The organism is Modestobacter sp. NPDC049651 (assembly GCF_040659695.1).
GTDB lineage: Bacteria > Actinomycetota > Actinomycetes > Mycobacteriales > Geodermatophilaceae > Modestobacter.
The window spans coordinates 282,471-387,044 of sequence record NZ_JBFAOG010000003.1 but is presented as its reverse complement, the minus strand read 5'-3'; the positions used below and the strand labels follow the sequence as shown (position 1 = coordinate 387,044).

At 74.5% G+C, this 104,574-nt stretch carries 94 protein-coding genes, 3 tRNA genes and 1 pseudogene (1 of these 98 cut by a window edge); 42 read left to right on the top strand and 56 right to left on the bottom strand.

What is annotated here, in order from left to right; translation table 11 throughout:
* The 8 genes and pseudogenes from AB0J00_RS07360 to AB0J00_RS07325 form a co-directional block, all read right to left on the bottom strand.
* Positions 1–4,407: pseudogene (locus AB0J00_RS07360) on the bottom strand (hypothetical protein); the annotation flags it as partial.
* Between the two features lie 356 nt (positions 4,408–4,763).
* Positions 4,764–6,080, bottom strand: coding sequence for an FAD-binding protein (locus AB0J00_RS07355; RefSeq protein WP_357742360.1), 1,317 nt, complete (start codon positions 6,078–6,080; stop codon positions 4,764–4,766).
* A 29-nt stretch (positions 6,081–6,109) separates the two neighbouring features.
* Positions 6,110–7,051, bottom strand: coding sequence for an NADP-dependent oxidoreductase (locus AB0J00_RS07350; protein WP_357742357.1), 942 nt, complete (start codon positions 7,049–7,051; stop codon positions 6,110–6,112).
* Between the two features lie 128 nt (positions 7,052–7,179).
* Positions 7,180–7,683: a MarR family transcriptional regulator gene (locus AB0J00_RS07345; protein WP_357742355.1), complete on the bottom strand. Its 504-nt coding sequence runs from the start codon at positions 7,681–7,683 to the stop codon at positions 7,180–7,182.
* A gap of 7 nt (positions 7,684–7,690) precedes the next feature.
* Positions 7,691–8,386, bottom strand: coding sequence for an NYN domain-containing protein (locus tag AB0J00_RS07340; protein ID WP_357742352.1), 696 nt, complete (start codon positions 8,384–8,386; stop codon positions 7,691–7,693).
* Positions 8,387–8,466: 80 nt separating this feature from the next.
* Positions 8,467–10,098, bottom strand: a complete 1,632-nt coding sequence (locus AB0J00_RS07335) for an acyl-CoA dehydrogenase family protein (protein ID WP_357742349.1) — start codon at positions 10,096–10,098, stop codon at positions 8,467–8,469.
* Between the two features lie 16 nt (positions 10,099–10,114).
* Positions 10,115–10,504, bottom strand: coding sequence for an SRPBCC family protein (locus AB0J00_RS07330; RefSeq protein WP_357742347.1), 390 nt, complete (start codon positions 10,502–10,504; stop codon positions 10,115–10,117).
* A gap of 117 nt (positions 10,505–10,621) precedes the next feature.
* On the bottom strand, positions 10,622–11,902 hold the full coding sequence (locus AB0J00_RS07325; protein ID WP_357742344.1) for a competence/damage-inducible protein A: 1,281 nt from the start codon (positions 11,900–11,902) through the stop codon (positions 10,622–10,624).
* 103 nt (positions 11,903–12,005) lie between these two features.
* Here AB0J00_RS07325 and AB0J00_RS07320 point away from each other — a divergent pair, with 103 nt between their 5' ends.
* Positions 12,006–13,130 (top strand): hypothetical protein, encoded by a 1,125-nt coding sequence (locus AB0J00_RS07320; RefSeq protein ID WP_357742342.1) that lies wholly within the window; start codon positions 12,006–12,008, stop codon positions 13,128–13,130.
* Positions 13,127–13,450, top strand: a complete 324-nt coding sequence (locus AB0J00_RS07315) for a hypothetical protein (protein ID WP_357742339.1) — start codon at positions 13,127–13,129, stop codon at positions 13,448–13,450. Before AB0J00_RS07320 ends, AB0J00_RS07315 begins: the two co-directional genes overlap by 4 nt.
* A gap of 13 nt (positions 13,451–13,463) precedes the next feature.
* Here the strand turns inward: AB0J00_RS07315 and AB0J00_RS07310 are convergent, their stop codons facing one another.
* Both AB0J00_RS07310 and AB0J00_RS07305 read right to left on the bottom strand, forming a co-directional pair.
* Positions 13,464–15,302: a serine/threonine-protein kinase gene (locus AB0J00_RS07310; RefSeq protein WP_357742336.1), complete on the bottom strand. Its 1,839-nt coding sequence runs from the start codon at positions 15,300–15,302 to the stop codon at positions 13,464–13,466.
* A gap of 134 nt (positions 15,303–15,436) precedes the next feature.
* The gene (locus AB0J00_RS07305) at positions 15,437–16,564 is read right to left on the bottom strand and encodes a glycerate kinase (protein WP_357742333.1); all 1,128 of its coding nucleotides are present in this window, start codon (positions 16,562–16,564) and stop codon (positions 15,437–15,439) included.
* A 57-nt stretch (positions 16,565–16,621) separates the two neighbouring features.
* On the opposite strand from AB0J00_RS07305, the gene AB0J00_RS07300 reads away from it, so the two are divergent.
* Positions 16,622–17,077 carry a helix-turn-helix domain-containing protein gene (locus tag AB0J00_RS07300; protein WP_357742330.1) on the top strand — a complete coding sequence of 152 codons (456 nt, stop codon included), beginning with the start codon at positions 16,622–16,624 and terminating at the stop codon, positions 17,075–17,077.
* A 47-nt stretch (positions 17,078–17,124) separates the two neighbouring features.
* Here AB0J00_RS07300 and efeB read toward each other — a convergent pair whose 3' ends face one another.
* The 3 genes from efeB to efeU are packed head-to-tail and all read right to left on the bottom strand — an operon-like array spanning position 17,125 to position 20,456.
* On the bottom strand, positions 17,125–18,411 hold the full coding sequence (gene efeB, locus AB0J00_RS07295; protein WP_357742327.1) for an iron uptake transporter deferrochelatase/peroxidase subunit: 1,287 nt from the start codon (positions 18,409–18,411) through the stop codon (positions 17,125–17,127).
* A 28-nt stretch (positions 18,412–18,439) separates the two neighbouring features.
* Complete coding sequence (efeO, locus tag AB0J00_RS07290; RefSeq protein WP_357742324.1) at positions 18,440–19,591, bottom strand: iron uptake system protein EfeO; 1,152 nt, start codon at positions 19,589–19,591, stop codon at positions 18,440–18,442.
* The gene (gene efeU / locus AB0J00_RS07285) at positions 19,575–20,456 is read right to left on the bottom strand and encodes an iron uptake transporter permease EfeU (protein WP_357742321.1); all 882 of its coding nucleotides are present in this window, start codon (positions 20,454–20,456) and stop codon (positions 19,575–19,577) included. Before efeU ends, efeO begins: the two co-directional genes overlap by 17 nt.
* A gap of 170 nt (positions 20,457–20,626) precedes the next feature.
* On the opposite strand from efeU, the gene AB0J00_RS07280 reads away from it, so the two are divergent.
* Positions 20,627–21,415 (top strand): enoyl-CoA hydratase-related protein, encoded by a 789-nt coding sequence (locus AB0J00_RS07280; RefSeq protein ID WP_357742318.1) that lies wholly within the window; start codon positions 20,627–20,629, stop codon positions 21,413–21,415.
* Positions 21,416–21,452: 37 nt separating this feature from the next.
* Complete coding sequence (locus tag AB0J00_RS07275) at positions 21,453–21,995, top strand: hypothetical protein (protein WP_357742315.1); 543 nt, start codon at positions 21,453–21,455, stop codon at positions 21,993–21,995.
* Between the two features lie 3 nt (positions 21,996–21,998).
* Here AB0J00_RS07275 and AB0J00_RS07270 read toward each other — a convergent pair whose 3' ends face one another.
* Positions 21,999–22,220 (bottom strand): hypothetical protein, encoded by a 222-nt coding sequence (locus tag AB0J00_RS07270; protein WP_357742313.1) that lies wholly within the window; start codon positions 22,218–22,220, stop codon positions 21,999–22,001.
* 127 nt (positions 22,221–22,347) lie between these two features.
* Here AB0J00_RS07270 and AB0J00_RS07265 point away from each other — a divergent pair, with 127 nt between their 5' ends.
* Positions 22,348–22,986: an MBL fold metallo-hydrolase gene (locus AB0J00_RS07265; protein WP_357742310.1), complete on the top strand. Its 639-nt coding sequence runs from the start codon at positions 22,348–22,350 to the stop codon at positions 22,984–22,986.
* Here AB0J00_RS07265 and AB0J00_RS07260 read toward each other — a convergent pair.
* A complete protein-coding gene (locus tag AB0J00_RS07260; RefSeq protein ID WP_357742308.1) occupies positions 22,947–24,743 on the bottom strand; it encodes an EAL domain-containing protein in 1,797 nt (598 codons plus the stop codon). The genes AB0J00_RS07265 and AB0J00_RS07260 overlap by 40 nt on opposite strands.
* Positions 24,744–24,907: 164 nt before the next feature.
* Here AB0J00_RS07260 and AB0J00_RS07255 point away from each other — a divergent pair, with 164 nt between their 5' ends.
* On the top strand, positions 24,908–26,041 hold the full coding sequence (locus AB0J00_RS07255) for a GAF domain-containing protein (protein ID WP_357742305.1): 1,134 nt from the start codon (positions 24,908–24,910) through the stop codon (positions 26,039–26,041).
* A 12-nt stretch (positions 26,042–26,053) separates the two neighbouring features.
* Here the strand turns inward: AB0J00_RS07255 and AB0J00_RS07250 are convergent, their stop codons facing one another.
* Positions 26,054–26,794, bottom strand: a complete 741-nt coding sequence (locus AB0J00_RS07250) for a GntR family transcriptional regulator (RefSeq protein ID WP_357742303.1) — start codon at positions 26,792–26,794, stop codon at positions 26,054–26,056.
* A gap of 89 nt (positions 26,795–26,883) precedes the next feature.
* Between AB0J00_RS07250 and AB0J00_RS07245 the strand changes: the two genes are divergently transcribed.
* Positions 26,884–27,912, top strand: a complete 1,029-nt coding sequence (locus AB0J00_RS07245) for an ATP-dependent 6-phosphofructokinase (RefSeq protein ID WP_357742301.1) — start codon at positions 26,884–26,886, stop codon at positions 27,910–27,912.
* A gap of 11 nt (positions 27,913–27,923) precedes the next feature.
* Here the strand turns inward: AB0J00_RS07245 and AB0J00_RS07240 are convergent, their stop codons facing one another.
* Positions 27,924–28,829: a hypothetical protein gene (locus tag AB0J00_RS07240; RefSeq protein ID WP_357742298.1), complete on the bottom strand. Its 906-nt coding sequence runs from the start codon at positions 28,827–28,829 to the stop codon at positions 27,924–27,926.
* A gap of 140 nt (positions 28,830–28,969) precedes the next feature.
* Entirely contained in the window at positions 28,970–30,544 is a 1,575-nt protein-coding gene (locus AB0J00_RS07235; RefSeq protein ID WP_357742295.1) for a CYTH and CHAD domain-containing protein, read from the bottom strand.
* 134 nt (positions 30,545–30,678) lie between these two features.
* On the opposite strand from AB0J00_RS07235, the gene AB0J00_RS07230 reads away from it, so the two are divergent.
* Positions 30,679–31,656: an endonuclease/exonuclease/phosphatase family protein gene (locus tag AB0J00_RS07230; protein WP_357742293.1), complete on the top strand. Its 978-nt coding sequence runs from the start codon at positions 30,679–30,681 to the stop codon at positions 31,654–31,656.
* Positions 31,657–31,823: 167 nt separating this feature from the next.
* Here AB0J00_RS07230 and AB0J00_RS07225 read toward each other — a convergent pair whose 3' ends face one another.
* From AB0J00_RS07225 to AB0J00_RS07215, 3 genes are read right to left on the bottom strand one after another with little or no spacing between them, the layout of a single operon-like run.
* The gene (locus AB0J00_RS07225; RefSeq protein ID WP_357742290.1) at positions 31,824–32,048 is read right to left on the bottom strand and encodes an RNA-binding S4 domain-containing protein; all 225 of its coding nucleotides are present in this window, start codon (positions 32,046–32,048) and stop codon (positions 31,824–31,826) included.
* A 7-nt stretch (positions 32,049–32,055) separates the two neighbouring features.
* Positions 32,056–32,787: an MOSC N-terminal beta barrel domain-containing protein gene (locus AB0J00_RS07220; protein ID WP_357742287.1), complete on the bottom strand. Its 732-nt coding sequence runs from the start codon at positions 32,785–32,787 to the stop codon at positions 32,056–32,058.
* On the bottom strand, positions 32,784–33,719 hold the full coding sequence (locus AB0J00_RS07215; protein WP_357742284.1) for an aldose 1-epimerase family protein: 936 nt from the start codon (positions 33,717–33,719) through the stop codon (positions 32,784–32,786). Before AB0J00_RS07215 ends, AB0J00_RS07220 begins: the two co-directional genes overlap by 4 nt.
* Positions 33,720–33,877: 158 nt before the next feature.
* Here AB0J00_RS07215 and AB0J00_RS07210 point away from each other — a divergent pair, with 158 nt between their 5' ends.
* Positions 33,878–34,333 carry a DUF1707 domain-containing protein gene (locus tag AB0J00_RS07210; protein ID WP_357742281.1) on the top strand — a complete coding sequence of 152 codons (456 nt, stop codon included), beginning with the start codon at positions 33,878–33,880 and terminating at the stop codon, positions 34,331–34,333.
* Positions 34,334–34,386: 53 nt separating this feature from the next.
* Here AB0J00_RS07210 and AB0J00_RS07205 read toward each other — a convergent pair.
* Positions 34,387–34,472: transfer RNA gene (locus AB0J00_RS07205), tRNA-Leu, on the bottom strand.
* Between the two features lie 214 nt (positions 34,473–34,686).
* Between AB0J00_RS07205 and AB0J00_RS07200 the strand changes: the two genes are divergently transcribed.
* The 7 genes from AB0J00_RS07200 to pknB all read left to right on the top strand — a co-directional run bounded on the left by AB0J00_RS07200 (position 34,687) and on the right by pknB (position 44,176).
* Positions 34,687–35,472, top strand: a complete 786-nt coding sequence (locus tag AB0J00_RS07200) for a DUF3662 and FHA domain-containing protein (RefSeq protein ID WP_357742278.1) — start codon at positions 34,687–34,689, stop codon at positions 35,470–35,472.
* A 25-nt stretch (positions 35,473–35,497) separates the two neighbouring features.
* Entirely contained in the window at positions 35,498–35,965 is a 468-nt protein-coding gene (locus AB0J00_RS07195; RefSeq protein WP_357742275.1) for an FHA domain-containing protein, read from the top strand.
* Positions 35,962–37,431, top strand: coding sequence for a protein phosphatase 2C domain-containing protein (locus AB0J00_RS07190; RefSeq protein ID WP_357742273.1), 1,470 nt, complete (start codon positions 35,962–35,964; stop codon positions 37,429–37,431). Before AB0J00_RS07195 ends, AB0J00_RS07190 begins: the two co-directional genes overlap by 4 nt.
* Entirely contained in the window at positions 37,431–38,846 is a 1,416-nt protein-coding gene (locus tag AB0J00_RS07185; protein ID WP_357742270.1) for an FtsW/RodA/SpoVE family cell cycle protein, read from the top strand. Before AB0J00_RS07190 ends, AB0J00_RS07185 begins: the two co-directional genes overlap by 1 nt.
* Entirely contained in the window at positions 38,843–40,294 is a 1,452-nt protein-coding gene (locus AB0J00_RS07180; protein ID WP_357742267.1) for a penicillin-binding protein 2, read from the top strand. The genes AB0J00_RS07185 and AB0J00_RS07180 overlap by 4 nt, the downstream gene beginning before the upstream one ends.
* A complete protein-coding gene (locus AB0J00_RS07175) occupies positions 40,294–42,165 on the top strand; it encodes a protein kinase (protein ID WP_357742264.1) in 1,872 nt (623 codons plus the stop codon). The genes AB0J00_RS07180 and AB0J00_RS07175 overlap by 1 nt, the downstream gene beginning before the upstream one ends.
* A gap of 142 nt (positions 42,166–42,307) precedes the next feature.
* Positions 42,308–44,176, top strand: coding sequence for a Stk1 family PASTA domain-containing Ser/Thr kinase (gene pknB / locus AB0J00_RS07170; protein WP_357742261.1), 1,869 nt, complete (start codon positions 42,308–42,310; stop codon positions 44,174–44,176).
* Positions 44,177–44,251: 75 nt separating this feature from the next.
* On the opposite strand, the gene AB0J00_RS07165 is transcribed toward pknB, so the two are convergent.
* Both AB0J00_RS07165 and AB0J00_RS07160 read right to left on the bottom strand, forming a co-directional pair.
* The gene (locus tag AB0J00_RS07165) at positions 44,252–44,923 is read right to left on the bottom strand and encodes an aminodeoxychorismate/anthranilate synthase component II (protein ID WP_357742259.1); all 672 of its coding nucleotides are present in this window, start codon (positions 44,921–44,923) and stop codon (positions 44,252–44,254) included.
* A gap of 47 nt (positions 44,924–44,970) precedes the next feature.
* On the bottom strand, positions 44,971–45,732 hold the full coding sequence (locus AB0J00_RS07160) for a DUF881 domain-containing protein (protein WP_357742257.1): 762 nt from the start codon (positions 45,730–45,732) through the stop codon (positions 44,971–44,973).
* A 150-nt stretch (positions 45,733–45,882) separates the two neighbouring features.
* Between AB0J00_RS07160 and crgA the strand changes: the two genes are divergently transcribed.
* Positions 45,883–46,155 (top strand): cell division protein CrgA, encoded by a 273-nt coding sequence (crgA, locus tag AB0J00_RS07155; protein ID WP_357742254.1) that lies wholly within the window; start codon positions 45,883–45,885, stop codon positions 46,153–46,155.
* 473 nt (positions 46,156–46,628) lie between these two features.
* On the opposite strand, the gene AB0J00_RS07150 is transcribed toward crgA, so the two are convergent.
* Positions 46,629–47,789: a thiolase family protein gene (locus AB0J00_RS07150; protein WP_357742251.1), complete on the bottom strand. Its 1,161-nt coding sequence runs from the start codon at positions 47,787–47,789 to the stop codon at positions 46,629–46,631.
* A 98-nt stretch (positions 47,790–47,887) separates the two neighbouring features.
* Here AB0J00_RS07150 and AB0J00_RS07145 point away from each other — a divergent pair, with 98 nt between their 5' ends.
* Positions 47,888–48,304 carry a PH domain-containing protein gene (locus AB0J00_RS07145; protein WP_357742248.1) on the top strand — a complete coding sequence of 139 codons (417 nt, stop codon included), beginning with the start codon at positions 47,888–47,890 and terminating at the stop codon, positions 48,302–48,304.
* Here AB0J00_RS07145 and AB0J00_RS07140 read toward each other — a convergent pair.
* From AB0J00_RS07140 to dnaA, 15 genes are all read right to left on the bottom strand, one after another.
* Positions 48,289–49,032 (bottom strand): rhomboid family intramembrane serine protease, encoded by a 744-nt coding sequence (locus AB0J00_RS07140; protein ID WP_357742246.1) that lies wholly within the window; start codon positions 49,030–49,032, stop codon positions 48,289–48,291. The two genes, AB0J00_RS07145 and AB0J00_RS07140, sit on opposite strands and share 16 nt — an antisense overlap.
* 131 nt (positions 49,033–49,163) lie before the next feature.
* Positions 49,164–49,700 carry a peptidylprolyl isomerase gene (locus AB0J00_RS07135; protein WP_357742243.1) on the bottom strand — a complete coding sequence of 179 codons (537 nt, stop codon included), beginning with the start codon at positions 49,698–49,700 and terminating at the stop codon, positions 49,164–49,166.
* A 79-nt stretch (positions 49,701–49,779) separates the two neighbouring features.
* Positions 49,780–49,852, bottom strand: a tRNA-Ala gene (locus AB0J00_RS07130).
* 29 nt (positions 49,853–49,881) lie between these two features.
* Positions 49,882–50,022, bottom strand: coding sequence for a DLW-39 family protein (locus tag AB0J00_RS07125; protein ID WP_357742240.1), 141 nt, complete (start codon positions 50,020–50,022; stop codon positions 49,882–49,884).
* A gap of 114 nt (positions 50,023–50,136) precedes the next feature.
* Positions 50,137–50,210 (bottom strand) — tRNA-Ile (locus AB0J00_RS07120).
* 64 nt (positions 50,211–50,274) lie between these two features.
* Positions 50,275–51,090 (bottom strand): DUF3566 domain-containing protein, encoded by an 816-nt coding sequence (locus tag AB0J00_RS07115; protein WP_357742237.1) that lies wholly within the window; start codon positions 51,088–51,090, stop codon positions 50,275–50,277.
* A 203-nt stretch (positions 51,091–51,293) separates the two neighbouring features.
* A complete protein-coding gene (gyrA, locus tag AB0J00_RS07110) occupies positions 51,294–53,762 on the bottom strand; it encodes a DNA gyrase subunit A (protein ID WP_357742234.1) in 2,469 nt (822 codons plus the stop codon).
* Positions 53,763–53,878: 116 nt separating this feature from the next.
* On the bottom strand, positions 53,879–55,912 hold the full coding sequence (gyrB, locus tag AB0J00_RS07105; RefSeq protein WP_357742371.1) for a DNA topoisomerase (ATP-hydrolyzing) subunit B: 2,034 nt from the start codon (positions 55,910–55,912) through the stop codon (positions 53,879–53,881).
* 266 nt (positions 55,913–56,178) lie between these two features.
* On the bottom strand, positions 56,179–57,840 hold the full coding sequence (locus tag AB0J00_RS07100) for an ABC transporter ATP-binding protein (RefSeq protein ID WP_357742231.1): 1,662 nt from the start codon (positions 57,838–57,840) through the stop codon (positions 56,179–56,181).
* Positions 57,841–57,952: 112 nt separating this feature from the next.
* Positions 57,953–58,816: a hypothetical protein gene (locus tag AB0J00_RS07095; RefSeq protein WP_357742229.1), complete on the bottom strand. Its 864-nt coding sequence runs from the start codon at positions 58,814–58,816 to the stop codon at positions 57,953–57,955.
* A gap of 12 nt (positions 58,817–58,828) precedes the next feature.
* Entirely contained in the window at positions 58,829–59,356 is a 528-nt protein-coding gene (locus AB0J00_RS07090) for a DciA family protein (protein WP_357742226.1), read from the bottom strand.
* Positions 59,349–60,557 (bottom strand): DNA replication/repair protein RecF, encoded by a 1,209-nt coding sequence (gene recF / locus AB0J00_RS07085; RefSeq protein ID WP_357742223.1) that lies wholly within the window; start codon positions 60,555–60,557, stop codon positions 59,349–59,351. Before recF ends, AB0J00_RS07090 begins: the two co-directional genes overlap by 8 nt.
* A gap of 12 nt (positions 60,558–60,569) precedes the next feature.
* Complete coding sequence (gene gnd / locus AB0J00_RS07080) at positions 60,570–61,508, bottom strand: phosphogluconate dehydrogenase (NAD(+)-dependent, decarboxylating) (protein ID WP_357742220.1); 939 nt, start codon at positions 61,506–61,508, stop codon at positions 60,570–60,572.
* 198 nt (positions 61,509–61,706) lie between these two features.
* Positions 61,707–62,864 (bottom strand): DNA polymerase III subunit beta, encoded by a 1,158-nt coding sequence (gene dnaN / locus AB0J00_RS07075; protein WP_357742217.1) that lies wholly within the window; start codon positions 62,862–62,864, stop codon positions 61,707–61,709.
* 772 nt (positions 62,865–63,636) lie between these two features.
* Complete coding sequence (dnaA, locus tag AB0J00_RS07070) at positions 63,637–65,463, bottom strand: chromosomal replication initiator protein DnaA (protein ID WP_357742214.1); 1,827 nt, start codon at positions 65,461–65,463, stop codon at positions 63,637–63,639.
* Positions 65,464–66,170: 707 nt separating this feature from the next.
* Here dnaA and rpmH point away from each other — a divergent pair.
* From rpmH to AB0J00_RS07030, 8 genes are all read left to right on the top strand, one after another.
* A complete protein-coding gene (gene rpmH, locus AB0J00_RS07065; protein WP_056296149.1) occupies positions 66,171–66,308 on the top strand; it encodes a 50S ribosomal protein L34 in 138 nt (45 codons plus the stop codon).
* Position 66,309: 1 nt separating this feature from the next.
* Positions 66,310–66,699, top strand: coding sequence for a ribonuclease P protein component (gene rnpA / locus AB0J00_RS07060; protein WP_357742210.1), 390 nt, complete (start codon positions 66,310–66,312; stop codon positions 66,697–66,699).
* Positions 66,696–67,079: a membrane protein insertion efficiency factor YidD gene (gene yidD, locus AB0J00_RS07055; RefSeq protein ID WP_357742207.1), complete on the top strand. Its 384-nt coding sequence runs from the start codon at positions 66,696–66,698 to the stop codon at positions 67,077–67,079. Before rnpA ends, yidD begins: the two co-directional genes overlap by 4 nt.
* Positions 67,072–68,142, top strand: coding sequence for a membrane protein insertase YidC (yidC, locus tag AB0J00_RS07050; RefSeq protein WP_357742204.1), 1,071 nt, complete (start codon positions 67,072–67,074; stop codon positions 68,140–68,142). Before yidD ends, yidC begins: the two co-directional genes overlap by 8 nt.
* Positions 68,143–68,221: 79 nt before the next feature.
* Positions 68,222–68,887 carry a protein jag gene (locus AB0J00_RS07045; RefSeq protein WP_357742201.1) on the top strand — a complete coding sequence of 222 codons (666 nt, stop codon included), beginning with the start codon at positions 68,222–68,224 and terminating at the stop codon, positions 68,885–68,887.
* Positions 68,888–68,946: 59 nt separating this feature from the next.
* Positions 68,947–69,585, top strand: coding sequence for a 16S rRNA (guanine(527)-N(7))-methyltransferase RsmG (gene rsmG / locus AB0J00_RS07040; RefSeq protein ID WP_357742199.1), 639 nt, complete (start codon positions 68,947–68,949; stop codon positions 69,583–69,585).
* Between the two features lie 85 nt (positions 69,586–69,670).
* Complete coding sequence (locus AB0J00_RS07035; protein WP_357742196.1) at positions 69,671–70,762, top strand: ParA family protein; 1,092 nt, start codon at positions 69,671–69,673, stop codon at positions 70,760–70,762.
* Between the two features lie 37 nt (positions 70,763–70,799).
* Complete coding sequence (locus tag AB0J00_RS07030; RefSeq protein ID WP_357742193.1) at positions 70,800–71,843, top strand: ParB/RepB/Spo0J family partition protein; 1,044 nt, start codon at positions 70,800–70,802, stop codon at positions 71,841–71,843.
* Positions 71,844–71,889: 46 nt separating this feature from the next.
* On the opposite strand, the gene AB0J00_RS07025 is transcribed toward AB0J00_RS07030, so the two are convergent.
* The 9 genes from AB0J00_RS07025 to AB0J00_RS06985 form a co-directional block, all read right to left on the bottom strand.
* On the bottom strand, positions 71,890–72,882 hold the full coding sequence (locus AB0J00_RS07025) for a D-alanine--D-alanine ligase (protein WP_357742190.1): 993 nt from the start codon (positions 72,880–72,882) through the stop codon (positions 71,890–71,892).
* On the bottom strand, positions 72,879–74,231 hold the full coding sequence (locus AB0J00_RS07020; RefSeq protein ID WP_357742187.1) for a PLP-dependent aminotransferase family protein: 1,353 nt from the start codon (positions 74,229–74,231) through the stop codon (positions 72,879–72,881). Before AB0J00_RS07020 ends, AB0J00_RS07025 begins: the two co-directional genes overlap by 4 nt.
* A gap of 79 nt (positions 74,232–74,310) precedes the next feature.
* Complete coding sequence (locus AB0J00_RS07015; protein WP_357742184.1) at positions 74,311–75,441, bottom strand: N-acetylmuramoyl-L-alanine amidase; 1,131 nt, start codon at positions 75,439–75,441, stop codon at positions 74,311–74,313.
* 237 nt (positions 75,442–75,678) lie between these two features.
* Complete coding sequence (trxA, locus tag AB0J00_RS07010; RefSeq protein ID WP_357742182.1) at positions 75,679–76,005, bottom strand: thioredoxin; 327 nt, start codon at positions 76,003–76,005, stop codon at positions 75,679–75,681.
* Between the two features lie 85 nt (positions 76,006–76,090).
* On the bottom strand, positions 76,091–77,041 hold the full coding sequence (gene trxB / locus AB0J00_RS07005; protein ID WP_357742368.1) for a thioredoxin-disulfide reductase: 951 nt from the start codon (positions 77,039–77,041) through the stop codon (positions 76,091–76,093).
* A 146-nt stretch (positions 77,042–77,187) separates the two neighbouring features.
* The gene (locus AB0J00_RS07000) at positions 77,188–78,840 is read right to left on the bottom strand and encodes a hypothetical protein (RefSeq protein ID WP_357742179.1); all 1,653 of its coding nucleotides are present in this window, start codon (positions 78,838–78,840) and stop codon (positions 77,188–77,190) included.
* Positions 78,841–78,860: 20 nt separating this feature from the next.
* A complete protein-coding gene (murJ, locus tag AB0J00_RS06995) occupies positions 78,861–80,903 on the bottom strand; it encodes a murein biosynthesis integral membrane protein MurJ (protein ID WP_357742176.1) in 2,043 nt (680 codons plus the stop codon).
* Positions 80,900–83,299: a DUF6049 family protein gene (locus AB0J00_RS06990; protein ID WP_357742173.1), complete on the bottom strand. Its 2,400-nt coding sequence runs from the start codon at positions 83,297–83,299 to the stop codon at positions 80,900–80,902. Before AB0J00_RS06990 ends, murJ begins: the two co-directional genes overlap by 4 nt.
* Positions 83,296–83,772, bottom strand: coding sequence for an NUDIX hydrolase (locus AB0J00_RS06985; protein ID WP_357742170.1), 477 nt, complete (start codon positions 83,770–83,772; stop codon positions 83,296–83,298). The genes AB0J00_RS06990 and AB0J00_RS06985 overlap by 4 nt, the downstream gene beginning before the upstream one ends.
* 142 nt (positions 83,773–83,914) lie before the next feature.
* Here AB0J00_RS06985 and AB0J00_RS06980 point away from each other — a divergent pair, with 142 nt between their 5' ends.
* Positions 83,915–85,333, top strand: coding sequence for a CCA tRNA nucleotidyltransferase (locus AB0J00_RS06980; protein ID WP_357742167.1), 1,419 nt, complete (start codon positions 83,915–83,917; stop codon positions 85,331–85,333).
* Between the two features lie 211 nt (positions 85,334–85,544).
* A complete protein-coding gene (locus tag AB0J00_RS06975) occupies positions 85,545–86,357 on the top strand; it encodes a hypothetical protein (protein ID WP_357742164.1) in 813 nt (270 codons plus the stop codon).
* Here the strand turns inward: AB0J00_RS06975 and AB0J00_RS06970 are convergent.
* Positions 86,354–87,682 (bottom strand): MFS transporter, encoded by a 1,329-nt coding sequence (locus AB0J00_RS06970; RefSeq protein WP_357742162.1) that lies wholly within the window; start codon positions 87,680–87,682, stop codon positions 86,354–86,356. The genes AB0J00_RS06975 and AB0J00_RS06970 overlap by 4 nt on opposite strands.
* Before the next feature lie 178 nt (positions 87,683–87,860).
* On the opposite strand from AB0J00_RS06970, the gene AB0J00_RS06965 reads away from it, so the two are divergent.
* Positions 87,861–88,418, top strand: a complete 558-nt coding sequence (locus AB0J00_RS06965; protein ID WP_357742160.1) for a YqgE/AlgH family protein — start codon at positions 87,861–87,863, stop codon at positions 88,416–88,418.
* 109 nt (positions 88,419–88,527) lie between these two features.
* Here AB0J00_RS06965 and AB0J00_RS06960 read toward each other — a convergent pair whose 3' ends face one another.
* From AB0J00_RS06960 to AB0J00_RS06950, 3 genes are all read right to left on the bottom strand, one after another.
* The gene (locus AB0J00_RS06960) at positions 88,528–89,313 is read right to left on the bottom strand and encodes a hypothetical protein (protein WP_357742158.1); all 786 of its coding nucleotides are present in this window, start codon (positions 89,311–89,313) and stop codon (positions 88,528–88,530) included.
* A gap of 70 nt (positions 89,314–89,383) precedes the next feature.
* Positions 89,384–90,463 carry an inositol-3-phosphate synthase gene (locus tag AB0J00_RS06955; RefSeq protein ID WP_357742155.1) on the bottom strand — a complete coding sequence of 360 codons (1,080 nt, stop codon included), beginning with the start codon at positions 90,461–90,463 and terminating at the stop codon, positions 89,384–89,386.
* Between the two features lie 48 nt (positions 90,464–90,511).
* Entirely contained in the window at positions 90,512–91,129 is a 618-nt protein-coding gene (locus AB0J00_RS06950; protein WP_357742152.1) for a PadR family transcriptional regulator, read from the bottom strand.
* Between the two features lie 155 nt (positions 91,130–91,284).
* Between AB0J00_RS06950 and AB0J00_RS06945 the strand changes: the two genes are divergently transcribed.
* The 3 genes from AB0J00_RS06945 (at position 91,285) to AB0J00_RS06935 (ending at position 95,988) form a co-directional block, all read left to right on the top strand.
* Positions 91,285–91,698: a DUF5318 family protein gene (locus tag AB0J00_RS06945; RefSeq protein WP_357742149.1), complete on the top strand. Its 414-nt coding sequence runs from the start codon at positions 91,285–91,287 to the stop codon at positions 91,696–91,698.
* Between the two features lie 150 nt (positions 91,699–91,848).
* A complete protein-coding gene (locus tag AB0J00_RS06940) occupies positions 91,849–94,407 on the top strand; it encodes a transglycosylase domain-containing protein (protein ID WP_357742146.1) in 2,559 nt (852 codons plus the stop codon).
* A gap of 36 nt (positions 94,408–94,443) precedes the next feature.
* Positions 94,444–95,988 (top strand): glycosyltransferase 87 family protein, encoded by a 1,545-nt coding sequence (locus tag AB0J00_RS06935; RefSeq protein WP_357742143.1) that lies wholly within the window; start codon positions 94,444–94,446, stop codon positions 95,986–95,988.
* On the opposite strand, the gene AB0J00_RS06930 is transcribed toward AB0J00_RS06935, so the two are convergent.
* Entirely contained in the window at positions 95,969–96,781 is an 813-nt protein-coding gene (locus tag AB0J00_RS06930) for a deoxyribonuclease IV (protein ID WP_357742141.1), read from the bottom strand. The two genes, AB0J00_RS06935 and AB0J00_RS06930, sit on opposite strands and share 20 nt — an antisense overlap.
* A 170-nt stretch (positions 96,782–96,951) precedes the next feature.
* On the opposite strand from AB0J00_RS06930, the gene rpsF reads away from it, so the two are divergent.
* From rpsF to AB0J00_RS06890, 8 genes are all read left to right on the top strand, one after another.
* A complete protein-coding gene (rpsF, locus tag AB0J00_RS06925) occupies positions 96,952–97,242 on the top strand; it encodes a 30S ribosomal protein S6 (protein WP_357742138.1) in 291 nt (96 codons plus the stop codon).
* A gap of 2 nt (positions 97,243–97,244) precedes the next feature.
* Complete coding sequence (locus AB0J00_RS06920) at positions 97,245–97,745, top strand: single-stranded DNA-binding protein (RefSeq protein WP_357742135.1); 501 nt, start codon at positions 97,245–97,247, stop codon at positions 97,743–97,745.
* A gap of 34 nt (positions 97,746–97,779) precedes the next feature.
* A complete protein-coding gene (gene rpsR, locus AB0J00_RS06915) occupies positions 97,780–98,016 on the top strand; it encodes a 30S ribosomal protein S18 (protein ID WP_073422051.1) in 237 nt (78 codons plus the stop codon).
* Positions 98,017–98,027: 11 nt separating this feature from the next.
* Positions 98,028–98,474 carry a 50S ribosomal protein L9 gene (gene rplI, locus AB0J00_RS06910; protein WP_357742131.1) on the top strand — a complete coding sequence of 149 codons (447 nt, stop codon included), beginning with the start codon at positions 98,028–98,030 and terminating at the stop codon, positions 98,472–98,474.
* Positions 98,475–98,861: 387 nt separating this feature from the next.
* Positions 98,862–100,232: a replicative DNA helicase gene (dnaB, locus tag AB0J00_RS06905; RefSeq protein WP_357742128.1), complete on the top strand. Its 1,371-nt coding sequence runs from the start codon at positions 98,862–98,864 to the stop codon at positions 100,230–100,232.
* Positions 100,233–100,282: 50 nt separating this feature from the next.
* Positions 100,283–100,696, top strand: coding sequence for a hypothetical protein (locus AB0J00_RS06900; protein ID WP_357742125.1), 414 nt, complete (start codon positions 100,283–100,285; stop codon positions 100,694–100,696).
* Positions 100,697–100,790: 94 nt separating this feature from the next.
* Positions 100,791–101,438: a hypothetical protein gene (locus AB0J00_RS06895; protein ID WP_357742122.1), complete on the top strand. Its 648-nt coding sequence runs from the start codon at positions 100,791–100,793 to the stop codon at positions 101,436–101,438.
* 144 nt (positions 101,439–101,582) lie between these two features.
* A complete protein-coding gene (locus AB0J00_RS06890) occupies positions 101,583–102,434 on the top strand; it encodes a DUF1524 domain-containing protein (RefSeq protein WP_357742119.1) in 852 nt (283 codons plus the stop codon).
* Between the two features lie 19 nt (positions 102,435–102,453).
* Here the strand turns inward: AB0J00_RS06890 and AB0J00_RS06885 are convergent, their stop codons facing one another.
* Together AB0J00_RS06885 and AB0J00_RS06880 are read right to left on the bottom strand one after the other, a co-directional pair.
* Positions 102,454–102,912: a cupin domain-containing protein gene (locus tag AB0J00_RS06885; RefSeq protein ID WP_357742116.1), complete on the bottom strand. Its 459-nt coding sequence runs from the start codon at positions 102,910–102,912 to the stop codon at positions 102,454–102,456.
* A 16-nt stretch (positions 102,913–102,928) separates the two neighbouring features.
* The gene (locus AB0J00_RS06880) at positions 102,929–103,618 is read right to left on the bottom strand and encodes an NUDIX hydrolase (protein WP_357742113.1); all 690 of its coding nucleotides are present in this window, start codon (positions 103,616–103,618) and stop codon (positions 102,929–102,931) included.
* 88 nt (positions 103,619–103,706) lie between these two features.
* Between AB0J00_RS06880 and AB0J00_RS06875 the strand changes: the two genes are divergently transcribed.
* Positions 103,707–104,574, top strand: partial view of an SPFH domain-containing protein gene (locus tag AB0J00_RS06875; RefSeq protein WP_357742110.1) — the 5' portion only. Its footprint extends 146 nt past the window's final position; the window shows 868 of its 1,014 coding nt (coding positions 1–868); the start codon lies at positions 103,707–103,709; its stop codon lies beyond the right edge, outside the window.

Below are 104,574 nucleotides of genomic sequence, written 5' to 3'. Positions count from 1 at the left end.
CGCGTCGGCGCGGGTGTGGGCATCAGCCAGTGCCTGATCGTTACCGCTGGCGGTGAGGTCGGCGGGCAGTGCGGTGGTTGGCAGGCCCAGGGCGCCCCAGGTGTCGGTGGCGCGCTGACCGCCGCCGGCCACGACGGCCGGGTCGTCCTGACCCATGACGATGGCTCGGTTGCCCTCGGTGAGAGCGAAGGTCGGGTTGCCGCCCGGGCTGTACTGGGTGACGTCGATCGCCGGGATGCCGCCGGCGACCGGGGTGGCGGTGTTGACGGTGCGACCGTTGACGTCGAGGTAGGAGACGGTGGCGCTGGCCCAGTCCCGGACCACGGTGTCATCGCTGGCCCAGTGGTCACCCACCGACGCCGCGGAGGGCGCGTTGGTGGGGAAGACCGCGGTGGCGTCGGTGGGCGGCATCTCCTGCCCCCACCAGCGGGTCACGGCGTAGCTGAGGTCCTGCGCGCCGCCAGCGGCCTTAGTCAGCGGCACCCCGTAGACGATGTTGGTCGAGGCGGTGCCGTTGCGGTCATCGACGCTGCCGGGGGTGAGGGTGGGGCGGGCGACGGTGACGATTCGCCCGTCCGCGCCGGGCTGGTTGACCTCGAACGCCGGGCCGCTGCGGGCGTAGGTGAACGTCCAGGGCTGGCGGCTGATGTCGGCGACGGTGGCCAGCCGGCCGGGGCGGGTGACCGACTTGGTGGTCACGTTCCCGGTGTTGGCGTCCAGCACCAGGGCGTTGGGGTAGGGGACTGGAGACTCGTAGGTGTAGGTGGTGGTGAGCGCGGTCTGTCCGGGGTAGCTGCCGCCGGTGATCCCCGGCCGCGGGTCCGACACTTGGGTCAGGTACCCGGCCTTGTCGTAGGTGTAGGTGGCCAGCTGGGTGGCCACCGGGGCCCCCATCGGGGTGGCCGGGTCGGTGGCGTACAGGTCGATCCGCACCACCCGGGACACGTTCTTGGTGGCGCCGCTGGCGTCGGTGGTCGACACGGTGTCCGACCAAACGGGGGCGAGCACCCGGCAGCCGGCCGGCAGCGACCCGATCGGATCGGTGACGCAGCGGGTGGCGGTCGCGTCGTTCAGCGCGGGGTTGAGTGCGGCAACCCGAGTCAGTCGCAGCTTCCCGTTCACGCTCTGGTACTGGTAGCGGGTCTTGCCGCCGGTCGCGCCACTGGTGACCGGGTTGACCTCCGACACCGTCCACACGTCGGTCGGGCTGCCGGCCACCTGCGCGAAGCTGGTGACCACGCCCGAGGCGGTGTCGGTGAGGGTGTAGACGGTGTCGGCGGAGTCGGCGCTCAGCTTGAACGCCTCCGCGCCGGGCTCGGGGATCCAGGACGCGTTGTCGGCGCTGCGGGTGTAGGAGATCGTCGACCCGTCGGTCATCACCACGTCCCGGGACGTGGGCGAGGTTCTCTTCACCTGCGTGTAGTCCGCATCGGCGGTCTCGGCGACCCCACCCATCCGCCACTGCGGGCCGAACGCCTCATCGGCCTTGTCCCGGCTGCCGGCGTCGGTGGAGCGGGACCCGTAATCCCGCGAGATGGACACCCCGAACGCCGAAGCGTCGGTGTCGGACAAGCTCAGCTCACCGGTGAGCAGATTGACCGTGCCGGGGCCAGCGGCAGCGGTGCCGGACTGACCGGAGTTCGGGTCATAGGTCACCCCGAACACGGGCGCGGTCGGGGCCTGCTGCCCGGTGGTGTCGGTGAACAGCACCCGGGCATCCAGCACGCCGCCGACACCGTCCAGCTGCAGGCCGGCATCCCAGTAGACGACGTTGCCGGTCGCGGCGAACTTGGTGCCGTCGGCGGTCATCGGCATGGGCGCGCTGGTGCAGTTGCTGCTGCACAGCGGGGTGCCGTTCTTGTCGTACACGGTGGCGAGGTTGATCGGCTTCCACGAGTCGGCCGCGCCGCGGCGGTACTGCAGCTGCGGCTTGGTGCGCCTGCTGACCCAGGCCGAGTCGACCGCGACCGCGATCGGGATCCGTCGGCCGGCGCGCTGGTTGCGGGCCGGCTGGGTCAGCTGCACCCCGTTGGCCTCAGCGTTGGCGGCCCGCGTGGTCGGGTCGTAGATGATCCGGCCGCCCTCGAAGTCTTGCTGGTAGTCGCCGTTGCCCAGCTGGCGCTCCTCGCTGGTGGGCATGCCCAGCCAGCCGGGGTATCCGCCGTTGGCGGCGTAGGTCTGCCAGATCGTGCCCAGCACCGCGTGCGCGCCGATGCCAGACCGCCAGTACACCGACCCACGCTGGAAGTCGTTGTAGTACACCCCGCCGGGGCCGGCCTGCTCGTCGGTCATGGGCATGCCCAGGCGCCCGCCGTCAGAGCCCCACTCGTTCCACTTGTCCCGCAAAGCACCCTTGACGTAGTGCGCACCGGTAGCAGCCGACCAGATCAGTGTCGCGTCCTTGAAGTTGTTGTACGGGTTCCCTCCGTTACTCCACAGTTCATCGGTGATGGGATAGCCGAGCACCGAGTTGAGCCCGCCGAGTGCCCGCCACTTGTCCTTCAGGGCGCCCAAGATCGCGTGGGTGCCAATGCTCGGGTCGGGGCTCCACGAGATGAACCCGTTCTGGAAATCGTTGTAGTAGCCACCGCCCACATTGGCGGCTCGCTCTGTGTCTGTGGGCATGCCCAGGGCGCCCCACGGGCCGTCGAACGACGTGTAGAGGTTGCGGATCGCCCCGCACACCTTGAGGTTGTTGTAGTAGGTGCAGTTCTCCCACGAGATGTTCAGGTGGGGAGCCTCACCGGGCCTGACGTGGCCGGAACCGAACCGCTTGTAGCTGGTCCAGTCGCCCTCATCGGCTGTCAGCAGCAGACCAAGGTTCGAGTAGCCGTCGTAGTACCCCTGGTCACCGTTGGCCCAACTCTGGGCGATGGGCTTGATGTCGTGGAACTCCCATGCCGCGCCGCAACCCGAGTAGCCGTGAGAGTAGGTCTTCGCGACGTTCTGGTCTTGCGTGCCTGGTGTAGTCGTCCAGGTGACCCGGTCCTTGTACCAACCGTCGGCAATCGGGGAGATGTAGACGGTGCGCGGTTGGCATGTGGAGGAGTGGGAGTTGTAGAGGGACAGATTGGCCGAAGTGACCTGGTTTTCCGAGCCGACGAAGCCGGTGTTGGCAACGTCGAAGTAGAGCAGCGCCTCGGCGGGCGCCCAAACGGTGTTGGTCACCTGGCGGAGTCCGACCTGCAGGTCGCCGTTGTAGTCGTAGGACCAGTAGTTCTGGTTCGGGAAAGCCTCGTCGTCGTAGGTGGCGTAGCTCTTGGTGGCGTTGGTGTCCTGGTCGATGGAGGTCACCTGGGTGAACCAGGGGTCGATCGTGACCGGATAGATGCGGGCGGGGTCGGCCAGCCAGTCCGCGGCCACGCTCATCTCCACTGTCACCCTCGAGCCGGCCTGGCTCACCAGCCGGACGGCCACCGGCGCCACGGCGGGCTGAACCGGAAGACCGTCGGCCCCCGCGGGGCCGACGGTCTCGTGTGCAGCGCCCTTGTCGAAGGTGGCCACGAGGGCACCGGAGGAGTCGACGAACTCGACACCGCTGGGCATCCCGGCAGCGTCACTGACCTGCTGCGCGGTCACCCCCGCAGGCACGGTGAACTCGTCGCGGTAGGCGCCCGTGGGCGACCCGAGTGCTGCCCGCGTCGGAACAATGACTGACTCTTCCGCGCCCGTGGCGGTCACACGGACCACTACGTCGCGGCCACCGGACAGCGCGTCCGGGTACGCGGCGACCGTCGGATCGGCCGTGGCGACGGGCTCACCCGTCTGCCTGGTCGTCGGCGCACGCCCGGCAATCGCGACATCGACCATCCCAACCGGGCCCCAAGAGAACACCGACCCGGCCGACCCTGACTGGATCAACCCATCCGTGGCTCCCGACCGGTCGGCCACCCGCCCAGACGAATCATCGGCCGCAGAGGCCTGCCGTCGGCCACCAGCCGAGGGAAGAGACAGGTCCAGCGGTCGCCAGTCACCCGCATCATCCTTGAAACGTTCGGGCTGCGCGCTCACCGACGTGCTGAACGTGCCATCGGGGTGCGCGACCGTCTGCGAGCTCGCGGTCGTCGCTTCCTCCACGACCACCGGCGTCTTGGACGACCGCGCCTCCGCGGACGCGTCCGCCAGTGCCTCCTGCGCGGGATCGGCCGGCTCTGTGGGGCTCCCATCGGCAGGCGCAGACGATGATCCCGAGCCCTCGCCCGCCGGCGGGTCGGCCGGCGCGGGTGCCTCGACCGCATCCGGGGCGGCCTGCGCGTTCATCGCACGAGCCGAGGCACGCTCCGCCGCCTGCTGCACGGCCGATGAATCCTCGGTCACCGGCTGCCCCACGTTCGACGACGAGGACGGGCTGGCCTGCGCCGGCACCGCCTCCAGAACGCCAACCGCAAGAACAGCGGACAGCACCACGACCACCGGTGTCCGGGAACGCCACGAACGGACAGGCGAGAAGGCAGAACGAGGGCGCACGCGAGGACCTCTCCCACAGCAGGCAGACGATGCCGAGCCGAGGAAGGGTCAGGACCGGCGGATCAGCGCGCACACAGTGGCAGCGCGCAGTCACGCAGAGCAATACCCAGATAGAACACAAGTTGGTAACAGCACGCACCTACTGCCCTCTCGGCTCGATGCCCACCCGAGCCGGCTCCGGGATCACTCATCAACAGCCGATATGTGGCTGATGCTGCAGGCAGGGCAGCCACGCTCAGATGCGATCGACGTTCAGCTGAGCGCTGACCTTCTGTCGGCCTGCGGCCGACTCGTCGTCAGCCGAGCAGGCGGGAGCGGCGGATCCGGCGGTCGGGGTCGACGGTGTCGGCGATCGCGGCGGCCTGCTCGCGCACGTCCGCCGGCAGCGCGTCGGGCACGTGCGCCGCGCCTTCCACCCACGAGCCCGGCGTCGACCCGGCGTCCGCGGCCGACCACACCTCCCGCGCCCGGGCGAAGGCGGCGTCGATGCGTTCCCGCGGGAACGCGTCCAGCGACCCGACCGCGTGGACGAGGAACTCCCCCGGCGGCGCCACCACCGCCCCGGCGCGGCGCACCGGCGCACCCGCCACGTGCCGCAGCTCCAGCATCACCACGCCGGCGTCGTCCGGCACCGCCGTCGCGAGCAGGTCCGCCGCGATCCCCGGCGTCGACCCGTCCAGCCACCGCGCGTCCCCGACGGCCGGCGTCGCCGCCGGCGGGTCGAGGCGGATCCGCGCCAGCCCGGCCGCGTCGGTCGGCCCCCAGCTGTCGGTCACCGGCGCCGCCGCGGCCCGCATCGCGTCCAGCAGCGGCGCGGCCGCCGCCGGCCCGTCCGGGTCGGCCACCGCCAGGTGGACGACGGCCCGCCCCTGCAGCTCCGCCGGGAACAGCGGCAGCGGCGGCACGTGCAGCACCGAGATGCTCGTCGACACGCTGCCGGCCAGCGTCCCGATCACACTCGCCCAGGCGGCGAGCAGCTCCGGCAGCGCCTCGGCGTGCCACAGCAGCGCACCGGCGTGCAGGTCGGCCGCGGGCACCAGGTCGAACTCCAGCGTGTGCGCGATGCCCACCCCGCCGGCGCCGCGGAACGCCCACATCGCCGCCCGGTCGACCTCGTCGGTGGCGTCGTCCGCCGCCGTGCGCGCCTGCCCGCCGCCGTCGACGTAGTGCACCGCGCGCAGCGACCCGCTGGCCAGTCCGTCGCGCCGCACCAGCCAGCCGATGCCGCCGCCGAACGTGTACCCCGACACCGACACGGTCGGCGCCGAGCCGGCGAGCCCCAGCAGCCCGTGCTCCTCCGCCGCCGCGTTCACCGCCGCCCAGGTCGCGCCCGCGCCGACCACCGCGACCCGGGCGTCCGGGTCGACCGACACGTCGGAGAGCCGCGACGTGTCGAGCAGCACCGCCTCCTCCCCCACCGGCGCGCCGGCGCCGTGGCCGGTCGGCTGCGGCACCACCTCGAGCTGCCGGTCCAGCGCGGCGATCTCGGCCAGCGCGGCCGCGACGTCGCCGGGGGCGGTGACGACGGCGACCCGGGCGGGCCGCTGCACCACCGACGACGTGTGCGGACTGGTCGCCGCCGCGTAGGCGTCGGAGGACGGGTCGACGAGCATCGGGGGCTCCTCGGTGCCGGGGCCGGTGGTCAGACGGTCGGGACGACGACGACCTTGCCGGGCAGCTCCCCGCCGGCGGCCCGGGCGTGCACGTCGGCGAGCCCGGTGAGCGGCACCCGCTCACCGACGTCGACCCGCAGCTCACCCCGGTCGACCAGCGCCACCAGCTTCGCCAGCTGGTCGGCGTCGCTGTCCACGAACAGGTCGATGCCCCGCACCCCGCGCGCCTCGTCGGACGGCGCGGGCATCCACACCGTGGTGTTGACCAGCAGCCCGCCGTCGCGGACCAGCCCGACCAGCCCGGCCAGCTGCTCGGGGGCCACCGGCGCGAGGTTGAGCACCAGGTCGACCGGCTCGGTCACCGCCGCGGCCACGTCGGTGGCGGTGTGGTCGACGACCTCGTCGGCGCCGTCGGTGCGCACCCGCTCGCTGCTGCGCGGGCTGGCGGTGGCGATCACGTGCGCGCCGGCGTTCTTCGCCAGCTGGACGGCGTAGCCGCCGACCGCGCCGCCCGCGCCGTTGACCAGCACCCGCTGGCCGGCGACGAGCCCGCCGTGGTCGAACAGCGCCTGCCAGGCGGTGAGCCCGACGATCGGCAGCGCGGCGGCGTCGGCCAGCGGCACGGTGGTGGGGGCCGGCGCCAGCACGTCGGCCGGGGCGAGCACGTACTCCGCGGCCGCGCCGTCGCCGGTCATCGGCAGGAAGCCGACGACGGCGTCGCCGACCTGCACGCCGTCCACTCCCTCGCCGAGCGCGTCGACCGTGCCGGCGACGTCGATACCGGGGGTGTGCGGCAGCGCCACCGGGATCGGGCCCTGCATGAACCCGCCGCGGATGTTGCCGTCGACCCCGTTGAACGAGGTGCCGGCGACGCGGATGCGCACCTGGCCGGCGCCGGGGGTGGGCACCTCGACGTCCTCGACCCGCAGGACCTCGGGCCCACCGAACTCGTGGAAACGGACTGCCTTCATGGCCTGGCTCGCTCTCTGCTCAGCGGCTGTTGCTTCGAGTTCGAAGCAGCTGGTGGCAAGATAGCACTAGCTTCGAATTTGAAGCAAGTGATGAGCAGGGGATGGCGCGGTAAGTGCCGCGTGGCGGCCTAGGGGTTCTTGCGGCGGCGGGGCGCGGCCGACCGGGGCGGCGCCGCGCGCATGTGCCGGCGCACCGGCGCGAGCAGGCCGGCCAGCGTGCCGACGTCCTCGCGGGACAGCGGCTCCAGGAGCATCTGCCGCACCACCGCGATGTGCCCGGGCAGCACCTCGCCGATCAGCGCGCGCCCGGCGTCGGTGATGGTGACCGTGGTGCCCCGTTCGTCGTCCGGCGACGGCGCACGCACCACCAGACCGGCCTGCTCCAGCAGCCCCGCCTGGTAGGTGAGCCCGCTGCGGCTGTAGACCACGCCGTCGGCCAGGTCGGTCATCCGCTCGCTGCCGGTCGGCGAGTCCAGCCCGAGCCGGGCGAGCAGCTGGAACTGCACGTAGCTGAGCCCGCCGTCCTCGCGCAGCTGCTTCTCCACCGCGTGCCGCAGCAGGCTGGTGACCTCGACGAGGTCGAAGTACGCGGCCAGCTCGACCGGGTCGAGGGCCGGCTGCTCGTCGGGCACGGGCGAGTCAGCGGCGGGCGACGAAGGCCCCCGCGGCCTCGCGGAGGTCCTTGGTCGGCCGCAGCCAGGCGCCGTCCACCGGCAGCGCGTCCAGCCGGACCCGGTCCAGCGGGGCGGCGAAGGCGCCGGGGACGTCCTCGATGTCGATGAAGTGCAGCAGGTCGGAGCTGATCGCGTAGCCGGCGACCTCGCTGAACGCGACGACGACGACCTCGGTGCCCTCCCGGGCCAGCTCCTCCAGCGGCTCGGCGAAGTTGCGGCCGTCGCCGGAGAACACCACCAGCCGGCGCAGCTGGTGGCTGTCCCGCCGGACGCTGATGTGGTCGAGCATCGACTGGTCGATGTCGTCGTCGGGCTGCAGCTTCGGCCGGGCGAACACCGCGTACCCGAAGCTGCGCAGCGCCTCCACCCAGCGCTGCAGCGAGATCGCGTGCTGCGGCGGCACGTTCGCGAAGACGCACGCCTCGACCTCGGGGGCCTCCGGCGCGTACGGGTCCCCCGCGCCGTCGACGAACCACGCGGCGATCGCGTCGAACCGCGGGCGGGACGCCGCGGTGGGCCGGGCGCCGATGACCGTGGCCAGCGTCATGTCGATGTTCGGGGCGTCCCACACCAGCAGGTCCAGCGGCGGGCGCGCGTCGTCGGACCCCCGCGGGTCGTAGCCGCCTGCGGACGTGGGTTCGCCGTCGAGCACCTCGGTCACCGGCCCAGTCTGCCGGTCCGGCCGCTCGACGCGCACCGGCGGCCCACTCGGCGCGGTGGCGCGCCGGCGGCGTCGCACGGTCACCGGCGCACCTCACCGGGGACGACGGCCGCCCGCTCGACCAGCTCCGCGACCGGCACCCCGGCCGGGAGCGTGCCCAGCACCCCGAGCCCGTCAGCGCCCAGCCGGGTCGCGCAGAACGCGTCGGCGACCGCGGGCGGGGAGTACCGGACCAGCAGCGACGCCTGCAGCAGCAGCGCCAGCCGGCCGGCGATCCGCCGGGCCCGCAGCGGCAGCTGGTCGGGGTCGGCGAGCTCCGCCGCGAGCCCGGCCAGCGCCGCGTCGTACCGCGCGTCGGCGCCGCGGGCGGTGTCCAGCTCGGCCCGGACGGCGGCCAGCGCCGGCGACCCCGCGCCCAGCGCGCGCAGCACGTCGAGGGCGATGACGTTGCCCGACCCCTCCCAGATGGAGTTCAGCGGCGCCTGCCGGTAGAGCCGCGGCATGCCCGACTCCTCCACGTAGCCGTTGCCGCCGAGCACCTCCAGCGCCTCGGCGACGGCCGTCGGCGTCCGCTTGCACACCCAGAACTTGGCGACCGCGCCCGCCAGCCGCAGGAAGTCGCGGTCGCCGGCGTCCTGCGCGGCGGCCAGCCGGACGCCGAGCGCGGTCGCGGCCTCGCTCTCCAGCGCCAGGTCGGCCAGCACGTTCTGCATCAGCGGCTGGTCGGCCAGCAGCGCGCCGAACACCGTCCGGTGCCGGGCGTGGTGCACCGCCTGGGTGAGCGCCGCCCGGGTGGTCGCGGCCGAGCCGAGCACGCAGTCCAGCCGGGTGGTGGCGACCATCTCGAGGATCGTGGGCACCCCGCGGCCGGGCGGGCCGACCAGGAAGCCCGTCGTCCCGTCGAACTCGACCTCGGACGAGGCGTTGGCCCGGTCGCCGAGCTTGTCCTTGAGCCGCTGCAGCCGGAACACGTTGCGCTCGCCGCCGGGCAGCACCCGGGGCACGAGGAAGCACGACAGCCCCTCGGGCGCCTGGGCGAGCACCAGGAACAGGTCGCTCATCGGCGCCGAGGTGAACCACTTGTGCCCGGTCAGCGCCCAGCTGCCGTCGCCGGCCTCGACCGCCCGGGTGGTGTTGGCCCGGACGTCGGAGCCGCCCTGCTTCTCGGTCATCCCCATCCCGGCGACCAGGCCCCGCTTGGCCCACGGGTCGGCCAGGCCGAACTGGTACTCCCGGCTGGTGAGCCCGGGCAGCAGGCCCGCCGCCAGCTCGGGGGCGGCCCGCAGCGCCGGGACGACGGCGTACGTCATGGTCACCGGGCAGCCGTGGCCCGCCTCGACCTGCGTCCAGCCCAGGTAGCCCACCGCGCGGCGGACGTGCGCGTGCGGGCTCGGGTCCGCCCACGGCGCGCCGGCCAGGCCGTGCCCGACCGCGGTGCGCATGAGCTCGTGCCACGCGGGGTGGAACTCCACCTCGTCGACCCGGTGGCCGTACCGGTCGTGGGTGCGCAGCCGCGGCGGGTGCTCGTCGGCCAGCCGGCCCCACTCGCGCGCCTGCTCGCTGCCGGCCAGCGCACCGAGGTCGGCCAGCGAGTCCAGCGCCGCGGCGCCCGCGTGCCGCAGGCAGGCCTCGGCCAGCGCGGCGTCCCCGGCGATCGGGTCGTGGCCGGCCAGCGGCGGCGGCTGGTTGGTCACCTCGTGGGTGAGGCTCATGCCTGCACCGTAGGGGTCAGGGCTGGACCAGCTTCTCCAGCGCCACCTTGGCCAGCGGCGCGTACGCGGCGACCAGCGGCAGCGGGCCGTCGACGCGGAGCCCGGTGGTGGTGCCGCCGCCCGGCGCGGCCTCCACCCAGTGCTCCAGCCGCAGGTGCACCGGGCCGCTGCGCACCTGCCAGGTCCACCGACGGGCCGCCTCGTCGACCTCGTCGACGACGAACGGCAGGCCGATGCCCAGCGGCGCCCGCACCGTGCCGGAGACCCCGGCGGCCAGCCGCGGAGCGTCGGCGTCGACCCCGGTGATCTGCGGCGACCAGGTCGGCCAGCGCGCGGGCTGCATGAAGCGCTCCCAGGCCTCGGCGGGGTCGACCGGCCCGGTCGCGGTCAGCGTCTGCTCACTCACGAGGCTCCCGGTGCCCGCCCGGGCGTCCCCCGACACCCGGGCGGGCGCACCGCGGTCCGCCCCCGAGAGTGACCCCGGCCACGACAGGTTACGGCCGGACAGGTTTCGTTGCGAGCATCACGCAGTCGGCCCGCCGAGCAGCAGCGACCGGACCAGCTGCAGCGACACCGTCGTCGTCCGCTGCCGGAAGGCCTCCCGGCCGCCACCGACCACCAGCGACCGGCTTGCCGAGCCGTCCGGACCGACCGCCACCAGGTGCACGGTGCCCACCGGCTTGCCCGGCGTGCCGCCGCCCGGACCGGCGATGCCGGTGACCCCGATGCCGACGTCGGCACCGAACCGGGCCCGGGCGCCGTCGGCGAGCGCCGCGGCGACCTCCGGGCTGACCGCGCCGTGCGTGTCGAGCGTTCCCGCGGGAACGCCCAGCAGCTCGCGCTTCGCGGCGTCGGCGTAGGCGGCGACGCCGCCGAGGAACCAGCGGGAGGCGCCGGCCCGGGCGCTGAGCCGCGCCGACAGGGCGCCGCCGGTGTCGGCCTCGGCGACGGCGAGGGTCAGCCCGCGGTCGGCCAGCGCGCCGGCGACCAGCGCGTCGACGTCCGGGCCCTCGCTGAACAGGGTGGCCCCGAAGTCCGTGCGCACCGCGGCGACCAGCCGGTCGTAGGCGGGCGCGGCGTCGGGGGCGAACCGGGTGACGATCTCCAGCTCGCCGTCGCGCAGGCAGGTGGTCACCTCCAGCCCGGTGAGCTGGTCGTCGACCCGGCGCAGCGTCTCGGCCAGCTCGGACTCCGGCGTGCGCCACAGCCGCAGGGTCTCCTGGCGCAGCTCCCCCGCCCCGGCGAGCACCCGGCGCACCGGCTCGGCGGCGAGCACGGCCGGCCACATGCCCTGCAGCTCGGGCGGCGGCCCGGGCAGGACGACGACCGGCGGACCGGTCCGTCCCGCCGCCGGGGGCACCACCAGCCCGGGCGCGGTGCCGACCGGCTCGAGCACGGTGGCGCCGTCGGGCACCTGCGCCTGCTTGGCGGTGGCGGCCGCGGTCGACTCCGGCTCGGTGGCCCAGCCGCGGGCGGCGGTCAGCCGGGCCACGATGCCGGCGATCCGCTGCTCCAGCGCGGGGTCCAGGTGCACCGGGCGGCCCTGGTGGTCGGCGACCACCTGGGCGGTGAGGTCGTCGGCGGTCGGGCCGAGACCGCCGGTGGTGATCACCAGGTCGTTGCCGGCGGCCAGGAACCCCAGCGCGGCGTACAGGTCGGCCGCGCGGTCGCCGACGACCACCACCGACCCGACGTCCACGCCCAGCTGCCGGAGCTGCTCGGCCAGCCACGGCCCGTTCCGGTCGGCCACCCGCCCGGTGAGCACCTCGGTGCCGGTGACGACGATCCCTGCGCGCACTGCCACGCGGGAACCCTAGGACCCGCCCGGCCGCGCTGCCCGTCGTCCACCCCCGGCTACGGTGACCCGGACGCCGGTGCCGGGTGACCGCCCGCGACGAGGAGGAGCCGTGAACCAGCCACACCCGCCGCTGCCGGACTACCGGCCGGAGCGCACGCCGGAGGACCCGGCGGAGCCGCGGACGCAGTCGATCCTGCTGCCACCCGCGGGCAGCGAGGAGGCCGCTGCTCCCGAACCCACCGCCGCCGAGCCGGCCGCTGCCGAGCCCGACGAGGGCGCCGTCGACGCCCCGGCGCCCGACGCACCCGAGGCGCCCGAGCCTGAGCACGCGCCGGCCGAGCCGGCCGGGGCGACGTCCGCCGACCGCACCGACTTCCGGCCCGAGGTGGGCCCCGGCCCGGCGTTCTCGCCCGGCGCCGGCGCCCCGCCCCCGCTGCCCGGCCCGCGCACCGGCCCCCAGCCGGACTGGTCACCGCCGGGCTGGGAGCAGGCGTCGGCCGAGCCCGGCGCCACGCCGGAACCGACCGAGCAGCCGCCCGCCGAGCAGCCCACGGCCGACGCGGGCCCGGACGCCGCGCAGGACCGGCTCCTCCCCGGGACCCAGGTGACGACCCCGGTCGACTTCGTACCCGGCTTCGGCGGTCCGGGCGAGCCCGCCACCGGCAGCACCGCGGCCGGGGCCGCCGTTCCCCCGAAGCCCTCCCCGCTGCCGCCGCCGCGCGGCGGCGCACCGTGGCCCTCGCCCGGTCCGGCCACCCGCCCCGGCCCGCAGGTGACCCCGCAGGGCGCGGCGCCCAGTCCCTCCCCCGCGCCGCGGCACCCCAGCACCGAGACCAGCGTGCTGTCCGCGCCGGCGGCCCGGCGCACCCGGGACGTCGCCGCGCTGGCCGCCCTGGCGCTCGCCGTGGTCGGCCTGGCGCTGACCGAGCTGGGCCTGTTGCTGGACTTCGACAGCGAGTCGCTGTGGTCGGCGCTGCCCACCTGGTCGGCGTTCGCGACGGTGGCCGCGCTGCTCGGGCTGGTGCCCGCGCTGCTGCGGGTGCTGCACCGCGACCCGCTCGGCGAGCACACCAGCTGGCGCGCGGGTGCGGTCGGGGCGGCGGCGCTGGTGGGCTTCTGGGTGCTGATCGCGCTACCGCTGGTGGCCAGCGACCGGGGCTTCCTGCTCACCCTGGGCACCGCGGCGACCGCAGCCGCGGTGTGGGTGACGCCGGGCCGGCCCGCCCGCTCGTGAGCGGGTCGGCCGGCCGCTGGCTGGCCGCGGCCGGACTCCTGGCCGCGGCCTCGCTCGGCCTGGCCTGGGCGCCGGGCGCACCGGGCCTCACCCAGCCCTCGCGGGTGCTGGTGGTCGCCGTCCTGGCGCTGGTCGTGCTGGTCCGGCGCACCGGCCGGACGGCGCTGCTGCCGGCTGCCGCGGCCGTGGCCGTCCTGGGCGCGGTGCTCGGTGGGTTCGCCGCCTCCCCCGGCCGGCTGGCCCTCGCCGCGGCGGCGGTCTGCCTGCTCGGCGCGGTGCGCGCGGGCACGGCACCCGGGGAGCACGCGGCCCGGCGCTGAGCCGGGCCGGCGGTCAGACCCCCTGGCCGCCGTTCTTCGCGCCGGTGCCCGCACCCGGCGCCGCGTTGGTGCCGCCGCCGTTCCCGGCGCCGGTGCTGCCGCCGTTGCCCCCGCCGTTGCCGCTGCCCCCGCCGCTGGAGCCCTGGCCACCACCCGGGGTGCCGGAGCCCGAGCCGGAGCCTGAGCCCGACCCGCCCGACCCGCTGCCGGAGCCCGACCCACTGCCGGATCCGCTGCCGGTCCCGGGGGTGCCGGTGCCCGTGCCGGTACTGCCGCCGGTGCCGGTACCGCCGCCGGTCGACGGCTGGCCGGTGCCGGTGCCCGGGGAGGTCGTCGTCCCGCCGGAGGAGCCGGTCGGGGCCGTGCTCGAGGGGGGCGTCGTCCCACCGGTGGGCGGCGTGGTCTGCGGCGTCGTCGACGGCGCGGGAGTGGACGGCGCCGGGCTGCTCGCGGGGGCCGGTGCCGGCGTGGAGGTCTGCGGGGCCGGGCTCTGCACGGTGTCGACCGTGGTGCGGCGCTTCTCCGTGGAGCCGCCGGGCGAGGTGGCGACCGCGTACCGCACGGTCACCTCGTCGCCGGCCGCCAGCTGACGGCCGGCCGGGGAGACGTCGATGACGGCCTGCGCGGCCACGTCGACGGTGCGCACCGCCGTCGTCCGCACGGTGAGCCCCAGGGCAGCGAGCTCCTGCTCGACCGCGCCGACCGGCCGGCCGGAGTACTTGTCGGACTCCAGCACGATCCCGGACGGCGTGCTCGGCGCGCTGGGCCCGGCGGCTGCCACCGAGGCGGTGGTGGCCGGCCCGGTCTGCTGGGTGGTCTGCAGCACCACGGCCGCCGTGCCCGCGCCGATCAGCAGCGCGGCCAGCGGCACCACGACGCGCCCGGCCCGGCGCCGGCGGGACGGCGGGGCCGGCGCCGCCGCGGGCGCGGGCAGCGAGCCGCTGGTGGGAGTGCCGCCGTCGGGCAGCAGCCACCAGCTCTGCGTGTCGGTGTGCTCGACCGGCGGCAGGGCGCGGCCGTCGAGCACGTCGTCGATCGCGGCCACGAAGGCGGCGCCGTCGGGGTAGCGCTGCGCGGGGTCCTTGAGCAGAGCGCGCGCGATGAGCGTGCGCAGCCCTTCAGGGAGGTCCTCGGGCAGCGGCTCGGGGTGGTCGCGCAGGTGCCGCAGCGCGACGGCGACCGAGTTGTCGCCGTCGAAGGCCTTGCGGCCGGTCAGGCACTCGTAGCCGACCATGCCGAGGGAGTAGACGTCGCTGGCGGCGGTGGCGTGCGCGCCGGCGGCCTGCTCCGGCGAGAGGTAGGAGGCGGTACCGACGACCTGGCCGGTCTGGGTGAGCGGGACGCTGCCCGCCGACCAGGCGATGCCGAAGTCGGTGATCTTGACGGTGCCGTCCCAGCGGACCAGCACGTTGCCGGGCTTGACGTCCCGGTGGACGACGCCGGCCTCGTGCGCCACGGCCAGGGCGGACGCCGTCTGCCGCAGCACGTCGAGCACCTGGTCCGGGGGCAGCGCACCCTCGCGCTCCAGCACCGCGGACAGCGGCTGGCCCTCGACCAGCTCCATCACCAGCCAGGCGAGGTGCTCGCCCGACCCGTCGATGGTCTGCTCCTCGCCGTAGTCGTAGACCGCGGCGATGTTGGGGTGGCCGAGCAGGGCGGCGTGGTGCGCCTCGGCGCGGAACCGGGCGCGGAACACCTCGTTGCCGGTGTACTCGCTGCGCAGCACCTTGACCGCGACCGTCCGGCCCAGCAGCTGGTCGTCGGCGCGCCAGACCTGGCCCATGCCCCCGGTCGCCAGGAGCTGCTTCAGCTCGTAGCGGTTCCCGAGGCACGTCCTCGCGGGCTCCACCACGTGCCTGTCCCCTCACCCGTCGTCCTGGTCCGGCACCGGCGGCCCGGCCCGCGTCGGCCGTGCGGGTGCCCCCGGCGTGGGGTGCCCGGCTGGGACCGCCGTACACATCGGTACCGACGACACGCCGAACCGATTCAGTAGGAACAGTGTGACGGACCGGTCCATTCCCCGGCCAGGGCCTCCGCCGCGGCGTCCAGCCACCGGGCCGGCTCTCCCATCGCCGCCGCCGGCGACCCGGCGAGGGCGGTGAGGGAGACCGCCCGCCGCACCGGCAGCTCGCCGACGTCGGCCCCGAGCCGGCCGGCGACCACGACCACCGGCACGCCGGCGTCGCGGGCCCGCTCGACGAGCCGGCCGACCACCTTGCCGCGCAGCGACTGCGCGTCGAACTGCCCCTCGCCGGTCAGCACCAGGTCGGCGCCGGCCAGCGCGGCATCCAGCCCGGCCGCCTCGGCGACGGCGTCGGCGCCGCTGACCGAGGTGGCGCCCCAGCAGGTGGCGAACCCGTAGGCGGTGCCGCCGGCCGCGCCCGCGCCGGGGGCGTCCGGCTGCCCGCCGAGCAGGGCGGCCAACCGGGCGAGGCCCGCGTCCAGGACGGCGACCTGCTCGCGCGTCGCCCCCTTCTGCGGGCCGAACTGGCCGGCGGCGCCGAGCGGGCCGAGGAGCGGCGCGGTGACGTCGACAAGGCACTGCACGCCGCCGGGCGGGGGCGGGGCGAGGCCGGCGAGGTCGACGGCGGCGAGCCGGGTCAGCGCTCCGCCGCCGGGCGGCAGATCGCTGCCCTCGGCGTCCAGGAACCGGGCGCCCAGCGCGGCGAGGGCGCCGGCGCCGCCGTCGGTGGTCGCCGAGCCGCCGAGGGTGAGCAGCACCCGGTCGGTGGCGGGGTCGGCGACGACGGCGGCCAGCAGCTCGCCCAGCCCACGCGTGGTGGCGCCCAGCGGGTCCGGCGCGGGCAACAGCGGCAGCCCGGCGGCCCGGGCCATCTCGACCACCGCGGTGCCGTCGGGCCGCAGCAGCCAGGCGGCGTCGACCGGGGCGCCGTCCGGCCCGCCGACCCGGGTGCGCCGCCAGCAGGTCTCCGGGAGGCCCGCGCCGAGCGCCTCCAGCGTGCCCTCGCCTCCGTCGGCCAGCGGCACGGGCGTGACGACGTCGTCCGGCCGCGCCCGGTGCCAGCCGGCGGCGAGCGCGGCGGCTGCGGCAGTGGCGTCGAGGGTGCCCTTGAACGAGTCCGGCGCGATGACGACGCGCAGCCCAGCGGCCATGCGGGCAGCGTAGGGAACGGCGGGCACCGGGGTCGGTTCGAGGAGCAGACTGGTGCCATGACCCTCGTGACCGAGCTGCCCGGCCGCTTCTGCTCCATCGCCGCCGCGCTGGAGGTCGTCGGGGACCGCTGGTCGCTGCTCGCCGTCCGCGAGGTGTCGCTGGGCAACCACCGGTTCAACGAGATCCTGGCCGGCACCGGCGCGCCGCGGGACCGGCTGACCGCCCGGCTCAAGGCGCTGGTCGCCGCCGGGGTGCTGGAGCGCCGCCAGTACTCCGACGCGCCGCCGCGCTTCGACTACCACCTCACCCGGTCCGGCCGGGACCTGCTGCCGGTGCTGCGCTCGCTGATGGAGTGGGGCGACCGGTGGGCGGTCGAGCAGCCGCCGGTGACGCTGGTGCACTCCTCGGCCGACGGGGAGCACGCGCTGGCCCCGCAGCTGGTGTGCCGCACCTGCGGCGAGCCGGTGCGCGAGGCCGACGTGCACCGGCACGTCAACACCCCCGCCGCGTGAGCGGAGTGGAGTCCCAGCGCATCACTTCCCGAGCGCTGGGACTCCACTCAGCTGAAGAGCGCCCGGCCCCACCAGTCGTCGGGGCCGGTGATCCCCGGCGGGCAGGCGAACACCGCGGACGACGTGTGCTTGACGTACTCGTTGAGCTTGTCGGTGCGCAGGTTCTTCTGCACCTGCACGAACCCGGTGCGCGGGTCGCGCTGGTAGCAGATGAAGAACAGCCCGGCGTCCAGCCGGCCGAGCCCGTCGGAGCCGTCGACGAAGCTGTAGCCGCGTCGCAGGATCGCCGTCCCCGAGGTCGTCGGGTGCGCGAGCCGCACGTGCGAGTCCTTCGGCAGCCTCTCCAGGTCGACCGGGTCGAACTCGGCCTTCGCGCCGAGCGGGGCGCCGGCGCCCTTGGTGCGGCCGATCGTCTGCTCCTGCTCGCGCAGCGGCTGGCGGTCCCAGGTCTCGATCTCCATCCGGATCCGCCGGGTCACCACGTACGAGCCGCCGGTGAGCCAGTCCGGGCCGTCCCCGTCGGCGACCCAGACGAACTGGTCGAGCGCCTTGGGGCTCTCCGACTTCAGGTTGTCGGTGCCGTCCTTCATCCCGAACAGGTTGCGCGGGGTGGCCTGGCCGGTCGAGGTGGACGACGTCCGGCCGAAGCCCAGCTGCGACCAGCGCACGCTGACCACGCCCTGCCCGATGCGGGCCAGGTTGCGCACTGCGTGCACCGCGACCTGCGGGTCGTTGGCGCAGGCCTGCACGCACAGGTCGCCACCGGAGCGCGCCGGGTCGAGCTCGTCGCCGGCGAACGCGGGCAGCTCGGTGAGCGCCTCGGGCTGCCGGTCGGCCAGGCCGAAGCGGTCGGTGCCGTCGGCGGCGCGGAACAGCGTCGGGCCGAAGCCGACGGTGAGGGTCAGCCCGGACGCCGGGAGCCCGATGGCCTCGCCGGTGTCGTCCGGCGGCGCGTACTCGCTGCCCTCGACCGCGCCGATCGGGCCGGCGTCCTGCCCGGCGGTCATCCGCCGGGCGGCCTCGGTCCACTTCTGCAGCAGCCGGACGAGCGCGTCCCGGTCCCGGGTGGTGACGTCGAAGGCGACGAAGTGCAGCCGGTCCTGCTGCGGGGTGGTGATGCCCGCCTGGTGCGTGCCGGTGAACCCGACCGCGTCGCCCGCGGCGTCGGCCGGCGACACCGGCTCGGCGGCGGTGGCCCGGCCGATCGCACCGCCGGCCACGCCGGCCGCGGCGACGCCGACCGCCCCGGCACCGGCCAGCCCGAACAGCCGGCGCCGGGAGAAGCCACCGGTCGGGGAGGTCGGGGCAGCCGGGTCGGGGGCGTGCTCGTCCACTGCGCAGCGTTCTCCTGGGTGAGGGGTCCTACTGGGCGACCACGGCGGGCACCTGGCTGACCTGCGCCGCGAGGGCGTTGATCGAGTCGGACAGGCCGCGGGTCTGGTCCGGCGTCAGCTCGGTGTAGATGGCCCAGCCGTCCCCCCGACGGTACTTCTCCAGCTCGGCCTTCGCCGCCGTGAACTGCTCGTCCAGCGCGGTGGCCAGGTCCGCGTCGCGCTCGGCGAGCACCGGGCGCAGCGACTGCACCGCCTGCTCGGAGCCCTCGAGGTTGGCCGCGAAGTCGTACAGGTCGGTGTGCGAGTAGCGGTCCTCCTCGCCGGTGACCTTGCTCTTCGCGATCTCGTCGAGCAGGCCGAGCGCGCCGTTGGCGAGGTCCAGCGGCTGCAGGTCGATGCCCTTGACCTCGTCGGCCAGCGCGTCGACGTCCTTCACCAGCTCGTCGGCGACCGGGCCGGCGGCGGCCAGGTCACCGCCGGTCCACAGCGTCTTCTCCAGCACGTGGAACCCGGTCCAGGTGGTGCCCTCCTCGACGTCGTTCTCCCGGGCGTCGATCTCCGGGTCGAGGTCGCCGAAGCTCTCGGCCACCGGCTCGATCCGCTCGTAGTAGGAGCGGGCCACCGGGTACAGGGCCTGCGCCTTCGGCACGTCGCCGGCCTTGACCGCGTCGGCGAACTGCCGGGTCTGGTCCTGCAGGGCGGTGACCTGGCTCTGCACGTACCGGGTGTAGCCGGCGACGGCGTCGGACAGCGCCTGGTCGTCGGACAGCTTCGTGGTCTCGCCGGTGACCGTCAGGTCGTTGCGGATGCCCTTGCCGACCATGCCCGGCTTGCAGGCGGTCTGGTAGTCGCCGGCGGGCAGCTCGACGAGCAGCGGGCGGGCGACCCCGGGGGCGATGTTCTCGACCTCGCCCATGATCCGGTCGCCGTCCGCGTAGACGTAGAACTCGGTGGTCTTGCTGCCGGTGTTGGTCACCGTGAACTTGTGGGTGCCCGCCTCGAGCTCGCTGGCGTCGACCGTGCAGGCGCTGTCGGTGGCGGCCACGGCGATGTCGTCGCTGGCCTTCTTGCCACCGCCGCCGCCGGAGGAGCCGTCGGTGCCGCCGCAGGCCGCGAGGACCAGGGCGAGCGAGGTGACGCCGAGGACGGCGGGGGCGGTGCGCTTACGCGGCGTCGACATGCGCGGGGATCTCCGAGGCGGTGTTGGGCGCGGGCGTGGTCGCCGGGGCCGGGGTGGACGCGGCCTTCCGGCCGGGCAGGAGGAAGAGCGCCAGCACCGGGACGAGGTAGACCACGTAGGCCACCATCTCCAGCACGCTGGGCTGCGGGGTGATGTTGAACAGGCCGGCGACGACGGCGCCGTACCAGCTGGAGGGGTCCAGCCAGCCGGTCGCGTCGAACGCGAGGGTCGACAGCCCGGGCAGGACGCCGGCCTCCTGGAAGTCGTGGACGGCGTACTTGAAGATGCCCGCGGCCACGAAGACCAGCAGCACCCCGCTGACGGTGAAGAACTTCGTCAGGTTGATCCGGACCGCGCCCTGGTAGAGCGCGACGCCGATGACCACGGCACTGAGCAGGCCGACGGCGAGGCCGACCAGCGGGGTGGAGCTGGTGGCGCCCTGCGCGGAGGCGAAGAACAGCAGGGTGGTCTCCAGGCCCTCGCGGACCACGGCGAGGAACGCGATGCCGACGACGGCGCCGAGGCCCAGCCCGATCGCGTCGTCCAGCCGGCCGCGCAGCTCCTTGGAGAGCTTCCGCGCCGTCCGGCGCATCCAGAAGATCATCCAGGTGACCAGCCCGACGGCGATGACCGAGGTGATCGCGTCGAACAGCTCGTGCTCCGGGCCGTACAGCACGCTGGAGGAGACGTAGGTGAGCAGCCAGCCGAAGCCGACCGACACGACGACCGCCGCGCCGACCCCGCCGTAGACGGGGAGCAGCTGGTTCCGCCGCCCGGTCTTGACCAGGTAGGCGACGAGCACGCTGACGACGAGGACCATCTCCAGGCCCTCGCGGAGCCCGATCAGGTAGCTGGCAGCGAACACCGAGCACCCACCTCCGACGCGGACGACCCCCCGGCCGGCCGGCAGAGGTGAGGCTCACCTTAGACAGCCCAGCCTTGCCTGTGCCAAGGGGTCTTCCACCGGGAGGGCTGACGCGCCCCGCCGCCCACCTGCGAAGGTGACTCCGCACACACCCCGACGAGAGGACGACGGTGTCCGAGCCGACCGTGACCCGCACCGACGCCGACGGCGTCGCGACCATCACCCTGCAGCAGCCGGGGCTGACCACCCGGCTGCGCACCGAGCTGATCGCCGCGGTGCGCGACGTGACCGCGGACCCGTCGGTGCGCGCCGTGGTGCTCACCGGGTCCGGCCGGGCGTTCTGCGTCGGCCAGGACCTGGGCGAGCACGTCGAGGTGCTGCGCTCGCCGGAGACGCCGCCCGAGGGCGCGCTGTCGGTGGTGGAGCGCGAGTACAACCCGCTGGTGCTGGCGCTGGCCGAGGTGCGGGTGCCGGTGGTGGTCGCGATCAACGGTGCCTGCGCCGGCGCGGGGCTGGGCATCGCGCTCGCCGGTGACCTGCGGATCGCCGCGGCCGGGGCGAAGTTCACGACGGCGTTCGCCGGGATCGGGCTGTCCAGCGACACGGCGCTGGCGTCGCGGCTGGTGCACTGCGTGGGTGGCTCGCGGGCCACCGAGATCCTGCTGCTGCCCGACCCGTTCCCGGCCGAGACGGCCGCGATGTGGGGCCTGGTGCACCGGGTGGTGGAGCCGGACCAGGTGCTGCCCGAGGCGCAGGCGCTGGCGGCGCGGCTGGCGGCCGGCCCGACGCTGGCCTACCGGGCGCTGAAGACGGTGCTGGCCACCGCGGCGACCGACCCGCTGACCGACACCCTGGCGCTGGAGGCCCGGCTGCAGGCGGAGCTCGGCGCGACCCAGGACCACCGCGAGGCGGTCGAGGCCTTCCTGGCCAAGCGGAAGCCGACGTTCACCGGCCGCTGACCTGGCCGGATGACCCGCCGTCGGTGATCATCTCCTGGTGACCGGGCGGTGGCCGACCTCTCCAGCGGGCCGCGCCGGCCGCCTGCTGGTGGTCTACCTCGTCAGCGCCGCGCTGCTCACCGTCCTCCGGTGGCTGGCCGACACGGTCACCCACGACCCGACGCGGAGCTGGTCGGACGCCGCGGTGCTCGGGCTGATCGGTGGCCTCGGTCCGGTGTTCGTCGTGTGGGCCAGCGCCGGCGCCCCGCCGGAGACGGCCACCGCCCAGCGCGCCGTCACCCGCGGGCGGCTGCCGGACGGGGCCGACCCGGCCACCATGCGCGCTGCGCTGATCCACGTGAAACGGATCTACCGGCGGGCGACCACGGGGGTGGTGCTGATCCTGCTCGGAGTCACGGCCATCTGGCTGGTCGCGGTGCGGCCCAGCGACATCGTCGACCCGGGCGTCTGGTGGCTCGGTCCGGCGCTCTTCGTGGCCCTGGCGGTGCTGGTGCTGCTGCTGGGCAGGTGGGCGATCGGCCGCGCGCAGCGGCTGCTCGCTGAGCTGGATGCGGGCGCGGCCCCAGCAGCGGGGGGCTGAAGCTCAGCGGGTGGCGGCGAGGCAGGCCGGGCAGACGTGGTCGCCCTCGGCCGGCCAGTCCTGCTCGGTGGCGACCCGGGCGAGGGTGCCGCAGACGGTGAGCTCGCACGCGCCGTCCATCTCGGCCAGCGAGCGGTGCACTTCCACCGCGTGCCACTGGGCGGGGACACCGCCGTGCGGGCGGCTGCGGGCGGCGACCAGGGTGAGGGCGGTCTCGGCGATCACACAGGAGGAGTCGGCAGGTCGGGCTCCCGGCTGAAGGGCCGCCCCCCGATGTGGTCACCCCGGCGTCCGCGGGCAGGGACGACGTGGCAGCGTGCACCCGTCGTCCCCCCCATCCCAGGAGGTCCCGGTGCAGCTCACCAAGCACGGCCACGCCTGCGTCGTCCTGTCCGACGGCGACCGCCGGCTGCTCATCGACCCGGGCGCGTTCACCGCCGACGCCGCCTGGGCCGGCGCCACCGCGCTGCTGGTCACCCACGAGCACTTCGACCACTTCGCCCCGGAGAAGGTCCGGGCCGCGCTGGACGCCGACCCCGCGCTCGAGGTGTGGACCAACTCCTCGGTCGCCGCCCAGCTCGAGGGCGCCGCCGGTCGGGTGCACACCGTGGGCCGCGGCGACACGTTCACCGCCGCCGGTTTCGACGTCTCCGTGCACGGCGAGTGGCACGCGGTCATCCACCCGGACATCCCGCGCATCGCCAACGTCGGCTTCCTCGTCGACGGTCAGGTCTTCCACCCCGGCGACGCGCTCACCGTGCCCGAGGTCGACGTCCCGACGCTGCTGCTGCCGGCGCACGCGCCCTGGTCGAAGCTCGCCGAGCTCATCGACTACCTGCGCGAGGTCCGCGCCGGGCGCGCCTTCGGCGTGCACGACGCGCTGCTCAGCGAGATCGGGCAGGCCAGCGTCGCGGGCCTGCTCGGCGAGCGCGGCCCGGGCGTGCCGGTGCCCTACGGCCGGCTGGCCGTCGGCGACACCGTCGAGGTCTGAGCCGGGCCGTCGATCGCGGCCAGCCGGGTCGCGTAGTCGCGGCTGCGGTCCCGCTCGGTGGCCAGCGCCCGCTCGGCCTCGACCCGGGCGGTGACGTCGGTCTGCACCCCGATGTACTGGACGACGGCGCCGGCGGTGTCGCGGACCGGCGTCAGCCGGCACTCGTTCCACCAGGTGCTGCCGTCGGCCCGCCGGTTGAGCAGCACCTCGGTGCACTCCGCGCCGTCGGCGATCGCCTGCCGGATGCGCGCGACCGCCGCCGGGTCGGTGTCCGGGCACTGCAGGAAGCGGCAGTTGCGCCCCAGCACCTCCCCCGCCGGGGCACCGGCCAGCCGCTCGAACGCCGGGTTGACGTAGACCAGCGGCTGGTCGGGCAGCCGGAGGTCGACGATGCTGATCCCGGTGCCCGTCGCGGCCAGCGCGCGGTGCAGCAGCACCTCGCCGACCGTGCCGGCCGGGGTGCCGGTGAGCATCGGCGGCGTGACCGCCGCGGGCACCGGGCGGGGGGCGGGCTCGGGCAGCGGCACCTCCCGCGGCGCCACCCGGCTCAGCAGGGCGCGGGCCGCGCGGACGACGACGTCCCGGTCGTAGGTCAGGGCGAACGCGAACCGGCGGTCCCGGTCCGGGCCGTCGTCCCCGAGGTCGCGGGCCAGCAGCGCGGCGCTGAAGTGGGGGCTCAGCACCACGACGTCCCACTCGCCGCGCACCGGGTCGTCGGGTGCGAGCTCGGCGCCGCGCACGCCCGGCAGCGGCTCGGCCGACAGCCCCTCGCCCAGCGCGGCCACGAAACCCACCCGGTCGACCAGGTCGCGGTAGCGGGCCCGGGTCGAGGGCGTGACGTGCCGGGCCTCCTGGAACGCCGAGGCGACCACGCAGGTCTCCCCCAGCCGCATCGCCTGGCGCTCCAGCTGCTTGCTCAGCTCGATCAGCAGCGCCTTGGGCGCGGTGCGCAGCGGCACCTCGTCGGGCAGGCAGGCGAACGGGGAGGCGCCCGACGGGTCGGCCGGCGGCGGGGGCGGGGGCAGGTGCAGCTCGCCGATCCGCTGGCCGGGGACGGCGCCGGGCCCCGGACGGCCGAACAGCCAGCCCTGGCCCAGCGAGGCCCCCAGCGCGCCGGCCATGGTGAGGTGCCGGCCGTCCTCGATGCCCTCGGCGAGCACCACCGCACCGGTGGCCTCGGCGTGCGCGTTGACGGCGTTCATGATCTCGGCGATCGCCGGGCCGGGGCGCTCCTGCACCAGCCGCAGGTCCAGCTTGATGACGTCGGGGCGCAGCAGCGGCATGAACGCCAGCGACGAGGACTCCGCGCCCACGTCGTCCAGCGCGATCGCCCAGCCCGACGCCCGCGCCCGGTCCACGGTGCGCAGCAGCTCGGCCGGGCGGGCGGCCAGCGCGCGCTCGGTGATCTCCAGGACCACCCGCAGGTCGCCGGGCACCGAGCCCGCGCGCTGCAGCAGCTCGGCCATCGGCTCCTCGTCGAGCACCTCGGGCTCGACGTTGACGAACACCGTCAGCGGGGCCAGCAGCCCCTGCAGGACGGCGCCGCGCAGCGCCGCCGAACGGCAGGCCTGGTCCAGCTCGGCCAGGCAGCCGGCGTCCCGCGCGGCCGCGAACAGCGCCTCCGGTGACCGCAGCGGGCCCTCCGGACCGCGCGCGAGCGCCTCGTAGGCCACCACCCGGCCGGTGTCAAGCTCGACGATCGGCTGGAACAGGCTGGTCAGCGCCCTGCGGTCGAGCAGGTCACGGACGGCGGCCACCGGGGGCTCCTGGAGCTGGTCCACGTCTGCGTGTCGACCGACCGGCGGCATGCTCTCGAGTCTGACAGCATCGGCCTGCCACGATGGGGTGAGCACCGTCCACGGGGGAACACGCCGCCGGCGTGAGTGGGGGGAGGCGAGACCGCACCATGCACGCGCACGACATGCAGGGACACGAGCACGAGCACGTCCCCACCGCGCCCGGGCGCTACGAGCTCCCCACCTGGGCGGCGCTGCCGGCCCGCCCGGACCCCGACTTCGACCGGCTCGCCGCGCAGGTGGCCACCGAGCTGGCCGTGCAGCGCGTGCTCGTGGTGCTGGTGTCCAAGGCCGGTCAGGTCTTCCCCGGCGCCTTCGGTCTCCCGGAGCCCTGGGCGAGCCAGCGGTCGCTGCCGCTGAGCATGTCGCTGAGCCGGCACGTCGTGAGCACGGGGCGCCCGCTGTTCGTCGACGACGTCCTGGACGCCGGGGAGCTCGTCGACCGGGCCATCGTCGACCAGCTGGGCGTGCGGTCGCACATGGCCGTCGCGCTGGTCGACGGGCGGGGCCGCCCCATCGGCGCGCTGGCCGCGAGCGACGACGTCCCCCGCCACTGGACGGCGCACGAGGCCGCCGTGCTGGAGCGGTGGGCGGCGCTGTGCTCGCGGCTGCTGCAGACCCGCGCCCTGGAGCTCGCCGAGCAGGAGGCCGCAGCGGTCGCGGTCCGCGACGACGCCTCCGCGCGGGCCGCCGCCGAGTCGGCGCGGGAGGCGCTGCTGCTGGCCGAGGCGGAGGCCGATCGCGCCCGGGTGGTCGCCCGGCTGTCGTCGGCGCTGCTGGGCGCCGGCGGGCTGGGCGACGTGCTGCGGGTGGCCGACCGGCTGGTCCGCTCACCGCTGGGCGCCGCCACGGTCGCGCTCGGCGTGGCCGAGTCGGGGAGCTCCGACGTCCGGGTGTGGTCGACCTCGACCGGCAGCACCCCGCTCGACGGCCCCGCCGCCGTGCTCTGCCTGGACGACGCGCACCCGCTGACCGCCGCGCTGCGCGGCCGCCGGGTGGTCGTCGCCGACCCGGTCACCGGTGCCCCGCCGGACGTGGCCGCGCTGCCCGGCGGGGCCTGCGCCTCGGCGGTGGCCGTGCCGCTGGCGATGGGCCAGCACGCCTCCACCGGGGCGCTGCTGGTCTGCTGGCGGCAGCCTCGGGAGATCGACGGCCCGGTGCGCGCGGTGGTCACCGACCTGGCCCACCACCTCGGCCACGCGCTGGACCGGGTGCTGCTGCGCGAGCAGCGCGACCGGCTGCGCGACGCCCCGGCCTGAGCTGCCGAGGGGTCAGCGCCCGCCGACCGACACCTCGAACTCGACCTGGCTGACGTCCGGCCGCAGCCGGCTGAACGAGTGCACCAGCGGCTGGCCCCCGCTGTCGCGCACCGTGGTGCGGACCACGAGCAGCGGCGAGCCGGCGACGATCTGCAGCAGGTCGGCCTCGTCGGCGGCCGCGGTGCCGACGTCGACCACCAGGTGGGCGTGGGCGAGGTCGGCGGCGTACTCCCGGCGCAGGAACTCGTACAGCGAGCCGTTGCTGAAGTCCTCGGTGGCGGCTTCGGGGTACCGGTCGGCGGGCAGGAAGCTGCGCACCACGTGGTTGGGCAGCCCGTCGACGCTGCGCAGCCGGACGAGCTCGACGACGTCCTGCGCGGTGACGATGCCCAGCTCACCGGCGATCGCCGGGGCGGCGGGCACGATCCGCTGGGACAGCACGCTGGTGCCCACCTGGGCGCCCTGCTCGGTCATCACCGAGTGGAAGCCGGCGATCCGGTGCACGAAGCTCTCGCGGTACTCGTGCCGGATGCCCGGGCGGCTCACGAAGGTGCCCCGGCCCTGCTCCCGCACCAGGTGCCCGTCGGCGACCAGCCCGTCGACGGCTCGGCGCAGGGTGATCCGGCTGACGCCGTACTCCGCGCAGAGCACCGGCTCCGGCGGCAGCAGGGTGTGCTCGGGCAGCGCCGCCGCACGGCGGCGCAGGGCCTCACGCACGGCGAGGTACTTGGGCCCCGCCTCCGGACTCGACACGTGGGAAAAGGTACTGCACGTCGGAGACGTCTAGACGTCATGACGTACCGTGCTCGTGAGGTGGACCACTCGTCCGGAGGAGAGAGCTCATGCGCATCGGTGTGCTGACCGGCGGGGGCGACTGCCCCGGCCTCAACGCGGTGCTGCGGGCGGTGGTCCGGACGGCGGAGCGGCAGTACGGCAGCGAGGTCATCGGGTTCCGCAACGGCTGGCGCGGGCTCCTCGAGGACGAGTGGATGCCGCTGGACCACCACAAGGTGAACCGGCTGCTCACCCGCGGCGGGACGACGCTGGGCACCATGCGCGTCGCGCCGCAGCGGCTGCGCGACGGCCTGGGCCGCACCAAGGAGGTGCTCGAGCAGCACGGCGTCGACGTGCTCATCCCGATCGGCGGCGAGGGCACGCTCACCGCGGCCGCGTGGCTGGCCGACGAGGGCGTGCCGGTGGTCGGCGTGCCCAAGACGATCGACAACGACATCGACGGCACCGACCTGACCTTCGGGTTCGACACCGCGGTCAGCATCGCCACCGAGATGATCGACCGGCTGCACACCACCGCCGAGTCGCACCAGCGGGTGCTGCTGGTGGAGGTCATGGGCCGGCACGCCGGGTGGATCGCGCTCAACGCCGGCATGGCCGCCGGGGCCCACCTCATGCTGATGCCCGAGCAGCCCTTCGACGTCGAGCAGGTGTGCCGGGTGGTCAGCGACCGCTTCGACCGCGGCAACGCGCACGTGATCATCGTGGTCAGCGAGGGCGCCACCCCGAAGGCCGGCACCATGCAGCTGCGCGACGGCGGCATCGACGAGTTCGGCCACCGGCGGTTCACCGGCGTCGCCCAGCAGCTCGGCGACGAGCTGGAGCGGCGCACGGGCAAGGAGGTGCGGACGACGGTGCTCGGCCACGTGCAGCGCGGCGGCACGCCCACCTCGTTCGACCGGGTGCTGGCCACCCGCTTCGGCCTGCACGCCGCGATCGCCGCGCACGAGGGCGAGTTCGGCAACATGGTCGCCCTGCACGGGACGGAGATCGAGATGGTGCCGCTCAAGGAGGCCGTCGCCAAGCTCAAGACGGTGCCCCAGGAGCGCCTGGACGAGCTCGCCCCCTTCATCGGCTGACGCCTGCGGCCTCACCACTCCCAGGTCCAGCCGACGACGCACTCGCCGTCGGGGACCAGCTCGTGGGAGGTCTCGCCGCCGACCAGCCGGACCGGCGTCCGCTGGACCGGCGCGGTCGCGGTGACGTCGGTCCAGCAGCCCCACCAGATGCGGCGGGGCTGCGCCGCCGCGTCGAACCGCAGCGTGGTGGCCAGGTGCCGCACCGAGGCGGAGACGCCGCGGCGGAACTCCGGCCGCGGCGGCTCGGGGTAGGCGAACACCGTCTCGAGCTCCAGCAGCGTCGTCTGCCCCGGCAGCAGCGGCTGGTGCAGGTGGACCTCCACCACGTGGATCGGTGAGCCGGGCAGCCGGAAGGCCCCCACCGGCACCCCGCCCGCCAGCACCGACACCGCGGCGTGCGGGGTGTCGAAGGCGTAGTGCCAGCGCTCGGTCGGCTCGACGGCGACGAGCAGCTGCCGGGTGCGGTGGCGGCGCGGCGACCGGTCGGCACCGACCACGTGCTCCTCGGCCAGCTGCAGGGTGCGGCAGCTGCGCGGGGGGAGCGGCCGCTCGCCGTCCAGCGCGTCGGCGACCACCAGCTGCCCGGGCGTGCTGCGGCCGGTGCGCAACGCCCGCAGCTCGTCGGCGTCCGCGGCGGTCATGCCGAACGCGGCGATGAACAGCTCCAGCGTGCGGTCGGACAGCCGGACGCCGTTGAGCGCGCGCCCCACCCGGTTCTCCAGGCTGCGCGGCTCCCGCTCCTGACCCGCCTCCCCCGTCTCGAACAGGTGGCGGGCGAGCACGGTCGCCACCGCGGCGCGGGACAGCTCCGCGCGCCGCACCGCGCTGTGCACCTGCCAGTGCCGGCGGTACCGCGGCTCCATCAGCAGCGTCGTCAGCCGGGCGGCCGCCAGCCGCACCCCGACCGCAGCGTCCATCCCCCGCACCTCCGCGGCCACGTCACGGCCACGTCGGGTGTGTACCAACGGAACCGCGGCGGCCGCGAGGTGCGGGGGGCTTCACGGCCGCCGCGCCGCACCGCCGTGACCCCGCGGTGCGGCTCCACCACGGCCCGCAGCTAGCGCACCGCCCCCGCGAGCACCGGGCGCAGCTGCGGCCAGCGCTGCCAGAACGCCCGCTCGGCGTCGGCGGCCCGGGCCTCCTCCAGCGCGTGCAGCCGCCCCCAGGTCCAGGCGTTCTCCCCGGCGGCGAACGCCTGCAGGCCCAGGTCGTGGCAGAGCTGCCGGGTGATGAAGGTGTCCTGCCGGTCGCCGAGCACCTCCTGCACGCCCTTGAGCTCCTTGACCAGCGTGCGGACGGGCGCGCCGAGCACCGGGGCGACCGCCTCGGCGGTGTAGCGCAGCCGCTTGGCGGCCTTCCGGACGTCGTGCAGCGCCTGGTCGTCGTCGGCGTCCACCGCGGCGTCGACCCGCTTGGTCAGCCGCTTCACCGCGCCGCGCAGCACCGCGCGGGCCACCTCGTCGGCCGGCTCGTCGGCCCACTCGGTGAACGGCGGGTCGGCGGCCAGGGCATCGAGCTCGTCGAGCAGCCGCAGGTACTGCGGGTCGCCCAGCGAGCGGAGCGCCGCCTTCTCGCCGGCGGCGGTGTCCCGGATCTCGGTCTGCTGCAGCCGCGCGGCCACGGGCCCGAGGACCAGCTCGACCGGCTGGGCGGCGACGACCTCGCGCAGGTGGGCCAGCGTGACCTCGGAGTCCCGGGTCCCGGACAGCGTGCGGCCGACCTCCTGCAGCGCCGCGCGCAGCGGCTCGGTGCGCTCCGGGTCGAGGACCGGGCGGAACACGGCCAGCACGCTGCGCAGCCGCCGGCAGGCCACCCGCACCTGGTGGACGCCGTCCGGCTGGCCGGTGCGCACCATCAGGTCGGCGTCCTGCAGGCCCTGCAGCTGCTCGCGCAGCACGGTGCGGACGACGTCCGCGGCGACCGGCCGCGGCCCGGCGGCCTTCTTGCCGTGCTTCTTCTTCCCGCCCTTGCCCTTGGCCTTCACCGGCGCGGCGGGAGCCGGGCCGGCGAGCGCGGCGAGCCGGTCGGCGAGCACCCGGGACAGCTTCGCCGGGGACGTGGCGGGCGCGGCGCCGGCCGCGACCAGCGCGTCGGCGACCGCGGCGAGCAGGTCCTCGTCGCCGTCGACCAGCTCCACCTCGACCTCGCGCCAGGCGGTGACGACGGCAGCCTCGCCGGGCCCGGCGGGGAACGCGGTGCCGCTGACGTGGTCGTCGGCCACCTCGGCGAGCACCCGGCCGTCCTCGCCCAGCAGCTCGGTGACCACCCGGCGGGTGCGCAGCAGCGCGACCTGGGTGGCCGGGGCGGTGCGCACGATGCCCAGCACCGGCGCGAGCACCGCCTTCGGTGGGGTGCGGGCGGCGCGGCCGACCGGCGAGTGCAGCTCGCGGCGGCCGCCGGCCACCGCCGGCAGCTTCACGTGCCAGCCGGCGTCGGTGCCGCCGGTGCGCCGGCGCAGCGTGACCCGGGCGCGGGCCAGCCGCAGGTCGGCGGTGTCGTAGTACGCAGCCTCGAGCTCGTGCTCCACCGGCGCGCCGACCGACGCCACCCCCGGCAGCCCGGTCAGGTCGGGGAGCGCGAAGCCCGCCCCGACGTCGAACTTGCGCTCGATCTCCAGATGCTCGACGGCCACCTGGGACACCTCCTCGTTCCGCGGCGCAACCGCAGGTCACGGCTGTGCGGTGCTGGTCCTACCGCACCGAGGTGAACGGCACACGTCCAGGTGATCATGAGGCGGCGACCGGGGCGGCCGACGAGGATGACCCGGTGAGCCCGCTCCGCACCTCCTCCGCCGCCACCGCCCTGGCGCTGCCGTGGGCCGCCTGGGCCGCGGTCCGCGCGACCGGCGCCGACCGCGGCTTCCCGGTCACCCCGGCCCTGGCGTTGACGCCGTACGCGGCGGCGAGCAGCCTGCTGCCGCTCGCCGCGGCGGTGGCGACCCGCTCCCGCCCGGCGACCGCGCTGGCGGCCGCCTCGGCCGCGCTGCTCGGGGGCACGGTGCTCCAGCGGGTGCGGCGCCGGCCGGCCGCCGGGCCCACGGCGTCCCGGCCGCTGCGGCTGGTCTCGCTGAACATGCTGCACGGCCGGGCGGACCCGGCCGCGACCCGCGACCTGGTCGCCGCCACCGACGCCGACGTGCTCGCGCTCATGGAGGTGACCCCGGAGGCGGTGACCGCCCTGCTGGACGCCGGCATCGCCGACCTGCTGCCGGAGGCGCACGTCGTCCCGGCCGGGGAGGGGCAGCCCGCCGGCGCCGGCGGCGCGATGTGGACCCGGCTGGAGGTGGCCTCCCGGACGGTGCTGCCCGGCCGGTTCGGCCAGCCGGTCGCCCGGCTCGTGCTCCCCGGCGCCCCGGACGTCGAGGTGACCGCGGTGCACACCCACCCGCCGGCCCGCTCGTCCGAGCACGTGCGCCGGTGGACCGAGGAGCTCGCCCTGCTCGGCGAGCCGGACGACGACGTGCTGCGGGTGCTGGCCGGCGACTTCAACGCCACCGTCGACCACGCGGCCTTCCGCCGGCTGCTCGGCACCGGCTGGGTGGACGCCGCGCAGGCCACCGGTCAGTCGTGGCGGGCGACCTGGCAGCCGGAGGGCTTGCCCGAGCCGCGGCTGACGCTGGACCACGTGCTCGCCGACCCGCGCGTGGGGGTGCGCTCGTTCGGGGTGGTGCGGGTGCCGGGGTCCGACCACCGGGCGCTGGTCACCGAGCTGCGGGTGCCGCTGACCGGGCCGGTCGAGGTCTGAGCGCCCCGGGACGTTGAGAAGCCCCGGGCGGCAGGTTCCGCACCACCGCCGCCCGGGGCTGGACTCCCCGTGCCCCGGCAGGCGCGGTGAACACACCGATCCTGTGTGATCGGTGTGGAGTCTCGACGGCCTCGGTGGGCCGTCACGGTGGGTTGACCACCGGTCACTCAACCGATGCGGACGTCGTCCTGCCCGCTGATCGAGACGACGTCGCCGCGGTGCAGCTGCCGGCCCCGGCGCTCCTCGGGCTCGCCGTTGACCGTGACGTCCCCGGCCGTGAGCAGGTCCTTCACCTGGGCCCCGGTCGGGACGGCGTCGGCCAGCTTCAGCAGCTGCCCCAGCCGGATGGACTCCTCGCCGTTCCGCAGTTCGATGGTGCGCACGGCGGCCATCCTCCCCTCAGACCGGCCGGACCTCGTCGCCGACGGCCACCGACCCCGGCCAGGGCACCCGCGCGCCGACCGCCAGCTCGCCGTCCCGCTCCCGGTGGACGGCGCGCAGCACGCCGGTGTCGCGGCCGATGCCGCCGGCCTGCGGGCGGGTGACCATCACGCACCGGGACACCCGGCCGACCACCTCGAGCTCGGCGGTGCCGACCGCCACCCGGGATCCCACCAGCGCGTCCTCGCCCGCGCCGGCCAGCACCAGGTTGGCCCGGAACCGCCGCGGGTCCCAGTCGCCGAGGGTGCCCTCGGACACCAGCGTGACCCGGAAGTCGGCGCCGTCGTGGAAGGCGCCGTGCGCTCCGGTGAACGACCGCCACTCACGGTCCTGCCCGTCGTCGGCGACGTCGTCCGGGCTCTCGTAGCGACGGGCCGCGGCGACGTCGCCGGCCCGGCGCAGCGCGATCCGCCGGCCGGCCCAGTCCGAGAGCACCGCGTCGTCCCGGGTGACCGTGCCGTCGGGCAGCACGACGTCGGCCCCGCCGTCGGCGGCCAGCCGGGCGGCGGCGAACAGCAGCTCCGGCACCCGGCGCGCGGTGAGCCCGAACCCGGTGGTCTCGTCGAACAGCGCCCAGCCGCGGTCGCCGACGATGCCCTCGGGCCCCAGGTCCGCGCGGTCCAGCCGCTCGCCCTGCAGCGACTTCACCGGGTACCGCCACAGGGCCGCGACGGTCAGCCCGCCGCTCACGCCGCGGGGGTCCACCGCAGCGTCCAGGTGCCCGACCAGTCGGCACCCGGGGCCAGCACGACCAGGTCCGTGCCGTCGGCCAGCGCGTTCGGCGGGCAGGTCATCGGCTCCACCGCGAGGCTCCGCCGGCGCTGGCCGGCCGGCAGCGTGTCGCCGGAGTAGACCTGCAGCCACGGCCACGCCCCGTCGACGGCGAGCTCCAGCGCGCCGCGCGGGCCGGACAGCCGCAGCCGGGCCCAGCCGTCGTCGTCGCGCACCAGGTCGGTGACCGGGTCGTCGAGCTCCCGGTCGCCGATCCGGCCGACCGCTCCGTCGAAGGCGGAGCTCCGGCCCGTGGGCAGGCCGGCGTCGACCTCCATCCGGGTGCGGGCCGGCACGCTGAGCTCGGCGTCGGCCAGGCCGCCCTCGGCCTCGGCGCCGACGTGCAGGTACGGGTGCATGCCCGCGCCGAACGGGGCGTCGGTGCTGCCGGCGTTGCGCACCCGGACGGTCACCGTGAGCCCGTCGGCCGCCAGCCGGTAGTCGATCGCGGCGGCCAGCCGGAACGGGTACCCGCTGCGCGGCTCGACCACGGTGCCGACGGTGACGGCGTCCGCGGTCTGCGCGAGCACCGCCCACGGCTGCCAGGACACCAGCCCGTGCATGGCGTTGGGCGACTCGGCGGAGACGACGTCCAGCTTCAGGTCCCGGCCGCCCCACGACCAGCGGCCGCCGCGCAGCCGGTTGGGCCAGGGCAGCAGCACGCCGCCGCGCCGCCCGGCGGGCACGGTCCCCTCCGCGTAGCCGTCGAGCACCTGCCAGTCGCCGACGGCGAGCTCCCGCAGACCGCCGCCGCGCAGGTCGACGGCCAGCCGGGCCCCGCCCTGCCGGAGCTCCACCCCGAGCGGCTCGGTGGCCGGCCAGGGGGCCGCGGTGGTGGGGTCCTGCGCCATGGTTCCTCCAGGTGAGCGGTGGGGCCGGTCCATCCCACCACCGCTGCCCGTTCCACGTGGAACGGGCACTGACGACCGCTCCTGTTCGTGACAGACGTCAGTGGTGCCCGGCGGGGAGGACACCGCACACTGGTGGCACGCCGTCCCGAGGAGCCGTCATGCCCGAGCCGCACCTGCGCGCCGCCGACGCCGACCGCGCCGCGGTGGCCGAGGCACTGGGGCGCGCGATGACCTCCGGCCGCCTCTCCGTCGAGGAGTACGACGACCGGCTCACCCGCACCTGGGCCGCCCGGACCTACGGCGAGCTGACGCCGCTCACCGCCGACCTGCCCGACCAGCCGCGCCCCGCGGCGGTACCCGTGCCGGCACCGGCCCCCGCGCCCGCGCACGGCGGCGAGGTCTGCACCGGCGGCTCGGGGAACGTGCACGCCTGGCGCAGCTGGGCGGCCACCTCGCTGATCGTGATCACCGTCTGGCTGGTCACGATGATCGCCAGCCAGCAGTTCATCTACCCGTGGCCGGTGTGGGTGGTCGGCCCGTGGGGCGTGGTGCTGCTGGCCCAGCGGGTGCGCGGCGACCGCCCGGACGACGGCCCGCGCCGGCTGCCCGGCTGACCCCCTCCACACACGACGAAGGCCCCCTCCCGGTCGGGAGGGGGCCTTCAATCTGGTGGGCAAGGGGGGAGTTGAACCCCCACGTCCTTTCGGACACACGGACCTGAACCGTGCGCGTCTGCCATTCCGCCACTTGCCCTGGCGAGGAAGAACACTAGCAGCCCGTCCGACACCCCCTGCACGCACCCCCTGGCGGGCCCCCTGCAGCGCCCGCCGCTGGTAGACAGGACCGACCGCCCGACGGGACGACTTCGTCCGGGGCGCCCGGCGCTGCGACCCGGACGGGGGACACCCGCCCGGTTACCATCGGCGCCCGGGGCAGTGGGAGGCCGAGCGAACGCAAGGGAGCGACTGTGGGTGTGCTGCAGCGCTTCGAGCGACGGCTCGAGGGCATGGTGGGGCTGACGTTCGCCCGGATCTTCAAGGGCAAGGTCCACCCCGCCGAGATCGCCCACGCCCTGCAGCGCGAGGCCGACGAGCAGCGCAACGTGCTGGGCGGCGGCCGGGTGCTCGCCCCCAACGTCTACGTCGTGACCCTCGGCCCGGTCGACCACGACAACCTCGCCGAGTGGTCCGAGCAGCTGTCCGCCGAGCTCGCCGACATGGTCACCGAGCACGTCGAGGCGGAGGGCTGGGAGACGTTCGGCGACGTCGAGGTGCACCTGGAGCGCAACGAGGAGCTGCGCACCGGCGTCTTCGAGGTCGCCTCGCACGTCACCGGCTCGGGCGCGCCCCCGCACCGGCAGGAGGCCGCCGTCCCGGCGCCCCCCGGGCCCGGCGTCCCCCCGCTTCCGCCGCTGCCGTCGCTGGGCGGCCAGCCGCCGCGGCCGGCCGAGCGGCTCGGCGCGCACGTCACGCACCTGCTGGTCGTCGACGGCCCCGGCACCAGGCACGTGCTGGAGCAGGGCAGCAACGTGATCGGCCGGGGCACCGAGGCCGACATCCGGATCCCCGACACCGGGGTGAGCCGCAAGCACGTCGACGTGCAGCTGGCCGGGAGCACGGTCACCGTGGAGGACCTCGGCTCCACCAACGGCACCCTGGTCAACGGCCGGCGGGTCGGGCGGCAGGACCTGGCCGACGGCGACGTCCTGCGGATCGGGCACTCCGTGCTGGTGTACCGGCAGGACGGCCGGTGACGCCCCGTCGGGCGGAGGTGAGCGGATGACCGCCGAGATCGTGCTCCAGGTGTTCCGGTTCGGCTTCCTCGCGCTGCTGTGGCTGTTCATCTTCGCCGCGTTCCGGGTGGTGCGGGCCGACCTGTTCGGGGGCCGCCCCGGCCGGGTGGCCTCGGTGCCGCCGCGGGCCGCGGTCGCCGGCGCGCGCAAGCGCGGCAGCAAGGGTCCCCGCCACCTCGTGGTCACCGCCGGTCCGCTCACCGGCACCCGCATCACCCTCGGCGAGCAGGCCATCCTGATCGGCCGCGCCGACGACTCCACCCTCGTGCTCACCGACGACTTCGCCAGCTCGCGGCACGCCCGGCTCACCAACCGGAGCGGCCAGTGGTACGTCGAGGACCTGGGTTCGACCAACGGCACCTACCTCGACCAACAGCGCGTGCAGGGCCCGCTGCTGGTCTCCCCCGGCCAGCCGATCCGGATCGGGCAGACCGTGCTGGAGCTCCGTTCATGACTCTCGTCCTGCGCTACGCCGCGCGCTCCGACCGCGGCCTGATCCGGGGTTCCAACCAGGACTCCGTCTACGCCGGCCCCCGGCTGCTCGCCGTCGCCGACGGCATGGGCGGCCACGCGGCCGGCGACGTCGCCAGCAAGGTGGTCATCGCCGCCCTGGAGCACCTGGACGACGACGCGCCGTCCGGTGACCTGCTGCAGGCGCTGCGGCAGGCCGTGTTCGACGGCAGCGAGCACCTGCGCGAGGTGATCCGCGAGGCCCCCCAGCTGGAGGGCATGGGGACGACGCTGACCGCGGTGCTGTTCGCCGGCGGCCGGCTGGGCCTGTGCCACGTCGGCGACTCGCGCGCCTACCTGATGCGCGACGGCCAGCTGGCGCAGATCACCCACGACGACACGTTCGTGCAGACGCTGATCGACGACGGCCGGATCACCGAGGAGGAGGCCAACAGCCACCCCCAGCGGTCGCTGCTGCTGCGGGCCCTCAACGGCCAGGACGTCGAACCGGACCTGTCGATGCGCGAGGCGCGGGCCGGTGACCGGTACCTGCTGTGCTCCGACGGCCTGTCCGGGGTGGTCAGCTTCGAGACGATGGCCGAGGCGCTGCGCGACCCCGACCCGCAGGCCACCGCCGACCGGCTGATCGAGCTGGCGCTGCGCAGCGGCGGCCCGGACAACATCACCTGCATCGTCGCCGACGTCGTCGAGGACGACGGGCGCGGCGGCACGATGGAGCCGGTGGTCGACGGCGCGGCCGGCGACAACGTCGGGCAGCGCGAGGTCGACCCCCGGTCCGCGGCCGGGCGGGCCGCGCTCGCCGACGCCGCGGCCGCCGCCGCGCCGTCGACCCCGGTGACCGCCACCGCCACCCCGCCGGTGCGCCGCCGCCGGCCGCTGCGCAACGGGCTGATCGCGCTCGCCGTCCTCGTGGTGCTGGCCGCGGCCTCGGTCGGCGGCTACGCCTTCGTGATGGGGCACTGGTTCGTCGGCACCGAGGCGACCGCGGACGGCGAGCGGGTCGCGGTGTTCCAGGGCCTCAACGCCTCGTTCATCGGGCTGGACCTCTACCGGCTGGACCACGCCACCGCCCTGTCGACCGGCGACCTCACCCAGGCGGCCCGCAGCCGGGTCGACTCCGGCATCACCGCCGCCGACGAGCCCGACACCGACCGGATCCTGGGCAACCTGCGCAGCCAGCAGCTGCCGCTGTGCCCGACCACCTCCGCGGTCTCCAGCTCCAGCCCGGCTCCCACCTCGGCGGCCCCCGGCGACGCCGCGGCGACCTCGCCCGCGCTGCCCGGCGACAGCGCGCTGCCCCCGGGCGACCCCGCGGCCACCCCGACCGCCGCCGTCCCCACCGACGCGCTGCCCACCGCCGCGGTCCCGAGCGACGCGCTCCCCACCGACGACACACCCGAGTCCACCCGCACCCAGGTGCCGGGGAAGGACTGCCGGGAGGCCGACTAGTGGCCGACCCCGGGACCGACCCCCGCGCCACCCCCGCCGCGCCCCCTGCCGGGCAGCCCACCCGGCGGGGCACCGAACTGGCGCTGCTCGGCTTCGCGGTGGTCATCACGCTGGCCGCGCAGTGCATCGTCGACATCACCGTGACCGGCTCGCTGAGCCCGACGCTCGCGGAGTTCGGCATCTGGTTCAGCGCGCTGTGGGCGGTCGCGCACCTGGTCGTGCGCAAGTGGGCGCCCTACGCCGACCCGCTGCTGCTGCCGTGCGTCGCCGTCCTGGTCGGGCTCGGGCTGGTCATGATCCACCGGCTGGACCTCGCCGGTGAGCAGCCCGGCGGGCAGGACACCGGCACCGACGCGCCCGTGCAGCTGCTGTGGGCGACCGTCGGCCTGGTGCTGTTCATCGCGGTGCTGGTCGTGGTGAAGGACCACCGGATGCTGGCCCGGTTCGCCTACACCCTGGCGCTGGTCGGCCTGGTGCTGCTGGCCATCCCGGCGGTGCTGCCGAACTCGACGATCAACGGCGCGAAGCTGTGGATCCGGGTCGCCGGGTTCTCCATCCAGCCCGGTGAGTTCGCCAAGATCTGCCTCGTCGTCTTCTTCGCCGCCTACCTGGTCGACAAGCGGGACGTGCTGGCGCTGGCCAGCCGCAAGGTCGCCGGGCTCGAGCTGCCGCGCGGCCGCGACCTCGGCCCGGTGCTGCTGGCCTGGGTGGCGTCGATCCTGGTGCTGGTGTTCGAGCGCGACCTGGGCAGCTCGCTGCTGCTGTTCGGCATCTTCGTGGTGATGCTCTACGTCGCCACCGAGCGCGCCAGCTGGCTGGTCATCGGCGTCGTGCTGTTCGCCGGCGGCGCGTTCATCGCCTACCAGGTGTTCGGCCACGTGCGGGTGCGCGTCGACACCTGGCTCGACCCGTTCGCCTACCGGGCCGGCGGCGGCTACCAGGTGGTCCAGTCGCTGCTGGGCCTGGGCACGGGCGGCATCTTCGGCGCCGGCCTCGGCGGTGGCCGCCCGGACCAGGTGCCGGTGGCCAAGAGCGACTTCATCGCCGCCGCGATCGGCGAGGAGCTGGGCCTGTTCGGGCTCGTCGCGGTGATCGTGCTGTACGTCGTCATCGTCGAGCGGGGGCTGCGGACGTCGCTCGTCGTCCGGGACGCCTTCGGCAAGCTGCTGGCTGCGGGCCTGGCGTTCGCGGTCGCCTGGCAGGTGTTCGTCGTCCTCGGCGGCGTCACCAGCCTGCTGCCGCTGACCGGCCTGACCACGCCGTTCCTGGCCTACGGCGGTTCGTCGCTGGTGGCCAACTTCGGGCTGATCGCGCTGCTCATCCGGATCAGCGACGCCGCCCGCCGCCCGGCCACCCCGGCGGCTCCCCCGCCGCCCAAGCTCGTGGACGCCCCGACCGAGGTCGTGCGCCCGTGAACGCCCCGGTGCGCAAGGTCGCGATCGCGGCGATGGTGTTGTTCGCCCTGCTGATCCTCAACGTCAACTACATCCAGGTGGTGCGCGCCAACGCGCTGCGCAAGGACGAGGGCAACACCCGGCAGCTGTACCAGGAGTACGACCGGGAGCGCGGCTCGATCACCGTCGCCGGCAACCCCATCGCCGCCTCGCAGGCCACCGACGGCGCGCTCAAGTACCTGCGCACCTACCCCGACGGCCCCACCTACGCACCGGTCACCGGCTGGTACTCGCTGGTCTCCGGCACGACCGGGCTGGAGCAGGTGGAGAACGACGTGCTGTCCGGCAGCGACCCGCGGCTGACCTTCCGCCGGCTCGCCGACCTGTTCACCGGCCGCGACCCGGCCGGCGGCAACGTCGAGCTCACCCTCGACCCGAACGTGCAGAAGACGGCGATGGACGGCCTGCTGGCGCTGGACGGGATGACCGGCGCCGTGGTGGCGCTGGACCCCGAGACCGGCGCCGTCCTGGGCCTGGCCAGCGCGCCGACCTTCGACCCGAACCAGCTGTCCAGCCACGAGCCGGCCAAGATCCGCGAGTACCGCAAGTCGCTGACCAACCAGCAGCTGCTCAACCACGCGATCGACGACCGGTACTCGCCCGGTTCGGTGTTCAAGGTCGTCGTCTCCGCCGCGGCCCTGTCGACCGGCGACTACACCGCGCAGACCGCGGTGCCGGCCCCCGACCTCTACACCCCGCCGGGCACCAGCAAGGGCATCCAGAACTACAACGGCGAGACCTGCAACGGCGGCGGTGACCAGCCGCTGCTCGAGGCGCTGGAGATGTCCTGCAACACCGCGTTCGCCCAGCTCGGCGTGACGCTGGGCGAGGACAAGGTGCGCGACATGGCCGAGGCCTTCGGCATCGACGACGAGAAGTCGGAGATCCCGCTCGAGGTGAACGGCAGCACCCTCGGCGACATCCCCGACCAGCCGGCGCTCGCGCAGAGCTCCATCGGCCAGCGCGACGTCCAGCTCACCCCGCTGCAGGCCGCGATGATCGCCGCCACGGTGGCCAACAAGGGCACGCAGATGAAGCCGTACCTGGTGAAGTCGATCCAGGCGCCGGACCTCACCACGATCGACCAGACCGACCCGGAGGAGCTCGGCAACCCGATCAGCGAGCAGGTCGCCGCCCAGCTGGACGACATGATGACCGCGGTCGTCACCGGCCCGCGGGGCACCGGCAAGAAGGCGGCCATCCCGGGTGTGAAGGTGGCCGGCAAGACCGGCACCGCGCAGACCGACCCGGACGCCAAGGACAACTCCTGGTTCGTCGGCTACGCGGACAAGGACGGCAGGAAGATCGCCGTCGCCGTGTTCATCAAGGGCGGCGGCACCGGCGGCGACAAGTCCGCCCCGCTGGCCAAGCAGGTCATGCAGGCCTACCTCTCCGGACAGGGCGACTGATGCCGATCAGCGTGGGCAGCGTCCTCGCCGGGCGCTACGAGGTGGTCGCCCCGATCGCCACCGGCGGCATGGGCGAGGTCTGGCAGGCCCGGGACCGCACGCTCGGCCGGATCATCGCGCTCAAGGTGCTGCGCACCGAGTACGCCGGCGACACCAGCTTCCTCATCCGGTTCCGCAACGAGGCCCGGCACACCGCGGGGCTCTCGCACCCCAACATCGCCTCGGTCTACGACTACGGCGAGAGCCAGCTCGACGGGCAGCGGCTGGCCTACCTGGTGATGGAGTACGTCGAGGGCAAGCCGCTGGTCAGCCTGCTCGCGGAGTTCGGCCGGCTCACCTCCGAGCAGACCCTCGACGTGCTCGCCCAGGCCGGCGACGGCCTGTCGGCCGCGCACGAGGCCGGCGTGGTGCACCGCGACATCAAGCCGGGCAACCTGCTGGTGCGCCCGGACGGCGTGGTGAAGCTGACCGACTTCGGCATCGCCCGGGCCCGCGACGCCGTGCCCCTCACCCGCACCGGCATGGTCGTGGGCACCGCCCAGTACCTCTCCCCCGAGCAGGCGCAGGGCTTCGCCGTCACCCCGGCGTCGGACGTCTACTCCCTCGGCGTCGTGGGCTACGAGTGCCTGGCCGGGGTGCGGCCCTTCGACGGCGAGTCGCAGGTGGCGATCGCGCTGGCCCAGATCAACCGGCCCCCGCCGCCGCTGCCCGCCGACGTGCCGCCCGCCGTCCGGTCGCTGATCGAGCGCGCACTGGCCAAGAACCCCGCGCAGCGGTTCACCGACGGCGGGGCGTTCGCCGACGCCGTCCGGGACGTCGCGGCCGGCGCCACCGTGCCGTCGACCGCCGAGACCGCGGTCGTCGACCCCGACAGCCTGGGCACGACGGTGCTGCCCGTCACCGGGCCCGGCACGGCCCCGCGCACCGGCGTGCGCACCGGCCCGCGGACCACCCCGCCGCTGCCCCCGCTGGCCGGCCCGCCGGTCGACGGCGGCGACCAGCCCGGGGACGACGGGTTCGACGGCTGGGACGACGACGCGGCCGACCAGCGCACCCGCCGCCGCAACCGGCTGATAGCGCTGGCCGCCGTGCTGGCCGTGCTGCTGGTCGCCGGCGGCGTCTACGTGCTGGTCAACAGCGGGAACGACGGGAGCAGCGGCAGCGCGGCACCGCCCAAGCCCTCGAGCACCCGCTCGATCGAGGCCGGCGACGTGCTCGTCGACGCGGCGGCCTACGTCGGCAAGCCGCTGGACGAGGTGACCGACGACCTCGAGGCGAAGAAGCTGGTCGTCACCACCGAGGAGGCGCCGGACTACCTCCTCGTGCAGCTGGACGCCGACATGCCGAAGGGCCGCGTGGTCACCACCGACCCGTTCAAGCAGAAGGTCGCCGAGGGCAGCGAGGTGGTCGTCTACTTCACGGCCAGCGCCTACACGACCGACGACGGCGCCGACCAGAGCGACCAGCAGGAGCAGACCACCGCGCCGGTGGCCCCCGGCCAGGACGGCGCCCCGGGCAACGACGTCACCAACGCCCCGGGCACCGGCTCGGGGGCGACCGGGAGCGCTCCGAACGGCAACAACCCGGGCAACGGGCAGTCGGGCAGCAGCACCACGACGGGGACCAGGCCGAGCGACGTCAAGCCCTCGAACCCCAGGCCGTCCAACCCGAAGCCATCGGACCCCCGGCCCTCGGACCCCAAGCCCTCGGATCCCAAGCCCTCGGACCCGGTGCCGTCGGAGGAGACCAAGACCTCCGACGCCCCCAGCGCCTCGCCGAGCCCGTCCGCCGACCAGCCGTCGCCGGACGCGGCAGCGGGTGCGGCGGGCAAGGCGCAGACCGCCGACGTCGTCGCCGTCCCGGCCCCGTGAACCCCTTTCGTCACACTCCCCGCGCCGCGGCGGTGGGGGCCGCCGCAGCGATTAGGCTCGCCGCCGGGTCGCCGCGACCTGGTGGCGAACCGGGTCGGCAGGCGCTCCCCACGACACTGCACGACCGCCGAGAGGACCCCCGATGACCACGCCCCCGGTGCTCGGTGAGCGCTACGAGATCGGCGGGGTGCTCGGCCGTGGCGGCATGGCGGAGGTGCACCGCGGCCGGGACATGCGCCTGGGCCGCGAGGTCGCCGTCAAGGTGCTCCGCCAGGACCTCGCCCGCGACCCGTCCGCCCAGGTGCGCTTCCGCCGAGAGGCCCAGGCCGCCGCGTCGCTGAACCACCCGGCGATCGTCGCCGTCTACGACACCGGCGAGGACCGCACCACCACCGGCGCGACCCCGTACATCGTGATGGAGTTCGTCGAGGGCGAGACGCTGCGCGACGTCATCCGCCGCGAGGGCCACCTCGACCCGGTGCGCGCCATGTCGCTCACCGCCGACATCTGCGCCGCGCTGGACTTCAGCCACCGCAACGGCATCGTGCACCGGGACGTCAAGCCCGGGAACGTGATGATCACGCCGCAGGGCACCGTCAAGGTGATGGACTTCGGCATCGCTCGCGCGGTGTCCGACTCCGCGGCGACCATGACCTCCACGGCGGCGGTCATCGGCACGGCCCAGTACCTGTCCCCCGAGCAGGCCCGCGGCGAGGGCGTCGACGCCCGCTCCGACGTCTACTCGGCCGGCTGCCTGCTCTACGAGCTGGTCACCGGCACCCCGCCGTTCACCGGCGACTCCCCCGTCGCCGTGGCGTACCAGCACGTGCGCGAGGACCCGAAGACGCCGTCCTCCCTCAACCCCGACATCCCGCCGTCGCTGGACGCGATCCTGCTCAAGGCGATGAGCAAGAACCCGGCGAACCGCTACCAGTCGGCCGCCGACATGCGCGCGGACCTGCTGCGGGCCATCGCCGGCGAGCGGGTCGAGGCCACCCCGGTGATGAGCGACAACGAGCGCACCGCGCTGATCGGCGCGGTGCCCGGGGGCGGCAACGGCGGCTACGGCAACGGCGGGTACGACGACGGCCAGTGGGACGGCGAGGACCCCGAGGCCGCCCGCCGGCGCAAGCGCCGCACCGTCATCCTCTCGGTGGTCGCCGCGCTGCTGGTGATCGGCGTGGTGGTGACCGGCATCGTCCTGCTCAACAGCGGGGGCGAGAAGAAGGACGACACCGCGGCCGCGCCGTCGCAGGTGACCGTGCCGGCCAACCTGGTCGGGCTGACCGAGCAGGACGCCACCGCGGCGCTGCAGCAGGTCGGCCTCAGCTCGCGGGTGACGCCGCAGGCCAGCGACGCCGAGGACGAGGGCAAGGTGCTCAGCACCGACCCCACCCCCGGGACGAAGGTCGACGAGGGCGGCACTGTCGCCCTGGTCGTCGGCCAGGGCCCGGACACCATCGCGCTGCCCGGGGTCGTCGGGCTCCAGGTGTCCGCGGCGCAGGGCAACCTCCGCTCGGCCGGGTTCACCTCGATCACGATCGACAACGTCTCCTCGACCAAGCCGAAGGGCCAGGTCATCGCGGTCGACCCCGAGGAGGGCAGCCAGGTGTCGCCCGAGCAGACGATCACCCTGTCGGTCTCCCAGGGCACCGCCGGGATCCCGGACGTCGTCGGCCAGACCGAGGCCGCGGCCCGGGACACCCTGCAGAAGGCCGGCTTCAGCAACATCACGACGATCTCGGTGGAGAACGACGCCGTCCCGCGCGGCAACGTGGCCGGGATCGACCCGGGCGTCGGCACCCAGGCGGCGGCCGGCGACGAGGTCCAGCTGCAGATCGCCGAGCCGACCCCGACCGACCCCACGCCGTCCACGACCCCGCCCAGCGCCTCGTCGACGCCCCCCGCGAGCCCGACGGCCAGCTCCGGCAACAACGGCGGTGGCCAGGGCGGCGGCAACGGCAACGGGCAGGGCGGCGGCCAGGGCAACGGCGGCCAGGGCCAGCCCTGACCCCACCAGCCCCCTCAGCGGCCCGCTGAGACCACGAAGGGCCCCTCCCGGACGGGAGGGGCCCTTCGCCGTTCCTCAGACGACGGCGGCGGTGAGCCGGCGGGTGGTCGCGGCGGCGGCCTCGACGACCGAGGGGTCGGTCTCGACCCCGCAGGTGGTCAGCCAGGTGGCCAGCAGCTGGTGACCGCCCTCGGTGAGCACCGACTCGGGGTGGAACTGGACCCCCTCGATCGGCAGCTCGCGGTGCCGCAGCGCCATGACGATGCCCGAGGGCGTCGTCCCGGTGACCTCCAGCTCGTCGGGCACGGTGTCGACGTCGACGGCGAGCGAGTGGTACCGGGTGGCGGTGAACGGCGAGGGCAGCCCGGCGAGGACCCCGAGGCCGTCGTGCACCACGTCGCTGGTCTTGCCGTGCAGCAGCTCCGGCGCCCGGACGACGGTCGCGCCGAACGCCTCCGCGATCGCCTGGTGCCCCAGGCACACGCCCAGCACCGGCAGCCCGGCGTCGGCGGCGGCCCGCACCATCGGCACGGTCACCCCGGCGTCGGTGGGGGTGCCGGGGCCGGGGGAGAGCAGCACGCCGGCGACGTCCAGGTCGGCGACCTCGTCGACGGTCACCGCGTCGTTGCGCCGGACGATGCTGGGCACGCCCAGCTGGCCCAGGTACTGGACGAGGTTGTAGACGAAGCTGTCGAAGTTGTCGACGACCAGCACCGGCCGCCCCGTCGGCTCGCTCGCGGGATGCACGCCCCAGGTGTACACGTCGCACCCGCGCGGCGTCACGCCGGCCGGGTTCAGCCGACCTGGGCCCACCGCATGTCGAGGGCGCCGTCGTAGGGCGGCAGCGTGACGTGCCGCTGCTCCTGCACCTGGTAGGTCAGCCCGTACCGGTCGACCGCCTGCTGCAGCCAGGTGAGGTCCTGCGACTGCCCCAGGTGCTGGCGCATGGCCGACGCGTCGCCGACCGCGGTGACCACGAACGGCGGGGAGTAGGTGCGGCCCTGCAGCAGCAACGTGTTGCCGACGCAGCGGACGGCGCTGGTGGCCACCAGCCGCTTGCCCATGATCGCCACGCCCTGCGCGCCGGCCGCCCACATCGCGTTCACCACGGCCTGGACGTCGGACTGGTGGATGACGAGGTCGTCGGGCTGGGCCCCGGCGGGCAGCCCTGACCCGGGGCTGGCCGGCGCGTCGTCCAGCCGGACCTGGAGGCCGGCCCCGGTGACCTCGGTCAGCCCGGCCGCGGCCTGCTCGGCCTCCCCCTGCGCCTGCGCGTCGGCGACTCCCCCGTTGCGGCTGGCCGCCTGCTTGGTGAGCCGCTGGGCCTCCGCCTGCAGCCGGGCGAGCTCCTGCTGCTGGCGGGTGACCGAGCGGTTGCGCTGCTCGATGACCTCCGACAGCTGGGAGTTGTCCCCGGCCCGCAGGTCGGTGCCCTGCGCGGTCCGGCCCGACGTCGCGAACAGCAGCCCGGCGACCAGCGCCACGACCGGCACCAGGGCGACCCACAGCGACGGCCGGGAGAACCGGCCGCGCAGGGACGGGCGGGAGCGGGGCACGCCACCTCCTGGGGTCGACCGGGGTGCCTGCCCACCCCCTCGGGGGAGGGCGTCGGGCGCGGCCGGACCGGTCACGCCGTCCTCGGAGCTTAGGCTGGTCGGACACCACGCCGGGGGCACCAGGCCGCCGGCCCGGGAGGGAGACCGCACGTGCCCAAGTCGAAGGTCCGCAAGAAGTCGGTCTACACGCCCCCGGAGGGCGTGCTGCCGTCCCGGGCCGCCCGGGCGCGCGCGGCCGAGCCGAGCCCCCGCTGGTACGCGGTGCTCATGGTGGCGCTGATGGTCCTGGGCCTGGCCTGGATCGTCGTCTACTACGTGGCCGGTGACCGGATCGGCTTCTTCGACTCGCTGGGGCCCTGGAACTTCGCCATCGGCTTCGGCGCGATGGTCGCCGGGCTGGTCATGTCGATGCGCTGGCGCTGACCGGCACCACGCCACCCGGCACCGCTCGCAGGCGCCCGAAGGCCCCTGTCCCCGCCCGGGACAGGGGCCTTCGTCGTCCCGGTGGGCGGCTGTGGACTTGTGCACAGGGCACGGTGGCTGTCCACATGATCGACTTGTCGCCGTCCTCAGAGTTGTCCACGGGATGTGGGTTCCCGGACAGCGGCTGCACCTGTCTGACCTGCGGTTTCCTCGTCGGTGTGACGAGTGGGACGGGAACGTCACATGGGTAACTACACCGGTGCAAGTCCGTCCCCAGCTGTGCACACAACTGGGGACAACTAGTCGCCCTGTCGACATGCCGCACCGTCACCGACCGGCCACCGGACGTGACACGCCGCGCTGACCAGCGACGATGACTACCCGCCCGCGGTTGTCCCCAACCCTCCGGTTCCGAGCACGCGACAGCCCCCGGGTGCACCGCACCCGGGGGCTGTGGACGGACCGGTCCGCGCTCAGTCCTGGACGAGCTCCAGCAGCGTGGCGTTGGCCATGCCGCCGCCCTCGCACATCGTCTGCAGCCCGTACCGGGTGCCGCTGGCCTGCATGTGGTGCACCAGCGTCGTCATGATCCGGGCGCCCGAGGCGCCGAGCGGGTGCCCCAGGGCGATCGCCCCGCCCAGCGGGTTCAGCCGCTCCGGGTCGGCGCTGGTCTCGGCCAGCCAGGCCAGCGGCACGGAGGCGAAGGCCTCGTTGACCTCGAACGCGCCGATGTCGGCGAGCGCGACCCCCGCCCGGTCCAGCAGCTTGCGGGTGGCCGGGATCGGCGCGGTGAGCATCACGACCGGGTCGTCGCCGCTGACGACGGTGGTGTGCACCCGGACGATCGGGGTCAGCCCCAGCTCCCGGGCCCGCTCCGACGTGGTCACCAGCAGCGCGGCCGCGCCGTCGGAGATCTGGCTGGCGTTGCCGGCGCTGACCACGCCGTCGGCCCGGAAGGGCGTGGGCAGGGTGGCGAGCTTCTCCAGCGTGCCGCCGCTGCGGATCCCCTCGTCGGCGGTCACGACCGCGCCGTCCGGGGTGGTCACCGGCACCAGCTGGGCGTCGAAGGCGCCGTCGGCCTGCGCCTTGCCGGCCCGCTCGTGCGAGCGCAGCGCGAACTCGTCGAGCTGGGTGCGGGAGAAGCGCCACCGGTCGGCGATCATCTCCGCGCCGGTGCCCTGGTGGGGCGCGACGCCGCCGTAGCGGGCCAGGAACGCCGGGCCGAGCGGCTCGCCGGTCGAGCCGTCGCCGGCCGAGGACCCCATCGGCACCCGGGTCATCGACTCAACCCCGCCGGCGACCACGACGTCGGCCTGCCCGCTGACCACCGCGGCAGCGGCGAAGGCCACCGCCTGCTGCGAGGAGCCGCACTGCCGGTCGATGGTGGTGCCGGGCACCGACTCCGGCCAGCCGGCGGCCAGCACCGCGGCCCGGCCGATGTTGCTGGTCTGCTCGCCGATCTGGCTCACGCAGCCCCAGACGACGTCGTCGACCAGCGCGGGGTCCAGCCCGGTGCGCTCGACCAGCGCGGTCAGCACGGTGGCGGAGAGGTCGGCCGGGTGCACCCCGGCCAGCCCGCCCTTCCGCTTGCCCACCGGTGTCCGGACGGCGGCACAGATGACGGCATCACGCATGACCCACTCCTCGCTCGGCGACCCTGCCGCGTCGGTTCCCCCGATGCTAGGCAGCCGGTCCAGCCCGCCCCGGGGTGCGGGCCTGGGAAGCTGGGCGGGTGCAGTGGTCACCCCGCACCGGTGAGACGGTCGCGTTCGCCGTCATCGGCCTGGCCCTGGCGCTGGCCACCCTGCTCGTCGACGAGGTCGGCAAGGTGCTGGTCGGCGCGGCGGCGCTGCTGGTGCTCGCGCTGGCCGCCCGGGACGCCGTCCTCCGCCCCCGGCTGGCCACCGGCCCCGGCGGGGTCACCGTGCGGACGCTGGGCGGGTCGACGTCCATCGCCTGGCCGCTGCTGCAGGTGCGGGTGCGCACCTCCCGCCGGTGGGGCCTCGTCGCGCGCACGCTCGAGCTGGGGGACCGGGCCGACGACGCGGTGCTGCTGGTGCTCGGCCGGCGCGACCTGGGCGCCGACCCGGAGGCGGTGGCCCGCCGGCTGACGGCCGACGCCGCCGCCGGCGGTCAGCCCACCGCGTAGACGAGCACCAGCAGGACGGCGGCCAGCACCGCGGTCCCCGCCGCTGCGACGGGCACCGAGCGCCGCCCGGCGATGAGCACCGCCGCGGCCGCCGCGCCGCCGACCAGGCCGCCGAGGTGCCCGATGAGCGACACCCCGGGCAGGAAGCTGATCACCACGTTGATGCCCAGCAGCGTGAGGATGCCGCGCAGGTCCTGCTTCTGGTGCACCAGCACGACCGCGAAGGCGCCCATCAGCCCGTAGATCGCGGTGGAGGCACCCGCGACCGCGCCGAACGGGGCGCCGAACAGCTGGATCGCCGCCGCGCCGCCCAGCACCCCGACCAGGTAGACGGTCAGGAACCGGACCCGGCCGAGGATCTGCTCGAGCTGGGAACCGAACACCAGCAGCGAGAGCATGTTGAGCAGCAGGTGCACCGGGCCGTAGTGCAGGAAGGCCGCGGTCAGCGGCCGCCACCAGTCGCCGAGGACGTCGACGAAGAACGGGACCTGCTGGAGGTCCTGGAAGATCCCGGAGGCGTAGTTGTCCAGCGGCGAGGAGCCCTGGACGCCGGCCTGCGCCGCGGTGAGCACGAACATCGCCACGTTGACGGCGATGAGCGACAGGGTGACGGTGCCCCAGCGCTGGCCGGCCAGCCGCAGACCCGTCGTCCTGCGGGGCCGGCGGACGCCCTCGTTGCCGGCCCGGACGTCGTCCGGGCACTGGAAGCCGACCGCGGCCGGGCGCATGCACTCCGGGCAGATCGGCCGGCCGCACCGGCTGCAGCGCACCCCGGTCGGCCGGTCGGGGTGGCGGTAGCAGGTCGCCGGGGGCGCCGGCTGCGGGTCTCCCGCGCCGGCGCCCCCGACCTCGGGCGTGCTCAGCGGCGCTCGATCTCGACGGACTCGAGGACGACGTCGTCGACCGGGCGGTCGCCGCGGGCGGTCGGCACCTTGCCCAGGGCGTCGACGACCTTGCGGCTGGCGTCGTCGGCGACCTCGCCGAAGATGGTGTGCTTGCCGTTCAGCCACGGGGTGGCCGCGACGGTGATGAAGAACTGCGAGCCGTTCGTGCCGGGGCCGGCGTTGGCCATGGCCAGCAGGTAGGGCTTGCTGAACTGCAGGTCGGGGTGGATCTCGTCGCCGAACTGGTAGCCGGGGCCGCCGATGCCCTGACCCAGCGGGTCGCCGCCCTGGATCATGAAGCCGTCGATGATGCGGTGGAACACCGTGCCGTCGTACAGCTTGTCGGTGGTCGTCTCGCGGGTGCGCGGGTGCGTCCACTCCCGGCGGCCCTCGGCGAGGTCGGCGAAGTTCGCGACCGTCTTCGGGGCGTGGTCGGGGAACAGGTCGATCGTGATGTCGCCGTGGTTGGTGTGCAGCACGGCACGCCGGGCGGGGGAGGTCTGCTCAGTCACGACCACCACTCTCCCACTGGTCCGGGCCGGCCTTCCTGCCCACCCCGGGCCGGCCGGGCGCCGGCGCTGCCGGAAGGAGTGGAGACGAGGGGAATCGAACCCCTAACCCCCGCCTTGCAAAGGCGGTGCTCTGCCAATTGAGCTACGTCCCCGGGCCGGCGCGACGGGCGCGCCGGGGGTTTCAGGAGCGGGGGGTGCTGACGGCCCCGGGGCCGCTGGTCGCCTCGGCCCACAGGCCGGCGTCGCCCTTCGCGGCGGACCGCTTGCGCACGGCCAGCACGGCGCCGGCGGCGAGTGCTGCCACGGCCAGCTTCTTCAGCACGCTGCGTCCTCCTCGGGCTCTGCCTTCGACCGGGTCGTTGCGATCGTGCGGGTCACCACCGCGGGCGCTGCCGCGGCGGTGACCGGTGCCGGAGGACCGGCGGGTGTTCACGGGTGGGCCTGGGAGGACTTGAACCTCCGGCCTCATCCTTATCAGGGATGCGCTCTAACCGCCTGAGCTACAGGCCCGTGAGCCGTGGAAGAGCTTACCCGGCGCCTCCACGGCGGATCGACGGGGGGTCCCCCCGCCGGGTCACTCGCGCTCGGCGAGGGTGACCTCCAGCCCGCCGACCAGGTCGGCGAACAGGTTGTAGACGTAGGTGGCGATCGTGCTCAGCGCGGTCAGCAGCACCACGTTGACCAGACCGATCAGGGCCGCACCACCGAGGACGACGCCCACGTGGACGACGTCGCCCTTGTCGTCGCCCGACACCTGGCCGACCAGGTCGTTGATGGTGTCGAAGACGCCGAACTTGCCGAGCACGAAGTACAGGATGCCGATCGCGATCATCCACACGAAGAACAGCGCGAACGAGACGACCAGCGAGATCTTGAACGCCGACCAGATGTCGACGTGCCGCAGCTGCAGCCGGGCGCGGCGGGGGCCCCGGCTCGCCGCGCCGCGCGCCGCGCCACCGACCGAGCGGCCGCGCCCGCCCTCGGGCGCGGACTGCCCGCCGGGCGGGCGGGCGCCGGCCGGCGGCAGGGTGACCGCCTGGGTCGCGTCGGCCGCGGGCCGGTCGGCCGGGCGGGCAGCCGGGCCCCGGGGGCCCGCCGGAGCAGCACCGGGCACCAGCGGGGTGCCCGGGTGCACGGTCGCCGTGTCACCGGCGGTGCGGGCCGCGGAGGCGCCGGTCGCCGGGGCACTGCTGGCGGGGGTGGTGCTCGCCGGGGCGCCGGCGGCGGCCTGCGCGGGCGCCTTCGCCGCCGGTGCGTCGTCGAACGCGGGGGACGCACCGGTCGCCGGGGCGGCCGACGACCGGGCACCCGACGACGGGGCACCCGGTGCCTGGCCGGCCGGTGCCGGAGCGCCGGCCTGATCGCCGCCGGGAGCCGGGTCAGCGGCCACGGGGGCGCCGTCCGGCCTCGCGTCGGTGCCGGTGCCGCCCGAACGCGGCCCGGTCCGCACCGAACTGCGCGCCCGGTCGCTCATGCCTGTCTCCCGTCAGCCAGCGGCTCCCGCCGCGTCTGTGGTGCGTGTGGACCTACCCGCCACACCCGGTGGAGCCCTCAGCGTGAGGGCTCCACCGGGTCCGGGGCATCTCGACCACCCTAGGCGTCGGGTTCCTCGTTGTCCGTCGTACGCGCGATAGCCACGATGGACACGTCGTCGGGCAAGTTCATGAGCTTGACGCCCATGGTGGCCCGGTCGCGGGTGTGCCGCACGCCGTTCACGGGGGTGCGGATCACGCCGCCGCCGGAGGTGATCGCGTAGAGCTCGTCGCCGAGCACCACCGCGAGCGCCCCGACCAGCGCACCCTTGCGGGCCTTCGGGTCGGCGGTGAGCACGCCCTTGCCGCCGCGACCCTGCTCCGGGTAGTGCTCGATGCCGGTGCGCTTGGCGTAACCGCCCTCGGTGGCCACCAGCACGTCGACCCCCTCGGAGACGACGATCATCGACAGCAGCCGGTCGTCCTCCGACAGCGAGATGCCCCGCACGCCCTCGGTGGCCCGGCCCATCGGCCGCAGCTGGTCGTCGGTGGCCTTGAAGCAGATCGACATCGCCTTGCGGGTGACCAGCAGCAGGTTCTGGTCCGGGCTGATCAGCGCCGCGCCCACCAGCTCGTCGCCCTCGCGCAGGTTGACCGCGATGACGCCACCGGTGCGCGGGGAGTCGAAGTCGGTGAGCCGGGTCTTCTTCACCTGGCCGCGGGCGGTGGCCAGCACCAGGTACGGCGCGACCGTGTAGTCCTTGATCTGCACGACCTGGGCGATCTTCTCGTCCGGCTGGAACGCGAGGATGTTCGCCACGTGCGCGCCGCGGGCGGTGCGGGCCGCCTCCGGCAGCTCGTACGCCTTGGCCCGGTAGACCCGCCCCTTGTTCGTGAAGAACAGGATCCAGTCGTGGGTGGAGCCCACGAAGAAGTGCTCGACCAGGTCGTCCTGCTTGAGCTGGGCGCCCATGACGCCCTTGCCGCCGCGGCGCTGCGACCGGTAGAGGTCGGCCTTGGTGCGCTTGGCGTAGCCGGTGCGGGTGATCGTGACGACCACCTGCTCCTCGGCGATGAGGTCCTCCATCGAGACGTCACCGTCGTTGGCCACGAACTGGGTGCGCCGGTCGTCGCCGTACTTCTCGACGATCTCGGCGAGCTCGTCGCGGACGATCTGCCGCTGCCGCTCCGGGGAGTCCAGGATCGCCTGCAGGTCGGCGATGCGGGCCTCGATCTCGGCCAGCTCGTCGAGGATCCGCTGCCGCTCCAGCGCGGCCAGCCGGCGCAGCTGCAGGTCGAGGATCGAGACCGCCTGGATCTCGTCGACGTCCAGCAGCTCCATCAGGCCCGAGCGCGCGGCCTCCGCGGACTCGCTGTTGCGGATGAGCGTGATGACCGCGTCGAGCTGGTCGAGGGCCTTGGCGTAACCGCGCAGGATGTGCGCGCGCTCCTCGGCCTTGCGCAGCCGGTAGCGGGTGCGCCGGACGATGACCTCGATCTGGTGGTTCACCCACAGCCGGACCAGCTCGTCCAGCCGCAGGGTGCGCGGCACGCCGTCGACGATCGACAGCATGTTGCAGCCGAACGTCGTCTGCAGCTGGGTGTGCTTGTAGAGGTTGTTCAGCACGACCTTGGCGACGGCGTCGCGGCGCAGCGTGATGACCAGCCGGCGGCCGACCCGGTCGCTGGACTCGTCGGCGATCTCGCTGATCCCCTGGAGCCGGCCCTCCTTGACCGCCTCGGCGATCGACTCGGCCAGGTTGTCCGGGTTGACCTGGTAGGGCAGCTCGGTGACGACCAGCTGCACCCGGCCGCGGGAGTCCTCCTCGACCGTGACGACGGCGCGCATGCGCACCGAGCCGCGGCCGGTGCGGTACGCGTCCTCGACGCCCTCGCGGCCGACGATGAGGCCGTGGGTCGGGAAGTCCGGGCCCTTGATCCGCTCCATGCACGCGGTGAGGGTCTCCTCGGCCTCGGCCTCCGGGTGGTCGAGCACCCAGAACACCGCGTCGGCGACCTCGCGCAGGTTGTGCGGCGGCATGTTGGTGGCCATGCCGACGGCGATGCCGGCCGAGCCGTTGACCAGCAGGTTGGGGATGCGGCCCGGGAGGACCAGCGGCTCCTGCTTGGTGCCGTCGTAGTTGGCCTGGAAGTCGACGGTCTCCTCGTCGATGTCGGCCAGCATCTCCATGGCCAGAGGTGTCAGCCGGGCCTCGGTGTACCGCATGGCCGCGGCCGGGTCGTTGCCCGGGGAGCCGAAGTTGCCCTGCCCGTCGATCAGCGGGTAGCGCATCGACCAGGGCTGGGCCAGCCGCACGAGGGCGTCGTAGATCGCCGAGTCGCCGTGCGGGTGGTAGTTGCCCATGACCTCGCCGACGACGCGGGCGCACTTCACGGTGGGCCGGTCGGGGCGGAAGCCCTGGTCGTACATCGCGTACAGGACGCGGCGGTGCACGGGCTTGAGCCCGTCGCGCACCTCGGGCAGCGCACGGCCGACGATGACCGACATCGCGTAGTCGATGTAGCTGCGCTGCATCTCCTGCTGGAGGTCGACCGGTTCGATCCGGTCGCGGCTCGGTGTTTCCGTCACTGGTTGGTTCTCCACAAGTCGATGCACAGCGGTGGATGAACGTGCAGGTCAGTCGCCAAGTCGACACGGCCGCACGCGGGCCGGCCGCCGCGGTGGGACCGCGGCGGCCGGGTGGGTCAGACGTCGAGGAAGCGGACGTCCTTGGCGTTGCGGGTGATGAAGCTGCGCCGGGCCTCGACGTCCTCGCCCATCAGCACGCTGAACAGCTCGTCGGCCGCGGCGGCGTCATCGAGCGTGACCTGCCGCAGGATGCGGGTCTGCGGGTCCATCGTGGTCTCCCACAGCTCCTTGGCGTCCATCTCGCCGAGGCCCTTGAACCGCTGGATGCCCTCGTCCTTGGGGATCTTCCGGCCGGCCTCGGCGCCGGCCTTGAGCAGCGCGTCGCGCTCGCGGTCGGAGTAGGCGTACTCGATGCCGACCTTGCCGCCCCACTTGATCTTGTACAGCGGGGGCTGGGCCAGGTAGACGTGGCCGGCCTCGACCAGCGGCCGCATGAAGCGGAACAGCAGGGTCAGCAGCAGCGTGGTGATGTGCTGGCCGTCGACGTCGGCGTCCGCCATCAGGATGATCTTGTGGTACCGCAGCTTCGCGAGGTCGAACTCGTCGTGGATGCCGGTGCCGAAGGCGGTGATCATCGACTGGACCTCGTTGTTCTTGAGGACCCGGTCGATGCGCGCCTTCTCGACGTTGATGATCTTGCCGCGGATGGGCAGGATCGCCTGGTACATCGAGTCGCGGCCGGACTTCGCCGAGCCACCGGCCGAGTCGCCCTCGACGATGTAGACCTCGGAGTTGCGCGGGTCGGTCGAGCGGCAGTCCGACAGCTTGCCGGGCAGGCCGCTGACCGACAGCAGGCTCTTGCGGGCCAGCTTGCGGGCGTCCTGCGCGGCACGGCGGGCGCGGGCCGCCGACGCGGCCTTGGTGATGATCGTCTTGGCCTCGGCCGGGTTCGACTCGAACCAGTGGCCGATCTGCTCGTTGCAGACCCGCTGCACGAAGCCCTTGACCTCGGTGTTGCCCAGCTTGGTCTTGGTCTGCCCCTCGAACTGCGGGTCACCCAGCTTCACCGACACGATCGCGGCGAGACCCTCGCGGATGTCGTCACCGGTGAGCTTGTCGTCCTTCTCCTTGAGCAGCTTCTTGTCGACCGCGTACTTGTTGACGATCGACGTCAGCGCCGCGCGGAAGCCCTCCTCGTGGGTGCCGCCCTCGTGCGTGTTGATGATGTTCGCGAAGGTGTGCACCGACTCCGAGTAGGCGTCGGACCACTGCATGGCGACCTCGACCGACATCGCGGTGTCGTTCTTGCCCACACCGTCGGCCGCGAAGCCGATCACCGCGCGGTGGATCGGGGTCTTGCGGCGGTTGAGGTGGGCGACGTAGTCGACCAGGCCGTTGTCGTACCGGTAGGTGACCTCGGTCGGCTCGAAGGCCCTCTCCTCGGCGTCGACGGGTGCTGCGGCCTCGGCCAGCGACTCGCCGCCCTCACCGGTCTCGGCCGTGCTCTGCCCCGGGCGCTCGTCGCGCAGGATGATCGTCAGGCCCTTGTTGAGGAAGGCCATCTCCTGCAGGCGCCGGCTGATCGTGTCGTACGAGTAGGTCGTCGTCTCGAAGATCGACGGGTCGGCCCAGAAGGTGATCGCCGTGCCGCGCTTGTCGGTCGGGCCGACCTCCTCCAGCTTCCCGGGCTTGGCCTCGGTGTACTCCTGGTGCCACTCGGCGCCCTTGGTCCAGATCCGGACGTCGAGCCGGGTGGACAGGGCGTTGACCACGGTGACGCCGACGCCGTGCAGACCGCCGGAGACGCCGTAGCTCTTGCCGTCGAACTTGCCGCCCGCGTGCAGGATCGTCAGGACGACCTCGACGGTGGGCCGCTTCTCCACCGGGTGCACGTCGACCGGGATGCCACGGCCGTTGTCCTCGACCCGGACGCCGCCGTCGGCCAGCAGGGTGACCCGGACGGTGTCGCAGTAGCCGGCCAGCGCCTCGTCGACGGCGTTGTCCACGACCTCCCACACCATGTGGTGCAGGCCGCGCTCGCCGGTCGAGCCGATGTACATGCCGGGGCGCTTGCGCACCGCCTCGAGCCCCTCGAGGACGGTGATGGAACTGCCGGAGTAGGCGGTGTCGTTCTGGGGCGCGGCGACCACGTGGGCCCTCTCTGTCGCGCAGCCCGGTGCCGGGGCGACCACGTCGACGTCCACGTCGACCGGCGCAGATCGGCTCACAGGGGGCTGCTGGCGGTGTGTCCCCTCCAGAGTACCGGGTGGCGGCGACAGAACGCCGCCGTCGACCGTCTGAGGTCGCGTCAGAGCCTCTCGCGTCGCACGCGCCACCACCTGTGTTGGGTCACTTGTCGACACGCCGTCCTGCGACGGCTGGGAGCGATCGCCGGTTCCACGTGGAACCGGCGGCCTCAGACGAGCAGCTGCGCGGTGGCCAGCTCGCGGTAGAGCGGGCTGGTGTCCACCAGCTCCGCGTGGGTGCCGACGGCCACCACCCGGCCGGCGTCCAGCACCACGATCTGGTCGCTGTCCAGCACCGTCGACAGCCGGTGGGCCACGACGAGCAGCGCGCGGTCGGCCGCGGCGGCGGCCAGCGTCTCCCGCAGCAGCTGCTCGTTGCGGGCGTCCAGGCTGGCGGTCGGCTCGTCCAGCAGCAGCAGCTCCGGCCGGGCCAGCAGCGAGCGGGCGATCGCCAGCCGCTGCCGCTCGCCGCCGGACAGCAGCACGCCGTCGTCCCCGACCGGCACGTCCAGCCCGCGCGGTGACCGGTGGACGACCCCGGTCAGCCCGACCTCGGCGAGCACCGCCCACAGCCGGTCCTCCGGGGCGTCGGGACTGGCCAGCAGCAGGTTGTCGCGCAGCGAACCGGCCAGCACCGGCGCCTCCTGCTCGACGTAGCCCATCCGGGCGCGCAGCGCGGCGCGCGGCAGCTCCCGCACGTCGGTGCCGGCCCAGCGGACCACCCCGCCGGACAGCGGGTAGAAGCCCTCGACCAGCGCCAGCAGCGTCGACTTGCCCGCGCCCGAGGGCCCGACCAGCGCCGTCCGCGTCCCGGCGGGCACCGCGAAGGACACCTCGTGCAGCACCTGGGTGCCGTCCGGGTAGCCGAAGTCGACGGCGTCCAGCTCCAGCAGCGGGACCGGTGAGCCCGCGGGCGGCACCCGGGGCACCGCCGTCGCCGTGCCGTGCTCGGGGACGTCGTCCCGCTCCGGCGCCAGCGCGAGCACCTCCTGCACCCGGGCCAGCGCACCGAGGCCGGTCTGCAGCTGGGTGTAGGAGCTGACCACCTGGCCCAGGGGCATGAGCAGCAGGAACAGGTAGAGGATGAACGCGACCAGGTCGGCGACGGCGATCGAGCCGGTCGCCACCCGGTACCCGCCGAGGCCCAGCACCGCGAGGAACGCGCCCTGGACGGCGATCGAGCCGATCGGCGCGACCAGCGCCTGCACCCGGGCCACCCGCACCCCGGCCCGGTAGGCCTGCGCGGCGCTGCCCCCCACGGTGCCGACCTCCCGCTCGGTGGCGCCGCTGGCCCGGATGGTGCGGACGGCGGACAGCGCCCGCTCCACCGCCGCGCTCATCTCCCCGACCGCCTCCTGCGCCTGCCGGGACAGCCCGCGGATCCGGCGGGCGGACAGCACCGCGGCGGTCATCCCGACCGCCACCGAGACGACGGTGACCAGCAGCAGCCACGGGTCGACCAGCGCCATCGCCACCAGCGCGCCGACCCCGACCACCCCGGAGCCGACCAGCTCGACCACGCCGCTGGTGACCGCGGCGCGCAGCTGCGTGGTGTCCGAGCCGACCCGGGACATCAGGTCGCCGGTGCGCCGGCGGTCGTACTCGGCGACCGGCAGCCGCAGCAGCCGATCGGTGAGCAGCCGCCGGGTGCTGAGCACGACGCCCTCGGCGGTGCGCTGCAGCAGGTACTGCTGACCCGCGCCGAGCACGGCCGCGGCCACCAGGACGACGACGAGCAGCCCGACCCCGGGCAGCACCGGCCGCCCCGCCCCGACCGCGGAGATGACCCGGCCGACCAGGGCCGGCTGCGCGAGCGCGGCCCCCGCCGACACCAGCGACAGCGCGGCCGCGCCGGTCAGCGCCCGGCGGTGCGGGCGCAGCAGCGGCAGCAGGTCGCGGAGCCCCGCCGCGGGGGCCGGCCCGTCCTCGGGGGACGGGGGTCGCTCATGCCCCGGCGGCCAGCGCCGCGACGACCGCGGTGAGGATGCGGGCCTGGTGCTCGACGAGCGCGGGGCGCTGCCCGTCGGGCCGGACCGCCGCGACGAAGCCGGCGGCCGACCACAGCTCGTCACCGTCGTCGCTGCCCAGCAGCAGCTGCCGGACCTCGGGGCTGGCCACGACGCCGCGCACGGCGGGCCCGTCCTCGGCGGCGAGCAGCACCCAGCGGGCGTCGAACTCCGGGTCGCCGCTGGGCAGCTGCAGCAGGCCGCCGGTGCGGTGCTTCCAGAACCGGGCCGGCGAGAGGCGGAAGCCCGGCACCGCACCCAGCAGCGGAGCGGCGGTGATCGCGTGGGTGCTCACCCACCGGTCCCGGCCCAGTGGGGACACGATGTCGCAGGCGACCAGGTCGATGCCCGGCCCGCGGCCGCGGACGACGTTGCCCGGGCGGTCCTCCTTGCCCGGCCGCACCGGGGCGCTGCGCACCAGCTCGGCCAGCGCGGCGTCCTCGGGGCCCGTGCCGTCGGAGGAGCTCCAGCCGATCGACGCCGCCCAGGCCAGGGTGCCCCACGGGTCGCCCTGGTCGGCGAAGGCCCGCTCGGCGTCCGGGCGGGAGCGGTCCGGCGCCGGTCCGGGCGCCGGCGGCGGGACCGGTGCGGGGGCGGGCGGGGGCAGCGGCCGGTCGATCGTCCGCTCCGGCTCGACGGCGGGCAGGTCCCAGCCCGGCGGCTGCCAGCCGTCCGGTGCCGGGTCGGCGGGCTGCTCCGGACGTCCGGCCGGCGCACCGGCCCCCTCGCCGAGGTGGGCGGGCTCCTGCCAGCCGGCGCCGTCGTCGAAGCCGTCGCGGTCCCGGTCGCGCGGGCTGCTCATCGGGGGAACTCCTCAGCCGTAGGTGTCGCGGGGGCCGCGGCCGCGGACGGTCCGCGGGCCCTTCTTCCAGTTGGGCGCCGTCGGCCCCACAACGCGCAGCTTGGTCACGACGTCCCCGCCCACCCCGGTGCGCAGCCGGCCGAGGATCGTCGGCGCCAGCAGCCGCAGCTGGGTGGCCCAGGCCGTCGACTCCGCCACCACCAGCAGCTCGCCCTCGGTGAGCGACTGCGGGGTGCAGTGCGCGGCGATGTCCGGGCCGACCAGGGCGTCCCAGCGGCCGAACACCGCGCCGGTCTTCGTGCGCGTCGTCCAGTCCTGCTGGCTCACCAGCGAGTCGACCAGCGAGCCCAGCGGCTGCGGGTCGTCCGCGCCGGGCCCGGGACCGGTCCACCTCCGGCGCGGGCCGGCGACCCGGCGGCGGGTGGGGCGCGGACGGGCGGCCGACGCGGCCCGGGCCGCCTCCAGCGCGGCGCGGGCGATGTCCGACGGGCGCCCGGGCCTCCCTGCTCCCGCCCGGCCCTCCCCGGTGTCCTCAGCCACCAGCGACCTCCTCCTCCAGCAGCACGCCGGTCTCCGGCCCGACCACCCGCGCGGTGCCCTCGGCGACCTCGACCCGGGTGCCGCGCAGCGCGGCCGGCACGTCCTCGGCCACCGCGGCGGTGATGAGCACCTGCTCCGCGGTGGCCGCCACGTCGACCAGCGCGCTGCGGCGCCCGGCGTCCAGCTCGGCGAACACGTCGTCGAGCACCAGGACCGGGTCGTCACCGTCGTCGCGCAGCAGGGTGAAGCACGCGAGCTTCAGCGCGAGGGCGAACGACCACGACTCGCCGTGGCTGGCGTAGCCCTTCGCGGGCGCCGGGCCCAGCTGCAGCACCAGGTCGTCGCGGTGCGGGCCGACCAGGGTGACGCCCCGGTCGACCTCCTCGTTGCGCCGCTCGGCGACCCGCTCGCGCAGCGCTGCGGCCAGCTCCTCGGCCCCGGGGAGCACGCGGTGGGCCGGGGTGGGCGGGTGGGTCTCGTCGAAGGGCCTGCCGTCACCGGCCAGCGGGACGGTGCTCTGGTAGCCCAGGGCGGCCCGGTGGGCGTCGGGTCCCGCGACGCCGGCGTAGGCCGCGGCGACGTGCGGGGCCAGCTCACCGACCAGCCGCAGCCGGGCGGCCAGCAGCTGGCCGCCGAGCTCGGTGAGGTGGTTGTCCCAGACGTCGAGCGTGGCCAGCGCCCCGCCGCGGGCCAGCTTGGCGGTCTTCAGCAGGGCGTTGCGCTGCTTGAGCACCCGCTCGTAGTCGCTGCGCACGCCGGCCAGCCGCGGCGTCCGGCTGACCAGCAGGTCGTCGAGGAACCGGCGGCGCTCCGCCGGGTCGCCGCGCACCAGCGACAGGTCCTCGGGGGCGAACAGCACGGTCTTCACCAGGCCGAGCAGCTCCCGGGGCCGCTGCAGCGGCGCCCGGTTCACCCGCACCCGGTTGGCCTTGCCGGGGTTGATCTCGACCTCGACGAGCAGCTCGCGCTCCTGCCGGCGCAGCGCGGCGCGGACCACTGCCCGGTCCGCGCCGTGCCGCACCAGGGGGGCGTCCGACGACACCCGGTGGCTGCCCAGGGTCGCGAGGTACCCGACGGCCTCCACCAGGTTGGTCTTGCCCTGGCCGTTGCGGCCGACGAACACCGTCGGGCCAGGGGTCAGCGCCAGGTCGGCCGACTCCCAGCTGCGGAAGTCGGCGACCTGGAGGTGCCGGAGGTACACCTCACGCCCTCGTCATGCGGGCTTCTCGGCCTCCCCGGCCTGGACGGCGTGCACCGCGTGGCCACCGAACTGGTTGCGCAGCGCGGCGACGGCCTTCATCGTCGGCGAGTCGTCCTGGCGGGAGACGAACCGGGCGAACAGCGACGCGGAGATCGCCGGCATCGGGACGGCGTTGTCGATCGCGGCCTCGACGGTCCAGCGGCCCTCGCCGGAGTCCTCGGCGTAGCCGGTGATCTTCTCCAGGTCGGGGTCCTCCTGCAGCGCGCGGACCAGCAGGTCCAGCAGCCACGAGCGGATGACGGTGCCCTGGGTCCAGGAGGCGATGACGCCGGGGACGTCCTCGATGAGGTCGACCTTGTCCAGCAGCTCGTAGCCCTCGCCGTAGGCCTGCATCATCGCGTACTCGATGCCGTTGTGGACCATCTTGGCGAAGTGGCCGGCGCCGACCGGGCCGGCGTGCACGAAGCCGGCACCCGCACCGGCCGGGGCGGAGTTGCCCTCCTCGACCTCTGCCGGCGGCTTGAGCGCGTCGAAGACCGGCTGGACCTTCGCCACGTCCTCCTTGCTGCCGCCGACCATCAGCGCGTAGCCGTTCTGCAGGCCCCACACGCCACCGGAGACGCCGGCATCGACGTAGCCGATGCCCTTCTCCGCCAGCTCGTCGGCGTGGACCTTGTCGTCGGTGTACTTCGAGTTGCCGCCGTCGACGACGACGTCGCCGGGGGAGAGCAGCTCACCCAGCTCGCGGACGGTCTGCCGGGTCGGGTCACCCGCGGGGACCATCACCCACACGACCCGCGGCGCCTGCAGCGCGTCGACAAGCCCCTGCAGGCTGTCGACGTCCCGCTTGCCCGGCGCGCGGTCGTAGCCGACCACCTCGTGGCCGGCGCGACGCACGCGCTCGGCCATGTTGCCGCCCATCTTGCCCAGCCCGATCAGCCCCAGCTGCACGGCCGGTCCTCCTCGTGTTCGTTCGTGCTCAGGTGTCCGCCGGTCGCGGTCTGCCGCGGCCGGGGTGGTGCGGTCCGTGCCGGGTGCCGCAGCGTCGCGGGCGCCCGGGGAGCCTCGTCGTCGGGGCTCGCGCCGGTCTCCATCGTGCTCGCCCCGGCGCCCGCACGCGCGCCGGGGTGGTCCCTGCCGTCCGCCGGCTCAGCCGGGCAGGCGCACCGGCATGATCAGGTAGCGGTAGCTGCCGGGCCGCTCGGCCGGCTTCTGCGGCTCGTCGTCGGCCGCCGGCTCGTCGACCCCGGAGAGCACCGCGGGCTTGAGCGCGGTGGTGAAGTCCATCCGCGCCCGATCGGTGTGCACGGCGGCCAGCCCGTCGAGCAGGAACGTCGGGTTGAAGCCGATGGTGAGCGGCTCGCCGTCGAACTCGACGTCGCAGCGCTCCTCGGCCTGGCCCTCGTCGTCGGTGCCGCCGGCCCGCAGGGTGACCTGGCCCGGGGTGAACTCGCAGCGCAGCGGGGTGCCGCGGTCGGCGACCAGGGCGACGCGCTTGGCCGCGTCGGTGAACAGCCCGACCGGCAGCGTGGCCGACGACGTCGACTCGCTGGGCATGATCGCCCGGTACTTGACGAACTCGGCGTCCAGCAGCCGGGTGGTGGTCTGCCGGTCCTTGCCGGACAGGCCGAGGATGCCCTCACCCGCCCCGCCGGAGGACAGCGACAACGTCACCTCCGGGCCGCTGGTCAGCGTCTTCGCGGCATCGGCCAGCGTGCGCGCGGGCACCAGCACCGCGGCGGACAGGCCGGGGTGGTCGGGGCGCCAGGCGAACTCGCGCACCGCCAGCCGGTAGCGGTCGGTGGCCGCCAGGGTCACCAGGTCGTCCTCGATCTCGAGCCGGACGCCGGTGAGCATCGGCAGGGTGTCGTCCCGCCCGGCGGCGACGGCGACCTGGCTGACCGCCTCGGCGAACGCGTCGCTGTCGACGACACCGGCCGTCGACGGCAGGGAGGGCAGCGACGGGTAGTCCTCGACCGGGAGGGTCGGCAGGCTGAACCTGGCGTTGCCGCAGCTGATCGACAGCCGGGCGCCCTCGGCGACGACGTCGACCGGGTGCGGCGGCAGCGCGCGGGTGATCTCGGCGAGCAGCCGGCCCGGCACCAGCGCCTTGCCGCTCTCGGTGGACTGGACGTCGACCTCCGACCGGGCCGAGACCTCGTAGTCGAAGCCGCTGACCGACAGCTGGCTGCCGTCGACCTCGAGCAGGATGCCGGCCAGGACCGGCACCGACGGCCGCGGCGGCAGGCTGCGCGCCGTCCACGCGACGGACTCGGCGAGCACCTCTCGTGCCACCCGGAACTTCATCTCGTACCCATCCCTCGCTGCTGTGCCTGCTCGGCCGCGCTGGCCGGCCCGGCGCGGTGTGCGGCGCCCATCCTCTCCTGACCAGCCCCCGGGAGCACCAGTCCCCCGTCCGTGCTCCCTCTCCGGTGCTGCCTCTGCTGCTGCGGTCGCGGCCGCGGAGGCCCGTCAGGGCCCGCGGTCCGCACGTCCCCACCCAGAGTGTGGTTCAAGAACTCCTCGAGATAACTCCTTCATCCTCGTCATCACTGGTGTGGAAGCTGGGGAACGGGGCCGTCCGTGCAGGTCGGCGCGGAAGCGGGCCTGTTGGCCGGGTGTGGGCCGGTGACCGCCGTCCTGTGTCGACACGTGGACAACTCGACCGTTGTGCACGGTCACCGGCCGTCGTCCACGCTCTCTCCCCGCGCTGCCCGCAGGCTCGTCCCCACCCCCCGCCCAGCGGGCCGCCCCGGCGTCCGGCCGGGGGTTCCCGGTGTCCGCACGGTGTGGAAACGCGCAGGCCGGGGGTGGGACCAGGCGGGGACGACGGCGCGCGGCGGCCGGTGCCGGAACGGTGTCCGGGCCGGTCAGCGGCGGGGTGGGCGGCTCTCCCCAGACTGTGCACACACCTGGGGACAAGTCGACCTGCAGCGGTGGTCGGTCGCCGCCCGGTTGCGCACAGTGAGTGCAGAACCTTGTGGACAAAGCACCCAGGGACGTCTCAGACGTCTTGCCGAGGCTCGGCACGCAGCGACCGCCGGACCCCTGCACGGGGGCCGGCGGTCGCGGGGCGGCGCTACTGGCGGGCGCGGCTCTTGATGCGGGCGGTCAGCTCGGTGACCTGCGTGTAGGTCGCCCGCCGCTCGCTCATCAGGCCGGTGATCTTCTTGACCGCGTGCATGACCGTGGTGTGGTCCTTGCCGCCGAAGGACGCACCGATGCGCGGCAGCGACAGCTCGGTCAGCTCGCGGCACAGGTACATCGCGATCTGCCGGGCGTTGACCAGCGTGCGGCTGCGGTTGGAGCCCTGCAGCTCCTCCATCGTCACCGAGAAGTACTCCGCGGTGGCGGCCATGATGATCGCCGCGGTGATCTGCGGGCCCTGCTCGTCGCTGATCAGGTCCTTGAGCACCAGCTCGGCCAGCGCGAGGTCGACCGGCTGCTTGTTCAGGCTGGCGAAGGCGGTGACCCGGATCAGCGCGCCCTCGAGCTCGCGGATGTTGGTCTGCACCTTGCTGGCGATGAACTCCAGCACCGCGTCGGGCGCCTGCAGCCGCTCGCCGTAGGCCTTCTTCCGCAGGATCGCGATGCGGGTCTCCAGGTCCGGCGCCTGGACGTCGGTGATGAGGCCCCACTCGAACCGGGTCCGCAGCCGGTCCTCCAGCGTCGTCAGCTTCTTCGGCGGGCGGTCCGAGGTGATCACGATCTGCTTGCTGGCGTTGTGCAGCGTGTTGAAGGTGTGGAAGAACTCCTCCTGCGTCCGCTCGGCGCGCTCCAGGAACTGGATGTCGTCGATCAGCAGGAAGTCGATGTCGCGGTACCGGCGGCGGAAGTCCTCGGCCCGGCCGGAGTGCACCAGGTTGATGAACTCGTTGGTGAACTCCTCGGTGCTGACGTACCGCACCCGGACGTTGGGGAACATCCGCGCCGCGTAGTGCCCGATCGCGTGCAGCAGGTGGGTCTTGCCCAGCCCGGAGTCGCCGTAGATGAACAACGGGTTGTAGGCCCGGGCCGGCGCCTCGGCCACCGCGACCGCCGCGGCGTGGGCGAACCGGTTGCTGTTGCCGATGACGAAGCTGTCGAAGACGTACTTCGGGTTCAGGCCCGGGTCCTGCCCGGCGGGCCGGCGGTCACCGAACAGCGGGACGGCACCGCCGCGGCTCGCGGCCCGGCTGGCCGCGTCGTCGTCGGCGTCCCGGTCCCAGGGGGCGACCTGCCGGCCGTCGTCGGCGCCGGGGGTGCCCGGGCCGGCGGCCCCGCGGGACCAGTCGCGGCCGTCGCCGGACTCCGGCAGCCAGGCCTCGGGCCGGGCCAGCGGCGCGCGGGAGAGGTCGGCGCGGGCGGCGTCGGCGCGGGTCAGGTCCATCCCGTCGTCACCCAGCACCACGTCGGTGCGGACGCCGAACGCGCTGCGGCCGTCGTCCACCCGGTCGCGGTCGGCGCGGTCCTCGGCGGCGCGGTCGGCCGCCGCGGCGCGGGCCCGGGCAGCGCGCTCCTGCTCGCTGCGCTCGGCGTCGTCCCACGGCAGCGGGGCGTCGCGGAAGGACGCCTCGCGGGGAGCGGGGTCGGCCGGCGCGGGCTCGCGGTCGGCGGCGGGCCAGCGGCGGTCCTCGCGGGCCGGGGCGGCCGGCGCTGGGTCGGCCGGCAGGTCCTCGAGCTGGACGGCGACCCGGATGTCCCGGCCGAGCTCCTGGGACAGGGCATCGGCCAGCACGATCCGCATCCGGGACTCGAGCACCGTCTGGGTGAACTCGTTGGGCGCGGCGAGCACCGCGGTGTCCTCGACCAGGCCCACCGGGCGGGTGAGGTTGAGCATCGCGTTCTGCTGACGGGAGAGGCTGGTCGCGAGACGCTCGCAGACCTGGTCCCAGACCGTCGCGAGGTCGACCGGTGAGTCGGCCATCGACTGTGTCCCCTTCCGTTTGCCCAGCTCGTGCCCCGTGCCGTCCGGCGTGCGCCGCCGGGTCGGTGTCCACAGCCCGGGAGGCGGTGGATCCCCCGCCCGGTCCCCAGGTGTGGATGCACGGGCCGGCCGGTTCCACACGCTCGTCCACAGGCTGTGCACGTACTGCGGCAGACGCTGCCGTAGCGGGTGCGACGATGCCTCGGACGGAGTGTCTTCGCTGGTCGGACCGCCGTTCTGCGCCCTCGGGAAGGGTCGTTCCGGTCTGCTGACCGACGGGGGGCGGCCCACATCCCGGAACGAGCGGGCCCGGCATGGAGCGACGGCGACGCTAACAGCTCCATCCACAGCCCGGCAACGACGGGCGGGGACGACGGCCGGCAGTGTGGGCAGCGCGACCCCCGGGGTGCGTGGGACGTCACGCCGCGCAGGCCGCCGGGGCGCCGCCGGCCACGGCCCGGCGTGCCGCCGGAAGGGCTCCCCGGATGTCGTGCACCATGCGAGGTCGGCCGTGTCCGCTGCACGTCCACCGGCTCGGCTATGCTGGTGGACGTCTGTGGACAGCGACCGTGCTGGACCACGGCAGACCAGCCTCGGGTGCGGCGCTGGTCGCGGCGCACCCCGGTGCTGCAGCGGCCCGCCTGCACCCAGCGCGTGCGCCGGTGGACCCGGACGCAGCGCACCGTCGTCGTCAGTGGGAGTCCCTCGTGAGCAAGCGCACGTTCCAGCCGAACAACCGTCGCCGGTCCAAGACCCACGGCTTCCGGCTGCGGATGCGCACCCGCGCCGGCCGCGCCATCCTGGCCGGTCGCCGGCGCAAGGGTCGCGACAAGCTCTCCGCCTGAGGTGCTGCCCGCGCAGGCACGCCTGCGCCGGCGGCCGGAGTTCACCGCCGTCGTCCGGACCGGTCGACGCGCCGGCCGCTCGACCCTGGTGGTGCACTACCTCGCTGAACGGCCCGTCGCCCGCGTCGGGGGTCTCGTCGACCCGCCGACCGGGCCACGGGCCGGTTTCGTGGTGGGCAGGAGCGTGGGCAACTCCGTCTGCCGCCACCGGGTGACCCGCCGGTTGCGGCACCTGGTGCACGACCAGCTGCACCGGCTGCCCGCGACCGCCGACCTGGTGGTCCGGGCCCGTCCCGAGGCCGGGACGGCGGACTTCGCCGACCTGGCCCGCGACCTGGACGCCGGCCTGGACCGGGTGCTGGGCGCCCGCGCGTCCGGGGGCCGGCGATGACGGTCGCCGGGGCGCTGCTGTCGGCCGTCCGCTTCTACCAGCGGGCGATCAGCCCCAACTTCGGGCCGCGCTGCCGCTTCGAGCCCAGCTGCAGCAGCTACGCCGCCGAGGCGCTCCAGGTGCACGGTGCGGCGCGCGGCAGCTGGCTGGCCGTGCGCCGGCTGTTCAAGTGCGCACCGTGGCACCCCGGCGGCGTCGACTTCGTGCCGCCCGCCCGCGGAACCGCCGGGCACACCCACTCGTCAGGCTCTGCGGCGCCCGTCCCGGTGCCGCCCGCCGGCGTCGAGCCCCGACCCGACCGGGTCACCACCACCGTCACCGCACCGGTGACCCCGCCGGCCCCGGGCCGGTCCGCGCCGCAGGAGGCTCGCGTTGCTTGACATCTTCTACACCGCCATCGCGTGGGTGATGAAGACGTGGCACTCCGTCTTCAGCACCTTCCTCGACCCCGCCAGCGGCTGGGCCTGGGCGCTGTCGATCATGTTCCTGGTCATCACGATCCGCGTCGTGCTGTTCCCGCTGTTCGTCAAGCAGATCAAGTCGCAGCGGGCGATGCAGGAGATCCAGCCGGAGATCCAGAAGCTGCGCAAGCAGTACGGCGCCGACAAGCAGGGCTTCAGCCAGGCGATGATGGCGCTGCAGAAGGAGCGCGGGGTCAACCCGCTGGCCGGCTGCCTGCCGATCCTGCCGCAGATCCCGGTCTTCATCTCCCTGCTGCACGTGCTCCGCCGGCTCGCGCCGGGCAAGGAGGGCCTCTACAGCTGGGACGACCAGCTCACCGACCAGGCCGCCCGGGCGAAGCTCTTCGGTGCGCCGATCTCCTCGTCGTTCAACATGCAGGGCGACAAGGCCGACGCGATCCTCGGCCTGACCGGTGGCAGCTACACCAACATCCGCGTCGTCGCGTTCGTGCTGATCATCATCATGTGCGTCACGACGTTCACGACGCAGAAGCAGATCCAGAAGCGCTCCGGCCCGGTCGAGGGCCAGGCCGCGATGGTGCAGAAGCTGCTGCTCTACGGCATGCCGATCAGCCTCTTCGTGTCGGGCTTCTTCTTCCCGATCGGTGTCCTCATCTACTGGTTCACGAACAACCTGTGGACCCTCGGCCAGCAGTTCTACGTGCTGCGCAAGATGCCCCCGCCCGGCTCGCCGGCGCACAAGGCCAAGCAGGACGCCGAGAAGCCGAAGATCGACCCGAAGATCCTCGCGCCGAAGCCCGGCCAGAAGCCGGTCCGGCCCAGGCCGGGCGCCTTGCCGGCTGCTCAGCCCCCGGCCGACCCCGCTGCGCCGGCCGCTCCCGCCGCGGACGCCTCCCCCGCCGACGGGCAGCCCGCCCCCGGGGTGAACGGCACGCCGCCGGGCGGCCGCCCCCGGGGCGGGGCCGGTGGCTCCGGGAGCTCCGCGGCCGGCGCCAACCGGGGCAAGCGCAAGCGGCGCTGACCCCGGCGGCCGGTCCCGACCGGCCCTCGAACCGACCCCCGGGCACGCCCGGACGCCTGCACGACCTTGGAGGACCTTCGTGAGTGCACCCGACAACGACACCGTCGGCACGGACACAGCGACCGTGGACGAGGTGGCCCCGGACGCCGCGCTGCCCGACGCCGACCCGGCGTCGGTCGACGCCCGGCTGGAGCCCGCCGACCTCGACGACGCGGACGACGACGACGCGGAGGACGAGGACGGGGACGACGAGGTGGGGGACGACGAGGTGGGCGGCGACGCGGAGAGCCTGCTCGTCCGCGAGGGCGACGTCGCCGGTGACTACCTCGAGCGGCTGCTCGACATCCTGGACGTCGACGGCGACATCGACCTGGACGTCGAGGGCGATCGCGCCTCGGTCGCGGTGGTCGGCGGCCAGCTCAAGACGCTGATCGGCCCCGACGGCGCCACGCTGGAGGCGCTGCAGGAGCTGACCCGCCTCGCAGTGGCCCAGTCGACCGGCGTGCGCAGCCGGCTGATGCTCGACATCGGCGGCTTCCGGGCCAAGCGGCGGGCGGACCTCACCGACCTGGCCCAGGCCACCGCCGAGCGGGTCGCGCAGAGCGGCCAGCCCGAGCGGCTGTCGCCGATGAACCCGTTCGAGCGCAAGGTCGTGCACGACGTCATCGCCGCGGCGCCGGGCGTGCGCAGCGAGTCGGAGGGCGAGGAGCCCAACCGCCGCGTCGTGGTCCTGCCGGAGAAGTGAGCACCGGTCCGGTCGCCGACGGGCCCGGTCCGGACGCGGCGGACCCCGAGAAGCGAGACGTGAGCGTTCCGGAACCTCCCGCCGCGGCGGTCCGGGTGTTCGGCGAGGCGCTGCCCGCCGCCCGGCGGTACGTCGAGCGGCTGGCCGGCGATGGCGTGGTCCGCGGGCTGATCGGCCCGCGCGAGGTGCCCCGGCTCTGGGAGCGGCACGTGCTCAACAGCGTCGCCCTGGCCGAGGCGGTGCCCGACGGCGTCCGGGTGGTCGACGTCGGCAGCGGGGCCGGCCTGCCGGGCATCCCGCTGGGGCTCGCCCGGCCGGACCTCACGCTCACCCTGGTCGAGCCGATGGCCCGCCGGGTGGAGTTCCTCGAGCAGACCGTCGCGGCCCTGCAGGCGCCCTGGCGCGTCGTCCGCGGCCGGGCCGAGGAGCGCTCGGTCGTGCGGACCGTCGGGCCGGTCGACGTCGTCACCGCCCGCGCCGTGGCCCCGCTCCCCCGGCTGGTGAGCTGGTGCCGGGGCCTGCTGCGGCCGGGCGCCCAGCTCATCACCCTGGTCGGTGAGCGCGCCGCCGCCGAGGTGCCGGCCCTGCTGCCCGAGCTGGAGGCGGCAGGTATGCGGGACGTGCACACGCGCGCCGTCGGTGGAGACCTGGGTGCCGCAGCCACTACCGTGGTGGTCATGACCCGGGGCACGCGCTGACGGGTCGCAGGACCACCCGTTCCACGTGAAACTGACCCTGTGAAGATGGGGTCGTGAAACCGGGTTCCCTACCCACCCGTTCCACGTGGAACACATCGCTGCGCACCACGGCGCCGAGGAGGACGCACTCATGACCGACCCCGGCGAGCGGCTCCGGAACAGCCTGACGGCGGGCCAGCCGGCCGGTGTCGAGTTCGAGAGCCCCATCGCGGCGGAGGCGATGCGCGCCACCCGCGTGCTGCACGCGGCCGACCAGGAGCCCTTCCCCGCGCCGGGCCGGATCCGGGTCATCACCATCGCCAACCAGAAGGGTGGCGTCGGCAAGACGACGTCGACGGTCAACCTCGGGGTCGCGCTGGGCATCTACGGGCTGCGGACGCTGGTCATCGACCTCGACCCGCAGGGCAACACGAGCACCGCCCTGGGCGTCGAGCACACGGTCGGCACGCCGTCCATCTACGACGTCCTGGTCGGCGACAGCACCATCACCGAGGTGGCGGCGGCGACCACCGCCAGCCCGAACCTGCGGTGCGTGCCGGCGACCATCGACCTGGCCGGCGCGGAGATCGAGCTGGTCTCGGTCGTCGCCCGCGAGCACCGGCTGCGCCGGGCCATCGAGGCCTACCTCTCCGCGCTCCCGCCCGAGCAGCGGCCGCACTACGTGCTCATCGACTGCCCGCCGTCCCTCGGCCTGCTCACGCTGAACGCACTGGTCGCCGGCGACGAGGTGCTCATCCCCATCCAGTGCGAGTACTACGCGCTCGAGGGCCTGGGCCAGCTGCTGTCGAACATCGACCTGGTGCGCCAGCACCTCAACCCGGGCATCTCGGTGAGCACCATCCTGCTCACCATGTACGACGGCCGGACGAAGCTCGCCGACCAGGTGGCCGACGAGGTGCGCAACCACTTCGGCGACCTGGTGCTGTCGACGCTGATCCCGCGCAACGTGCGGGTGAGCGAGGCGCCCGGCTACGGCCAGTCGGTGCTCACCTACGACCCGGGCAGCCGCGGGTCGACCAGCTACGTGGAGGCCGCGCGGGAGCTCGCCCAGCGCGGTGCCCGGCTGGCACCGCTGGCGGCACCCCAGCCGCAGCGCACCGCCGCTCCCCCGGTGGCCGCGATGATCCTCGGCGAACCGGCCACCAGCCCGGGCTTCCCCGGACCGGTCCCGCGGTGAGCCGGCCGACGACTGTGCACGATCTCCTGGAGGACCTGTGACGAAGCGCGGCGGTCTCGGCCGGGGCCTGGCGGCCCTCATCCCCACGAGCGCGCCCGCGCCCACGGCCACCCCAGCGGCGAAGGCGGCCGAGGCCGCCGAGGCCGCCGAGGCGGCGGCTTCGCCGGCGGAGCCGACGGCGTCCCGGCCGCACCTGGTCGAAGCCGGCACGACCCCGCCGGCCCCCGCGGCCGAGCCGGAGGTCGCCGGCGTGCCCGGCGCCCAGCTGCGCGAGGTCCCGGTGGGCGAGGTCGTGCCGAACCCCAAGCAGCCGCGGCAGGTCTTCGACGACGAGGCGCTGGAGGAGCTCACCTACTCGGTGCGCGAGTTCGGGCTGCTGCAGCCGATCGTCGTCCGCGAGGTCCCCGGGGAGGACGGCAGCGGCTACGAGCTCATCATGGGCGAGCGCCGGCTCCGCGCCGCCCGGGCCGCGGGCCTGGAGACCGTGCCGGCGATCGTCCGGGACACCACGGACGACGCCATGCTGCGCGACGCCCTGCTGGAGAACATCCACCGGGTCCAGCTGAACCCGCTGGAGGAGGCAGCCGCCTACCAGCAGCTGCTGGAGGAGTTCGGCGCCACCCACGAGGAGCTGGCCGCGAAGATCGGCCGCAGCCGCTCCCAGGTCACCAACACCATCCGGCTGATGAAGCTGCCGGTGAAGGTGCAGACCCGGGTCGCCGCGGGGGTGCTGTCCGCCGGGCACGCCCGGGCGCTGCTCGGCCTGCCCGACGTCGAGGCGCAGGACGCGCTGGCCACCCGGATCGTCGCCGAGGGCATGTCGGTGCGCGCCACCGAGGAGGCGGTCGCGCTGGCCGTCGCCGAGTCGCCGACCGCGGCCCGGCGGAACAACCGGCGGATCAGCGCGCCCGGCGTCGAGGACCTCGCCGGCCGGCTGTCGGACGTGTTCGAGACCAAGGTGAAGGTGCAGATCGGCCGGGCCAAGGGCCGGATCGTCGTCGAGTTCGGCTCGGTCGACGACCTGCAGCGGATCGTCGGGATGATGGCCCCGGACATCACCGGGCGCAGCTCCAGCAACTGAGGGCTGACCTCGACGGGTTCCGTCACTGACGGAACCCGTCGGGCGGTCAGCGGCGGACGGCCGCCCGGGTCAGCAGACCGGACAGCACCTCGCCGAGGCCGTGCCCGGCCGCCTCAACGGCCATCGGGAACATCGACGTCTCGGTGAGCCCCGGCGAGACGTTCACCTCGAGGAAGTGCACGGTGCCCTCGCCGTCGACGATCGCGTCGGTCCGGGACAGGTCGGCCAGCCCCAGGGAGCGGTGCGCGGTGAGCGCGACCTCGGCCGCGCGGGCGGCTGTCTCGGCGGAGACGCGGGCCGGGGCGTGGTACTCGGTCATCCCCGGGGTGTAGCGGGCGGTGTAGTCGAAGACGCCCGACTCGGGGGCGATCTCCACGGCGGGCAGCGCGACCGGGCCGTCGCCGAGGTCGACCACCGACAGCGCGAGCTCCACGCCGTCCACGAAGCGCTCCACCATGACGGTGTCGCCGTAGGCGAAGCAGCTCACCATGGCCGCGGGGAGGTCCTCGACCCGGCTGACCTTCTGCACGCCGAGCGACGACCCGCCCGAGGCCGGCTTGACCATCAGCGGCAGCCCCAGCCGGGCGACGATGAGGTCCAGCACGGCGCCGGCCCCCAGCTCGCGGAAGGTGCTGTGCGGCAGCGCCACCCAGTCCGGCGTCGCGACCCCGGCGGAGCGGACCACCGACTTGGCGGCCGGCTTGTCCCACGCCAGCCGGCAGGCGGCGGCCGGCGAGCCCACGTAGGGCACCCCGGCCAGGTCGAGCACCGCGCGCAGCGCGCCGTCCTCACCGGTCGCGCCGTGCAGCGCGATGAACACCGCGTCGGCCGGCGCGGCGGCCAGCCCCGGCAGCAGCTCGGCGTCCGCGTCGTGCAGCTCGGCGTCGACGCCGGCGCGGGTCAGCGCCTCGACCACCTGGCTGCCGGAGGAGAGGCTGACCTCCCGCTCGAAGGTGAGCCCGCCGGCCAGGACGAGCGCGCGCAAGGCGGTCCGGTCGGCGGCTGAGGGGGTCGGCGCGGCAGCGGCCGGCTCGCTCATCGGTGCAGGTCCTCGCTCTGGTCGGAGTTGGCCGGGCCGATGACCGGCGGGGTGGTGCCGGGGCGCACGGCGCGGAAGGTGCCGGTGTCCACGGCGTCGAAGGTGGAGTGCAGGTCCAGCTCGGCCTCGATGACCCGGGCCAGCCGGCGCACGCCCTCCCGGATCTGGTCCGGCTCCGGGTAGCAGTAGGACAGCCGCATGTACTCGGTGCCCGAGCCGTCGGCGTAGAAGCCGATGCCGGGCACGTAGGCGACGTGGGCGGCGACCGCGCGCGGCTGCATCAGCTTGGCGTCCAGGCCGTGCGGGAGCTTCAGCCACACGTAGAAGCCGCCGTCCGGGCGGGTCCAGGTGGTGCCCGGCGGCATCAGCGCGTCCAGCGACTCGAGGGTGGCGTCCCGCCGCTCCCGGTACAGCTCGGTGAAGACCTTGATCTGCTCGCGCCACGGCTGGGTGTCCAGGTACCGGGCGACCGCGTACTGGGTCAGCGACGGCGGGCAGAGCACCTGCGCCTCGGTGGCGAGCACCAGCTTCTCGCGGACGGCGAGCGGCGCGAGCACCCAGCCCACCCGGAGGCCCGGGGAGAACGTCTTGGAGAACGAGCCCAGGTAGATGACCCGGTCCTCGTCGCGGGCGCGCAGGGCGCGCATCGGCTCCCGGTCGAAGCCGAGCAGGCCGTAGGGGTTGTCCTCGACGATCAGCAGGTCGTGCGCCTCGGCGATGGCCATGACCTGCTCGCGCCGCGGCTCGGACAGCGTGACGCCGCCGGGGTTGTGGTAGTTGGGCACCGTGTAGAGGAACTTCACCCGGTCGCCCCGGGCGCGGGCCTCCAGCAGCGCCTGCTCCAGCGCCTCGGGGACCAGCCCGTCGTCGTCCATCGGCACGTGCCGGACCCGGGCCTGCGCGGCCTGGAAGACGCCGAGCGCGCCGACGTAGGACGGCCCCTCGGCGAGGATGACGTCACCGGGGTCGACGAACACCCGGGTGACCAGGTCGAGCCCCTGCTGCGAGCCGACGGTGACGACGACCTCGCTGGGCGAGGCGTCGGTGATGCCCTCCAGCGCCATGACGTCGCAGATCCGCTCGCGCAGCCGCGGGTCGCCCTGGCCGGAGCCGTACTGCAGCGTCTGCGCGCCCATGCCGGACACGAGCTCGCCGATCATCGACCCGACCGCGTCGAGCGGGAGCGCGGTGACGGCAGGCATGCCGCCGGCGAGGGAGACGACCTCGGGCCGGCTGACCACGGAGAACAGCGCCCGGATCTCCGAGGTCTTCATGCCGTGGGTGCGTGCTGCGTACCGGTCCGCCAGCGGGTCGAGCCGCGGGTGACGTGGGTGCACAGGAGGGGTCACCTGTCGCAGTGTAGGCCGACACGGTGCGTGGCCCCGTGGGGAACGGTCCGTCCCGGCGCGTCGCTTCCGGCTGGCGGGATCAACGCCGGGCGGGCAGCAGGAAGGTGCCGGTGGGCGGGTCGGCCTCGGCCGGCAGGAACAGCCGCTGGACGGCGGCGAGCACGGCCTGGGCGACGGTGCTGCGCAGCCGGGCGTCGAGCAGCAGCAGCCGGTCGACCTCGTGGGAGAGGTAGCCGCAGTCCAGCCGGACGGCGGGCATCCGGGTCATCCGCAGGATGTCCCAGGTCTTCGGGTGCGAACCGAGGTCGAGCATGCCGGTGCGGGCGACGACCTCACGCCGCACGAGGTTGGCGAACTGCTCCCCCACCGTCGAGCTCGCCCCGGACCCGGTGCCGTAGTAGTAGCTGGCCACCCCGCGGGCGTGCGCCGAGTCCTGCGCCTCCATGTGCAGGGAGAGGAACAGGTCGGCGCGCGCGTCGTTGGCGAACGCGGTGCGCTCGGCCAGTCCGGGACCACCGGTGCGGCCGCGGGTCAGGTAGACCGTCGCCCCGGCCGCGGCCAGCCGGCCCTCGATCCGCGAGGCGAGGTCGAGGACGAGGTCGGACTCGGTGGTCTCGCCGGCCGTGTGGCCGGTGTCGGTACCGCCGTGGCCGGGGTCGATGACGATCACCCGACCGATCAGGTGCGAGCCGGACTCGACCATGCTGGCGCTCTGCCGCAGCAGCTGCGGGCGCCCACCGGTGACCCGGCGGCCCAGCTGCTTCAGCGCGCGCAGCGTGGCCGGGCCGCAGGTGCCGTCGGCGGTGAGCCCGTAGTCGCCCTGGAAGGAGCGCAGGCCGGTCTCGGTCTCGGCGCCGAAGATGCCGTCGGCCCGCCCGGCGTCGTAGCCGAGCTCGAGCAGCAGCTCCTGCAGCCGGGTCACGTCGTCCCCGCGCAGCGGGCGCTCGGGGTCGTAGCGCAGCAGCCGGTCGCCGAGCGACCAGCGGGCCTCGGTCAGCGCGCGGTAGGTCTCCTCGCCGACCTGGCCGTCGACGGACAGCCCGCGCACCTGCTGGAAGTGGCGGACGGCGAGCTCAGTGCGCTCGTCGTAGACGGCTCCCTCACCGGTCGGCTCGGTGGGGCCACCGTCGGTGAGCAACCCCAGGGTGCGCAGCACCGACTGGACCTCGGCCACGGCGGGGCCGGAGCTGCCGGGCACCAGCGGTTCCATGCGGTCGTCGCGCTCCTGTCCGGACGGTGGGTCGTCCGCAACGATTGTGGCCGGACCTCCCCGAGTCCCGCGCACCGGGGCACCCGACACGTCGTCCGGGGGCGGTGGTAGGCGGGCGCACGCCCTGGTGGCGGGCCCGGGCACGACGAGGCCCACCGGTCCCGGGAGGGGCCGGCGGGCCTCGTCGATCAGTGCGGCCGGGTCACCGGCGGGCGGCCGTCAGGGCCGCCGGGGACCTCAGAGGTAGTCGGAGAGGTCCGAGAGGATCGCGCCCTTGGGCTTGGCACCGATGATGCTCTTGACCGGCTTGCCGCCCTGGAACACCGTCATGGTCGGGATCGACATGACCTGGTAGTCGCGGGCGATCTGCGGGTTCTCGTCGATGTTGAGCTTGGCGATCGTCAGCTTGTCCGCGTGCTCCGCGGCGATCTCCTCCAGCACCGGGGCGACCATCTTGCACGGCCCGCACCACTCGGCCCAGAAGTCGACCAGCACCGGCTTGTCGCTGCCCAGGACGTCCGTGGCGAACGTGGCATCGGTGACGGTCTTCGTGTTGCCTGCCATGGAAGAGCTCCCTGTGGTTGCTGGACGGTACGGCCGGTGCAACAGGCCGACCGGGTGTTCTATGCCCCGGCGGGGGCGGGTTCGATCAGCGCTCGTCGAACGTCTCGGCCAGCCAGCGCTCGGCGTCGATGGCCGCCTTGGCACCGGTCGCGGCCGAGGTGATCGCCTGGCGGTAGATGTTGTCGACCACGTCACCGCAGGCAAAGACGCCGTCGATGTTGGTGCGCGTGGTCGGGTGCTCGGCGACGATGTAGCCCTCGTCGTCCAGCTTGAGCTGACCGGCGAACAGCTCGGTGCGCGGGTCGTGGCCGATCGCCACGAACAGGCCGGTGACCGGCAGCTCCTCGGTGGTGCCGGTCTCGACGTCGGTCAGCGACACCGAGGAGACGGCGTTGTCGCCGTGCACGTCGGTGACCTGCTTGCCGAGCGCCCAGCGGATCTTCTCGTTGTCCTGGGCGCGCTTCTGCATGATCTTCGAGGCGCGCAGCTCGGTGCGGCGGTGCACCACCGTGACCGACTTGGCGAACCGGGTGAGGAAGGTCGCCTCCTCCATCGCGGAGTCACCGCCGCCGACGACCACGATGTCCTGGTCGCGGAAGAAGAAGCCGTCGCAGGTCGCGCAGGCGGAGACGCCGTGGCCGAGCAGCCGCTGCTCGTTGTCCAGGCCGAGGTACCGGTACTTCGAGCCGGTCGCGACGATGACGGCGTGGGCGCGGTGCACCTCGGAGCCGACCTTCACGATCTTCGGCGTCGCGGTCAGGTCGACCTCGGTGACGTCGGCGGGCACCAGCTCGGCGCCGAAGCGCTCGGCCTGGGTGCGCATGTCGTCCATCAGCTGGGGACCCTGGATGCCCTCGGGGAACCCGGGGAAGTTCTCCACCTCGGTGGTGGTCATCAGGGCGCCACCGAACTGCGAGCCCTCGAACACCAGCGGGTGCAGGTTCGCGCGGGCTGCGTAGACGGCGGCGGTGTACCCGGCCGGGCCGGACCCGATGATGATCAGGTCGCGGACGCCGTCGTGCTCCGCCGGGGGGATGGCGGGGTGGGCGGGGTCGGTCCCGACCGCCGGGCCGGGCGTGGGCTGGTCGTTCGTCACGGGCGGCACAACGGACAGCGTAGGTGCGCCATTCCCGGGCACCACCCCTCCGGTCGCCAGGTGGAAGACGGGTCACACCACCGGGCTCACCCGGCGGTGGTGACCGTCACCTCGCCGATCGACGCCGCGAACCCGCCGTCCGAGGGCACCAGGCCGGTGACCCACACCAGCACGTACCGGGCGTCGACCGCGGTGCCGAACGCGACCTCGTCGTCACCGCCCAGCGTGGTCGTGCCCGCCACCGGGAAGGCGTCGAGGTCGCCCGCGTCGTCCTGGCCGGTGCGCACCTCGACCGTCGCGCCGGAGGTCGGCGACTGCAGCCGGACACCGGCCAGCGACTGCGACCGGCCGAGGTCGACGAGCAGGCCGACGCCGGGCTTGAGGTTGCCGAACGCCGGGGAGCCCCGGTAGGTCAGCGTCGTCCAGGCGGTTCCGGCGTCGCCGTCGACGGCGAGCCGGGCCTTCGCGGCGTTCTCCGACTCCCCGTCGCCGAACGGGTCGAACACCGACACGCCGTCGACCTCCGCCGGCGCACCGGCGACCGGGGACGACGGCGCGGGCGACGAGCCGGCCGGCTGCCCGCCGCTCTCCGACGGGGCGGGCGACGACGCCGCCGGTGCGGAGCGGGTGGGGGTGTCCTGGTCGACGGAGCTGCTGGCCACCGAGAGCACGCTGGTGCCCATCCAGAGCCCGACCCCGACGACCAGCGCCAGCGCGAGCAGCGGCAGGCCCAGCACCAGCAGCCGCCGCCGGGCGGTCCGGGTGACCTCGTCCCGGTCGCCGGGATCGGCGGCCACCCGGTCGTGGTCGCCGAAGGTGGCGTCCCAGTCCAGGTCGTCGCCGTCGTCCTCCCAGCGGTCGTGCCGGCGCGGCTCGACGCGGACCGTGCGGGGCACCGGCGGCAGCGGCGGGCGGGCGGCCAGCGGCACGCTGCCGGTGTCCCCGCGGGCCGCGGCCGCGGCGTCCTCGAGGTCTCGGCGGTCGCGGAGCCGGCGCAGCCAGCCGGTGTCGGAGACGCCGTCGGGGCGGACCAGGTCCTGCGGGCCGGTGCGCGGCCGCTCGGCGAGCAGCGCGACCAGCGTGTCGACGCTGGCCAGCCCGGTCGCGGGGTCCTCGGAGCGGGCCCGGCGGACCAGCGCGGCGAGGTCCGGGGCGTCGACCGCGCGCGGAGCGGCGTCCCGGCGGCGGCCGGTCAGGCAGGCCTCCAGCAGGCTGCCGAGCGCGGCGATGTCGCCGTGCACGGTGCCGGTGGCCGCGGGCACCGACAGCAGCCCGACCAGGCCGCCGGCGCGCAGCACCACGTTCTCCGGCTCCAGGCCGCCGACGGCGAGCCCGACGCGGTGCGCCTCCGCGACGCCCTCGGCCAGCCGGCGGACCAGGGCGCGCGCCTCGCGCTCGGGCAGCGGGCCCTCGGCCAGCCGCTCGGACAGCCGCGGCCCCTCGATCCACTCGTTGACGACGTAGGCCGCGCCGCCGGGCTCGGTGCCGCCGGTGCCCTCGGCGGCGTCGTAGACCATCGCCAGCGCCGGGCTGGCCAGCCCGCCCGCGGTCAGCGCGCGGGTGATCCACTCGCGGGCGGCCGGGCCACCGGGGGTGTGCACGCGCAGCGCGACGTCGCGGTTGAGCACGCGGTCGCGGGCCCGCCAGGAGCGGATCACGCCGGTCGGCGTGCGCTCCTCGGGGGCGATCGGGTCCAGCGGGCGGTAGCGGTCGGGCAGGCCGGTGGTCGTCGACGTCACGGACTCAGCCGACCCCCTGTTCAGTGGCGTCCGAGCCGGGCCCGGACGGCGGACAGCGGCGCCCCGATCTCCGGGACCCTGGCCACCACGGCACCCGCGACCACCGCGACGCCGATGACCACGGTACCGACGACGAGGGTGACGAGCGAGCCCGGTACCGACCGGCCGAAGGCGCTGTCGGTGATCGTGCTGACCAGACCGCCGGCGACCGCCGCGACGGCCGACACGACGGCCATCCGGAGCACGTTGGAGAGCACCCCGTGGCCCCGCGTGCTGCCCAGCCGGCGCCGCAGCGCGACGTCGCCGACCACCCAGCCGACGACGAACGTGATGCTGGTGACCAGCATCAGGCCGGCGACCACGTGGCGCGGGTCGGTGACCACCGGCACCAGCAGGACCAGCGGCACCCGGACGGCGACCATGAACAGCTGGATCAGCGTGGGGGTCTTCGCGTCCTTCATCGCGTAGAAGACCCGCAGCTGCAGCAGGGTGACCGCCATCGGCAGCAGGCCGGCCGCGCCGACGGCCAGCGCCGTGCCGACCGCGCGGGCGTCGTCCAGCGTCGTCTGGCCGTGGAAGAAGGCGACGGTCGACGCGGCGGGCCCGAGCACCACCAGCAGCGCCGTGACCGGCAGCAGGCCCATCGCCGACAGCCGGGTGCCCAGCGCGAGGTCGGCGACGACCCCGGGGACGTCGGAGCGGGCGGCGGCACGGCTCATCCGCGGCAGCAGCGCCGTCAGCAGCGCGACGCCGATGATCCCGTAGGGCATCTGGAACAGCAGGCTGGCGTTGGCCAGCGCGGCCGGGCCGAGCCCGTCGTCGTGCGCGGCGTCGTTGGCCACCTGGTTGGTGACGATGACGCCGACCTGGCTGACCAGCACGTAGCCGACCACCCACAGGCCGAGCGTCCCGGCCTCGCGCAGCCCGGTGTCGCGCAGCCCCCAGCGGGGCCGCAGCGGCACCCCGTGCCGCGGCAGCAGCGGCAGCAGCACCAGCGACTGGACGGCGATGCCGAGCGTGGTGCCGATGCCCAGCAGCCACACCTGGCCGGGGGTGATGGTGGCCGGCGTGAGGTCGCCCGGGCCGCTGGCCGCGACGAACAGCGCACCCGTGGCGATGACCACGACGTTGTTCAGCACCGGCGCCCAGGCCGGGGGCCCGAACACGCCGCGGGCGTTGAGCACCGCGCCGGCGAGCGCGCCCACGCCGTAGAACACGATCTCCACCAGCAGGATCCGGGCCAGCCAGTTCGCCAGCTCCACCTGCTCGGGGTCGTCGCGGATGTTGAGCAGCCAGGTCAGGCCCGGGGCGGCGAGCACCGCGACGACGGTGAGCACGCTCAGCCCGACGACGGCGATCGTCATCAGCCGCTGGGTGTAGCGGACCCCGCCGTCCCGGTGCTTCTCCTGCGCGTTGACCAGCAGCGGCACGACCACGGAGGTCAGCACGCCGCCGAGCAGCAGCTCGTAGACCAGGTTGGGCAGCGTGTTCGACACCGTGTAGGCGTCGTTGACCAGGCCCAGGCCGAGCACCGCGGTGAGCACGACCGTGCGCAGGAAGCCGGTGAGCCGGCTGACCAGCGTCGCGACCGCCATCGTGCCGGCGGCGCGGAGGATGCCGCGGCTGCCGCCGGGCGAGCCCTCGCGGGCCTGCGTCTCCTCCTCGGTCTCCAGCTCGTCGTGCGGGACCGGCGGGAGGACCGGGATGAACTGCGTGTCGTCGGGGCCCGGCACGAAGCCGCGCCGCCGCGGCGGCGGCACCGGCGGCAGCACGGGACGCCGGCGGGGCTGGCCCTCCAGCGGCTGGTCGGTGCGCGCCCCGACGGGGGAGACGACGTCGCGCTCGTGGAGGGTGCGCGCGGCGGACCGCCCGACGGGGGGCACCGGTGGCAGGTGGGTGCCCGGCGCCGGGGTGCGGGCGCCGCTCACCCCCGCCCGGGGCCGGGCCGGCGGGGTCGCGCCGGGACGGTAGGGCGGTGGCGGCAGCGCGGCGCCGCCCGGGCGGGCCGGCGCGGCGGGGCGCGGCTGCCCGTCGCGGGCGGGAGGCTGGTCGGGGGCGGTCACACCGGGCTCCGGGTGGGCGGCACGGACGCCGGGTCGACCGGCTCGGTGTCCGGCGTGCCGCGGCGGCGGGCGAGCAGGAAGCGGACCAGCCGGCGCAGGAACAGCAGACCCAGCAGCGCCGCGGCGCCGACGGTGACCCACACGGTCACCCGGCCGTAGGCGGTGCTCTTCACCTGCAGCTGGACGGCGGCGCCGAGCGCCCCGCCGTCCGGCGTCTGCAGCCGGGCGGTGACGGCGAACCCGCCGGACTGCCGCACGTGCGCGGGCACCTGCAGGGTGGTGCGGGACTGCGGGTCCAGCCGGGTCACGCCGACGTCCTCGGTGGTCAGCCCGACGTTGCCGCGGGTGCGCAGGTCCAGCCGCACGTCGACGGCGAACGGCAGGTCGTTCTGCACGGTGAGCACCAGCGGGGCGTCGCTGGAGGCCAGGCTGTAGGTGCCGTTGGCCGGCGCGACGAGGGTGACCTCGTCCTGCAGCCGGCCCAGCGTGGTCGCCAGGTCGTCGGCGGCGCGGGCGAAGCCGTCGGGGTCGTCCCGCCAGGCCACCGACGCGGTCCGGGCGATCGCGGCGTCGTAGCCGGCCAGCACGGTCCCGGGGTCGCCGACCACCGCACCGGCCACGTCGTCGCGCACCCCCTCGGCTCGGGCGATCTGCGCGGTGCCCTCCGCCGGCAGCAGGCCGCCCGGGGTGACCGGGGCGGTCGCGGTCACCGGCGCGGCCTCCGGTCCGGTCACCAGGTCGGCCAGCGCCGCCGGCTGCAGCCACGGCTGGCCGCCGTCCGCGCCGGCGGTGTCGGCCATCATCGCGCTGGCCCACTCGGGGTCGGCGTCCAGCTCGCGCGGCGGCACCACCAGCACGGTCTGCGCCGTGGCGGGGTCGTCGTCGGCGAGCTGGGTGGTGAGCACGGCGAGGTCGGCGAGGTACCGCTGCTCGGAGACCCGCGCGTCGTCGGTCTGCGCGGCGCCGGCGACGGTCTCGGCGAGCTGCCCGTCGGCGACCAGGGCGGTGAGCGGGCCGTCGGTGCCGGTCAGCGCGGCGCGGGCGGCGGCCGGGCGGCCGTCCTGGCCGGTGGCGTCCGCGGCGTCGGTGAGCGCGTCGGTGCCGAGCACCACCGAGCGGACCCCGCCGGCCTGCAGGGTGCGCAGGGTGTCGGCGTGCACCGGTCCGTCGGCCGGCCAGGCGATGTCGGTGCGCGGCTGGACGCCGAGCACGGAGCGCACGATCGCCGCCCCGGCGCCGGTGTCGGCCCCGTCGTCCGTGCCGCTGCCCGCGCCGTTGCCCGAGCCGTTGCCCGACGTCGGCTCCGCGGTGGTCGGCGCCGTCGCGGGGGTGTCGTCGGCGTCCACCGGCTGCCGCGCCGTCCCGTCCGGGGTGCCCGGCAGGGCGCGGGTCGCCGCCCGGCCGAGCCCGGCGGCGACCAGCGAGTCGACGTCGGTGTCGCCGTAGGGCAGCGCGAGCACCGGGAACTCCGTGGCCAGCGCCTTCAGCCGGACCAGCAGCGCGGCGGCGTCCGCGGTGCCGGTGCCCGCCCGGCCGTCGACGGTGTACCGGCCGGCGGCCATGACCGACAGCTCCTCCAGCAGCGCCGGGTCGACCGCGAGGGTCACCGGCACGGTGGGCCGGGTGCCGTCGGGTGCGTCGCCGGGCACCTGCGGGACCGTCTCCAGGGTGCGGACGGCGCGCTCCAGCCGGCCGTTGCGGGCCACCTCGGCAGCCAGGTCGTCGTCGGTGAACGAGCCGTCGGCGTCCCGGTGCGGGCGGTCGGTGAGCGGCCACAGCCAGGCGACCGTCGTCCGGTGCACCGGCTGGGCCGGCTGGGCGACCAGGTAGGTCGACAGCTCGCCGGCCCGCTCGGTGAGCCCGCTGTCGCCGGTGGCGTTGACGTTGACCAGCAGCGGGTAGACGCCGTCGGCGGGCAGCTGCAGCTCGTCGGCGCCGACCTCGAAGGAGAAGGGCTGCGACTCACCGGGCGCCAGGTCGAAGTCCAGCGGCCGGAAGGCGGTGGCGAGGCTGTCCGCGTCGCCGGGGTCGGCGAGGTCGGCGGCCAGCGCGCCGCGGGTGCTCAACAGGTCGCCCCGCTGCAGGCGCACCGCCAGGTCGCGGTAGGTCTGGTCGCTCTCGTTGACGAGCGTGCCGGCCACCTGGACCACCGCCCCGGGGGTGACCGTGCGCGGCTCGAGCCGGCCCAGGACGACGCGCAGCGGCCGCTCGGAGCTGTCCGCCGGTGCGCTCTGGGTGGCCGGGGCCGCGGTGCCCGGGGCGGCCGGCGTCGCCAGCGCCGGCGACGGGACGCCCAGCACGGCGCTCACGACGGCGCCCGCGACCGCACCGAGGGCGACCGTCCGGGCTGCTCGGGGTGGGCGGCCGCCGGCGCGGCCGGCAGCCCGCCGGTTCACGCGGTGTCGGCCAGCAGGGCCGGTGCGCGCTCGACCAGCGCGCGCTCGTCGGCGTAGGCCAGCCGTCCACCGAGCTCGGTGAGCGGTACCCACGCCACCTCGGTGACCTCGACGTCGGCATCGGACAGCGCCCCGCCGACCGCGCGGAGGAGGAAGTGGTGGACGGTCTTGTGCACCCGTCGTCCGTCCGCGACGAACCAGAAGTCGATGATGCCGAGCGGGGCGACGACCTCGCCGATGATCCCGGTCTCCTCGGCGACCTCCCGGACGGCGGTGTCCTCGGGGGTCTCGCCCTCCTCGATGTGCCCCTTGGGCAGGGACCAGAGGAGGCGACCGCGCCGGTCGGTGCGGCCGATCAGGGCCGCGCGGGGGCCGGTGACGTCGTCGTCGGCGACCACCAGGCCGCCGGCCGAGGTCTCGTCGACCCGGCGCAGGCGGCGACCGGGACGCTGTCGTCCGCCCGTCCCAGCCATGCCAGGAGGGTAGCGCGCGACGACGCGCAGGTCGGGTCGGCCACTACTCTGGTCGGTCGTGTCCGAACAGCCCCCGTCCCCACGCGTCCTCCCGGACCCGAACCCACCCGCCCCGCCGGTCCCCGCGGCGGTGCAGGAGACGGTGCGTGCGCTCGTCGACGTCTCCCCCGTGCTGGTCGAGCTCGGCCGGCGGTTCGCCGACGCCGGCTTCCAGGCGCACCTCGTCGGCGGCTCGGTGCGCGACGCGCTGCTGGCCGCGGGGTCCGACGTCCCGGTGGCCCCCGGTGACCTCGACGTCACCACCGACGCCCGACCCGAGCAGACCCTCGAGGTGCTGCGCGGCTGGGCCAGTTCCACGTGGAACACGGGGATCGCGTTCGGCACGATCGGCGCCGAGGTCCGCGGCGAGCGGGTGGAGATCACCACCTTCCGGGCCGACCGGTACGACCGCGAGTCGCGCAACCCCGAGGTCGCCTGGGGCACCTCGCTGACCGACGACCTGGCCCGCCGCGACTTCACGGTCAACGCGATGGCGGTGTCGCTGGGCCCCGACCGGACGGTCACCGACCCCTTCGGCGGCCTGGGCGACCTGCTGGCCCGCCGGCTGCGCACCCCCGGCGCGGCGGTCGAGTCGTTCGCGGACGACCCGCTGCGGATGCTGCGCGCGGTGCGGTTCGTCGCCCAGCTCGGCGTCACCCCCGACGACGAGGTGCTCGAGGCGATGACCTCGATGGCCCCGGAGCTGGGCCGGATCACCGCCGAGCGGGTGCAGCACGAGTTCTCCCGGACGATCTGCAACCCCGCGCCGCGGGCGGCGCTGGAGCTGTTCGTGGCCACCGGGCTGGCCGACGTGGTGCTGCCGGAGCTCGCCGCGCTGCGGATGGAGATCGACGAGCACCACCAGCACAAGGACGTCTACTCCCACTCGCTGACCGTGCTGGACCAGGCGATCGCGCTGGAGCAGGCCGACCCCGGCTCGGAGTCGCCAGACCTGGTGCTGCGGCTGGCGGCGCTGCTGCACGACGTCGGCAAGCCCGCGACCCGCCGGCACGAGCCCCGCGGCCGGGTCTCCTTCCACCACCACGAGGTGGTCGGCGCGAAGCTGGTGCGCAAGCGGCTGCTGGCGCTCAAGTACCCGAAGGACGTCGTCGAGGCGGTCTCCCGGCTGACCTTCCTGCACCTGCGCTTCCACGGGTACGGGCGCGGGGAGTGGACCGACTCCGCCGTCCGCCGGTACGTGACCGACGCCGGCGACCTGCTGCCCCGCCTGCACAAGCTGGTGCGCTCGGACTGCACGACCCGCAACAAGCGGCGGGCCGCGGCGCTGTCGGAGACCTACGACTCGCTCGAGGAGCGGATCGAGGTGCTCTCCGCGGCCGAGGACCTCGCCCGGGTGCGCCCCGACCTCGACGGCAACCGGATCATGGAACTGCTCGGCATCGAGCCCGGCCCGCAGGTCGGCCAGGCGTGGCGGTTCCTCAAGGATCTCCGCCTCGAGCGCGGCCCCCTCGACCCCGACGAAGCCGAAGCCGAACTCCTCCGCTGGTGGTCGTCGAGGTAGGTGAGTGGAGTCCCAGCGCATCGTTTTCCGAGCGTTGGGACTCCATCTGGGGTGCTTGTGGACGGACGACGCCTGACGGCGGCCGTTGCCCCAAGCTCCGCTGGTGCCCACGGACCCACGCACCGTCCTCAGCAGACGCGAACTCGCCGAGCGCGGGATCGACCGGAACCGCGTCCGGCGGGCGGTCAGGTCCGGGCGATGGCTCGAACCGGTGCCCGGCATCGTCGTGCAGCACTCCGGTGAGCTGACCCGCCGCGAGCGGCACGAGGTCGCGATCCGGTGGGCAGGCAGCGGCGGGCGGCTCTCGCACACCAGCGCCCTGCTGCTGCACCGCGCCCGAGCCCAGGAGCCGGCTGCGTCCCTGCGCGTGGCCGGGGTGCGAGGGCGGTACGCCACCCCCGCGGACGCGGGCCTGGTCCAGGTCGCCGTCCCCCACGGTCGCCATCTCAAGTCCCAGGGGTTCGTCGTGGTGCACCAGACGCGCAGACCGCTGGGCGACCTCGTGCTCGACGGTCTGCCGGTGACCACTGCTGCCCGGGCCGCCGTGGACGTCGCGGTCACCGCGCGCCGGCGCGCGGACGTCGACCACGTGGTCTCGGACGTCCTGCAGCGGGGTCTAGCGGACGAGGCCCAGCTGGCGTTCGAGGCGCGGCAGCTGGGTCGACGGACGACGCCGTGGCTGCGGTCGGCCCTGGCCGACGCAGTCCGGGGCATGCGGTCGGTCGGTGAGGCGGAGCTGCGCCGCGTGGTCGTGGCGGCAGGACTGCCGGAGCCGGAGTGGAACGCGCGGGTCAGCACGCCGCAGGGGGACTTCCACCTGGACGCCTACTGGCTGGAGCAGCGGGTCGGCGCGGAGGCCGACGGCATGGCGTACCACCTCACCGCTGCCGAGTGGCAGGCCGACCTGGTGCGGCAGAACGCCATCATGGGCGCCGGCAACCGGTTGCTGCGGTTCCCGGTCACGCGCCTGCGGCGTGACGGTCCGTCGTGTGGCTGGGAGATCGGGTCGGCGCTGGGCCTCTAGTGGAGTCCCAGCGCTACGTTTTCCGAGCGCTGGGACTCCACCAAGCCGCTCCGCACGCGCCAGTAGACGGCGGCGGTGAGGAGGTAGCCGACGCCGACCACCACGAGCACCGGGTAGGAGAGGCCGGACGTCGGCAGCCAGAACGCGCCGACCAGCAGCGCCGCCACGAACGTGACGTTGAACAGCGTGTCGTAGACGCTGAACACCCGGCCGCGGAAGTCGTCGTCCACGACCTCCTGCAGCGTGGTGTCCACGCAGATCTTCACCGCCTGCGCGACGAACCCCAGCGCGAACCCGGCCAGCACGATCGTCGGCGGCACGAACGGCAGGCCGAACGCCAGCTGGCCCACCCCGCCGGCCACCAGCATCGCGGTCACCCAGCGCGGCTTGCCGAACCGGCGGACGGCGGCCGGCGTGACCAGCGCGGCCAGCACCGTGCCCACCGCGCCGAACGCCAGCACCTCCCCCAGCCCGGTCAGCCCGCCGGGGAACAGCGGGCTGCCGTCGAGGAACGTGTGCCGGTACAGCAGCAGGGTGACCAGCGTGAGCAGCCCGTAGAACACCCGGTGCACGCCCATCACCGTCAGCGCGATCGCCGCGGTCGGGTGCTCGCCCACGTGCCGCGCCCCGGCCACCATCCCGGCGGCCACGTCGCGGGCGCTGGTGCGCGCGGCGGCGGTCGTGGAGTCCGGCCCCAGGTGGCCGCGCGGGAAGCCCCGGGCGACCAGCGAGGACACCACGTAGGGCACGGCGGCGAGGAACGCCAGCAGCGCGTAGCCGCCGTTCTCCGAGTGCGTCACCGCGGCCGCCACGATCGCCGCCCCGCCGCCGACCACGGCCGCGATCGACCCCGACGTCGTGGTGAACGCGTTGGCCGACACCAGCGACGGCTCGTCGGTGACGTGCGGGAGCCCGGCCGACAGCGCCGAGAGGATGAACCGGTTGACCGAGAAGACGGCGAGCCCGGCGACGTAGAACGGCAGGCCGGTCACGCCGCCGAGCACGAGCGCCCCGACCACGCAGACCAGCAGCGCGCGCACCAGGTTGGCGACCACCAGCACCTGCCGGCGGCTCCAGCGGTCCAGCCACACCCCGGCGAACGGCCCGACCAGCGAGTACGGCAGGAGCAGGACGGCGAACCCCGCGGCGACGTCGATCGGCTCGGCGGCGTCCTGCGGGTTGAACAGCACGGTGCCCGCGAGCGCCGCCTGGAAGACGCCGTCGCCGAACTGGGAGGTCAGCCGGGTCCGCAGCAGGCGCCGGAAGTCGGGCCGGAGCAGCAGGTGGCGCACCGTCGTCGGGGGGCGCAGTGCAGCGGGCGTCACCGGCCCACATTACGGCGGATCGTCGCCGCCCCCTCCGCGCCGGGGCTGGGGCACACTGGAGACGATGAACCCGGTGCCCTCCCCGTCCGATCCCGAGCGCCGCCCCGTGGCAGGCGCTGCTGCGGGCCGTCGTCGGTCGTCCGGTGTCCCGGCCCTCTCGGTCGGTTCCCTGGAGGACGTGCGGCCCGGGTCGCTGCTGGTCGCGCTGCCGGTGCTCACCGACCCGAACTTCGCCGGCTCGGTCGTCTACGTGCTCGACCACTCCGCCACCGGCACCCTCGGTGTGGTGCTCGGCCGGCCGAGCGAGGTGCGCATCGGCGACGTGCTCCCCGGCTGGTCGGACCTCGCCGTCGAGCCCGGCGTGTTCCACGTCGGCGGCCCCTGCGAGACCGACACCGCGCTGTGCCTGGCCACCCGCGCGGTGCCCGGCCCGGCACCGGAGGACAACGGCCTGCGCCTGGTCGCCGACCACGTGCACCTGGTCGACCTGGACGCCGACCCCGACCTGCTGGTCGGCGACCTCACCGGGCTGCGGGTCTTCGCCGGGTACGCGGGCTGGTCGACCGGGCAGCTCGCCGGGGAGATCGCCGAGGGTGCCTGGGCGTGCGTACCGGGCCGGCCGGACGACGTCCTGGCACCGGCCGCGGGCCCGGACCTCTGGCGGTCGGTGCTGCGCCGCCAGACCGGGCGGCTGGGCGTGCTGTCGACCGCGCCGGCCGACCCGTCGGCCAACTGAGCGACGGCCGGTGTGTCGGTCTCCCGCTCGCGCCCGCCGTCTGGCAGGATGAGCGTGCGGGAGGGGCGACCTGGGGAAGAGGCCGCCCCTCCCGTTTCCACGTCCGGCGCTAGACGCCGACCGCCTGCGCGACCTCCGGGTGCGCCGTGGCGTCGACGGTGTCCTCGTCCGCCGGCAGCGTGATCTCCCGCTCCCCGTGGTCGGACAGCGTGATCGTGACGTCGAACGTCTGCTGGGGCAGCCGGGTGACGTACTGCACCAGCTGGTGGTCGTCGGCGGAGACGGCGATCGTGGCCCCGGTGCCGCTGCGGAACACCGCCACCACCTGGCCGTCGATCGAGCGGCTCCCCCGCCACGTGTAGCCGCGCTCGGTGATCGACCGCGGGTCGTCGGCCTGGCGGGCGGACAGCCGGGGCACCAGCTGGACGAGGACGTCGATCAGCGAGGCGGTGCCAGTGCCGGACGTGCTGGCGATCGGCCGCTTCACGTAGGTGGCCGGCGGCAGGCCCGCGGCGCTGAGCGCGTCGGGCAGCCCCGGGACGTCGCCGAACCAGATGTCGGACGACGTGAAGAAGACCGTCCGGCTCTCCTCGGGCTGCCCGTTGGTGTACCGGGTCACCGCCTGGGCCGAGCCGATGCCGCGCCGGAAGTCGACCTGCCCGGTGAGGGTGATCGTGGCCTGCTGGGCGAACGGGGCGGTGAGGGTGAAGTCGGCGCCGCCGGCCTCGAAGTCCTCGTGCAGGACGTCGGCGAGCACCTCCGCCTCGGACTGGGTGACCGGGTCGCCGGCCCGGCGCTGGGCGTCGTCGTCGCTGCTGCACCCGGCGGTGAGCGCGAGGGCCAGGCCCAGGGCCAGCCCCGCCACGGGGCGACGCAGTCGGCGGGAGGTGTGCATGCCGGCCAGGGTAGGCAGACGCGCTGAGGGCCCCGGACGACGAATCGTCCGGGGCCCTCAGCGTGCGGCGTCAGCGCTGAAGGTCGCCCCGGATGAACGCCTCGACGGCGTCCCGGGCCTCGCTGTCGGAGTACTGCTCCGGCGGGCTCTTCATGAAGTAGGACGACGCGGAGAGGATCGGGCCACCGATCCCGCGGTCCTTGGCGATCTTCGCGGCACGGACGGCGTCGATGATGATGCCGGCCGAGTTCGGGGAGTCCCAGACCTCGAGCTTGTACTCCAGGTTCAGCGGGACGTCGCCGAACGCGCGGCCCTCGAGCCGGACGTAGGCCCACTTGCGGTCCGACAGCCACGGCACGTGGTCCGACGGGCCGATGTGCACGTTGTCGGTGCCCATGTCGCGGTCGACCTGGCTGGTGACGGCCTGGGTCTTGGAGATCTTCTTGGACTCCAGGCGCTCGCGCTCGAGCATGTTCTTGAAGTCCATGTTGCCGCCGACGTTGAGCTGCATGGTGCGGTCGAGCTGCACACCGCGGTCCTCGAACAGCTTGGCCAGCACCCGGTGGGTGATGGTGGCGCCGACCTGGCTCTTGATGTCGTCGCCGACGATCGGCACGCCCGCGGCGGTGAACTTGTCCGCCCACTCCTTGGTGCCGGCGATGAACACCGGCAGCGCGTTGACGAACGCCACACCGGCGTCGATCGCGGCCTGGGCGTAGAACTCCGCCGCCTGCTGCGAGCCGACCGGGAGGTAGCAGACCAGCACGTCGGCGCCGGACTCCTTGAGCGCGGCGACGACGTCGACCGGCTGCTCGTCGGACTCCTCGATGGTCATCCGGTAGTACTTGCCCAGCCCGTCGAGGGTGGTGCCGCGCTGCACGGTCACGCCCAGCGGTGGGACGTCGGCGATCTTGATGGTGTTGTTCTCGCTGGCGACGATGGCCTCGGACAGGTCGCGGCCGACCTTCTTGGCGTCGACGTCGAACGCGGCGACGAACTGCACGTCGGAGACGTGGTAGTCGCCGAACCGCACGTGCATCAGGCCGGGGACCGACTGGGTCTCGTCGGCGTCCTTGTAGTACTCGACGCCCTGGACGAGCGAGGCGGCGCAGTTGCCGACGCCGACGATGGCGACCTTGACCGTGGCCATGGACTGTCTCCCTCCGGTGGGCCTCGGGCCCACGTGTGAACAGGTTGGTTACTCGGTGCGGGTCCCGGGCTCGTCCCGGGTGGGTGGTGCGGTCTGGGGTGGTACGGGCTGGGGTGGTGCGGCCCGCTCGCCGTCGATCAGCTCGGTGAGCCAGCGGACCTCGCGGTCGACGGAGTCCAGGCCGTGCCGCTGCAGCGCGAGGCTGTAGCGGTCGAGCTTCGCCTGGGTCCGGCGCAGCGAGTCGGTGAGCCGTTCCTGCTGGCGCTCCAGCGTCCGGCGGCGGCCCTCGAGGATCCGCAGCCGGACGTCGGCCGCGGTGTGCCGGAAGAACGCCAGGTGGACGCCGAACCGGCCGTCGTCGTCGTAGGCCTCGGGCCCGGCGGAGCTGACCAGCTCGGCGAACCGCTCCTTGCCCTCCGCGGTGATCGCGTAGACGACCTTGCCGCGCCGGCCGGTGAGCGCGGGCGCGTCGGCGGGCAGCAGCGCGCGGGGCGTCGGCTCGTCCGCGGCGATCAGGCCGGCGGCCGCCATGCGCTTGAGCGCCGGGTACAGCGAGCCGTAGGAGATGCTCCGCCGTCCGCCGAGCACCGCCGCCAGCTCCTTGCGCAGCTCGTAGCCGTGCATGGGGGACTGCTGGAGCAGCCCGAGGATCGCGAACTCGAGCACGGGCCACCTCCTCAGGTCGCTGCGATGTATCGGGACGATACATCCACCCGCGGCACGGGACGCAAGTGCACGCGTGGTGCGGAGGGGGTCGGGGAGGTGGCCTGTCGGCCTCCGGACGGCCTCCTCCGCACCACGCCGGTGCGTACATTGGCCAGGTGCCCGGACGACGGTCGGTCGTGGACCACGCGCTGCGCAGGCGCGCTGTCCTGGCCGAGGTGCACGCGGGGCGGACCAGCCTGCTCGAGGTCTGCGACGCGAGCCCCTACCTGTCCCGGGCCGCCCAGCACCACGGCGAGCTCACCGACGAGCCCTGCCCGGTCTGCCGCCACGAGCGGCTGACGCACGTCAGCTACGTGTACGGCGACGGCCTCGGGCTGGTGTCCGGGCAGGCCAAGACCACCCGGGAGCTGGCCCGCATGGACGCCATGCAGGACGAGTTCTCGGTCTACACCGTCGAGGTGTGCCGCGGCTGCGGCTGGAACTTCCTGGCCCTGTCCTACGTCCTGGGCGCCGAGCTGGCCCCGGGCCAGGCGCCACGCACCACCCGGCGGCGGGCGGCGACCGAGTAGACGCCGGCGGTCCGACCCCGGTCGGACCCCGCCTGCCCGCCCGTCGGACCCCCGGTGGACGCGGGTTCACAGCTGAAGACGACATCCTGGGTGCGCGGCGCGGCGACGCGCTCGCCGCCCGACCACCACGATCCGAGGAAGGGGCCACGCGTGCCTCCGTACGACGAGACCTCGCGGGTCGGCCGCCCGTCCGGTCAGGTCCGCCGACCGCCCGCCGGGCGGTCGACGCCGTCCGGTTCCGGTGGCGGTGGCGGACGCCCCGTCCCCCCGAACCGGGCGCGCACCAGCGCCTCCCGGTCCACCGGTCAGCCCGGCCGGCCCACCCCGCCGCGCTCCGGCGGGGGCAGCGGCCGCCCGCCGGGTGGCCGGCCGCCGGTCCGCCCGACCGGGGGCGGCGGCAACGGCCGCGGCCCCGGGGGCAGCGGCCCCAAGGGCGGCAAGCGCAAGCTGACCAAGAAGCAGAAGCGGCGGCGGGTGCTCGCCTGGCTGGGTGGGCTGTTCGCCGCGTTCGTGGTGCTGATGGGCGTCTTCATCGGGATCGTCTACGCCTCCACCGACGTGCCCAGCCCGGAGTCGCTGGTCCAGCCGCAGGCCTCGACGATCTACTACTCCGACGGCACCACGGTCATGGCCAAGCTGGCGAAGAGCGGCGGCAACCGGCAGAGCGTCAAGCTCGACCAGGTCTCGGAGCCGGCCCGCAACGCCGTCCTCGCGGCGGAGAACCGCAGCTTCTACACCGACCCGGGGATCTCGTTCACCGGCATCCTGCGGGCCGCCTGGAGCAACGTGACCGGCGGCTCGACGCAGGGTGGGTCGACGATCACCCAGCAGTACGTGAAGAACGCCGTCCTCAAGAACTCCGAGCAGACCTACAGCCGGAAGTTCAAGGAGATCTTCCTGGCCGTCAAGCTGGACAACCAGTACTCCAAGGACGAGATCCTCCAGAACTACCTGAACACCATCTACTTCGGCCGCGGCGCCTACGGCATCGAGCAGGCCGCGCAGACCTACTTCGGCGTGCCGGCCTCGCAGCTCACCGCCGAGCAGGGGGCCGTGCTGGCCGTGCTGGTCCGCAACCCCACCTACTACGACCCGGCGAACAGCCCGGAGGTCGCGCAGGACCGCTGGGGCAAGGTGCTCGACGGCATGGTGCAGGAGAAGTGGATGGACGCCGCCGCGCGCAAGGCGGCCGTCTACCCGCAGGTGCAGCCGAAGGCCGACAACTCCTCGCTCGGCGGGATCCCCTCGGGTCCGGAGGGCCTGATCGTGTCCCAGGTCGTGGCGGAGCTGAAGAAGGCGCCGTTCAACGTCGACGACATCTACACCGCCGGCGTCAACGTGGTCACGACCGTCGACGCGGGCAAGCAGAAGGCCGCGGAGGACGCCGTCGCCGACGTCATGGACGGCGAGGACGACAAGCTCCGCCAGGCGCTGGTCGCCGTCGACCCGAAGACCGGCGGGGTGCTGGCCTACTACGGCGGCGCGAAGGGCACCGGCGACGGCGCCATCGACTACGCCCAGGCCTACCGGGCGCCGGGCTCGTCGTTCAAGCCCTACACGCTGGCCACCGCGCTGGAGAACGGCATCAGCGTCGACGCCCGGCGCAACGGCAGCTCCCCGCAGAAGTTCGAGGACCGGGACAAGCCGGTGAGCAACGCCAGCAACGCCCAGTGCGCCGACTGCACGCTGCGCGACGCCATCACCAAGTCGCTGAACACCACGTTCTACGGCCTGGCGCTCGAGGTCGGGCCGACCAACGTGCGGGAGACCGCCCGCGCGGCGATGGGCGTCGGCGACACCTGGCCGGCCAGCCCGTTCGTGCGCAAGGACCTGCAGGGCACGCCGACGCTGGCCAACGCCGACGGTGACACCGGCGGCGCGATCGGCATCGGCGAGTACGTGGTCACCCCGGTCGACCAGGCGGTGGGCTTCGCCACGTTCGCCAACGGCGGCACCATGCGCCCGGCGCACTTCGTGACCTCGATCAGCAACGCCGAGGGCACGATCAACAAGAAGTCCGACGACTCCACCATCGGGGCGAAGGAGGGCGTCGTCCCGGCCGACGTCGCCAGCGACGTCACCTACGCGATGGAGGAGGTCGCCGGCGCGTCCAAGCGGGCGCTCGACGGCAAGCGCCCGGTGGCCAGCAAGACCGGTACCCAGGGTCTGAACAACGTCGACAACTCCGACGCCTGGATGGTCGGCTACACCCCGTCGATCGTCACCTCGGTCTGGATGGGCAAGGACACCCTGCAGCCCATCAAGAACGCCCAGGGGAAGATCATCTACGGCTCGGGGCTGCCGGGGCAGATCTGGCAGAAGTTCATGAACACGGTGCTCAAGGGCACGCCGGTGGAGAAGCTGCCCGCGAAGCCGATCATCACCGGCGACAAGGGCACCCCGATCAACCCGGTGCCGGTCACGTCGGCGCCGGCCACCGCGTCGAACGCCCCGCAGGCCGACCAGCCGCCGGCGCAGCAGAGCACGGCCCAGGCCACCCCGACGCCGACGGGGAACGGGACCGGCACGAACCGGCGGGGCGGGCTGACCGATCAGCAGCGCCAGCAGCTGCAGGAGCAGCGACGCCAGCAGCAGCAGCAGGAGCAGCAGCAACAACAGCAGCAGCAACAGCCGACCCAGCAGCCGACCCAGCAGCCCGGGCAGCAGCAGCCGGGCCAGCAGCCGGGGGTCCCGGACACGAACCAGTGACCGGGTGCGCCCAGGTGTGCCAGGCACACTGAGCGCGTGAGCAGCACGCCGACGGGCCCGTCCGTCCCGGCCGACCAGCCGGGGGACGGGCCCGCGGTGTCTCCGCGCCCGGTCACCCCGGTGCCGCAGGTGACCGCCCCACCGTGGCCGGACCGCGTCGTGCCCACCTGGACCGACCCGGTCGTCACCCAGGCCAGCGAGGCGGTGGGCGGCCCCTGGGGCCGGCACGCGGTGACCGGCCGGGCGCTGTTCTGGACGCCGCTGCGGGTCTGCCTGCTGTTCACCGTCGCCGTGCTGGCGCTGGCCTGGACCAAGCAGGTGCCGTGCGCGGACGGCGCCTGGACGGGGTCCGAGCAGTACACCCACCTCTGCTACAACGACGCCGTCCCGCTGTTCGGCATCCACGGGCTGGACCGCGGCGAGGTGCCCTACCTGGACTCCGCGGTCGAGTACCCGGTGCTCACCGGCGGGCTGATGCAGCTGTCGGCGGTGCTCGGCCGGGCGTACGACTCCGTGGCGTCCTCGGTCGGCGTGCTGCCCGCGGTGACGCCGGTGGAGAGCTACTACGTCGTCACCTGCCTGCTGCTGTCGGTGCTCGCGCTGCTGGTCACCCGTGCGCTGCTGCCGCTGACCGGCCGGCGCCCCTGGGACACCGCGATGGTGGCGCTGTCACCGCTGCTGCTGGTGCACGCCTTCACCAACTGGGACCTGCTCGCCGTCGCCCTCACCACGCTCGGCACGTGGGCGTGGGCGCGCCGCCACCCGGTGGTCGCCGGGCTGCTGCTGGGCCTGGCCGTCGCGGCCAAGCTGTACCCGGTGCTGCTGCTGGGCGCGCTGTTCGTGCTGTGCCTGCGGGCCGGGAAGCTGCGGCCCTGGCTGGTGACCACCGCGTCGGCGGCGGCCGCCTGGGTGGTCGTCGACGTGCCGGTCGCCGTCCTGGCCCCGACCAACTGGGGGTGGTTCTTCACGCTGTCGCGCACTCGGCCGGCGAACCCGGAGAGCATCTGGGCGATCGCCCTGCACTACGACCGCGGGCTGTTCGACGGCCCGCTGGCGCAGGGCGAGACGCCGGTCGTGCTCAACGCGGTCGTCGCCGCCGTGCTGGTGCTGTTCGCCCTCGGCGTCGGCTGGCTGGCGCTGGCCGCGCCGGTGCGGCCGCGGTTCGCCCAGCTGGCGTTCCTGCTGGTCGCGGCCTTCCTGCTGCTCAACAAGGTGTGGAGCCCGCAGTACTCGCTGTGGCTGCTGCCGCTGGTCGTGCTGGCCCGCCCGGGCTGGCGGTCGCTGCTCGCCTGGCAGGCCACCGAGGCGCTGGTCTGGCTGCTGACGATGCTGTACTACCTGGGCAGCGACAACCGCGGGGTGGACGTCGAGTGGTTCTACTTCGCCGTCGGCCTGCGCGACGCCGCCGTCCTGGTGCTCATGACCCTGGTCGTGCGGGACGTGTGGCAGCCCGACCGGGACCGGGTCCGCCGCAGCTGGCCGGGCGTCGACGACCCCGCCGGTGGGGTCCTCGACCACGCCCCGGACCGGGTGACGCTCCCGCGGCGCAGCCGCGCGGACGTCAGCTCAGCGCCTGCCTGAGCATCTGGACCTCCTCCGCGTGGGAGGCGGTGTCGCCCGGGGTCTCCAGGACGACGGGGCAGCCGGCCGCGCGGGCGACACCGACCAGCAGCTCGACCGGGATCTCCCCCGACGTCAGCGGCGCGTGCCGGTCGCGGCCCGAGCCGGCGGTGTCGCGGCTGTTGTTCAGGTGCACCAGGTCGATCCGGCCGGTGACCGCGCGGACGTCGTCGACCACCCGGGTGAGGTCCCAGCCGGCGGCCCAGGCGTGGCAGGTGTCCAGCACGAACCCGGCGCCGAACTCGCCGACGGCCTCCCACAGCCGGTCCAGCGCCGCCAGCTCGCGGGCCATCGCGTTGTCCCCGCCGGCGGTGTTCTCGATGAGCACCGGGACGCCGAACCCGCCGTCGTCGGCCTGCCGGGCGAAGGTCTTGCGCCAGTTGTCGACGCCGGCCGCCGGGTCGTCCTTCGCCAGCACGTGCCCGCCGTGCACGACCATGCCGCGCGCGCCCACCGCGGCCGAGGCGGCGGCGTGCTGGCCGAGCAGCTTGCGGCTGGGGATGCGGATCCGGTTGTTCGTCGACGCCACGTTGATGACGTAGGGCGCGTGCACGAAGACCGCGACGTCCCCGGCCAGCAGGGCATCGGCGTCCGGGCGCGGCTTCGGCGCCTTCCACGACTGCGGGTCGGCGAGGAACACCTGGACGGCGTCCGCGTCGAGCTCCGCCGCGCGCGCCAGCGGCCCGCCGTCCAGCAGCTCGTTCTCCTCGGTCAGGCCGGGTCCGACGTGCACGCCGATCACGGGGTCAGCCACGGGGCCGACAGTAGCTCCGGCCACCGACGGGGAGCCGACCAGCGCACCGCTGCTACGCTGGGAGGAGCGCGTCCTCCGCCGTCCGTGGCGGTCGGGGCGCGCGACGCGTGTACGACCCTCCTGCTGCAGATCCGCTGCAGCCGCTGAGACCAGAGGAGGTGGGGTTCTCCGTGCGTCACTACGAACTGATGGTCATCCTCGACCCTGAGCTCGAGGAGCGGACCATCGCTCCCAGCCTCGACCGGTTCCTGACCGTCATCACCAACGCTGGTGGCAACGTCGCGAACGTCGACATCTGGGGCCGCCGTCGGCTGTCCTACGAGATCAAGAAGAACGCCGAAGGCATCTACGCCGTCATCGACATCAATGCCGAGCCGGCCGCCGTTGCGGAGCTGGACCGCCAGCTGAACCTCAACGAGTCCGTGCTGCGGACGAAGCTGATGCGGCCCGAGGTCCACTGACCATGGCCGGCGAGACGGTCATCACCGTCATCGGCAACCTGACGTCGGACCCGGAGCTCCGGTTCACGCCGTCGGGTGCGGCGGTCGCCAACTTCACCGTGGCCTCGACGCCGCGGACGTTCGACCGCCAGTCGAACGAGTGGAAGGACGGCGAGGCGCTGTTCCTCCGCTGCAACGTGTGGCGGCAGGCAGCCGAGAACGTCGCCGAGTCCCTCACCCGCGGTTCGCGGGTCATCGTCTCGGGGCGGCTCAAGCAGCGCTCGTTCGAGACGAAGGAAGGCGAGAAGCGCACCGTCGTGGAGCTCGAGGTCGACGAGGTCGGCCCCTCCCTCCGGTACGCCACCGCGAAGGTCACCCGCGCCGCCCGCAGTGAGGGCGGCGGCGGTGGTGGCGGCTTCGGCGGCGGTGGCGGTGGCGGCTTCTCCGGTGGCGGCGGCGGTGGCGGTGGCGCCAGCGACCCGTGGTCGACCCCGCCGGCGTCCTCCGACGAACCGCCCTTCTGATCCACACCCCTGTACTGACTTTCTGGAGAACCCAGTGCCCAAGCCTCCTGTGCGCAAGCCCAAGAAGAAGGTCTGCCAGTTCTGCAAGGACAAGGCGACCTACATCGACTACAAGGACACGACCCTGCTGCGGAAGTTCATCTCCGACCGCGGCAAGATCCGTGCCCGCCGCGTCAGCGGCAACTGCAGCCAGCACCAGCGGGACGTCGCCACGGCCGTGAAGAACAGCCGTGAGATGGCCCTGCTGCCCTACACCTCGACGGCGCGCTGACCATGAGCACGATGAAGCTGATCCTCACCCACGAGGTGACCGGTCTCGGTTCCACCGGTGACACCGTCGAGGTCAAGGGCGGCTACGGCCGCAACTACCTCCTGCCCCGCGGGCTGGCCATCGTCGCCTCCCGGGGTGCCGAGAAGCAGGTCGACAGCCTCCGCCGGGCGCGTGCCGCCCGCGACGTGAAGTCGCTCGAGGAGGCGCAGGCCCAGGCCGCGCAGCTCGCTGCGCTGACCGTCCGCCTGCCCGCCCGCTCGGGTGACGGCGGCCGGCTCTTCGGCCGCATCACCACCGCCGACGTCGCCGCCGCGGTCACCGCCTCCGGTGGCCCGGAGCTCGACCGCCGCCGGATCGAGCTGCCGTCCAGCATCAAGAGCCTGGGCAGTCACACCGTCACCGTGCGGCTGCACCCGGAGGTCAGCACCCCGGTGACCGTCGAGGTCGTCGCGGGCTGATCCCCAGCGCGCAGCTCTGCCCACGAGGGGCGTCGGACTCCGGTCCGGCGCCCCTCGTGCGTGTCCGGGTGACGACACGCACGACACGCGTGTGACAGAACACGACGGAACCTCGAACTTTTCTCCGTCCACACCCCGTGCGCAGCCGACGTGCAGGTGACGGGCGGGTTGCGGGCCGCCGTCCGCCGGGCGTCCCGCCGGTCTCCACACGTCGTCCGCCGTCATCCACCGATTTGTCCACAAGTTGTGCAGATCAGCGTGCACACCGGTGTTGGACGGGGCCCCGTCCGGCTCCATAACGTCGATCTGTCAGTGCCCGCAGGTAGGCATTGAGGCACGGGCCGGCGAGCAGCTGAGCCGGCAACGAGGGAAAGTGGGGGACCCAGCGTGGCGGTGGTCGACGACGTCAGCCGACCGAGGACGACGGCTCCGCAGTACGACCGGCAGCCGCCGCAGGACGTCGCGGCGGAGCAGTCGGTCCTGGGCGGGATGCTGATGTCCAAGGACGCGATCGCGGACGTCGTGGAGGTGCTCCACGGCAACGACTTCTACCGCCCGGCGCACCAGATCGTCTTCGACTGCATCCTCGACCTGTACGGCCGCGGTGAGCCCGCCGACGCGATCACCGTGGCGGCCGAGCTCAACCGCACCGACCAGCTGTCGAAGATGGGCGGCGCGGTCTACCTGCACACGCTGATCGCCTCGACGCCGACGGCGGCCAACGCCGGCTACTACGCCGCGATCGTCAGCGAGCAGGCCGTGCTGCGCCGGCTGGTCGAGGCCGGCACCCGGGTCGTCCAGCTGGGCTACGGCGCCGCCGACGGCAAGGGCGACGTCGACGACATCGTCGACCGCGCCCAGCAGGAGATCTACGACGTCACCGAGAAGCGGATGAGCGAGGACTACTCGCGCCTCGAGGACGTCCTGCAGCCGACGATGGACGAGCTGGACGCGATCGCCTCGCGGGGTGGCGTGAGCCGCGGTGTGCCCACCGGCATCCGCGACCTCGACGAGCTCACCAACGGCCTGCAGGCCGGCCAGATGGTCGTCATCGCCGCCCGTCCCGGTGTCGGCAAGTCCACGCTGGGCCTGGACATCGCCCGCTCGGCCACCGTGCACCACCACCTGCCGGCGGTGATCTTCTCGCTCGAGATGAGCAAGCACGAGATCACCATGCGTCTGCTGTCGGCCGAGGCGAAGGTGCCGCTGCACCACATGCGCGCCGGCTCCCTGTCCGACGAGGACTGGGCGAAGCTGGCCCGCCGGATGGGCGAGATCGCCGACGCGCCGCTGTACATCGACGACTCCCCGAACATGACGATGATGGAGATCCGGGCCAAGGCGCGCCGGCTCAAGCAGCGCAACGACCTCAAGCTCGTGGTCATCGACTACCTGCAGCTGATGACGTCGGGCAAGCGGGTCGAGAGCCGCCAGCAGGAGGTCTCGGAGTTCTCCCGTGCGCTGAAGCTGCTGGCCAAGGAGCTCGAGGTCCCGGTCATCGCGATGTCGCAGCTGAACCGTGGTTCGGAGCAGCGTCAGGACAAGAAGCCGATGCTGTCCGACCTCCGCGAGTCCGGCTCGATCGAGCAGGACGCCGACATGGTCATGATGATCCACCGCGAGGACATGTACGAGAAGGAGTCCCCGCGGGCCGGTGAGGCCGACATCATGCTGGTCAAGCACCGCAACGGCCCGACCGCGAACGTCACCGTCGCCTTCCAGGGCCACTACAGCCGTTTCGTGGACATGGCCAACTGAGACCGGGCCAACTGACCGGTTCTGTCGTACCCGGCTGACACGGTGGGCCCATGAAGGTGCTCACCGCGACGTCGGAGACCCAGGGCAGCCGGCCCGGCGACTTCTGCCACACGGTCGAGGGCGAACTCGTGCTGCTGGGCTGGGTGTGCGGGTGCGACGAGGCCGGTCCGGACGGCGGCTGCGGCTGCGGCCGCGCGTTCACCGGGCTGAACTCGCTGCGGGCCACGACCACCGCCATGGTGCGCGACCTCGACCTCACCGTCGACGACGTGCGCCTGGCGGTGGAGGCCCACCTGGTGGCCGCGGGCACCGGGCCCGACGTGCTGGGCGCCGAGGTGTTCGCCGACCACCTGGAGGAGTGCGTGCACGACGTCGGCTACTTCGCCGACGCCTTCCCGGAGGGCACGGTGCTCGGCCGGCGGCTCGACCACGTGCACCGCCGCCAGCTCGGCCCGGTGGGCTGACCGCGTCGTTCGCCCGTTCAGGGGAATCGGCTCAAGGCGGGGCGTCCCGGTGCCGATGGGTGGAGGACATCCTCCGAGACCCTGGAGTTCCTGAATGCCTGCTCTGCTGACCGCCCTGGCCACCAAGATCGGTGCCGCCGGGCTGACCGCCAAGGTCGCCGCCGGCGCGGCCGCCGTCGTGGTCCTCGGGGGCGGCACCGCCGTCACCGTGGCGGCCACCGACGTGTCGCCGACCGCCTCGGACGCCGCAGTCGTCAGCAACGAGGCCCCGGAGCCGACCGCGGAGCCCACGCCCGAGGCCACGGAGACCGCGGAACCCACCGAGCCCGTCACGGAGCCGACGACCGACCCGACCACCGAGCCCGTGACGGAGCCGGTCGCCGAGCCCACCGGGGAGCCGGTCGAGGACACCCATTCCACCGACGACCCGGCCGAGGAGGCCGGGGACGACGACGCGGCGGACCAGCCGGCCGAGACGCACCCGGACAACCACGGCAAGGCCGTCTCCGAGGTCGCGCACCAGTCCTTCGACACCGGCCGCGAGCACGGCCAGGCGGTCAGCTCGGCGGCCCGGCAGAAGTCGTCCGACGACGCGATCGAGGAGCACGAGGTCGAGGTCGAGGCCCCCGAGGCCGAGCACCAGGAGGGCACCGACGACTCGTCCGGCAAGGGCGGCTCCGGCGGTGGCAACCCGGGCGGTGGCAACTCCGGCCACGGTTCGGGCAAGGGCGGCAAGGGCTGACGCGCCCGCTCCCCCGCTGACGTCGAGGCCCGCTCCCCTCCGGGAGCGGGCCTCACGTGTGTCCGACACCGCCCGGGCGCCTCCCCGGCGCGGGGGCCTTCCGCGCCTAGCGTCGAGGGGTCGGCCGACCGGGGGGTGCTCCACGTGGAACAGCGCAGGCGCACGCTGCCCGTCGTCCTGGGGGCGTTGGCGCTGCTGACCGGCTGCGGGCCGGTCGCGATCGGCGGCCCGGCGCCCGGTGACGTCAGCGCCGCCCCGGCCCCCGGCTCACCGGCCGCCGACGTGCTCGCCTCGCTGACCGTCAAGGGCCGCGCCGCGATGACCGGCTACGACCGCGACCGGTTCGGCCCCACCTGGTCCGACGTCGACCGCAACGGCTGCGACACCCGCAACGACGTCCTGGCCCGCGACCTCGCCGGCGCGACGTTCCGGGCCGGCACGCACGACTGCGTCGTCGTCACCGGCACGCTCGCCGACCCCTACACCGGCTCCACGGTCGACTTCCGGAAGGGCGACGGCAGCAGCGTCGACATCGACCACGTCGTCGCCCTCGGCGACGCCTGGCAGACCGGCGCCCAGCGCTGGGACGACGACCGCCGCCGGGCGCTGGCCAACGACCCGCTGAACCTGCTCGCCGTCGGCTACTCCGCGAACCGGCAGAAGGGTGATGCGGACGCCGCCAGCTGGCTGCCGCCCGCGCGCGGGTACCGCTGCGACTACGTGGCCCGGCAGGTCGCGGTGAAGGCCGCGTACGGGCTGTGGGTCACCCCGGCCGAGCGCGACGCCATCGCCCGGGTGCTGACCGGTTGCCCCGACCAGGCGGTGCCGGCCGCCGACCAGCCCGCGCCGGTGCCCGCGGACGTCCCCGCGGGACCGCCCACCCCGTTCCCGGACTGCGCCGCCGCCCGGGAGGCCGGCGCCGCGCCGCTGCACGCCGGCGATCCGGGCTACAGCCGCGCCCTCGACCGGGACGGCGACGGCACCGCCTGCGAGTGACCGGGCACTCCGCCACCGGTCAGTCGCGCAGGTTGAGCTGGTCGTGCCGCAGCGCGAACGCGTCCACCTCCGCGTCGGTCGGCGTCCGGCCGTCGGCGTGCAGCTCGACCAGCCCCTCGAAGTACTGCTCACGCGGGATGCCGGGGGTGAACAGGATGAGGAAGCGGGCGCCGACGTCCGGCGCGGCGCTGCGGAACCCGTGCACCGACGAGCGCGGCACGTACACCAGGTCGCCCGCCGACGCCGTCGTCCACTGCTCGCCGGTGAGCACCGCCAGCTCGCCCTCCAGCACGTGGAACGACTCGCTGAACGTGCGGTGCAGGTGCGGGCCGGGGCCGCTGCCGCCGGGCGCCATCTCCACCTCGAACAGGCCGAAGTCGCCGCGGGTCTGGCTGCCGGTCGCCACGAAGCGGGTGCGCGCGGCCGAGGGCTGGTCGCCGCGCCGGGAGATCGACGGGGGGTCGGGCAGGTAGGTCATGCACCTGCCTACCGCCTCAGGCGTCGGTGCGCAGCAACGGCGGGTGCAGCAGCGTGGCGGGCCCGCGCCGGTACAGCTGGGCCGGGCGCCCGCCGTCCCGGGTGGTGGTGCCGCCGGTGGGCGTCAGCAGGCCGGTCGCGCCGGTGACCTTGCGGTGGAAGTTGCGCGGGTCGAGCCGGCGCCCCCCGACCACCTCGTAGACCCGGCGCAGCTCGGCGACGGTGAACTCCGGGCCGCAGAAGGACGTCGCCAGCGGCGTGTACTCGAGCTTGGCCCGGGCCCGGTCGACCCCGTCGGCGAGCACCCGGTCGTGGTCGAACGCCAGCCCCGGCGACACCTCGGCCACCGGTGCCCAGCGGGCCGCGGCGGCGTCGGTGCCGGCGACCGGGGTGGGCTGATCGGGCACCAGGGCCAGGTGCGCCACGGTGACCACCCGCATCCGCGGGTCGCGGCCGGGATCGCCGTAGGAGGCCAGCTGCTCCAGGTGGGCCGCGCCCGGTGCCACGCCGGTCTCCTCGGCGAGCTCGCGGGCGGCGGCGGTCAGCAGGTCCTCGTCCGGGCGGACGAACCCGCCGGGCAGCGCCTCCCGGCCGGCGAACGGCTCCTCGCCGCGGCGCACCACCAGCACGCACAGCGCGTCGGCGCGCACGGTCAGCACGACCAGGTCGACGGTCACCGCGAACGCAGGGAACTCGGGTGAGGCCACGGCACGAGCCTAATCGTCGGGTTGACGACAAGCCAGTCACCCGCTTATCGTCAGACCGACGACAACACGACGACCGAGGAGGCCCCCGATGGCCGACATCACCCGCTACCCCTTCGTGCGGCACCTGCGCGGGACCGCGACCGCGCACGTGCAGCACGTCCGCAACGGCCGCACCGTGCACGCCGCGACCGGGGCGAGCTTCTGGTTCCGCCCGCTGTCGGCGGTGCTGTCGGAGGTGCCGGTCGACGACCGGGAGCTGCCGCTGCTGTTCCACGCCCGCACCGCCGACTTCCAGGACGTCGCGGTGCAGATGACGCTGACCTTCCGGTTCGCCGACCCGGCGCTGGCCGCCGCCCGGGTGGACTTCTCGCTCGACCCGGTCAGCGGCCGCTGGCAGGCCAGCCCGCTGGACCAGGTCGCCGGGCTGCTCACCGAGTCGGCGCAGCAGCACGCGCTGGACCTGCTGGCCACCACGGACCTGACCACCACGCTGGCCCGCGGCGTCGCCCCGGTCCGCGAGGCGGTCGAGCGGGGCCTGGCCGGTGACCAGCGGCTGCAGGAGACCGGCATCGCGGTGATCGGCGTCCGGGTGGTCGCGCTCCGGCCGGAGCCGGACGTCGAGCGGGCGCTGCAGACCCCCACCCGCGAGCAGGTGCAGCAGGAGGCCGACCGGGCCACCTACGAGCGGCGGGCCAACGCGGTCGAGCGCGAGCGGGCGATCAGCGAGAACGAGCTGCGCAACCAGATCGAGCTGGCCCGCCGCGAGGAGGAGCTGGTCGGCCAGCGCGGCGTGAACGCCCGCCGGGAGGCCGAGCAGGCGGCCGCCGCGGCCGAGGTGAGCAGCGAGGCGCAGGCCCGGCGCGACGAGCGCGCCGCCCAGGTGCGGGCGGAGACCCGGCGGCTGGTCGGGGCGGCCGACGCCGAGGCGAAGACCGCGGAGCTCGCCGCCTACGCCG

Bases quoted from the DNA above. Each gene is read 5' to 3' on its own strand.
- AB0J00_RS07355 (WP_357742360.1), bottom strand. From the start codon at position 6,080: ATGCTCGTCGACCCGTCCTCCGACGCCTACGCGGCGGCGACCAGTCCG.
- AB0J00_RS07350 (WP_357742357.1), bottom strand. From the start codon at position 7,051: ATGAAGGCAGTCCGTTTCCACGAGTTCGGTGGGCCCGAGGTCCTGCGG.
- AB0J00_RS07335 (WP_357742349.1), bottom strand. From the start codon at position 10,098: ATGAGCCTCACCCACGAGGTGACCAACCAGCCGCCGCCGCTGGCCGGC.
- AB0J00_RS07305 (WP_357742333.1), bottom strand. From the start codon at position 16,564: ATGGCCGCTGGGCTGCGCGTCGTCATCGCGCCGGACTCGTTCAAGGGC.
- AB0J00_RS07300 (WP_357742330.1), top strand. From the start codon at position 16,622: ATGACCCTCGTGACCGAGCTGCCCGGCCGCTTCTGCTCCATCGCCGCC.
- efeO (WP_357742324.1), bottom strand. From the start codon at position 19,591: ATGTCGACGCCGCGTAAGCGCACCGCCCCCGCCGTCCTCGGCGTCACC.
- AB0J00_RS07255 (WP_357742305.1), top strand. From the start codon at position 24,908: ATGCAGGGACACGAGCACGAGCACGTCCCCACCGCGCCCGGGCGCTAC.
- AB0J00_RS07245 (WP_357742301.1), top strand. From the start codon at position 26,884: ATGCGCATCGGTGTGCTGACCGGCGGGGGCGACTGCCCCGGCCTCAAC.
- AB0J00_RS07240 (WP_357742298.1), bottom strand. From the start codon at position 28,829: ATGGACGCTGCGGTCGGGGTGCGGCTGGCGGCCGCCCGGCTGACGACG.
- AB0J00_RS07225 (WP_357742290.1), bottom strand. From the start codon at position 32,048: ATGGCCGCCGTGCGCACCATCGAACTGCGGAACGGCGAGGAGTCCATC.
- AB0J00_RS07215 (WP_357742284.1), bottom strand. From the start codon at position 33,719: ATGGCGCAGGACCCCACCACCGCGGCCCCCTGGCCGGCCACCGAGCCG.
- AB0J00_RS07210 (WP_357742281.1), top strand. From the start codon at position 33,878: ATGCCCGAGCCGCACCTGCGCGCCGCCGACGCCGACCGCGCCGCGGTG.
- AB0J00_RS07195 (WP_357742275.1), top strand. From the start codon at position 35,498: ATGACCGCCGAGATCGTGCTCCAGGTGTTCCGGTTCGGCTTCCTCGCG.
- AB0J00_RS07190 (WP_357742273.1), top strand. From the start codon at position 35,962: ATGACTCTCGTCCTGCGCTACGCCGCGCGCTCCGACCGCGGCCTGATC.
- AB0J00_RS07175 (WP_357742264.1), top strand. From the start codon at position 40,294: ATGCCGATCAGCGTGGGCAGCGTCCTCGCCGGGCGCTACGAGGTGGTC.
- pknB (WP_357742261.1), top strand. From the start codon at position 42,308: ATGACCACGCCCCCGGTGCTCGGTGAGCGCTACGAGATCGGCGGGGTG.
- AB0J00_RS07150 (WP_357742251.1), bottom strand. From the start codon at position 47,789: ATGCGTGATGCCGTCATCTGTGCCGCCGTCCGGACACCGGTGGGCAAG.
- AB0J00_RS07140 (WP_357742246.1), bottom strand. From the start codon at position 49,032: ATGCGCCCGGCCGCGGTCGGCTTCCAGTGCCCGGACGACGTCCGGGCC.
- AB0J00_RS07095 (WP_357742229.1), bottom strand. From the start codon at position 58,816: ATGAGCAGCCCGCGCGACCGGGACCGCGACGGCTTCGACGACGGCGCC.
- dnaN (WP_357742217.1), bottom strand. From the start codon at position 62,864: ATGAAGTTCCGGGTGGCACGAGAGGTGCTCGCCGAGTCCGTCGCGTGG.
- dnaA (WP_357742214.1), bottom strand. From the start codon at position 65,463: ATGGCCGACTCACCGGTCGACCTCGCGACGGTCTGGGACCAGGTCTGC.
- yidD (WP_357742207.1), top strand. From the start codon at position 66,696: ATGACGGTCGCCGGGGCGCTGCTGTCGGCCGTCCGCTTCTACCAGCGG.
- AB0J00_RS07025 (WP_357742190.1), bottom strand. From the start codon at position 72,882: ATGAGCGAGCCGGCCGCTGCCGCGCCGACCCCCTCAGCCGCCGACCGG.
- AB0J00_RS07015 (WP_357742184.1), bottom strand. From the start codon at position 75,441: ATGGAACCGCTGGTGCCCGGCAGCTCCGGCCCCGCCGTGGCCGAGGTC.
- trxA (WP_357742182.1), bottom strand. From the start codon at position 76,005: ATGGCAGGCAACACGAAGACCGTCACCGATGCCACGTTCGCCACGGAC.
- AB0J00_RS06985 (WP_357742170.1), bottom strand. From the start codon at position 83,772: ATGGCTGGGACGGGCGGACGACAGCGTCCCGGTCGCCGCCTGCGCCGG.
- AB0J00_RS06960 (WP_357742158.1), bottom strand. From the start codon at position 89,313: ATGCACACCTCCCGCCGACTGCGTCGCCCCGTGGCGGGGCTGGCCCTG.
- AB0J00_RS06955 (WP_357742155.1), bottom strand. From the start codon at position 90,463: ATGGCCACGGTCAAGGTCGCCATCGTCGGCGTCGGCAACTGCGCCGCC.
- AB0J00_RS06920 (WP_357742135.1), top strand. From the start codon at position 97,245: ATGGCCGGCGAGACGGTCATCACCGTCATCGGCAACCTGACGTCGGAC.
- rplI (WP_357742131.1), top strand. From the start codon at position 98,028: ATGAAGCTGATCCTCACCCACGAGGTGACCGGTCTCGGTTCCACCGGT.
- AB0J00_RS06900 (WP_357742125.1), top strand. From the start codon at position 100,283: ATGAAGGTGCTCACCGCGACGTCGGAGACCCAGGGCAGCCGGCCCGGC.
- AB0J00_RS06895 (WP_357742122.1), top strand. From the start codon at position 100,791: ATGCCTGCTCTGCTGACCGCCCTGGCCACCAAGATCGGTGCCGCCGGG.
- AB0J00_RS06885 (WP_357742116.1), bottom strand. From the start codon at position 102,912: ATGACCTACCTGCCCGACCCCCCGTCGATCTCCCGGCGCGGCGACCAG.